Source organism: Streptomyces uncialis (assembly GCF_001905345.1).
Lineage (GTDB): Bacteria > Actinomycetota > Actinomycetes > Streptomycetales > Streptomycetaceae > Streptomyces > Streptomyces uncialis.
Map to the genome: position 1 here is coordinate 1,563,386 of NZ_LFBV01000001.1, position 115,343 is coordinate 1,678,728.

97 protein-coding genes and 2 pseudogenes (2 of these 99 running past the window's edge) are annotated in these 115,343 nt (G+C 71.4%); 54 read left to right on the forward strand and 45 right to left on the reverse strand.

The window, feature by feature from the left end; genetic code table 11:
• The 3 genes from AB852_RS06735 to AB852_RS06745 form a co-directional block, all read right to left on the reverse strand.
• A protein-coding gene (locus AB852_RS06735; RefSeq protein ID WP_073784514.1) for a PadR family transcriptional regulator crosses the window boundary here: on the reverse strand, window positions 1-480 show its 5' portion. The gene continues 45 nt to the left of window position 1, outside the view; only the first 480 of its 525 coding nucleotides appear in the window; the start codon lies at window positions 478-480; the stop codon falls past the left edge of the window.
• Window positions 481-751: 271 nt separating this feature from the next.
• Window positions 752-1,084 (reverse strand): type II toxin-antitoxin system antitoxin, encoded by a 333-nt coding sequence (locus AB852_RS41605; RefSeq protein WP_399505506.1) that lies wholly within the window; start codon window positions 1,082-1,084, stop codon window positions 752-754.
• Window positions 1,081-1,974, reverse strand: a complete 894-nt coding sequence (locus AB852_RS06745) for an SPFH domain-containing protein (RefSeq protein WP_073785556.1) — start codon at window positions 1,972-1,974, stop codon at window positions 1,081-1,083. Before AB852_RS06745 ends, AB852_RS41605 begins: the two co-directional genes overlap by 4 nt.
• Before the next feature lie 327 nt (window positions 1,975-2,301).
• Between AB852_RS06745 and AB852_RS06750 the strand changes: the two genes are divergently transcribed.
• A complete protein-coding gene (locus AB852_RS06750; protein WP_073784516.1) occupies window positions 2,302-4,647 on the forward strand; it encodes a transglycosylase domain-containing protein in 2,346 nt (781 codons plus the stop codon).
• Window positions 4,648-4,760: 113 nt separating this feature from the next.
• Here AB852_RS06750 and AB852_RS06755 read toward each other — a convergent pair whose 3' ends face one another.
• From AB852_RS06755 to AB852_RS06780, 6 genes and pseudogenes are all read right to left on the reverse strand, one after another.
• Window positions 4,761-6,224, reverse strand: coding sequence for a catalase (locus AB852_RS06755; RefSeq protein WP_073784518.1), 1,464 nt, complete (start codon window positions 6,222-6,224; stop codon window positions 4,761-4,763).
• A gap of 205 nt (window positions 6,225-6,429) precedes the next feature.
• A pseudogene (locus tag AB852_RS06760) lies at window positions 6,430-8,606 on the reverse strand (ATP-binding SpoIIE family protein phosphatase).
• A 90-nt stretch (window positions 8,607-8,696) separates the two neighbouring features.
• The gene (locus AB852_RS06765; protein ID WP_073784520.1) at window positions 8,697-9,401 is read right to left on the reverse strand and encodes a class I SAM-dependent DNA methyltransferase; all 705 of its coding nucleotides are present in this window, start codon (window positions 9,399-9,401) and stop codon (window positions 8,697-8,699) included.
• A 93-nt stretch (window positions 9,402-9,494) separates the two neighbouring features.
• Window positions 9,495-10,172, reverse strand: coding sequence for a cytidylyl-2-hydroxypropylphosphonate hydrolase (gene fomD, locus AB852_RS06770; protein ID WP_073784522.1), 678 nt, complete (start codon window positions 10,170-10,172; stop codon window positions 9,495-9,497).
• Window positions 10,173-11,477: 1,305 nt separating this feature from the next.
• Complete coding sequence (locus AB852_RS06775) at window positions 11,478-12,908, reverse strand: class II fumarate hydratase (RefSeq protein ID WP_073784524.1); 1,431 nt, start codon at window positions 12,906-12,908, stop codon at window positions 11,478-11,480.
• 145 nt (window positions 12,909-13,053) lie between these two features.
• The gene (locus tag AB852_RS06780; protein ID WP_073784526.1) at window positions 13,054-14,721 is read right to left on the reverse strand and encodes a fumarate hydratase; all 1,668 of its coding nucleotides are present in this window, start codon (window positions 14,719-14,721) and stop codon (window positions 13,054-13,056) included.
• A 310-nt stretch (window positions 14,722-15,031) separates the two neighbouring features.
• On the opposite strand from AB852_RS06780, the gene AB852_RS06785 reads away from it, so the two are divergent.
• Window positions 15,032-15,733, forward strand: a complete 702-nt coding sequence (locus tag AB852_RS06785) for a DUF1707 SHOCT-like domain-containing protein (protein ID WP_073784528.1) — start codon at window positions 15,032-15,034, stop codon at window positions 15,731-15,733.
• A 165-nt stretch (window positions 15,734-15,898) separates the two neighbouring features.
• Window positions 15,899-16,276: a WhiB family transcriptional regulator gene (locus tag AB852_RS06790; RefSeq protein ID WP_073784530.1), complete on the forward strand. Its 378-nt coding sequence runs from the start codon at window positions 15,899-15,901 to the stop codon at window positions 16,274-16,276.
• A gap of 124 nt (window positions 16,277-16,400) precedes the next feature.
• On the opposite strand, the gene glpX is transcribed toward AB852_RS06790, so the two are convergent.
• Window positions 16,401-17,435 (reverse strand): class II fructose-bisphosphatase, encoded by a 1,035-nt coding sequence (gene glpX / locus AB852_RS06795; RefSeq protein ID WP_073784532.1) that lies wholly within the window; start codon window positions 17,433-17,435, stop codon window positions 16,401-16,403.
• A 265-nt stretch (window positions 17,436-17,700) separates the two neighbouring features.
• Here glpX and AB852_RS06800 point away from each other — a divergent pair, with 265 nt between their 5' ends.
• Window positions 17,701-18,222, forward strand: a complete 522-nt coding sequence (locus AB852_RS06800; RefSeq protein ID WP_073785558.1) for a DUF4245 domain-containing protein — start codon at window positions 17,701-17,703, stop codon at window positions 18,220-18,222.
• Window positions 18,223-19,279: 1,057 nt separating this feature from the next.
• Here the strand turns inward: AB852_RS06800 and AB852_RS06805 are convergent.
• The 4 genes from AB852_RS06805 to AB852_RS06820 all read right to left on the reverse strand — a co-directional run bounded on the left by AB852_RS06805 (window position 19,280) and on the right by AB852_RS06820 (window position 23,112).
• On the reverse strand, window positions 19,280-19,870 hold the full coding sequence (locus AB852_RS06805) for a malonic semialdehyde reductase (RefSeq protein ID WP_073784534.1): 591 nt from the start codon (window positions 19,868-19,870) through the stop codon (window positions 19,280-19,282).
• Between the two features lie 280 nt (window positions 19,871-20,150).
• Entirely contained in the window at window positions 20,151-20,390 is a 240-nt protein-coding gene (locus AB852_RS06810; RefSeq protein ID WP_073784536.1) for an exodeoxyribonuclease VII small subunit, read from the reverse strand.
• The gene (xseA, locus tag AB852_RS06815) at window positions 20,387-21,619 is read right to left on the reverse strand and encodes an exodeoxyribonuclease VII large subunit (protein WP_073784538.1); all 1,233 of its coding nucleotides are present in this window, start codon (window positions 21,617-21,619) and stop codon (window positions 20,387-20,389) included. The genes AB852_RS06810 and xseA overlap by 4 nt, the downstream gene beginning before the upstream one ends.
• A gap of 62 nt (window positions 21,620-21,681) precedes the next feature.
• Window positions 21,682-23,112 (reverse strand): amino acid permease, encoded by a 1,431-nt coding sequence (locus AB852_RS06820; RefSeq protein ID WP_073784540.1) that lies wholly within the window; start codon window positions 23,110-23,112, stop codon window positions 21,682-21,684.
• A gap of 160 nt (window positions 23,113-23,272) precedes the next feature.
• Here AB852_RS06820 and AB852_RS06825 point away from each other — a divergent pair, with 160 nt between their 5' ends.
• From AB852_RS06825 to AB852_RS06850, 6 genes are all read left to right on the forward strand, one after another.
• On the forward strand, window positions 23,273-24,277 hold the full coding sequence (locus tag AB852_RS06825; RefSeq protein ID WP_073784542.1) for a 4-hydroxy-3-methylbut-2-enyl diphosphate reductase: 1,005 nt from the start codon (window positions 23,273-23,275) through the stop codon (window positions 24,275-24,277).
• A gap of 101 nt (window positions 24,278-24,378) precedes the next feature.
• Entirely contained in the window at window positions 24,379-25,131 is a 753-nt protein-coding gene (gene ppgK, locus AB852_RS06830) for a polyphosphate--glucose phosphotransferase (RefSeq protein ID WP_073784543.1), read from the forward strand.
• A 318-nt stretch (window positions 25,132-25,449) separates the two neighbouring features.
• A complete protein-coding gene (locus AB852_RS38425; protein ID WP_245876628.1) occupies window positions 25,450-26,055 on the forward strand; it encodes a DUF6542 domain-containing protein in 606 nt (201 codons plus the stop codon).
• A gap of 150 nt (window positions 26,056-26,205) precedes the next feature.
• Window positions 26,206-27,294 (forward strand): redox-regulated ATPase YchF, encoded by a 1,089-nt coding sequence (ychF, locus tag AB852_RS06840; protein ID WP_073784544.1) that lies wholly within the window; start codon window positions 26,206-26,208, stop codon window positions 27,292-27,294.
• Window positions 27,295-27,490: 196 nt separating this feature from the next.
• On the forward strand, window positions 27,491-27,775 hold the full coding sequence (locus AB852_RS06845) for a type II toxin-antitoxin system Phd/YefM family antitoxin (RefSeq protein ID WP_073784545.1): 285 nt from the start codon (window positions 27,491-27,493) through the stop codon (window positions 27,773-27,775).
• A complete protein-coding gene (locus AB852_RS06850) occupies window positions 27,772-28,026 on the forward strand; it encodes a Txe/YoeB family addiction module toxin (RefSeq protein ID WP_073784546.1) in 255 nt (84 codons plus the stop codon). Before AB852_RS06845 ends, AB852_RS06850 begins: the two co-directional genes overlap by 4 nt.
• Window positions 28,027-28,199: 173 nt before the next feature.
• On the opposite strand, the gene AB852_RS06855 is transcribed toward AB852_RS06850, so the two are convergent.
• The 4 genes from AB852_RS06855 to AB852_RS06865 all read right to left on the reverse strand — a co-directional run bounded on the left by AB852_RS06855 (window position 28,200) and on the right by AB852_RS06865 (window position 31,124).
• Window positions 28,200-29,891, reverse strand: coding sequence for an AIPR family protein (locus AB852_RS06855; protein ID WP_245876629.1), 1,692 nt, complete (start codon window positions 29,889-29,891; stop codon window positions 28,200-28,202).
• Between the two features lie 141 nt (window positions 29,892-30,032).
• Window positions 30,033-30,200 (reverse strand): hypothetical protein, encoded by a 168-nt coding sequence (locus AB852_RS39565; RefSeq protein ID WP_178390942.1) that lies wholly within the window; start codon window positions 30,198-30,200, stop codon window positions 30,033-30,035.
• 398 nt (window positions 30,201-30,598) lie between these two features.
• Window positions 30,599-30,862, reverse strand: a complete 264-nt coding sequence (locus AB852_RS06860) for a type II toxin-antitoxin system RelE family toxin (protein WP_073784548.1) — start codon at window positions 30,860-30,862, stop codon at window positions 30,599-30,601.
• The gene (locus AB852_RS06865) at window positions 30,855-31,124 is read right to left on the reverse strand and encodes a type II toxin-antitoxin system Phd/YefM family antitoxin (RefSeq protein WP_073784549.1); all 270 of its coding nucleotides are present in this window, start codon (window positions 31,122-31,124) and stop codon (window positions 30,855-30,857) included. Before AB852_RS06865 ends, AB852_RS06860 begins: the two co-directional genes overlap by 8 nt.
• Before the next feature lie 206 nt (window positions 31,125-31,330).
• Between AB852_RS06865 and AB852_RS06870 the strand changes: the two genes are divergently transcribed.
• The gene (locus AB852_RS06870; protein WP_073785562.1) at window positions 31,331-31,582 is read left to right on the forward strand and encodes a type II toxin-antitoxin system VapB family antitoxin; all 252 of its coding nucleotides are present in this window, start codon (window positions 31,331-31,333) and stop codon (window positions 31,580-31,582) included.
• Window positions 31,579-31,995, forward strand: a complete 417-nt coding sequence (locus AB852_RS06875) for a PIN domain nuclease (protein ID WP_073784550.1) — start codon at window positions 31,579-31,581, stop codon at window positions 31,993-31,995. Before AB852_RS06870 ends, AB852_RS06875 begins: the two co-directional genes overlap by 4 nt.
• 75 nt (window positions 31,996-32,070) lie before the next feature.
• Here the strand turns inward: AB852_RS06875 and AB852_RS06880 are convergent, their stop codons facing one another.
• Both AB852_RS06880 and AB852_RS06885 read right to left on the reverse strand, forming a co-directional pair.
• Window positions 32,071-32,643: a hypothetical protein gene (locus AB852_RS06880; protein ID WP_073784551.1), complete on the reverse strand. Its 573-nt coding sequence runs from the start codon at window positions 32,641-32,643 to the stop codon at window positions 32,071-32,073.
• A gap of 79 nt (window positions 32,644-32,722) precedes the next feature.
• Window positions 32,723-35,395: a glycosyl hydrolase family 65 domain-containing protein gene (locus tag AB852_RS06885; RefSeq protein WP_073785564.1), complete on the reverse strand. Its 2,673-nt coding sequence runs from the start codon at window positions 35,393-35,395 to the stop codon at window positions 32,723-32,725.
• A 582-nt stretch (window positions 35,396-35,977) separates the two neighbouring features.
• On the opposite strand from AB852_RS06885, the gene AB852_RS06890 reads away from it, so the two are divergent.
• On the forward strand, window positions 35,978-37,582 hold the full coding sequence (locus AB852_RS06890) for a S8 family peptidase (RefSeq protein ID WP_073784552.1): 1,605 nt from the start codon (window positions 35,978-35,980) through the stop codon (window positions 37,580-37,582).
• 56 nt (window positions 37,583-37,638) lie between these two features.
• Here AB852_RS06890 and AB852_RS06895 read toward each other — a convergent pair whose 3' ends face one another.
• A complete protein-coding gene (locus AB852_RS06895; protein WP_073784553.1) occupies window positions 37,639-39,063 on the reverse strand; it encodes a serpin family protein in 1,425 nt (474 codons plus the stop codon).
• Between the two features lie 102 nt (window positions 39,064-39,165).
• On the opposite strand from AB852_RS06895, the gene AB852_RS06900 reads away from it, so the two are divergent.
• The 6 genes from AB852_RS06900 to AB852_RS06930 all read left to right on the forward strand — a co-directional run bounded on the left by AB852_RS06900 (window position 39,166) and on the right by AB852_RS06930 (window position 46,527).
• On the forward strand, window positions 39,166-40,569 hold the full coding sequence (locus tag AB852_RS06900) for a DUF4190 domain-containing protein (protein ID WP_073784554.1): 1,404 nt from the start codon (window positions 39,166-39,168) through the stop codon (window positions 40,567-40,569).
• A 329-nt stretch (window positions 40,570-40,898) separates the two neighbouring features.
• On the forward strand, window positions 40,899-41,651 hold the full coding sequence (locus AB852_RS06905) for a GntR family transcriptional regulator (RefSeq protein ID WP_073784555.1): 753 nt from the start codon (window positions 40,899-40,901) through the stop codon (window positions 41,649-41,651).
• Window positions 41,652-42,119: 468 nt separating this feature from the next.
• Complete coding sequence (locus tag AB852_RS06910; RefSeq protein WP_073784556.1) at window positions 42,120-42,311, forward strand: SPOR domain-containing protein; 192 nt, start codon at window positions 42,120-42,122, stop codon at window positions 42,309-42,311.
• A gap of 94 nt (window positions 42,312-42,405) precedes the next feature.
• The gene (locus tag AB852_RS06915; protein WP_073784557.1) at window positions 42,406-42,822 is read left to right on the forward strand and encodes a (deoxy)nucleoside triphosphate pyrophosphohydrolase; all 417 of its coding nucleotides are present in this window, start codon (window positions 42,406-42,408) and stop codon (window positions 42,820-42,822) included.
• A gap of 352 nt (window positions 42,823-43,174) precedes the next feature.
• A complete protein-coding gene (locus AB852_RS06925) occupies window positions 43,175-43,585 on the forward strand; it encodes an ATP-binding protein (protein ID WP_073784559.1) in 411 nt (136 codons plus the stop codon).
• 215 nt (window positions 43,586-43,800) lie between these two features.
• Window positions 43,801-46,527, forward strand: coding sequence for a SpoIIE family protein phosphatase (locus tag AB852_RS06930; protein ID WP_342748468.1), 2,727 nt, complete (start codon window positions 43,801-43,803; stop codon window positions 46,525-46,527).
• 236 nt (window positions 46,528-46,763) lie between these two features.
• Here AB852_RS06930 and AB852_RS06935 read toward each other — a convergent pair whose 3' ends face one another.
• Both AB852_RS06935 and AB852_RS06940 read right to left on the reverse strand, forming a co-directional pair.
• Window positions 46,764-47,480: a PspA/IM30 family protein gene (locus AB852_RS06935; protein WP_073784560.1), complete on the reverse strand. Its 717-nt coding sequence runs from the start codon at window positions 47,478-47,480 to the stop codon at window positions 46,764-46,766.
• A 76-nt stretch (window positions 47,481-47,556) separates the two neighbouring features.
• On the reverse strand, window positions 47,557-49,632 hold the full coding sequence (locus AB852_RS06940) for a TPM domain-containing protein (protein ID WP_073785568.1): 2,076 nt from the start codon (window positions 49,630-49,632) through the stop codon (window positions 47,557-47,559).
• Between the two features lie 218 nt (window positions 49,633-49,850).
• Here AB852_RS06940 and AB852_RS06945 point away from each other — a divergent pair, with 218 nt between their 5' ends.
• Window positions 49,851-50,234 (forward strand): hypothetical protein, encoded by a 384-nt coding sequence (locus AB852_RS06945; protein ID WP_073785570.1) that lies wholly within the window; start codon window positions 49,851-49,853, stop codon window positions 50,232-50,234.
• Window positions 50,235-50,424: 190 nt separating this feature from the next.
• Here AB852_RS06945 and AB852_RS06955 read toward each other — a convergent pair whose 3' ends face one another.
• From AB852_RS06955 to AB852_RS06975, 5 genes are all read right to left on the reverse strand, one after another.
• Window positions 50,425-51,846, reverse strand: coding sequence for a glucoamylase family protein (locus tag AB852_RS06955; RefSeq protein WP_073785572.1), 1,422 nt, complete (start codon window positions 51,844-51,846; stop codon window positions 50,425-50,427).
• Window positions 51,847-52,224: 378 nt separating this feature from the next.
• Window positions 52,225-53,418 (reverse strand): glycoside hydrolase family 1 protein, encoded by a 1,194-nt coding sequence (locus AB852_RS06960; RefSeq protein WP_073784562.1) that lies wholly within the window; start codon window positions 53,416-53,418, stop codon window positions 52,225-52,227.
• 87 nt (window positions 53,419-53,505) lie between these two features.
• Entirely contained in the window at window positions 53,506-54,423 is a 918-nt protein-coding gene (locus AB852_RS06965) for a carbohydrate ABC transporter permease (RefSeq protein ID WP_079184341.1), read from the reverse strand.
• Entirely contained in the window at window positions 54,420-55,421 is a 1,002-nt protein-coding gene (locus AB852_RS06970; protein ID WP_073784563.1) for a carbohydrate ABC transporter permease, read from the reverse strand. Before AB852_RS06970 ends, AB852_RS06965 begins: the two co-directional genes overlap by 4 nt.
• 5 nt (window positions 55,422-55,426) lie before the next feature.
• The gene (locus AB852_RS06975; RefSeq protein WP_073784564.1) at window positions 55,427-56,671 is read right to left on the reverse strand and encodes a sugar ABC transporter substrate-binding protein; all 1,245 of its coding nucleotides are present in this window, start codon (window positions 56,669-56,671) and stop codon (window positions 55,427-55,429) included.
• A 551-nt stretch (window positions 56,672-57,222) separates the two neighbouring features.
• On the opposite strand from AB852_RS06975, the gene AB852_RS06980 reads away from it, so the two are divergent.
• On the forward strand, window positions 57,223-57,705 hold the full coding sequence (locus AB852_RS06980; RefSeq protein ID WP_073784565.1) for a GNAT family N-acetyltransferase: 483 nt from the start codon (window positions 57,223-57,225) through the stop codon (window positions 57,703-57,705).
• Between the two features lie 502 nt (window positions 57,706-58,207).
• Here AB852_RS06980 and AB852_RS41300 read toward each other — a convergent pair.
• Window positions 58,208-58,831, reverse strand: a complete 624-nt coding sequence (locus AB852_RS41300; RefSeq protein WP_073784567.1) for a TetR/AcrR family transcriptional regulator — start codon at window positions 58,829-58,831, stop codon at window positions 58,208-58,210.
• A gap of 127 nt (window positions 58,832-58,958) precedes the next feature.
• Between AB852_RS41300 and AB852_RS06990 the strand changes: the two genes are divergently transcribed.
• From AB852_RS06990 to AB852_RS07000, 3 genes are all read left to right on the forward strand, one after another.
• On the forward strand, window positions 58,959-59,372 hold the full coding sequence (locus AB852_RS06990) for a nuclear transport factor 2 family protein (protein WP_073784569.1): 414 nt from the start codon (window positions 58,959-58,961) through the stop codon (window positions 59,370-59,372).
• Window positions 59,369-59,581, forward strand: coding sequence for a heavy-metal-associated domain-containing protein (locus AB852_RS06995; RefSeq protein WP_218623233.1), 213 nt, complete (start codon window positions 59,369-59,371; stop codon window positions 59,579-59,581). The genes AB852_RS06990 and AB852_RS06995 overlap by 4 nt, the downstream gene beginning before the upstream one ends.
• Before the next feature lie 208 nt (window positions 59,582-59,789).
• The gene (locus AB852_RS07000) at window positions 59,790-60,869 is read left to right on the forward strand and encodes an acetylxylan esterase (protein ID WP_079184417.1); all 1,080 of its coding nucleotides are present in this window, start codon (window positions 59,790-59,792) and stop codon (window positions 60,867-60,869) included.
• A gap of 57 nt (window positions 60,870-60,926) precedes the next feature.
• On the opposite strand, the gene AB852_RS07005 is transcribed toward AB852_RS07000, so the two are convergent.
• The 5 genes from AB852_RS07005 to AB852_RS07025 form a co-directional block, all read right to left on the reverse strand.
• Window positions 60,927-62,045, reverse strand: coding sequence for a LacI family DNA-binding transcriptional regulator (locus tag AB852_RS07005; RefSeq protein ID WP_073785580.1), 1,119 nt, complete (start codon window positions 62,043-62,045; stop codon window positions 60,927-60,929).
• A 610-nt stretch (window positions 62,046-62,655) separates the two neighbouring features.
• Complete coding sequence (locus AB852_RS07010; RefSeq protein WP_073784571.1) at window positions 62,656-63,441, reverse strand: succinate dehydrogenase/fumarate reductase iron-sulfur subunit; 786 nt, start codon at window positions 63,439-63,441, stop codon at window positions 62,656-62,658.
• Window positions 63,438-65,417 (reverse strand): fumarate reductase/succinate dehydrogenase flavoprotein subunit, encoded by a 1,980-nt coding sequence (locus tag AB852_RS07015; protein ID WP_073784573.1) that lies wholly within the window; start codon window positions 65,415-65,417, stop codon window positions 63,438-63,440. Before AB852_RS07015 ends, AB852_RS07010 begins: the two co-directional genes overlap by 4 nt.
• Window positions 65,417-66,238 (reverse strand): hypothetical protein, encoded by an 822-nt coding sequence (locus tag AB852_RS07020; RefSeq protein ID WP_073784575.1) that lies wholly within the window; start codon window positions 66,236-66,238, stop codon window positions 65,417-65,419. Before AB852_RS07020 ends, AB852_RS07015 begins: the two co-directional genes overlap by 1 nt.
• 57 nt (window positions 66,239-66,295) lie before the next feature.
• Window positions 66,296-66,637 carry a hypothetical protein gene (locus AB852_RS07025; protein ID WP_073784577.1) on the reverse strand — a complete coding sequence of 114 codons (342 nt, stop codon included), beginning with the start codon at window positions 66,635-66,637 and terminating at the stop codon, window positions 66,296-66,298.
• 784 nt (window positions 66,638-67,421) lie between these two features.
• Between AB852_RS07025 and AB852_RS07030 the strand changes: the two genes are divergently transcribed.
• The 14 genes and pseudogenes from AB852_RS07030 (at window position 67,422) to AB852_RS07095 (ending at window position 87,028) form a co-directional block, all read left to right on the forward strand.
• Window positions 67,422-69,707: an ABC transporter family substrate-binding protein gene (locus AB852_RS07030; RefSeq protein WP_073784579.1), complete on the forward strand. Its 2,286-nt coding sequence runs from the start codon at window positions 67,422-67,424 to the stop codon at window positions 69,705-69,707.
• A 432-nt stretch (window positions 69,708-70,139) separates the two neighbouring features.
• A complete protein-coding gene (gene typA / locus AB852_RS07035) occupies window positions 70,140-72,038 on the forward strand; it encodes a translational GTPase TypA (RefSeq protein ID WP_073784581.1) in 1,899 nt (632 codons plus the stop codon).
• An 834-nt stretch (window positions 72,039-72,872) separates the two neighbouring features.
• Window positions 72,873-74,501: a peptide ABC transporter substrate-binding protein gene (locus tag AB852_RS07040; RefSeq protein ID WP_073784583.1), complete on the forward strand. Its 1,629-nt coding sequence runs from the start codon at window positions 72,873-72,875 to the stop codon at window positions 74,499-74,501.
• A gap of 151 nt (window positions 74,502-74,652) precedes the next feature.
• A complete protein-coding gene (locus AB852_RS07045; protein ID WP_073784586.1) occupies window positions 74,653-75,585 on the forward strand; it encodes an ABC transporter permease in 933 nt (310 codons plus the stop codon).
• Window positions 75,578-76,522 carry an ABC transporter permease gene (locus AB852_RS07050; RefSeq protein WP_073784588.1) on the forward strand — a complete coding sequence of 315 codons (945 nt, stop codon included), beginning with the start codon at window positions 75,578-75,580 and terminating at the stop codon, window positions 76,520-76,522. Before AB852_RS07045 ends, AB852_RS07050 begins: the two co-directional genes overlap by 8 nt.
• Before the next feature lie 11 nt (window positions 76,523-76,533).
• Window positions 76,534-77,597: pseudogene (locus AB852_RS07055) on the forward strand (ABC transporter ATP-binding protein).
• A complete protein-coding gene (locus AB852_RS07060; protein ID WP_073784590.1) occupies window positions 77,590-78,753 on the forward strand; it encodes an ABC transporter ATP-binding protein in 1,164 nt (387 codons plus the stop codon). The pseudogene AB852_RS07055 and the gene AB852_RS07060 overlap by 8 nt, the downstream one beginning before the upstream one ends.
• Before the next feature lie 585 nt (window positions 78,754-79,338).
• The gene (locus AB852_RS07065; RefSeq protein ID WP_073784592.1) at window positions 79,339-79,872 is read left to right on the forward strand and encodes a SigE family RNA polymerase sigma factor; all 534 of its coding nucleotides are present in this window, start codon (window positions 79,339-79,341) and stop codon (window positions 79,870-79,872) included.
• Window positions 79,869-80,567, forward strand: coding sequence for a hypothetical protein (locus AB852_RS07070; protein ID WP_073784594.1), 699 nt, complete (start codon window positions 79,869-79,871; stop codon window positions 80,565-80,567). Before AB852_RS07065 ends, AB852_RS07070 begins: the two co-directional genes overlap by 4 nt.
• Before the next feature lie 574 nt (window positions 80,568-81,141).
• Window positions 81,142-82,788 carry a peptide ABC transporter substrate-binding protein gene (locus AB852_RS07075; RefSeq protein ID WP_073784596.1) on the forward strand — a complete coding sequence of 549 codons (1,647 nt, stop codon included), beginning with the start codon at window positions 81,142-81,144 and terminating at the stop codon, window positions 82,786-82,788.
• Window positions 82,789-82,888: 100 nt separating this feature from the next.
• Entirely contained in the window at window positions 82,889-83,812 is a 924-nt protein-coding gene (locus AB852_RS07080) for an ABC transporter permease (RefSeq protein WP_073784598.1), read from the forward strand.
• Window positions 83,805-84,782, forward strand: a complete 978-nt coding sequence (locus AB852_RS07085; RefSeq protein WP_073784600.1) for an ABC transporter permease — start codon at window positions 83,805-83,807, stop codon at window positions 84,780-84,782. The genes AB852_RS07080 and AB852_RS07085 overlap by 8 nt, the downstream gene beginning before the upstream one ends.
• 13 nt (window positions 84,783-84,795) lie before the next feature.
• A complete protein-coding gene (locus tag AB852_RS07090) occupies window positions 84,796-85,770 on the forward strand; it encodes an ABC transporter ATP-binding protein (RefSeq protein ID WP_073784602.1) in 975 nt (324 codons plus the stop codon).
• A gap of 19 nt (window positions 85,771-85,789) precedes the next feature.
• Window positions 85,790-87,028 carry an ABC transporter ATP-binding protein gene (locus tag AB852_RS07095; RefSeq protein ID WP_079184418.1) on the forward strand — a complete coding sequence of 413 codons (1,239 nt, stop codon included), beginning with the start codon at window positions 85,790-85,792 and terminating at the stop codon, window positions 87,026-87,028.
• Window positions 87,029-87,237: 209 nt separating this feature from the next.
• Here the strand turns inward: AB852_RS07095 and AB852_RS07100 are convergent, their stop codons facing one another.
• A complete protein-coding gene (locus AB852_RS07100; RefSeq protein ID WP_073784604.1) occupies window positions 87,238-89,379 on the reverse strand; it encodes a S9 family peptidase in 2,142 nt (713 codons plus the stop codon).
• 165 nt (window positions 89,380-89,544) lie between these two features.
• Here AB852_RS07100 and AB852_RS07105 point away from each other — a divergent pair, with 165 nt between their 5' ends.
• The 4 genes from AB852_RS07105 (at window position 89,545) to AB852_RS38430 (ending at window position 93,402) form a co-directional block, all read left to right on the forward strand.
• Complete coding sequence (locus AB852_RS07105; protein WP_073784606.1) at window positions 89,545-89,739, forward strand: hypothetical protein; 195 nt, start codon at window positions 89,545-89,547, stop codon at window positions 89,737-89,739.
• Between the two features lie 148 nt (window positions 89,740-89,887).
• Window positions 89,888-90,865, forward strand: coding sequence for an N-acetyl-1-D-myo-inositol-2-amino-2-deoxy-alpha-D-glucopyranoside deacetylase (gene mshB, locus AB852_RS07110; protein WP_073784608.1), 978 nt, complete (start codon window positions 89,888-89,890; stop codon window positions 90,863-90,865).
• Complete coding sequence (locus AB852_RS07115) at window positions 90,862-91,302, forward strand: DUF6113 family protein (protein ID WP_245876630.1); 441 nt, start codon at window positions 90,862-90,864, stop codon at window positions 91,300-91,302. The genes mshB and AB852_RS07115 overlap by 4 nt, the downstream gene beginning before the upstream one ends.
• Before the next feature lie 180 nt (window positions 91,303-91,482).
• The gene (locus AB852_RS38430; RefSeq protein ID WP_073784610.1) at window positions 91,483-93,402 is read left to right on the forward strand and encodes a hypothetical protein; all 1,920 of its coding nucleotides are present in this window, start codon (window positions 91,483-91,485) and stop codon (window positions 93,400-93,402) included.
• A gap of 315 nt (window positions 93,403-93,717) precedes the next feature.
• On the opposite strand, the gene AB852_RS07125 is transcribed toward AB852_RS38430, so the two are convergent.
• Together AB852_RS07125 and AB852_RS07130 are read right to left on the reverse strand one after the other, a co-directional pair.
• A complete protein-coding gene (locus AB852_RS07125) occupies window positions 93,718-94,542 on the reverse strand; it encodes a transglutaminase family protein (protein ID WP_073784612.1) in 825 nt (274 codons plus the stop codon).
• A gap of 142 nt (window positions 94,543-94,684) precedes the next feature.
• Window positions 94,685-95,692, reverse strand: coding sequence for a GNAT family N-acetyltransferase (locus AB852_RS07130; RefSeq protein ID WP_073785584.1), 1,008 nt, complete (start codon window positions 95,690-95,692; stop codon window positions 94,685-94,687).
• Between the two features lie 140 nt (window positions 95,693-95,832).
• Here AB852_RS07130 and fdxA point away from each other — a divergent pair, with 140 nt between their 5' ends.
• Window positions 95,833-96,153 carry a ferredoxin gene (gene fdxA, locus AB852_RS07135; protein ID WP_073784614.1) on the forward strand — a complete coding sequence of 107 codons (321 nt, stop codon included), beginning with the start codon at window positions 95,833-95,835 and terminating at the stop codon, window positions 96,151-96,153.
• Between the two features lie 130 nt (window positions 96,154-96,283).
• Entirely contained in the window at window positions 96,284-97,387 is a 1,104-nt protein-coding gene (gene dapC, locus AB852_RS07140; protein ID WP_073784616.1) for a succinyldiaminopimelate transaminase, read from the forward strand.
• Between the two features lie 634 nt (window positions 97,388-98,021).
• Here the strand turns inward: dapC and AB852_RS07150 are convergent.
• Window positions 98,022-98,420, reverse strand: coding sequence for an ATP-binding protein (locus tag AB852_RS07150; protein WP_073784620.1), 399 nt, complete (start codon window positions 98,418-98,420; stop codon window positions 98,022-98,024).
• Window positions 98,421-98,722: 302 nt separating this feature from the next.
• Window positions 98,723-99,667 carry a VldE C-terminal domain-containing protein gene (locus AB852_RS07155; RefSeq protein WP_073784622.1) on the reverse strand — a complete coding sequence of 315 codons (945 nt, stop codon included), beginning with the start codon at window positions 99,665-99,667 and terminating at the stop codon, window positions 98,723-98,725.
• A 138-nt stretch (window positions 99,668-99,805) separates the two neighbouring features.
• Here AB852_RS07155 and dapE point away from each other — a divergent pair, with 138 nt between their 5' ends.
• Together dapE and AB852_RS07165 are read left to right on the forward strand one after the other, a co-directional pair.
• Complete coding sequence (gene dapE / locus AB852_RS07160) at window positions 99,806-100,933, forward strand: succinyl-diaminopimelate desuccinylase (protein ID WP_073784624.1); 1,128 nt, start codon at window positions 99,806-99,808, stop codon at window positions 100,931-100,933.
• 130 nt (window positions 100,934-101,063) lie between these two features.
• Window positions 101,064-101,813 carry an LOG family protein gene (locus tag AB852_RS07165; RefSeq protein WP_073784626.1) on the forward strand — a complete coding sequence of 250 codons (750 nt, stop codon included), beginning with the start codon at window positions 101,064-101,066 and terminating at the stop codon, window positions 101,811-101,813.
• A gap of 890 nt (window positions 101,814-102,703) precedes the next feature.
• Here the strand turns inward: AB852_RS07165 and folP are convergent.
• Window positions 102,704-103,564 carry a dihydropteroate synthase gene (gene folP, locus AB852_RS07170; protein WP_073784628.1) on the reverse strand — a complete coding sequence of 287 codons (861 nt, stop codon included), beginning with the start codon at window positions 103,562-103,564 and terminating at the stop codon, window positions 102,704-102,706.
• Window positions 103,565-103,710: 146 nt separating this feature from the next.
• Between folP and AB852_RS07175 the strand changes: the two genes are divergently transcribed.
• Together AB852_RS07175 and AB852_RS07180 are read left to right on the forward strand one after the other, a co-directional pair.
• Window positions 103,711-104,109 (forward strand): DivIVA domain-containing protein, encoded by a 399-nt coding sequence (locus tag AB852_RS07175; protein WP_073784630.1) that lies wholly within the window; start codon window positions 103,711-103,713, stop codon window positions 104,107-104,109.
• Complete coding sequence (locus AB852_RS07180) at window positions 104,106-104,699, forward strand: DNA-3-methyladenine glycosylase I (protein WP_073784632.1); 594 nt, start codon at window positions 104,106-104,108, stop codon at window positions 104,697-104,699. Before AB852_RS07175 ends, AB852_RS07180 begins: the two co-directional genes overlap by 4 nt.
• Before the next feature lie 27 nt (window positions 104,700-104,726).
• On the opposite strand, the gene chcB is transcribed toward AB852_RS07180, so the two are convergent.
• On the reverse strand, window positions 104,727-105,530 hold the full coding sequence (gene chcB, locus AB852_RS07185; protein WP_073784634.1) for a 2-cyclohexenylcarbonyl CoA isomerase: 804 nt from the start codon (window positions 105,528-105,530) through the stop codon (window positions 104,727-104,729).
• Between the two features lie 351 nt (window positions 105,531-105,881).
• Here chcB and AB852_RS07190 point away from each other — a divergent pair, with 351 nt between their 5' ends.
• Entirely contained in the window at window positions 105,882-106,049 is a 168-nt protein-coding gene (locus AB852_RS07190; RefSeq protein ID WP_069086806.1) for a DUF3117 domain-containing protein, read from the forward strand.
• A gap of 394 nt (window positions 106,050-106,443) precedes the next feature.
• On the opposite strand, the gene AB852_RS07195 is transcribed toward AB852_RS07190, so the two are convergent.
• Entirely contained in the window at window positions 106,444-107,100 is a 657-nt protein-coding gene (locus AB852_RS07195; RefSeq protein ID WP_079184343.1) for an O-methyltransferase, read from the reverse strand.
• Between the two features lie 206 nt (window positions 107,101-107,306).
• Here AB852_RS07195 and sigE point away from each other — a divergent pair, with 206 nt between their 5' ends.
• The 5 genes from sigE (at window position 107,307) to AB852_RS07220 (ending at window position 112,635) form a co-directional block, all read left to right on the forward strand.
• Window positions 107,307-108,074 carry an RNA polymerase sigma factor SigE gene (gene sigE, locus AB852_RS07200; protein ID WP_178390943.1) on the forward strand — a complete coding sequence of 256 codons (768 nt, stop codon included), beginning with the start codon at window positions 107,307-107,309 and terminating at the stop codon, window positions 108,072-108,074.
• Window positions 108,071-109,147 carry an anti-sigma factor family protein gene (locus AB852_RS07205; RefSeq protein ID WP_073784640.1) on the forward strand — a complete coding sequence of 359 codons (1,077 nt, stop codon included), beginning with the start codon at window positions 108,071-108,073 and terminating at the stop codon, window positions 109,145-109,147. The genes sigE and AB852_RS07205 overlap by 4 nt, the downstream gene beginning before the upstream one ends.
• Before the next feature lie 156 nt (window positions 109,148-109,303).
• Entirely contained in the window at window positions 109,304-111,037 is a 1,734-nt protein-coding gene (locus AB852_RS07210) for a S1C family serine protease (RefSeq protein ID WP_073784642.1), read from the forward strand.
• A 171-nt stretch (window positions 111,038-111,208) separates the two neighbouring features.
• Window positions 111,209-111,682, forward strand: coding sequence for a sec-independent translocase (locus AB852_RS07215; protein ID WP_073784644.1), 474 nt, complete (start codon window positions 111,209-111,211; stop codon window positions 111,680-111,682).
• A 287-nt stretch (window positions 111,683-111,969) separates the two neighbouring features.
• Window positions 111,970-112,635 carry a hypothetical protein gene (locus AB852_RS07220; protein WP_073784646.1) on the forward strand — a complete coding sequence of 222 codons (666 nt, stop codon included), beginning with the start codon at window positions 111,970-111,972 and terminating at the stop codon, window positions 112,633-112,635.
• Window positions 112,636-112,842: 207 nt separating this feature from the next.
• Here the strand turns inward: AB852_RS07220 and AB852_RS07225 are convergent, their stop codons facing one another.
• The 3 genes from AB852_RS07225 to AB852_RS07235 all read right to left on the reverse strand — a co-directional run.
• Window positions 112,843-113,976, reverse strand: a complete 1,134-nt coding sequence (locus tag AB852_RS07225; protein ID WP_073785588.1) for an Mrp/NBP35 family ATP-binding protein — start codon at window positions 113,974-113,976, stop codon at window positions 112,843-112,845.
• A 450-nt stretch (window positions 113,977-114,426) separates the two neighbouring features.
• On the reverse strand, window positions 114,427-114,936 hold the full coding sequence (locus AB852_RS07230) for a DUF1003 domain-containing protein (RefSeq protein ID WP_073784648.1): 510 nt from the start codon (window positions 114,934-114,936) through the stop codon (window positions 114,427-114,429).
• A protein-coding gene (locus AB852_RS07235) for a magnesium transporter MgtE N-terminal domain-containing protein (protein WP_073785590.1) crosses the window boundary here: on the reverse strand, window positions 114,926-115,343 show its final stretch. 896 nt of this gene lie beyond the right edge of the window; only the last 418 of its 1,314 coding nucleotides appear in the window; the start codon falls outside the window, past its right edge — the gene reads right to left on this strand; it ends in the stop codon at window positions 114,926-114,928. Before AB852_RS07235 ends, AB852_RS07230 begins: the two co-directional genes overlap by 11 nt.

A 115,343-nucleotide genomic window follows, 5' to 3' on the forward strand; every position in this document is an offset into this window, starting at 1 on the left:
GAGTTCGAGCCAGCGCAGATCGGCTTCGAGATGGAACAGGGCGTGGTCGCAGATGAGCTGGTCGGCGAGGTCGCCCTTGCGTTTGCGGTCGGTGAGGACACGCATCATCCGCAGATGCTCCGAGCGCTGGGTATCGAGGATGTCGGCCGCGTCCCGGTGGGTGAGCAGCGCGAGGACGACCTTCGTGTACAGCGCGGACTGGAGATACGGCTCGGGCTTCTCCGGGGTCGCGAGCCAGCGCTGTACGTCGGTGACGCCGGCGTCGGTGATCGCGTACCGCTTGCGGTCGGGGCCGTCCCCCGCCTCGATCCCGTCGACCTCGACGAGTCCGTGCTTCAGCAGCCTGGACATGGTCGAGTAGACCTGCCCGTAGTGCAGGGGGCGGTCCTGCCCGAACTTCTCGTCGAAGGCCCGCTTCAGGTCGTACCCATGACGGGGACCGGATTCCAGGAGCCCTAGCAATGTGTGACCGATGGACATGACGAGAACTGTACACAGGGCGTATACACCGCAGGTATACGCGGGGTGCATAGCCGTGCGGGGCCGCCCCTTGAATGCGGTGTCTCCGCAGGTCAAAGAGTGTTTGTCACAGTTTCTCGACAGGCGTGGGCGACCGTGTGCGACCGGCCGGCGCCTCGGCCCCGATCCAGGCCCGCCCCGGGCCAGCGGAGCTCGGGGGCGCGGGGTCCACGCGAATCCGCGTGGACCCCGCGCCCCCGGTTGTGTCCGTGTACGCCGAGATCCCGGAGGGTCAGTCGTCCCCGCCGGGAGGCCGTCCCCGACGGGGGATCGGCTTGGCTCCGCCGGGCAGTCGCCCGGCCTCCCGCAGCGCCCTTCGCAGCAGGAACTCGATCTGCGCGTTCGCGCTCCGCAGCTCGTCCCCCGCCCACCGGGCCAGCGCGTCGTACACCAGCGGGTCGAGCCGCAGCAGTACCTGCTTGCGCGCCGCCCGGGCCGCGCGCGTCCCGGCGCTCCCGGTGTCCCGGGCGCCGGGGGCGCCGCCTTCGGCGGTCCCGTCATCGGGCCGCGCCGGGGGGACACCCCCGTCGTCCCCCCGGCGCTCCCGTCCCTCGTCGGGGCTCACTGGTACAGCGACCCCGTGTTGAGTACGGGCTGGACCGCCCGCTCGCCGCAGAGCACCACCATCAGGTTGGACACCATCGTCGCCTTCCGTTCCTGGTCCAGCTCCACCAGGTCGTGCTCGGTGATCCGCTCGATCGCCGCCTCGACCATCCCGACCGCGCCGTCGACGATCTGCCGCCGCGCGGCGACCACGGCCCCGGCCTGCTGGCGCTGGAGCATCGCGGAGGCGATCTCCGGCGCGTACGCGAGATGGGTGAAGCGGGACTCGATGATCTGGACCCCGGCCGCCTCGACCCGGGCGTGCAGCTCGACACCGAGCTTCTCGGTGATCTCCTCGGAGTTGCCCCGCAGCGAGAGCCCGTTCTCGTCGTGCGCGTCGTACGGGTACTCGATGGCGATGTGCCGGACGGCCGCCTCGGTCTGGGTGGAGACGAACTCCAGGAAGTCGTCCACCTCGAAGCTGGCCTGCGCGGTGTCCTCGACCCGCCACACCACGACCGCCGCCAGCTCGATGGGGTTGCCGTACGCGTCGTTGACCTTGAGGACGGCGGTCTCGTGGTTGCGCACCCGGGTGGAGATCTTCTCCCGGGTGGTCAGCGGATTGACCCAGCGCAGCCCGTCGGTGCGGATGGTGCCCCGGTAGCGGCCGAAGAGCTGCACCACCCGGGCCTCACCGGGCGCGACCATGTTCAGTCCGCTCATCGCGAAGAGCGCGAGGACGGCCACCGTGATGCCCAGGATGATCAGCGCGACCTTGACGCCGGTCGAGGCGCTGACCGCCCCGGCGACGATCAGCACCGCACCGGCCGCCGTGCCGAGCAGCCCCAGCAGCAGGGCGAGTCCGCCGCCGATGCTGTGCGCGGGGAACTCGGTGACCCGTGGCGCGGGCATGTCCGGGAGATCCGCTCCGCCGCCCACCCGGTCCACCGGTCCGCCGTTCCGTGCCGCCGCCAAGCCTTCGTCGGACATGGAAGCCCCCGTTCCGTGAGGGGTCCCGGGCATCGGAGGCCCGGAACCGTTCTAGCAAAGTGATATCACTTTATCGGAAAGGGCAACCTTCCGCATCCCCAGGTCGTCGGTTCCGGTGGGACGGGTGCTCTTTGTCACGGCACTAAATGACCTGGTCTGCCGGAATCTGTCCCGACGTGCGGTGTTAGTTTTCAGAGCTGACCTCAGGTGAGCGACCGGACACGAGCGAGAAGCGGAGCGAGCGGACCCATGGGGCGAGCGGAGGAACGACGGGCGCGCCAGCGCGCCGGGCGGCGTACGCGGCGCGGGCGCCCGGCCCGGGGCGGACGCACCGGCATACGCCGGTTCCTCACCTGGCGGAAGCTGCTCGGCACGTTCTTCGGATTCATCCTGCTGGGCATGGCCGCCTTCGTCGTGCTCTACCTCGTGGTCGACGTCCCCGAGGGCAACGCCCAGGCCAAGAAGCAGAGCAACGTCTACAAGTACCGGGACGGCACGATCCTCGCCCGCACCGGTGAGGTGAACCGCGAGATCGTGGATCTGGAGCAGGTCCCGCAGGATGTGCAGCGGACCTTCGTCGCGATCGAGAACAAGTCGTTCTACAACGACAAGGGCGTCGATCTGAAGGGCACCGCCCGGGGTGTGCTCAACACCCTGTCCGGCAAGGGCAAGCAGGGCGGCTCCACGATCACCCAGCAGTACGTCAAGAACTACTACCTGACGCAGGAACAGACCGTCACGCGCAAGCTGAACGAACTGGTCATCTCGCTGAAGGTCGACCGGGAGCGCTCCAAGGAGTACATCCTCGCCGGGTACATCAACACCAGCTACTACGGTCGCGGCGCGCACGGCATCCAGGCCGCCGCCCAGGCGTACTACCGCGTCGACGCCAAGGACCTCACCGTCGCCCAGGGCGCGTATCTCGCCTCCCTGCTCCAGGCCCCCAGCTCGTACGACTGGGCCACCGCCTCGAAGCGGGGCAAGGGACTGGTCTCCTTCCGCTGGAACAAGACCCTGGACAACATGGTCGAGAAGGGCTGGCTGGACGCGGCGGAGCGCGAGAAGCAGAAGTTCCCCGTGCCGGAGGAGCCGCGTCCCGCGCCCGGTCAGAGCGGCCAGACCGGATATCTGGTGCAGGCCGCCGACGCCGAGCTGGAGAAGCGCTTCGTCGCCGAGGGGCTGACCCAGTCGCAGGCCGAGTCGCAGGTCCAGGCGGGTGGCTGGACCTTCACGCTGAACATCGACAAGAAGAAGCAGGAGCTGCTGGAGAAGGCCGTCAAGACGCAGCTCACCAGCAAGCTCGATCCCAAGAAGCGGCCCGTGGACGGGGACGTCCAGGCGGGCGCCGCGTCCGTGGACCCGAAGAGCGGCGCGGTCGTCGCGATGTACGGCGGCGTGGACTACTTCAAGCACTTCACCAACAACGCGACCCGCCGGGACTACCAGCCCGCCTCGACGTTCAAGCCGCTGATCTACGCCGCCGCGCTGGAGAAGGACGCCGAGACCCAGGACGGCGACCCGATCACCGCGAACACCGTCTACGACGGCGACAGCAAGCGCCCCGTGGTGGGCAGCGACATCGGCTTCGCACCGCCCAACGAGGACGATGTCGACTACGGCGACGTCACCGTGCAGAAGGCGATGAACAAGTCGGTCAACTCCGTCTTCGCGCAGATGGGCGTCGATGTCGGGATGCCCGAGGTGATGCGGATGGCGGGCGTCCTCGGGATGGACGTCAAGGGTCTTGAGGCGGTGCCCGCGCAGACACTCGGCACCATGGGCGCCAGCCCGCTGGAGATGGCCGGGGTCTACGCGACCCTCGACAACCACGGCAAGAAGGTCACCCCGGCGGTGCTGAGGTCCGCGACCCACAAGGACCGCACGGTCGACCTCCCCGACCCGGTCGGCGGCCAGGTCGTCAAGCGCACCACCGCCGACGCCGTCACCTCGGTCCTCACCGGAGTGGTCGACGACGGCACCGGCAGCGCCGTGCGCGACCCCGACCAGGACGTGGCGGGCAAGACCGGCACCTCCGACGAGAACCGCTCCGCGTGGTTCACCGGCTACACCCCGGACCTCGTCACCTCGGTCGGCCTCTTCGGCGAGGTGCCCAAGGACCGCGAGGACAAGAACGGCGACAAGGTCGCCCGCGGCTCGCAGACCAGCCTCAAGGGCGCCACCGGCGGCGGCCGGATCAGCGGCGGCGGCTTCCCCGCCCGGATCTGGGCCGACTACACCTTCGGCGCGATCGGCAAGCCGTCCGAGTTCGACCTGGACATCGAGCAGGAGCAGGCGTTCTCCCCGCCCGCCGAGCCCAGCGAGACCCCCTCGTCGCAGCCGCCGACCACTCCGGCGCCCTCGCGGACGCAGGAGGAGGAAGAGCCGGAGACCGAGACCAGCCAGGAGCCGGAGGAGCCCGCGCGGTCCAGCAGCAGCGCGCCGCCGACCAGCCCCAGCACCGACCCGGGGACCGAGCCGGAGGAACCGGGCGGGGAATCGCCGGGCCCCCCCTCCACCACGACCAGCCCGCCCCCCACCACCAGCCAGTCCCCGGAGGAGCCCGCCGAACCCGGCACCGCCGCCGACGAGGGCTGAGCCCCGGCCGTACGCGCACGCCAGAGCGCCCGGACCCGTACCGGAACACCGGACACGGGACCGGGCGCCTTGCTGTCCCTCCTGCCGAGGGGGTTCGCGCGGCGGTGGGTCCGTCAGCCGCCGTTGACGTTGGCCGCGACCCGGTCGCCCAGGTCCTTGTCGACATTGCGCCAGTACTGGATCGCCCGGTCCAGCACCGGACGGCTCACCCCGGCCTTCAGATGCCCGCTGATGTTCGACACCAGCCGGTCCCGGGCCGCGTCGTCCAGCACCTCACGGACCATCGTGCCCGCCTGGCCCCAGTCGTCGTCCTCGCGGTGCAGCGCGTACGCCTCCCGGACCATCTCCCCGGCCGACGCCCAGCCCGCGACCTCCCCGAACCGCTCCGTGTCCGCCGCCGGACCGCCGTACGAGTTGGGCGCGTACACCGCGCCCACCCGGGCGGGCTCGTAACGCATCGGACCGTCCTTCGCGTACGAGGCGACCGGCGAGTGCGGCCGGTTCGGCGGGAGCTGCGCGTAGTTCGGGCCGATCCGGTACCGGTGGGTGTCCGGGTACGAGAAGAGCCGGCCGAGCAGCATCTTGTCGGGCGACGGACCGATCCCGGGCACCATGTTCGACGGCTCGAACGCGGCCTGCTCGATATGGACGAAGTAGTCCTCCGGGTTGCGGTCCAGCGTCATCCGGCCGACCTCGATCAGCGGGTAGTCGCCGTGCGGCCACACCTTGGTCAGGTCGAACGGGTTGAAGCGGTAGTCCGCCGCGTCCTCGAACGGCATGATCTGGACGTGCATCGTCCACGACGGCGCGTCACCGGACTCGATCGACTCGTACAGGTCCCGGCGGTGCTTGTCCGCGTCGGTGCCCGCCAGCTCGTCGGCCTCCTCCTGGGTCAGGAAGTCGATGCCCTGGTCGGTCTTCATGTGGTACTTGACCCAGAACCGTTCCCCGCCGCCGTTCACCCACATGTACGTGTGCGAGCTGTAGCCGTTCATGTGGCGGTACGTCTTCGGGATGCCCCGGTCGCCCATCAGCCAGGTGACCTGGTGGGCCGTCTCCGGGGAGAGCGTCCAGAAGTCCCACTGCATGTCGTTGTTGCGCAGCCCGGTCCGCGGATGGCGTTTCTGCGAGCGGATGAAGTCCTGGAACTTCTGCGAGTCCCGCACGAAGAACACCGGCGTGTTGTTGCCGACCAGGTCGTAGTTGCCGTGCTCGGTGTAGAACTTCAGCGCGAAGCCCCGGGGGTCGCGCCAGGTGTCGGGCGAGCCCTGCTCACCGGCGACCGTGGAGAACCGCGCCAGCATCTCCGTCCGCCTGCCCGGCTGGAACAGATCGGCCTTGGTGAACTGGCTGACGTCATTGGTGACCTCGAAGAACCCGTACGCGCCGCTGCCCTTGGCGTGCACGACCCGCTCCGGGACCCGCTCCCGGTTGAACTGGGCCATCTTCTCGATCAGATAGTGGTCCTGGAGCAGTACCGGGCCGTCCGGGCCCACGGTCAGCGAGTGCTCGTCGCTCTCGACGGGGATGCCGGCGTTGTTCGTCGTGTACGGGGCGGGTTTCGGTGCCTCGGTCACGAGCGTCCTCCCATGCGTGAGGGTGCCGGGGGACACGGGGGGATGTCCCCCGGGGTGTGGGCGCTTCGTCCACCACGCCAGTCAACTCCGCCGACGGGCTGTCGGCAACATTTGGCCACGCTCCGGCGGTGGCATTTGGCCACGCTCCGGCGGTGGGAGGGCTCCCGTGGCCGTGGGACCCCTCCCACGGCCACGGGACCGGCGGTCAGCCGGGCGGGGACTGGTTCCGCGCCAGCTCGAACCACACGACCTTGCCCGTACTCAGCCGGGTCGCGCCCCACCGCCGCGCCAGCTTGTTCACCAGGTACAGCCCACGGCCGCCCTCGTCGGTCGCCCGCGCCTGCCGCAGCCGGGGCAGCTGCGGTACGTCGTCACCGACCTCGCAGCGCAGCACATCGGTGCGCAGCAGCCGCAGCGTCACCGGCCGCGACGCGTACCGCACCGCGTTCGTCACCACCTCACTGACCAGCAGCTCCACCGAGTCCGACAGATCCTCCAGGCCCCACCGCTTCAGGGCGCCCCGGGCGAGGCGCCGGGCCCGGCTGGGCGCCCGGTCCTCCGGTTCGAGGAACCAGTACGCCACGTCGCTCGGCGCGATCCCGTCGAAACGGGCCGCCAGCAGCGCGATGTCGTCGTCGCGGTCCCCGGGCCCCAGCATGTCCAGGACCTCGTCGCACAGCGCTTCCAGCGGCGGCGCGTGATCGGGACCCGTGAGCTGCGCGGTCGCCTCCAGCCGGGCCCGCAGCTGCTCGATGCCCGCGACCACGTCCCGCAGCCGCGACTCCACCAGCCCGTCCGTGTACAGCAGCAGCGTCGCCCCGGCCGGCGCGTCCAGCTCCACCGCCTCGAAGTCGACCCCGCCCACCCCGATCGGCGCACCGGCGGGCACCCGCAGCACCTCGGCCTTCCCGCCCAGATGCAGCAGCACCGGCGGCGGATGGCCCGCGTTGGCGATCGTGATCCGGTGCGATACCGGGTCGTACACCGCGTAGAGACACGTCGCCATCCGGTCGTGCCCGAGCCGCTGCGCCTGTTCGTCCAGATGGTGCAGCACCTCCTGCGGCGGCAGATCCAGACCCGCCAGGGTCTGTGCGGTCGTCCGCAGCTGCCCCATGATCGCCGCCGATGTCATGGAGTGACCCATCACATCACCGACGACCAGCGCGACCCGGCTGCCGGGCAGCGGGATCGCGTCGTACCAGTCACCGCCCACCCGGGCCGTCTCCGCGGCCGGGAGATAGCGCGACGCGAGCCGCACCCCCGTCGGCCGGGGCAGGGTCTCCGGCAGCATCGTCCGCTGGAGCTCGTCCGCGATGTACGCCTCCCGCCCGTACAGCACCGCCTTGTCGATACCGAGCGCGCTGTGCGCGTGGCGAGCTGCGCCGCCACCAGCAGGTCCTCGGAGTCGAACGCGGGACGGTCGGGGCGGCGCAGGAAGATCGCCGCGCCGATCACCCGGCGGCGTCCGCGCAGCGGCGCGAGGATCGTGTGCCGGCCGTTCGGCACGGTACGGGCCTCACCGAGCAGCTCGGGCAGCGCGTCCTGCGCGGCGTCCGCGAACACCGGCCGCACCCCGCGCAGCACCTCGGCGAGCGCCCCGCCCGGCCGTACGGTGCACAGCTCGGTGGTCCCGGTGGCCTCCAGGTCGAGCTGGATGGCGGGCAGGGTGCCCGCCTCGGTGTCCCGGTCCTCGGGGATACGGTCGGTCCGGCGCAGCCGCAGCACCACCGGGCCGGTCGGCCGCTCGTCACCCACGGGCAGCGGGTCCCGCAGATAGACCAGGATCGCGTCGGAGAAGGTCGGCACGGTCGCCCGGCACAGCCCCATCACGATCTCGTCCAGGTCCAGCCCGCGGGCGATCCGCCGGGTCGCCGCGCCCACGAACCGCAGCCGGTCACCGTCCCGCCGCATATGCGTCACCCCGGCGGGCCCGCCGGACGGCGCGCCGCCCCGGCGCTCCACCCCACCGGGCGGCCCGGGGGCCGCCGCGTCCTTCGGGTCGCGCGGCACGCTCTCACCGTGTTCCGTGGGGCCCTCCGGGTCGCTGCGGGTGGTCTGCGGCTCCGCGCGGGCGCCGTCGTGCCGCGCCGGGCCTTCCTCGGCGGGCACCCCGCCGGGGTCGGGGCGGGGCCCGGACCGGACCCGCCCGCCGGACCCCTCGGGGCTCGGCTGGGCGTGTTCCGCGCCGGAGGCGGGTTCGGGGTCCGCGCCGCCGCGGGCCCCGCCGGAGCGGGGCTGGGACGGCATCGCGGACGCCGTCCCCGGAACGCTCGGGTCCGGCGACGCCTGGGCACGCAGCAGTGCCCCGCGGGGGTCCACGGGGGCGGGAGGACCGGCCGTACCGTACTGGCGGCCCTCTGAGGGCAGTGGATGCTCCGTCACGCGTGTCGAATCCGTCCGTCCGGGGCTGCGCGCCACGCGGTCAAGCGGTCACCTGGCGGGTGCCGGGTGGAACCGCGCGGCACACGGTGATCAGGTGCGTCGGCAGTTGAGGAACAGTTGGTGCTCGGGTGGTGCGTCCGCCCTGGCGGGCGCGTACGAGTGCAGCTCCTCCGCGGTGATCTCGAAGCCCGCCTCCCGCACCACCTCGCGCAGCTCGTCGCGCAGGAAGCCGGACACGCGGATGTAGTGGCTCATGAACGGGATCTCGGCGTCGTCGAGGTCGGCCTCGACCATCGACAGCGCCAGGACACCGTCCGGCTTGAGGAGCCGGTGGAACTGCCTCAGCGCATAGGGTATTTCGGCGCGGGGCAGCATCAGCAGTGTGAAGAAGCAGGTGATCCCGTCGAAGCGGCCCAGTCCGCCCGGCCCCTCGACGCGCAGCGAGGCCAGGTCCCGGTGCAGGAACTCGGCCTCCGGGACATGGGCCCTCGCGAGCTCCAGCATCCCCTCGGAGAGGTCCACCCCGGTCACGGAGTGTCCCGCGTCCACCAGCTGGCGGGCCGTCGGCACGCCGGTGCCGCAGCCCACGTCCAGGACGCGCGCCTTGTCCGGCAGCTCGGCCAGCAGCCGTCCCACCGCGGTGACCTGCCCCTCCTTATGGGGGAACGCGTCGTCGTACCGTCCACCGATGGCGTCGAACGCCTCGGCCTGACCTGTGCGGTCGGGTGCGGCATCGCCGAACCCGTCGTACGCCTCGTCGCGCTCGCTCACGCTCTGGCCACCCCTCGATGACATCCTGTCAGCCCTCGCGCAAGCCCAAGGAGTTGCTGCTGTGCGCCCTTGCGGAGGACGATCCTACGTTTGAACCATGGGGGCACATCAAGGGTCTCATGAGGACACTTGCGCGGGGGTGCGATCCCAGTTGTCCGGCAAGGCCGGAATCGGCCATGCCGGATCGGGCCGCCAGCCGGGCCAGCCGTCCGCGAACGGCGGACCCCAGCTCCTGATCACCTCGACCGCCGCGTCTCCCGCCTCCCTCACCCGGCGCGCCTGCCGCGGGCCCATCAGCCCGGCCCGCTGTGCCTGCGCGAACTCGTCCTCGTCGTGCCACTGCCAGCTTCGGTCGGGGCGTACGGAGATGTCCAGGAAATGGTCCTCCGAATCCACCCCGCCGTCCCAGCGGACCCGTGGCTCCTCCAGATTCACGTACCAGTTCTTGAACCGCCAGTCGGGGTACCAGAACAGCCACACCGACCAGGGTTCCCCGGGCCGGGCCAGCTTCAGCACCCCGGCGCCCGACCAGTGGTCCCGGCGGACGGTACGGGGCTTGGTGTAGCGGGTGGCCAGCGGTTCCGCGTGCAGGGGGGTGCCGTCGGTGAGCACCGGACGGACGCATTCCGTGCCGGGGGCCATCCACGCGGCCAGCAGGTCGGGGGTGTCCTGGACGACGGTGACCGGCCGGCAGATGTGGAAACCGTCCCCGCCGTTCGCCCGGTACCGCCACAGGATCCGGGTCCCCGCACGCCACGGCTCCCCCCGCCCACGCACCTCGTTCTCGCCTGCCATGCCCAGATACTAGGAGCCGCCCTCGCGCGGCGCGCGGGAAATCCCCCACGAACCCCCGTCCGGGGAGGCCCGAGCCCCACGTCCCGCCCCGCCCCGGCGCACACGTCCGGTTGGCCCGCGCCCCAGGTACGCCCGCGCGCACCCGCCCGTTCCCGCGCCCCTGGGTCTGCCCGGGTGGTCGTACTTGTTCCTGTGCGGGTCGCCCGTGGGATGCGCGGTTCCCCGCGCCCCTTAGGGTTCCCCACCTGGACGTACTTGTTCCCGTGCCGTCACCCGGTGGGTGCGCAGTTCCCCGCGCCCCTGGGTTTCCTGTGCCGGGCGTACCTGTTCCTGTGCGGGTCGCTCGTGGGGTGCGCGGTTCCTCGCGCCCCTAGGGTTCCCCACCTGGACGTACTTGTTCCCGTGCCGTCGCTCGGTGGGTGCGCAGTTCCCCGCGCCCCTGGGTTTCCTGTGCCGGGCGTACCTGTTCCTGTGCGGGTCGCTCGTGGGGTGCGCGGTTCCTCGCGCCCCTGGGTCTGCCCGGGGGACGTACTTGTTCCCCGTGCAGGTACTCCGTGGTTTTGCGCCGTTCCCCGCGCCCCTGGATGCTGCCCCGATCCGTTGCTCTTCGGGTGCGGGGCTGCCCTCGTCTTCGCGCAGTTCCCCGCGCCCCTTTCGGGGCTCTCGATCCGTCGCCGGTCAGGTGCCGCCCGCACCCGACCGCCCGGACCAGGCGGCACCCCCAGGGGCACGAGGAACCGCGCACCCACCGAGCGACGGCACAGGAATGAGTCCGCCCAGCACAGGCGACCCCAGGGGCGCGGGGAACTGCGCACTCCACAAGCGACCCGCACAGGAACAATTTCGCTCACCCGGACAAACCCAGGGGCGCGGGGAACTGCGCACCCCCGGAGTACCCGCACGGGAACAAGTACGCCCAGCCGGACAAACCCAGGGGCGCGGGGAACTGCGCACCCACCGAGTGACGGCACAGGGAATAAGTGCGCCCACCCGGACAGACCCAGGGGCGCGGGGAACTGCGCACCCCCGGAGTACCTGCACGGGAACAAGTACGTCCAGGTGGGGAACCCCAGGGGCGCGAGGAACCGCGCATCCCACGGGCGACCCGCACGGGAACACGTACGCCCACCGGGCAGACCCAGGGGCGCGGGGAACTGCGCACCCCACGAGCGACCAGCACAGGAACGAGTGCGTCCACCCGGGACAACCCAGGGGCGCGAGGCACCCACCAAGCGACCCGCACAGGAACGAGTGCGTCCGGCGCGGGCAACCGCAGGGGCGGGCCCGGGTAGGGGTCGGGTGGGGTCAGGGGCGGGTCATGCGGAGGACGTCCAGCGCGGCGTCCAACTGGTCGAGCGTGAGAACGCCCCGCTCGACATACCCCCCCTCCAGCACCACCTCACGAATCGTCCGCCGCGCGGCCAGCGCCCGCTTCGCCACCTTCGCCGCCTCCTCGTACCCGAGGTACTTGTTCAGCGGGGTCACCACGGACGGCGAGGACTCCGCGTACTCCAGCGCCCGCTCCCGGTCCGCGACGATCCCGTCGACCGTCCGGTCGGCGAGCAGCCGCCCCGCGTTGGCCAGCAGCCGCACGGACTCCAGCACGTTCTTCGCGATGACCGGCAGCATCACGTTCAGCTCGAAGTTCCCGGACGCCCCGGCCACGGTGATCGCCGTGTCGTTGCCGATGACCTGCGCGGCGACCATCAGCACCGCCTCGGGGACCACCGGGTTCACCTTGCCGGGCATGATCGACGACCCGGGCTGGAGATCGGGCAGGACGATCTCCGCGAGCCCGGTCCGGGGCCCGCTGGCCATCCAGCGCAGATCGTTGGAGATCTTCGTCAGCCCCACCGCGACGGTCTTCAGCTGTCCGCTGGTCTCGACGATCCCGTCCCGCGCGCCCTGCGCCTCGAAGTGGTCCCGGGCCTCCGTCAGCGGCAGCCCGGTCGCGGCGGCGACCTCGGAGATCACCGCGGCCGAGAACCCGGGCGGGGTGTTGATCCCGGTACCGACGGCCGTACCGCCCAGCGGCAGCTCCGCCAGCCTCGGCAGCGAGGCCCGCAGCCGCTCCACGCCGTAGCGGACCTGGGCCGCGTACCCGGCGAACTCCTGGCCGAGGGTGACGGGGGTGGCGTCCATGAGGTGGGTCCGGCCCGACTTCACGACATCCGCGAACTCCTCCGCCTTGCGCTCCAGCGCGGCGGCGAGATGGTCGAGCGCGGGGATCAGGTCCCGGGTGACGGCCGCGGTGGCGGCGATATGGATCGAGGACGGGAACACGTCGTTCGACGACTGCGAGGCGTTCACATGGTCGTTCGGATGGACGGACCGGCCGAGCCGCTCGCTCGCGAGGGTCGCCAGCACCTCGTTGGTGTTCATGTTGGACGAGGTGCCCGACCCGGTCTGGAACACATCGACGGGGAACTGGTCGTCCCAGCGGCCCTCGGCGACCTCCGCCGCGGCGGCCACGATCGCGTCGGCGGTGTCCCGCTCCAGGACCCCGAGGTCCGCGTTGACCTTCGCCGCGGCGGCCTTGATCCGGGCCAGCGCCTCGATATGGGCGCGTTCCAGCCGCTGCCCCGAGATGGGGAAGTTCTCCACGGCCCGCTGGGTCTGCGCCCGCCACTTCGCGCCGGAGGGGACCCGCACCTCGCCCATGGAGTCGTGTTCGACGCGGTACCCGCCGTCGTCACCGCTGGTCGTGCCCTTGTCGCCGTCGTGCGCGCTCGCCATCGTGGTACTACCTCCAGAGCCGGTCGGTCAGAGTTCCCGCAAGGGTGAGCGGTTGTCCTGTTCCCGCTATTCCCCTGCCCCCCGACCGCCGGCGAACACCGGAGATGCCCCGGGCGGGGGAGACGGCGCTCCCCCGTGCGGCGGCTCAGCCGAGGCCGGGGCCCCGTACCGGGATGCTCGTGAAGGTCGGCGCGGGGGCCGGGTCCTTGAAGAAGTCGTTGCCCTTGTCGTCGACGACGATGAACGCCGGGAAGTCCTCGACCTCGATCCGCCAGACGGCCTCCATGCCCAGCTCCTCGTACTCCACGACCTCGACCTTCTTGATGCAGTCCTGGGCGAGGCGGGCGGCGGGGCCGCCGATGGAGCCGAGGTAGAAGCCGCCGTGCGTGCCGCACGCGTCGGTGACCTGCTGGGAGCGGTTGCCCTTGGCGAGCATCACCTTGGAGCCGCCCGCCGCCTGGAACTGCTCGACATAGCTGTCCATCCGGCCGGCGGTGGTCGGGCCGAAGGAACCGGAGGCGTAGCCCTCGGGGGTCTTGGCCGGGCCCGCGTAGTAGACCGGGTGGTCCTTGAGGTACTGCGGCATGTCCTCGCCCGCGTCGAGACGTTCCTTGATCTTGGCGTGGGCGATGTCACGGGCGACGACCAGCGGACCGGACAGCGACAGCCGGGTCTTGACCGGGTGCTCGCTCAGCGCGGCGAGGATGTCGTCCATGGGCTGGTTGAGGTCGATCCGGACCACGTCGCCGGACTCGTCGAGGTGGTCGTCGGTGGTGTCGGGCAGGAAGCGGGCCGGGTCGGTCTCCAGCTGCTCCAGGAACACGCCCTCGGCGGTGATCTTCGCGACGGCCTGCCGGTCGGCGGAGCAGGACACGGCGATGGCGACGGGCAGCGACGCGCCGTGCCGGGGCAGCCGTACCACCCGGACGTCATGGCAGAAGTACTTGCCGCCGAACTGCGCGCCGATCCCGATCCGCTGGGTGAGCTCGAAGACCTTCTCCTCCAGCTCCTTGTCCCGGAAGCCGTGGCCGAGCGGTGAACCCTCGGCGGGCAGCTCGTCCAGGTAGTGCGCGGAGGCGTACTTGGCGGTCTTGAGCGCGAACTCGGCGGAGGTGCCGCCGACGACGATCGCCAGGTGGTACGGCGGGCAGGCGGCCGTGCCGAGCGAACGGATCTTCTCCTCCAGGAACCTCATCATCGAGGTCTCGTTGAGGACGGCCTTGGTCTCCTGGTAGAGGAAGGACTTGTTGGCCGAGCCGCCGCCCTTGGCCATGAAGAGGAACTTGTAGGCGCCGCCGTCGGTCGCGTACAGCTCGATCTGCGCGGGCAGGTTGGAGCCGGTGTTCTTCTCCTCCCACATGGTCAGCGGGGCCATCTGGGAGTAGCGCAGATTGAGCTCGGTGTACGCGTCGTAGATCCCGCGCGACAGGGCTTCCTCGTCGCCGCCCTCGGTGAGGACCTGCTGGCCGCGCTTGCCCATGACGATCGCGGTGCCCGTGTCCTGGCACATGGGCAGCACGCCCGCGGCGGCGATGTTCGCGTTCTTGAGCAGGTCCAGCGCGACGAACTTGTCGTTGCCGGAGGCCGCCGGGTCGTCGATGATCCGGCGCAGCTGGGCCAGGTGCGCGGGCCGCAGATAGTGCTGGATGTCGTGGATCGCCTCGGCGGCCAGCTTGCGCAGCGCCTCCGGGTCGACCTTGAGGAAGGTGCGCCCGTCCGCCTCGAAGGTGGAGACACCTTCGGCGGTCACCAGGCGGTACGGCGTGGTGTCCGCTCCCAGCGGGAGCAGATCGGAGTACGCAAACTCTGGCATAACGCCTATTCCTCACTAAAAGACAAGCGGCGCACCTCCGTCGGCGGCGCACCCTACAGCGTAATCCGGGGCCCCGGACAACCGTGGTGGGGGTCGGTGCGTCTGTCTGACCGTGGCTTTCGGCTCAAGGACCCGCCGCCGGACGCCGTACGGGACGCGCCCGGACTCCGTACGGGGTGCCGGGGTGCCGGACAGCATGCCGTACGGGGACGGGGCTGTCGGCGGGTTCGGCCGAAGTGGTCGTGCGCCGGGGCATCCGACCGGCGCGGCCCCCTAGTCGCGATCTATCGCGTCTGGGTAATCTGAGGCCGTGGACCTCGAAAAGCGCCGCCAGGAACCGACCGCCGATACGCCGCCCGTGGAGCTCCGCGCCTCGGACGCCGACCGGGACCGGATCGCCGACATCCTCCGTGACGCGCTGGGCGAGGGGCGGATCACCTCCGACGAGCACGCCGAGCGGGTCGAGGGCGTGTACCGCGCCAAGACCGTCACCGAACTCGAACCGTACGTACGGGACCTGCCCTCCCCGGACGGCGCCGGACATCCGCACGTCCGGCCCGCGCACCCCGCCCCCAACCGCCCGGACTCCGGGGCCGTGCCGCCCGCGCCGGACGAGAACCTCGTCGCGGTGTTCAGCAGCAGTGTCCGCCGGGGCCGCTGGCGTGTCTCCCGGCGCACCCACGCGTACGCGGTCTTCGGCAGCGTCGAGATCGACCTGAGCGAGGCGGTCTTCGAGCACCGGCAGGTCGTCGTCAAGGCGTTCTGCCTCTTCGGCAATGTCGAGATAACCGTCCCGGAGAACATCTCGCTGCGCGGCAACGGCGGCGGTGTGCTCGGCAACTTCGAGGTGGACAGCCTCGATTCGCCCGACCCGGACGCGCCGGTGGTCTACGTCGACGGGATCTCCGCCCTCGGCAACATCGAGGCCAGGGCGCGCAAGGGCCGCCGGGTCGCCAACGCCCTGGCGAACCCGGCCACCAGCGACCGGATGCGCAAGTACCTGCGGTTCTGAGGGGAGTTCAGCGGCCCGGTCGGCACCCTGTCCGGCACCTGGCGGGACGGGTCCGCGACCGGACGGGAAGCTTCGGGCATGGGGACTCAGTGCATAGGAACGCGCACAGCGGGTAGGGCTTGCTGCATCGCCGCTCCCTTGCGAAGCCGTCGTCAGGAGTAGACCGTGCTGCATCCGCCGCATCAGTCCTTGCAGGTAGCCGCCGTCCCACCACAGCGGGTACCAACACAGGATCGGGATCAGGACGCCCCATGGCACACGGAAGCGGTCTGCCGCCGCGACGAGGCCGGGCTCTTCTTCGCTCCCTCCAAGGAACCCACAGCGGCCCGGCTGTCCCGGGAGGAAGCCGCCAAGCGGGTCTGCGGGGGCTGCCCCGTGATGATCGAATGCCGTGAACACGCGCTGCTCCAGCCCGAGCCGTACGGGGTCTGGGGCGGACTCACCGCCGCCGAGCGCCGGGTGGTCCTCGCGCGCCGCCGCAGGCGGGACGTCGAACTGAAGAAGGCGGCCCACGTGGCCGACCCGATCGCCGCGGCCGGCTGAACCGCCCGCCCGTACACCCTTCTCCGGTACGGCGACGGGGACGCCCACCCGCACAGCGGGGCGCCCCCGTGGCCGTACCCGGCGACGGCTGCCCGGAACCGGGCGACCGCCGGGTGGCGTCCGGCTACTTCGCGCGGTCGAAGTCGATGGCGCTGTACGCGCGCAGCTTCGACAGCCGGTGCTCGGAGTCGATCTGGCGGATCGTGCCCGACTTGGAGCGCATCACCAGGGACGACGTGGTCGCCGTCTCCGAGCGGTAGCGCACCCCGCGCAGCAGCTCGCCGTCGGTGATACCGGTCGCCACGAAGAAGACGTTGTCCCCGGAGACCAGGTCGTTCGTGGCGAGCACCCGGTCGAGGTCATGGCCCGCGGCGAGGGCGCGTTCCCGCTCCTCGTCGTCCTTGGGCCAGAGCTTGCCCTGGATCGTGCCGCCGAGGCACTTGATGGCACACGCGGAGATGATGCCCTCCGGGGTGCCGCCGATCCCGAGCAGCAGATCGACGCCGGTGCCCTCGCGGACGGCGAGCACCGAGCCCGCGACATCGCCGTCGGAGATCAGCTTGATCCGGGCGCCCGTCTCACGGATCTCCCTGATGATCCCGTCGTGCCGGGGCCGGTCGAGGATGACGACGGTGACGTCCTCGGGGGAGGAGCGCTTGGCCTTCGCGACCCGGCGGATGTTGACCGAGACCGGGGCGTCGATGTCGACGTAGTCGGCGGCTTCGGGGCCGGTCACGAGCTTGTCCATGTAGAACACGGCGGACGGGTCGAACATGGTGCCCCGGTCGGCCGCCGCGAGTACCGCGACCGCGTTCGGCATGCCCTTGGCGGTCAGGGTGGTCCCGTCGATCGGGTCGACGGCGATGTCGCACTCCGCGCCGGTGCCGTCCCCGACCCGCTCCCCGTTGAAGAGCATGGGCGCTTCGTCCTTCTCGCCCTCGCCGATGACGACGACGCCGTTCATCGACACGGTGGAGACGAGGGTGCGCATGGCCCGCACGGCCGCGCCGTCGGCCCTGTTCTTGTCGCCGAGGCCGACCCAGCGGCCCGCGGCCATGGCCGCGGCCTCGGTCACCCGGACGAGCTCCAGGGCCAGGTTGCGGTCGGGGGCCTCCGACGGGACTTCGAGTTCGGTCGGCAACTGATGATGTTCGGTCATCGAGACGCACCTTTCTGATACGACGACGGCCGGATGAGGGTGTGTTCCGACTCTATCCGCAGGTCACCGGAATGAGCAGGGGGGCCCACGGATGAGCGCGGAGGGTGCCCCCGCAGTCCGCGCGGCCACCCCGTCGCAGGTGGGGGCGGGTGGCCGCGGGCCGGTGGCGGAGGGGTCGTCGCTCGCGCGGGCCGCGGGGTCCTCGGCGGGCGCCGGCGTGGGCCCGGTGCCGGGGGCGGGAAGCGGACCTGCGACGATGGTGCGCGTGGCAGGCAGACTCGGCAAGCAGAGCGTACGGAACATGGTGCTGTCGCTGGGGGTGACGGTCCTCTTCGCGGGAGTCATCTGGCTGTTCCTCCCGCACGACGAGGACGGCGACCCGGTGAAGGCGATCGACTACCGCATCGAACTCATCACGGCCCGTCGCGCCGCGCCGTACCCCATCGCCGCGCCCGAGGGGCTCTCCAAGGAGTGGAAGCCGACCTCCGTGCGCTACCGCTCCGCCGAGGCCAGCCGCTGGCACCTGGGATTCCGGTCGCCGGACGGCAAGTACGTCGCGATCGAGCAGTCCACCGAGAAGCCCCGGGTCTTCGCCGAGCAGGCGAGCAGGGGGGCCCGCAAGACGGACGCGACCCAGACGATCGACGGCCGTGTGTGGGAGAAGTACGAGGGGGAGCGGTACGACGCGCTCGTCCTCACGGAGGGCGACGCGACCACCGTGATCACCGGCTCGGCGTCGTTCACCCGGCTCGCGATGATGGCCGGGGCACTGACCACGAAGGCGTGAGCCCCGCCGGGGCTACGGGGTGTGGTCGGTCCCGCACATGTTCCCGTGCGGGATGCCTGGCCGGAAACCAGGTCCCGACACCTGGACGCATTTGTCCCCGCACCCCCGTCCGTGGGTGCGCAGTTCCCCGCGCCCCTGAGGCCGTCCCGGCCGGGCCCACTTGTCCCGGTGCGGGCGCCCGCAGGATGCGCGGTTCCCCGCGCCCCTTGGGTCGCCCCAGGTGGGCGCACTTGTTCCTGCGCGGGTCGCCCGGTGGATGCGCGGTTCCCCGCGCTGGGGTTCCCCACCTGAACGTACGTGTTCCTGTGCGGGTCGTTCGTGGGTGCGCAGTTCCCCGCGCCCCTTTGGGTTCCCCACCTGGGCGTTCTTGTTCCCGTGCGGGTACTCCGGGGGTGCGCGGTTCCTCGCGCCCCTTGGGTCGTCCCGGGTGGGCCTACGTGTTTCCGTGCGGGTCGCCCGCGGGATGCGCGGTTCCTCGCGCTCCTGGGTTTGTCCGGGTGGGCGTACCGGTTTCCTGTGCCGTCGCTCGGTGGGTGCGCAGTTCCCCGCGCCCCTGGGGGTGCCGCCTGGCCTGGGCGGTCGGGTGCGGGCGGCACCTGACGAGCGACGGGTCAAGAGCCCCGAAAGGGGCGCGGGGAACTGCGCGAAGACGAGAACCGCCCCGCACTCGAAGAGCGACAGCAATGGGGCACCACCCAGGGCCGCGAGGAACCGCGCACCACGGACGCCCCGCACAGGAACAAGTACGCCCAGCTGGGGCGACCTCAGGGGCGCGGGGAACTGCGCACCCACCGAGCGACGGCACAGGAACAAGCGCGCTCAGCCGGGACGACTCAAGGGGCGCGGGGAACTGCGCACCCATGAACGACCCGCACGGGAACAAGTACGCCCAGGTGTGGAACCCAAAGGGGCGCGAGGAACCGCGCACCCACCGAGCGACCGGCACGGGAACAGATGGGCCCGGCCGGGACGACCCAAGGGGCGCCGGGGACCGGGCGACCCGCACGGGGGCACGTACGGCCACCGGCGGACCGGAGCCCGAGAGGGGGGAGACCCGTCAGACCGTGGTGATGACCTGCTCGTACCCCAGCCGCGGCGACCGCGGGAACCACGCGTCGTCCCCCGGCCGCCCGATGTTGACCACCATCAGCGGCGAGTGGTCCTCGTCCAGGAACTCCTTCTGGACCCCGGCGAAGTCGAACCCGGTCATCGGCCCGGCGGCGAGCCCCGCGGCGCGCACCCCGATGATGAAGTACCCGGCCTGGAGCGCCGCGTTCACCTGCGCGCTGTTCTCCCGCACCGGCCGCTCCGCGAAGAACGCGTCCTTGGCCTGCGGGAAGTGCGGCAGCAACTGCGGCAGCTCCTCGTGGAACTCGTTGTCCGCGGAGAGGATCGCGACGAGGGGCGCGGTGGCGGTCTTGGCCTGATTGCCCTCGGACATATGGGCCACCAGTCGCTCACGCGCCTCGGCGGAGCGGACCAGGGTGACGCGCAGGGGGGTCTGGTTGAAGGCCGTGGGGCCGAACTTCACCAGGTCGTAGATCGCCTGCACCTGCTCCTCGGTCACCGGCTCGTCGGTGAACGTGTTCGCGGTGCGGGCCTCACGGAAGAGGAGGTCCTGTGCGGTGGGGGCGAGGACGAGGGACATGTGAACCTTCGCGTTGCTGGACGGGGCGGCGGACAGGGGTGTCCGGCCCTGATTTCGTTGATAACTGTACAACCCCAAGGTTGAAGTTTCAATTAACGGAGTGTTGCAGCCGTGTCAAAGAAGGCGGACATGGCGAAGCACGTGCGACGAGCTTTCGTCGCACGTCAGAGGCTTGTGACGGGCACCACGAGGGCGGATCGCCGACCGGACGGGAGCCCGGGAAGCCCGGGAGGTCCCGGAAGCCGGGGGAACCCGGGGCGCCCCGGGCGCCCCGGAGGGGTCAGCCCGACGGCGTCGGCTCGTCGCCGGGTTCCGCGAGGGCCGCGTCAAGCCGGGCGCGGGCGCCGTCCAGCCAGCGGCGGCACACCTTCGCGAGTTCCTCGCCGCGTTCCCACAGGGCCAGGGACTCCTCCAGCGTGGTGCCCCCGGTCTCCAGTCTGCGCACCACGTCGATCAGCTCGTCGCGAGCCTGCTCGTAGCCGAGCGCGGCCCCCTCGGCCCCCGTCGTCGTCCCGCTCATGTCTCCACCTTCCGCGTCTGATCGGCCACCACCTGTACCTCGAACTCCCCCTCGGCGACCCGCGCGCGCAGCCGCGCCCCGTCAGGCGCGTCGGCGGGTGCCCGCACCACATGGCCGTCGTCGCGCTGGAGGACGGCGTACCCGCGCTGCAAGGTCGCGGCGGGGGACAGCGCCACCACGCGCGCGTGGGTGTGCGTCAGCTCGGACGAGGCCCGGTCGAGGAGATGCCCCAGCGTGCGGCGGGAGCGGTCCACCAGGGCGGTGAGCTGCTCGGCGCGGTCGTCCACCATCTTGTGCGGGTCCCGCATCACCGGGCGGGCCAGGGCATGGGCGAGCCCCCGCTCCTCACGGTCCACGAACGCCGCGACGGACCGCCGCGCCCGGTCCCGCAGCTGGGCCACCCGCTCCAGCTCCTCGCCGACGTCGGGGACGACCTTCTTCGCCGCGTCGGTGGGCGTCGACGCCCGCAGATCCGCGACCAGGTCGAGCAGCGGCTGGTCCGGCTCGTGCCCGATCGCGGACACCACCGGCGTACGGCACGCGGCGACCGTGCGGATCAGCGCCTCGTCGGAGAACGGCAGCAGATCCTCCACGCTGCCGCCGCCCCGGGCGACCACGATCACATCGACCTCGTCCAGCGCGTCCAGCTCCTGCACCGCGCCCACGACCTGCGGCACCGCGTGCACCCCCTGGACGGGGACGTTGCGGACCTCGAAGCGGACGGCGGGCCAGCGGTGCCGGGCGTTCTCCAGGACGTCCCGCTCGGCGGCCGACGCCCGCCCGCACACCAGCCCGATCAGCTGGGGCAGGAACGGCAGCGGCCGCTTGCGGTCCAGGGCGAACAGGCCCTCCGCCGCGAGGGACTTCTTCAGCCGCTCCAGCCGGGCCAGCAGCTCACCCACACCGACCGGCCGTATCTCGGTGGCCCGCAGCGAGAGCTGGCCGCGCGGCGCGTACCACTCGGGCTTGGCGAGGACGACGACCCGGGCGCCCTCGGTGACGACGTCCGACACCGTGTCGAACACCTGGCGGTAGCACGTCACCCCCACCGAGATGTCGTGCGACGGGTCGCGCAGCGTCAGGAACACCACCCCCGCGCCAGGACGGCGCGACAACTGGGTGATCTGCCCCTCGACCCAGACCGCGCCGAGCCGGTCGATCCACCCGCCGATCAGTCGGGACACATCGCCGACGGGCAGCGGATTCTCCGCGGACGTGGTGACAGCCATGCGCCCGAGCGTAACGGCACCCACCGACAACGCGACCGCCCCGCACCCGCCTCTCGCCGCCGCTATCCGGCCCCCGGGCCCTTCGGGGGCAGCTCCTCCGCCCGTACGTCCGGCTCCCCGGTGTCCACCCGCCCCCGCTGCGCCAGCAGCACCACCAGCCCCACCGCGAACCAGGCCGCGCCGACCACCTGCGCCGTGCCCGAAGCCGTCACGATCACCGCGACGGTGACGGCCGCGCCGACCACCGGCAGCAGCAGATGCCGCCACCAGATCACCGGCCCGCCCAGACGCCGCACCACGAACCAGCCGACCACGCTCGCGTGCAGCAGGGTGAACGCCGTCAGCGCGCCCACGTCCACCACCGACACCAGATGGTCGAGCCCGTCGTCCCGCCGCGCCGCCCACACCGCCGCCACCAGCGTGATCACCGCGGCCACCAGCAGCGCCACCCGGGGCGTACCCGCGCCGGTGCGCGCCAGCACCCGCGGCAGCCGCCGGTCCCGGGCCATCGCGAACAGCAGCCGTCCGGCCGCCGCCTGCCCGGCCAGCGCCGCGAACGCCGCCCCGATCGCCTTGCTCACCGCCACCAGGTCGTGCAGCCAGGTGCCCACCGACACGTCCACCGCGTCGTAGAACGCGGACCCCTGCTTCGCCGGGTCCGCCGCCAGCTCCGCCGACGACAAGGGCTCCAGCAGCGCCACGAGATACGTCTGCGCCACGAACAGCGCGCCCGCGAGCACCAGACACACCAGCACCGCCCGCGCCACCTTCGCCGACCCGCCGGTGACCTCCTCCGCGAACGACGCGATCGCGTCGAACCCGAGGTACGACAGCACCGCCACCGACACCGCGCCCAGCACCGCCGAGAACGCGAACGTGGTGTCCCCCGCGAACGGCGACCACAAATCCCGCTGCGCCCCGTCCCGCACCAGCACCACCACGGCGGCCGTCACGAACACCAGCAGGACGACGATCTCCATCGCCAGCACGGCGAAGCCCACACGCGCGGCGGCCCGTACGCCCCACACGTTCAGCAAGGTGGTGACGACGACCGCGATCGCCGTCCACACCCACCGGGACACCTCCGGGACCAGCGCGTTCATCGCGATCCCCGAGAACAGGTACGCCACCGCCGGGATCAGCAGATAGTCCAGCATCGCCATCCAGCCCGCGACGAACCCGGCCCCCCGGCCGAGCCCCACGCGCGCGTAGGCGAACACCGAACCCGCGTGCGGGACCACCCGCACCATCTGGGCGTAACTGAACGCCGTGAACGCCATCGCGACCGTCGCGACCACATAGACCAGCGCGACCGCCCCGTGCGACTTCGCGTCGAGCGTGCCGAACACACCCACCGGGGCCATCGGAGCGATGAACAGCAGGCCGTAGACGACCAGGTCACGAAAGCCCAGGGTGCGCCGCAGCCCCGGACCCGCCGGATCGGGAACCACCGCCGGCCCTTCGTCGCCCCCGGGTGCACCGCTCGCGGTCATGGCTGCGCCTCCGTGGGCCGACAGGGCCGGAGCGGACGGGGAGCACCCGTGCGCGGGGGGCGTGAGCAGTTCAGGAAGGCGCCCCGCGCACGGGTGCGTGCTCCGGCTCACCCAGTTTCCCCAACAAGCCGATCATCCACCTGCCGGGCAGGGCCTTACGATGGGTGGCATGACTGCTTCGCCAGCCCGCCGGGTCCTGCTCGCCGCCCCCCGTGGGTACTGCGCGGGTGTGGACCGAGCCGTGATCGCCGTCGAGAAGGCCCTGGAACAGTACGGGGCCCCGATCTACGTCCGCCACGAGATCGTCCACAACAAGTACGTCGTGCAGACCCTGGAACGGAAGGGCGCCATCTTCGTCGAGAAGACGGCGGAGGTCCCCGAGGGGTCCATCGTCATGTTCTCCGCGCACGGCGTGTCCCCCGTGGTCCACGACGAGGCCGCCCAGGGCAAGCTCGCCACGATCGACGCCACCTGCCCGCTGGTCACCAAGGTCCACAAGGAGGCCGTCCGGTTCGCCCAGGACGACTACGACATCCTCCTGATCGGCCACGAGGGCCACGAGGAGGTCATCGGCACGTCCGGTGAGGCGCCCGACCACATCACCCTGGTCGACGGCCCCGAGGACGTCGCCAAGGTCGAGGTCCGCGACCCGTCCCGCGTGGTGTGGCTCTCCCAGACGACGCTCTCCGTGGACGAGACCATGGAGACCGTCGACGCCCTGAAGACCAAGTTCCCGAACCTCATCTCGCCCCCCAGCGACGACATCTGCTACGCCACCCAGAACCGCCAGGTCGCGGTGAAGGAGATGGGCGCCGAGTCCGACCTGGTCATCGTCGTCGGCTCGCGCAACTCCTCCAACTCCGTACGGCTGGTCGAGGTCGCCCTGAACGCGGGCGCCAAGGCCGCGTACCTGGTGGACTTCGCCAGCGAGATCGACGAGACCTGGCTCGACGGTGTCACCACCGTCGGACTGACCTCCGGCGCCTCGGTGCCCGAGATCCTGGTCGAGGAGGTCCTGGAGTACCTCTCCGCCCGTGGCTACGCGGACGTGGAGCTGGTCAAGACGGCCGAGGAGTCGATCACCTTCTCGCTGCCGAAGGAACTGCGCCGGGACCTGCGCGCCGAGGCCGCCGCCCTGGCCGCGGGCGGCACCGCCGAGCAGTAGGCCGGCCCGGCCCGACCGGACGCCGCGGTCCTGGGCGGCCGGCGGCCGGTACCACGGCATTCGGGGAGTGACCGCCGGTCCCGCGTCGTAACGTAGGGCGCATGGAGATCTTCGGTGTGGACATCGGCGGCTCAGGGATCAAGGGCGCGCCCGTCGACCTGGACCGCGGCGACCTGGCGGCCGAGCGGTTCAAGGTCCTGACCCCCCAGCCCGCCACCCCCGACGCCGTGGCCGACGGGGTGCGGGACGTGGTGGACCACTTCGGCTGGAAGGGCCCGGTCGGCATCACCTACCCCGGGGTCGTCACCGGCGGCGGCACGGTCCGTACGGCGGCGAACGTCGACAAGAGCTGGATCGGCGTCGACGCGCGCGCCCTGCTCGCCGACCGCCTCGGGGGCCTCCCGGTCGTCGTGCTGAACGACGCGGACGCCGCCGGGGTCGCGGAGACGCGCTTCGGCGCCGGACGCGACCGCGCGGGCACGGTGTTCCTGCTCACCTTCGGCACCGGCATCGGCAGCGCCCTGTTCGTCGACGGGACCCTTGTGCCCAACACCGAGCTGGGCCATCTCGAACTCCACGGCCACGAGGCGGAGAAGCACGCCTCCACCAAGGCCAAGGAGGACCACGACCTCAGCTGGGAGCACTGGGCGCACCGCGTCCAGAAGTACCTGGCCCATGTGGAGATGCTGTTCTCGCCGGAGCTGTTCATCATCGGCGGTGGGGTGAGCCGCAAGTCCCACAAGTTCCTGCCGCTGATCGAGGGCATCCGGGCGGAGATCGTCCCGGCGCAGCTGGAGAACAACGCGGGCATCGTGGGCGCGGCGATGCGCGCGGCCGAGCTCCACCCGTCCTAGCTTCACCGGGCGGTCCGTACCGGCGGCGCGGAAGGGTCCCTCAGGGCATTCACCCCACCCGGACAGCCTTGAGGACCAATAGGGTGAAGATCCACCCGAACGGTCCCGCGGTCGTACTGCGGACGGTTCGAACAGAGCGCCAAGCTCGGCCAAAACGCGTGTCCCGCTGCCCTTTGAGCACATAAGCGCACCTAAGTTGGAGCAGTGGAGCAACCCAGGACGCGTCCCTCTCAGAACCGATCGCGACGACCCGCGCCGCTGCCGCCGCAGGCGGGGCCCCATGGCCGCGGGTCCGACGCGTACGGCCCCGACGCCTCCGTGCCCCGCCGCCCCGGCCGGCCGGTCTCCCCGCTGGCCCGCAGACTCCGCGCACTGCCCAACCCCCGGCTCACCGGACTGGGCAGCGGACTGTTCTGCGCCGGTTCGATGTTCCTCCTCGGCTGCCTCGACCAGCTGCTGTTCGGCGGCTCCATCGCCGTGTACGGCGTGCTGTTCCTGCTGGTCAGCGCGCTGACCGCGATCTGGGTACGACGTGCCGACCTGATCACCGCCCCGATCTGCGCGCCGATCGCGTTCACTGCGGGGGTCGTGCCGATCGCCGACAGCACCGGTGACGGCCTCGCCGGGCGGATCATGGGGGTGTTCACCGCCCTCGCGCTGCACGCGGGCTGGCTCTACGGCGGCACCCTGGTCGCCGGGCTGATCGTCCTCGTCCGCAAGGTCCGCCTGATCGCCCGCAAGGCCGCGGCGAACCGTGCCGCCCGCAGCGCCCAGCGGGCGCGCGTCCGCGCCGAGCAGCGGGCCGCGGGCGCCGAGCGGCCCCGCCGCCCCCACCCGGAGGACACCCCCGCCCGCGCCCTCACGCCCCGGGCCCGCCGCGCCCAGCAGCCGGAGCCGCAGCGCCCCCGGCGCCGCACGGTCTGAGGCCCCGGCCGGGCTTCCCGCGGCCGTCCGACCGGTCCCCGTCCGGGGCGACCGGTACCCCGTAGACTGTGGGATCGGCCCGTGTGCCGGGTGTCCCGTCAGGGATCAGGCCCGGGTCCCCACCCAGCCTCTCGTACGGGAAGTCGCAACGTGTCGCTCACGATCGGAATCGTCGGTCTGCCCAATGTCGGCAAGTCGACCCTGTTCAACGCCCTGACCAAGAACGACGTGCTGGCGGCCAACTACCCGTTCGCCACGATCGAGCCCAACGTCGGTGTGGTCGGCGTCCCCGACCCCCGGCTGGCGAAGCTCGCCGAGGTCTTCGGCTCGGCGAAGCAGCTCCCCGCGACCGTCGACTTCGTGGACATCGCGGGCATCGTCCGTGGCGCCAGCGAGGGCGAGGGCCTGGGCAACAAGTTCCTCGCGAACATCCGTGAGTCCGACGCGATCTGCCAGGTCATCCGCGCGTTCAAGGACGAGAACGTCGTCCACGTCGACGGCAAGGTCTCCCCGAAGGACGACATCGAGACGATCAACACCGAGCTGATCCTCGCCGACCTCCAGACCATCGAGAAGGTCCTGCCCCGGCTCCAGAAGGAGTCGCGGATCAAGAAGGACATCGGGCCGAAGGTCAAGGCCGTCGAGGAGGCGCAGAAGATCCTGGAGTCGGGCCAGACCCTCTTCGCCGCGGGCATCGCCCAGGGCACGGAGGCCGCCGAGCCGCTGCACGATCTGCATCTGCTGACCGGCAAGCCGTTCCTGTACGTCTTCAACGTCGACGAGGACGAGCTGACCGACGAGGACTTCAAGAACGAGCAGCGCGCCCTGGTGGCCCCCGCCGAGGCGATCTTCCTCAACGCCAAGCTGGAGCAGGACCTCGCGGAGCTGGACGACGAGGAGGCCCTGGAACTCCTCCAGTCCGTCGGCCAGGACGAGCCCGGCCTCGCCACGCTGGCCCGCGTCGGCTTCAACACCCTCGGCCTCCAGACCTACCTCACGGCAGGCCCGAAGGAGTCCCGCGCCTGGACCATCAAGCGCGGCGCGACGGCCCCCGAGGCGGCCGGCGTCATCCACACGGACTTCCAGAAGGGCTTCATCAAGGCCGAGGTCATCTCCTTCGCCGACCTCATCGAGACGGGCTCGGTCGCCGAGGCCCGCGCGAAGGGCAAGGCCCGCATGGAAGGCAAGGAGTACGTCATGCAGGACGGGGATGTGGTGGAGTTCCGTTTCAACGTGTGAGCGTCGTATTACTGCAAGCTAGGCACTTCATCAAGTTTGCAGGTGGCAAGGGGTCGGCTTCCCGGGCAGTCGGCCCCTCGTCGTCTCCCGTGCCGGGATGGTGCTGGGATTCCTGATCTTTCGTCAGGTATCCGCCCTGTCCGGGAGTGATGAAAGTGGTACGTTATTCGGTACCGCAATCGGGAAGGGGCAGGTCATGTCCATAACTGCGAGTGAAGCCCGCAAGGCGCTCTTTCCGCTGATCAAGAAGGTCAACGAAAATCACGAGGCCATCGAGATCGTCTCCAAGCATGGCAACGCGGTGCTCGTCTCGGCCGAGGACTATGCGGCGCTACGTGAAGGCTCGTACCTCCTGCGCTCTCCGGTGAACGCTCGCCGCTTGCTCAAGGCGTACGAAAACGCCTTGGCCAACATCAACGTGTCCGAGCGGGATCTGATCGACCCCGACTCGCCGGATGCGGCACGTGAGGGTGCCGCGTGAGGCTCGTCTTCGAGGATCAGGGCTGGGAGGACTACACGTCCTGGCTCAAGAACGACCGGAAGACGCTCACTCGGATCAACAAGCTCATCGAGGACGTCAAGCGTGACCCCTTCACGGGGATCGGCAAGCCCGAGCCGCTGAAATACCACTTGCCCGGGGCATGGTCGCGGCGGATCGACGATGAGCACCGCCTCGTCTACCTGGTCACGGACAAGGAAATCGTCATTCTCGCGGCTCGTTATCACTATTGACGTCCGGGACGTTTTCTTGTGGGACGCGGCCCGTGCGGTGCAGGCTGGCGACGGAAGGCGCTGCTAGGGCCACAGTCAGGGAATTATATCGCCCATGGCTTGCTGCGGTCGGGCGTGGAATCTTGAGTGTGCTGGGGCACCCGGCGGAGAGTCAATCCGCCGGGTGTCGCCGGTCAGCCGGAACCAAACTTGGCCTCGACCTGGGTGACCAGGTCGCGGCACTTTGTGGTGTTCTTGAAGAGCGGCGCGAGATAGTTGTTCGAGTAGGTGCTCTCGATGGCCTCGGTCAGGTGCTCGAGAGCGATGTCGGTCACCTTGTGTACCCGCTTGGTCTCCTTGTCCCAGTCGTAGTTCGCATCGTCGACCTTGTCCAGTCTGAGTTGGTTGAAGACCAGCTGCAGCACGAGCCGGTTCCCGTGCGCGGCCACCGCGAACTCCCTGTCGACGAGATTCCTCCGGCGATCGGTCAAGTCTGCCTCGACCGCACGCATCACTTGAACGCAACGCCACACTCGATGCGCGCTGGTCCCGTTGTTGAACAGGTTTGTGTACGGTGCTCGTTCGGTGTTTTCGGACAGCCGGCCAACCGCGCTCTTCGCCAGGACTGTGTAGTACGGATTGTTGAGGGCGCAGGCAAGGGCGACGATTGCGTCTTCGACTGTGCACCCGTCACTCTCTGCGGGCACGTTTTCCCCGCGCTTGACGGAGTACTGCTTGTGCAGCGACAGAAGCATGTCCCGACGAATGCGTTCCTGCTGTTGATCAAGTGCGACGAAGTCGCGATTCTCGACACTGTTCTGCGTGTTCGTCGCCCGGGTCACGTCCGTGGCGAAATCGGGTGGACATCCCTCGAGCGAAATGAATCGAACCCATACGCGGGCCTCTTCGAGAGGCTTCTCCTCCTTCTTTGCGGCCCGGTGGATGCTCGCCACGGTCTGTGCCCCATTTACCACGCTCACACCCTCGATTGTGAAGTCTCCGTACGCGTGGGTAGAGCCACCGCGAGGTGTCTTCTTGATGGACTCGCAGAGTGCGGTGATTCCGTTGTTGAAATACCAGAAGTTCTCACCCTGGGTGAGGAGCGTGTGGGTCAAGCCCTCGTTTACATCGGTATTGCCGAGCGACTTGCGCAGATTCTGCGAGAAGAGTCGATCGCCGTGCTGTTCGAACCATGAGGCGATTTCTGTCGCCTGAACAAGTCCGTAGTACGCCTGATAAGGAAGGTCGACCTTGCCCCACTGCTCGATGGGTACGGTCAACTCGATCCGTGGTCCTGCTGTTCCTTCGACCACCATGGAGTGAAATTCTCGTAGGCCAAGTACTTCCAGGGTGACCACTGGATCGTTTTCGTTGGCTTCCGCCAGGAAGTCGGCGAAGACATACTGGGCCTCCGCTGGCAGGGTGCTTCGGCCCGTAGTGGCGACAACCACGATGAAGGTGACCGCGGCATCACTCAGAGCTGCAGTGATTTCTGTTCGACGCGCTTGGAGCGTGGGGGAGAAGCGGTCGAACTTCATGTTGAACAAGTCGCTGCAGCCGTTCCGGATCTTGAGGGCGTCGGCCTGGGAGAGCCCAGAGTTTCCTGAACTGTCTAGTTTTGACTGGACGATGACGATCCGGCGGTTTTCCTCATCGATGGCCAGAGCATCGATCCCGTTGTCGTGGAACCCGTCGGTCACGGCGGCGGCGGCCTCGTCGAGGGTGCAGCCCGTGAAGCGCTGTACGGCGCGAGCTGCCAATGCCCTGCTGAGGAAGATCGTGTCGGATTGGGCGCGCTGGCTGCCCGCCAGATCGCTCAAGTCGATCAGGCCGGTGAAGTCCTGGCTGAGTGAATCCTTGACGTGGTGAACATGCAGCGTGCGCACGGAGGTCCCGCCCCTCGTCGTCCCGTGAACCAAGAGATTCAGCGTAACTCTTGGGAATGGTCCTGCCTTGGCCTTTCGGTGGGGGTGGCGCAGCTGCCAGGTTCTGGCTGCGATCGCGATCGAAGCCAGGTGTGGGCTGCGTCAGCGGTGGCGGCGCCGAGGGAGGAGGCCCGCGCTTGCCGCCACGGCGGGTGGCGACGGCCGCAGCTGCATCAGCTTGCTGATCGCCCGCTCGACGGTGTTGCGCTTCTCGTATCGCGTGGAGCCGAAGCCCGAAGGCGGCCGCCCGGCGAGGCCCGGCGCTGGCATCCGGCCTGCTGGTCCTTCCTGTCGGGCGGCAGGCGGTGCGGGTGGCGCCTTCTTCGGGCGCTGCGGCGGCGTGTTGGTGCGCACGCACCTGGGCGGAGTCGATGCTGAGGTCCGAGTCGACACTCCGTCGGCGTCGGCCAGGGCCTCGACGTGCTGGAGCAGCTGGGATGGAGCCCCCGTGCTGGGACCGTGCTGGGACGACGTCCGAGAAAGCCGCACCTTCGCAGGTGGGAGCTCTGCAGTAGACATTCAGGTTCAACGTGTAGTCGTGCGCATGTCGCACGTGACCTTATTGGTCAAGTGTGCAGGTAGGAAGGGGGCGGACTCTGTCGAGTCCGACCCCTTCGTTGTTACCGTGCTGGATGGGTGCTGGATATTTCGACGTGGGCCGATGGGGATCAGGTCTCGTGAACGGTGGACCGGTGTCCGACGTGAACGACCCAGATCACCAGTTCCCCGTTGTCGATCGTGTAGACGACGCGGTAGTCGCCGACGCGGAGGCGGCGACGTTCGGGCTGGGAGACGAGTGCGGTGGTGTTGAAGCCGAGAGGGTCGGTCTCCAGCTCGGTCAGCTTGGCCAGGACGCGCAGCGCCATGTCGCGAGGGATCTTCCGGAGCTCGGCCTGGGCCTCGGGGCGGAAGACGGTTCGGTACTCACTCACCGCGCGCCAGCGTCTCCCTCATGATGTCCTCGATCGGGATGCCGGGTGCCGGCTCGGCCATGCGCTCGTCGATGATCCGGTTGATCTCGCGCTCTTCCCATTCCTGGTACTTGCGCAGCACCTCGATGGACACCACGGCGGCGACTTCCTTGCCCCGGCGCGTGATCACCGTAGGTACATCGTCGCGATCGGCGCGCTCCACCACCTCTGCCAGGTGAGCTCGCACGTCACGGATGGACTCTATGGGTAGCGGCTGCGTCATGCGCTCAAGTGTACCTAGTGTCCCATGTGTACACAAAGCCCACGCAATGACGGCCGGAGTCTCTCGTTGTGACGGGCCTTTTCGATATCCGGCGCGGCGCTCCAGTTTCTGCTCTGGGTGCTCTCGGTGCGTTCAAGCGTCTAGATGTCATTTGCGTCTCAGAAAGGATATCATTCTTGCGTTGTCGGGCTGTGGAGGGATGGCTGATGGCCAGGACTGTGATCGATCTGGACGAGGAGATCGTCGAGCAGGCGATGCGGGTGTACGGGGTGAAGACGAAGGCCGCCGCAGTGCGGGCGGCCATGGAGGAGGGGGTGAGGTTGCGGCTGCGCCGGGAGCTGTTCGATGCCATTGACGAGGGTGAGTTCGAGGACGCGTTCGCAGAGATCCGGGCACAGACGGGGCCGCGGAATCCGGACGGCTCGCTGAAGCGCGAGGGCGGGGCTTCGGCGGCGTGAAGGGGCGCTACCTCATCGACAAGTCCGCCTTGGCCCGCCGGGGCAAACCGGCCGTTCGTGCCCGGCTGGACGCACTGGATCGTGACGGGCTCCTGGCGGTGTGCGCCCCGACGGAGTACGAGGTTCTGTACTCGGCGCGCGGAAGGCCCGAGGCGCTGCGTCTGCGTACTCTGCTCCGTGGTTTCGACTACTTGCCCTGCAATGATGAGGAGTTCGAGCGGGCGCTCGCGATCCAGGCGTCGTCGCTGAACGCTGGATTTCACCGGGCACTGTCGCTTGCCGACGTCCTCATCGCGGCGACGGCTGAACGGCACCGGGCCACGGTCCTGCACTACGACGGTGACTTCGACATGATCGCCTCGGTGAGCGGGTTGCAGGCCGAGTGGGTCGTGGAGCCCGGTACCGCCGACTGAGCTGGGAGACGCCGGGCGTGGTGCCGATCCGCAGGCTGATCGAGTACTCCTTGCTACCGCTCACGGTGGTCGGTGTTACGGCCGGCTGTCGGGCGGGGTCAGCAGTGGGTCGTACCGTTCGCCGTGTTCCTCCGAGGTGGGGAGGAAGTCCGGGGTCGTGCGGGTGGCCATCGTGCGGAGGTGGGTCAGGGCCTCGGGGAGGGGGAGGGGGGTGAGGGACAGGGTGGTCAGGGCGGTGGTCCGGGCGGCGTCCAGGGTGGGGTGGTCCTCGCGCAGGGCGGATTCGAGCTCGGCGGCGGGGTGGCCCGCGTCGAGGTCGCGCCAGTACGGGAACGAGATCAGCAAGGTCAGGGCCCCGGCCAGGTTCTCGCCGAGCAGGGTCGCCCCGCCCTCCGAGTCGGCGTACAGGACGGGGCGGTCGGCGGTCGTTTCCGTGGCGCCGCACAGGAAGTACGTACCGCCTGTTCCGCAGCCCGCTATGGGGTGCAGCGGGAGGCCCGAGGGGAGGGCGAGGCGTTCCACCGGGTCCCGGCGGCCCAGGTCGAAGTCGCAGGGCCAGTCCAGGAAGCGGGCCAGGGCGGGGTCCGCGGTGATGCGGCGCAGGAGTTCGGTGGCGTCCGGTGCCGCTCCCGTGTGGTTCGTCGTCATGGCCGGAAGGTAGCAACGGGGTCCGACAGCGGGTTCCTTGCCCGCTTCCCGTGGAGCGGCCATGAAAGCTGCCTGTGCCCTACCGCACGACCACCTCCGTGATGCCCGTGTCCACCGAGGTCCCGGTCAGGGTCACCCGCACCTGGCGGGCGGGTGTCGCGTCGCCGCCCGAGGCGTACGGAGTCCATCGCGTGCCGTCCGCCGACAGTTCCACGTGAAACGCCTCGGTGCCCCGGACCAGGATCTCCCGTACGGGGGTGACGCGGCCCAGGTCCACGGTCAGGGCTGCGCCCGGGAGTTGCGGGCGCCACTCGGTCGTCGTGTTGCCGTCCACGGCTGCCGTCGCGTAGAGCCCCGGCTCCTCGGAGGTGGCCGTCACGGGACGGCAGCGGGCGAGGTCGTCGGTGGGGGTCAGATCGGGGCGGCGGGTCTTGAGGACGGCGGGCCGGTCGCGGGTGACGGTGAAGCGGCCCTGCGGGGAGTCCACGGGGAAGGGGTCCCCCGACCGCAGCCGGACGGTGGTCTCCCCGGGGCCGATCGCGACGTCGTACACGCGGCCCCGCCAGCGCAGCCCGCGCAGGGTCACACCCCGCTCCCCGGCGGCCAGTTGCGGCGGCAGGGTCGGATCGAGGCGGACGGCGTCCGGCCGGGGCCGCAGTCCGGTCAGACCGTGGGTGAACACCTGGAGGAAGCCGCCCTTGCCGGTCAGGAAGTCCTGCGCGGGCGAGCCCGACAGCGGGTCGTCGGCACCCGCCTTGTCCCCGCGCGCCTCCGAGAACAGCGCGAACGGACCGCGGAAGTACGGCCGTGACGCCCGCTGGAGGAAGGTGTACGCCGCGCAGCCCGGCTCGTCGATCGCGGCGGCGGCGATCGCGTACACGGAGTCGGTCATCGCGGGCCCGTCCAGATCGGTGCGCGCCGTGTAGTAGTCGAGGGTGGCCGACGCCGCGCCCTCGGGCATGGGCCACTCCAGGGGGTAGACGAGCAGGACGGTGTCCGCCTGCTTGATCCGGGTCCCGGTGTAGCCGTCGTACTGGAGGAACACCTTGCGTGCGGGGTCGTAGGGGATGCGCAGCCCGTCCGCGATCGCCGTCCAGCCGGTGGGGGCCGTGCCGCCCAGTTCGCGGGCGGCGAGGACCGCGTAGCGCAGGGCGGTCGCGGCGACGGCGTTCGTGTACGCGCCGTCGTCGACGCCGTTGCTGTACTCGTCGGGGCCCGCGACCTCCTTGATCGAGTAGCTGCCGTCCGGGTTCGCCGTCACCCGGGACGCCCAGTACTCCGCGATCCCGCGCAGCAGCGGTCCGCCGCGCTCGCGCAGCCAGTCACGGTCACCGGTGGCGAGGTAGTACTGCCAGGCGGCCAGCGCGATATCGCCCTGGAGATGGTTCTGGGTGACGCAGTGCGGGGGCCGCCAACTCTGGCACTCCGCCCACAGATCGCCGCGCCGGGCACTCGTCCAGGGGTAGAACAAGCCTTTCACGCTCGTCCTCGACGCGTTGGCGGCGGCGGCCGGGCGGGTGCGGTCGCGGTAGTCCAGCACGGGCCGGGCGAGTTCGGGACGGGTGGCGAGCAGCCCCGGGAACATCCAGGTCTCGGCGTCCCAGAAGATCATGCCCGCGTAGTCGTCGCTGCTCAGCCCGGTGGGCGCGACGCTGTTACGGGCACCGGGGCGCAGCGCGGACAGCAGCCCGTACTGGGCCGAGCGCAGCCACAGTTGCAGCTCGGCGTCGGCCGGGACCTCGATGTCCGAGGACCACAGTTCGCGCCAGGCGGCGGTGTGCCGTTCGAAGAGCGCGTCCCAGCCCGTCGCGGCGGCGCGCTGTGACACCTCGCGGGCGGAGTCGCGCGGGGTCCGGGAGGTCAGCGTGGTGTCGACGCCGACGTACTTGGTGATCTCGTACGTCTCGCCCGCGCGGACGTCGAGCACGGCGCGCTGGGTGGCGGTGAGTCCGCTCGCCGGGCGGGCCGGGTGGACGGGGCCGGGCGCGCGGAGGGTGGAGACGACCGCGCCTTCGTCCCCGCTGTCCCTGGTCCCGCCCCCGTTCCTGTCCTCGTCGCCGTCCGTGCGGAAGGTGACCGCCAGGGAGTCCTTGCCGACCGCGCCGCCGCCCTCGACCGGGGTGATCCGGCGGGCGCCCCGGCCGTCGACCCGGTCGGTGACCTCGGCGCGGCCGTTCCAGTGCGGGGTCATCCGCAGCCGTACGGCGCCCAGACGGGCCTCGGCGCGGTCGGTCAGGACGTCGTACTCCAGGTCGGTGCGGCGGCCGTCCGGGGCGGTCCAGGTGAGGGAGGTGCGCAGGAATCCGCAGCGCAGGGAGAGGGCCTGCCGGTAGTCGGTGATCCGGCCCGACCGGCCTGACCGGTCCGCCGCGGTCCCCGGGTCGTACGTGTGCCCGCCCGCCGTCACCTCCAGGCCGGTCCAGTTGGGGAGCGCGGCGATCGCGTCGCGCCCCGCCGTGTTCTCCGGGCCCCGTCCGTAGAGGCCGGAAACGAACGCGCCGTCGTAGCGCGGGGTGTACAGCGGCCAGCCGGTGGCCCCGCCCGGTTCGGCGTAGCCGCTTCCCGAGGGCGGGACGCGCACCCCGAGGTAGCCGTTGCCGACGTACGGGTGGTACGCGTCGGCCGGACCGGTGGGTTCGGCGACGGCGGGCGTCCAGGCGGGGGAGCCGGTGGCGCAGTCGGGGGCGGTGCGCGGGAGTTCCGGGGCCGGGGCGTGGGCGGCCGCCGGGGCCGACGGCAGCAGGAGGGTCAGCGCGAGGAGGGTGGCCGTACGGGGTACTGGCCCGGGGCGACGGCGGCGGTCGCGGCGGGGAACCGGGCGGCGGGGGTCCGGGGCGGGGTGCGTGGTCACCGTCCGACCATGGGCCGCCCGTGCCGTCGTACCCGGGTGCGCGCGCCGTGTCGTCCCACGGATGACCCGGACGGGGAGGGGCGGGACGGCGAACGCCCATGCCGACGAACGCCCATGACGGCGACGCCAGGACGGCAACGCCCGGGACACCGGCATCCGGACGGCTACGCCAGGGACGCCCGGGACGGGAGGGCGAACGGCGAACGGCGGGACGGTGGGTGGGTCCTCGCCTGTGTGGCCGGTGCGTGAGTGTCATGGCGTGCGCATGGCGTGAGTGTTACATCCGGACAGTGCCTCTTGTGGAAATCCTATGGGACCGCCAACCTTTCGCTTGGCGGCAGAAATTGACATGACCCTGTCGCTAATTCGCACGGCTGCTCATCCGGACCCCCGGAACCCCCGCACCCCCGTGCGCCCCGGGAGCGTCCGCCGCACCACGCGCAACCCCCCACCAGAGCACCATCGATGAGGAGGACCCCTCGGATGGCACTGTCTCGTGATGCCGGACTCCGCACCCAGGACCGCGCACGGCGAAGAATCTCCCCCCTCGGTGCCCTCGGCACCGCCGTCACCGCCGCTCTCCTGCTGAGCGCCGTCACCGCGCTTCCGGCGACCGCCGCACCCGACCGGGCGGAGGGACCCATCCTGAACGCCGGGGCCCCCGGCACCATCGACAACAGCTACATCGTGACGCTGCGTTCCGGCGAGCGGGCGAACTCCGCCGCGGGCAAGGCGCTCGCGAAGGAGTACGGGGCGACCATCGAGCGCACGTACACCAAGGCGCTCAACGGCTACGCGGTCAAGGTCTCCGAGGCGCAGGCGAAGAAGTTCGCCGCCGACCCGGCCGTGGCCAGCGTCTCGCAGAACCGGACGTTCACCATCGACGCCACCCAGGTCAATCCGCCCTCCTGGGGCCTCGACCGGATCGACCAGCGCAATCTGCCGCTCGACAGCCGGTACACCTACCCCGACGCGGCCGGTCAGGGCGTCAACGCGTACATCATCGACACCGGTGTACGTATCTCCCACAGCGACTTCGGCGGCGCCGCCAGCAACGGCTACGACGCCATCGACAACGACAACATCGCCCAGGACGGCCACGGCCACGGCACCCATGTCGCCGGTACCGTCGCGGGCAACGCCCACGGTGTCGCCAAGAACGCGCACATCGTCGCCGTCCGGGTGCTCAACAACGCCGGTTCCGGCACCACCGCGCAGGTCGTCGCCGGTATCGACTGGGTGGCCCGTAACCACGTCAAGCCCGCCGTCGCGAACCTGAGCCTCGGCGGCGGGGTCGACCCGACCCTCGACGCGGCCGTCCGCAACGCCGTCGCCGCCGGTGTCACGGTCGCCGTCGCCGCGGGCAACTCCAACGCCGACGCCAACAACTTCTCGCCCGCGCGGGTCACCGAGGCGCTGACCGTCGGCTCCACCACCAACACGGACGCCCGCTCCAGCTTCTCCAACTACGGGACCGTGCTGGACCTCTTCGCGCCGGGCACCTCGATCACCTCGGCGTGGAACACCACCGACACGGCCACGAACACCATCTCCGGTACGTCGATGGCCGCCCCGCACGTCGCGGGCGCAGCCGCGCTGTACCTCCAGGCCAACCCGAACGCGACACCCGCGCAGGTCTCCGCCGCGCTGGTCTCCGCCGCGACACCCAATGTGGTCGGCAACCCGGGTCCCGGCTCGCCCAACCGGCTGCTCAACATCGGCAGCGGCCCCGTCGTCCCGCCCGGTCCGCGCTTCGAGAACCTGACCGACTACGCCATCGCGGACAACGCCACCGCCGAGTCGCCGCTCGCCGTGAGCGGGGTCGCGGGCAACGCCCCGTCCTCCCTCGCCGTCCCGGTCGTCATCCAGCACACCTACATCGGTGACCTCCAGGTCCAGGTCGTCGCCCCCGACGGCACCGCGTACACCGTGAAGGCGTACGGGGAAGGCGGTTCCACGGACAACATCAACACCACGTACGTCGTGAACGCCTCCTCCGAGGTGGCCAACGGCACCTGGCGGCTGAGGGTCAGCGACAACGCCGCCGCCGACGTGGGCAAGATCGACTCGTGGGCGCTCCAGTTCTGACGGACGCGTCCGGCGGACACCTGAACGAACGGGGCGCGTGACACACGGGCTCCACGTCACCGGCCGGTCGACCGGCCGGTGACCGTCCGTCCGTCACCACGCCCCGTCCCGTACTCCTCCTCGTCCTCGTGGAACGGCTCCGGGTCACCGACCCAGCCGGCCGCGAGGACGAGGCGCGTCGCGCGGTGCACGGCCAGAAAGCCGAAGGGCCGGTCGAGATCCACCTGGACCTCGGTGGACAGGTACCGGGTGCGCGGCACACCCCCCGCGACGCCGCTGAACGCCGTGACCGCCGCCGCCCGGAACCCCAGCGGCCCGAACGTCGCGGTCGCCGTCTGGGCCGCCGCCGAGATGGACAGCGGCCTGCCGCTCATCCCCGGGAAATGACCGCGCCGCTCGTCGAGTGCCGCGCCCAGCCCGAACACCTCCGGCAGTCCGGCCAGATCATGGGTGGCGTCCACGGTGAACGCGGCGGTGCTCACATGCAGCTCCGGCGGCGTCGGCCGCTCGGTGCGGACCCGTTCCACCGTGATCCCGGGCCCCGGCCGCCCGAACGGAAGACGGTCACCGGTGATCAGGGCATCGCGACGGGCCAGCAGATCCACGCCGGCCGACAGCACCCCGGCGGGGTCCGCGTCCGGCTCCCCGAGCAGCAACTGGACGTCGATGCCGTTCGTCCCGAGCACCCGCAGCCGGGTGAGCGCGCCGACAGGGGTGTCCGCGACGGCGAGCCGGTCGAGCAGGGCGGTCGTCCGCGTCAGACCCCGTACCGTCAGCTCCCGCCACGGCCCGGACTCCGGGCACAGCGCCCCCTCTTCGAACGGGCGCAGCCACTCGGTCCGCAGCGTGAGCGCCGCCGCGAGGACCAGTTCCGTGTCCGGCTTCGGCTGTACGGGCAGCGCGGTGATCTCCCCGTCGGTGCGCCGGGCCGCCCACGCGTCGAGGGCGGCGGCGTCCCGGTCGCGGTCGCCGGTGAGGACGCCGTGCGTGTGGTCCGGCAGGCCGCGCAGCCAGGAGTCACGCAGGCCCAGCGTCCGTACCGTCCACAGTCCGACGGCCGCGCGCAGCCCCGGGGCCGTGCCGAGCAGCCCGAGCAGTTCCCGCGCGCGGGTGGCCGCTTCGGCGGGCGGTATGCCGGTGGCGTCGGCGAGTTCGGTACGGGCGCGGCCGGTCGCCGCGCCGCCGAGCAGCGCGAGCAGGGGCCAGACACAGGCCCCGGAGAGGACGGTTCCCGTGGGCCGGGCCGGACTCGGGAGCGCGGTGCGGGGGGATTTCGTCCTGGGTCCGGGGGAGGCCGGTGTGGTGTGGGGCGCTGCGGCTCCTGGTTCGGCGGACGCTGCCGCGGTCCGGGCGGTTTCGGTCCCCTGGGCGGGAGGGGCCGGTGTGGTGTGCGGTGCTCCGGCCCCGAGTTCGGGGGAAGCCGCCGCCCAGCGCGAGGTCAGGCTGTTCACCGCGTGGATCGTCGCCGTCGTGGCCCGCATGTCGTCCCCGTCCCCCCGCCGCATACGATGCGTGGGCCGTCGGGGCGGGTCGCCGCCGACACGGCCGCCCCCGCAGACCCTCACCTCAGGAGCACCGTACCCGTGTCCATACCGCCGCCGCCCGGACCGGGCAGCCCGCAGCAGCCATGGGCACAGCAGCCAGGTCCCCAGAGCGACAACCCGTTCGCGCCTCCGGCGGCGGGCGGTCACCCGGGCCAGGGACAGGCGCCCGGCGGGTACCCGGAGCAGCCGCAGCACTCGCAGCAGCCGCCCGCCGGTTACCCGGGCGGCCAGTACGGTCCTGGTGGTCCCGGGATGCCTGGTGGTCCGGGGATGCCGGGCGCTCCGTACGGGCCCGGTGGTCCCGGGGCGCCCGGCGGTCCGCCTCCGCACTGGACCGGGTACGGGTACGGGCCCCCGGTGCGGCCGCCGGTCGACGGTACGGCGATCGCCGCGCTGGTCTTCGGCATCCTGTGCTTCCTGCCCGCGGTCGGGCTGATCCTCGGCGTGGTCGCGCTGTCGCGCGTCCGCCGTACCGGTCGGCGTGGCAAGGGCCTGGCCGTCTCCGGGATCGTCCTGTCGACGCTCGGCCTCGTGCTGCACCTGCTGATGCTGGTCAGCGGTGCCTGGAGCGACTTCGCCGAGGGCTTCCGGGAAGGGATGCGCGAGGCGTCGTACAACGCCTTCTCCGTCGGCAAGGGCGAGTGCTTCGTCACCCCGGACGGCGGTCTCGAAGGGCTCACCTACGACGTGACCAAGGTGCCGTGCGCGAAGGAGCACGACGGTGAGGCGTACGGCAACTACCTGGTGAGCGGCGGCAAGAGCGCCCCCTACCCGGGCGACGACCCGATCGCGACCGAGGCCGACGAGGAGTGCTACCGGCTGCGCGCCGACTATGTGATGGACAGCTGGGCGCTCCCGCAGAACGTCGACATCTACTACTTCACCCCCACCCCGGAGAGCTGGAAGCTGGGCGACCGCGAGGTCACCTGCATGTTCGGCAGCTCCGACGGCAAGAACCGGCTGACCGGGACACTGCGCGACGACCCCGCCATGCAGGACGCCGACCAGTTCGTCTACCTCGAAGCGGCCGGCTACCTGGAGGAGGCGCTGGAGGCGGTGCCCGAGGAGACGTACGTCGAGGACGACCTGCCGGGTCACAAGAAGTGGGCCACGGAGGTGTCGGACGCGCTGGAGAAGCAGGCCGGCCGGCTGCGCGACCACGACTGGCCGGAGAAGAACTCCGGCGTCGTCGCCGCCCTGGTCAAGGATCTGGACAAGGCGCGCGGCGAGTGGGACGGCGCCGCGCGGGCGAAGGACTCCGACACCTTCTACATCCACTACGACGAGGCCATGAACCTGATCGAGGACGAGCGCGCGGTACCTTCCCGCGCGTCGCTCGGGCTCACCACGACACCGCCGCCGGATCTGTCGGACACCGAGGAACCAGGTGCGGGTGCCACGGGTGGTTCGGGGGACTCTTCCGGCTCCGGAGCGGCGGTCTGACGGAGTGCCAGTCCGACGGCGCTGTCCGACGGGGCGGCGGTTCGTCGGGCGCTCGGTGAGGCCGTCGGGCGGGGGACGGTTCGCCGGTGCGGTGCGGTGCGGTGCGGTGCGGGTGCGGGTGCGGGTGCGGGTGCGGCCGGCCGGTCAGGCGTGGCGCGTTCAGGCGGGCCGGCCAGGGGGGCGGGTGCGGCGATACGCCGTGCGTAACCCACGGATACGCCCTGCGTAAAGGCAAGTCATCACTTCGAGTGATTCTCTGGCCTCTGCTTGCGGATGGCGACATACGGTTGCGACGCTGTTGCTGTCTGTCGATCTGATGGGAGTGGCCAGTGACTTTCGGGGAGCAGCCGGCGTATCTGCGGGTCGCGGGTGATCTGCGCAGGAAGATCGTCGACGGTTCCCTGCCGCCGCACACCCGGCTCCCGTCTCAGGCCCGTATCCGCGAGGAGTACGGGGTCTCGGACACCGTGGCCCTGGAGGCGCGCAAGGTCCTCATGGCCGAGGGCCTGGTGGAGGGCCGGTCCGGTTCGGGGACGTATGTGCGGGAGCGGTCCGAGCCGCGCCGGATCGCCCGCTCCGGGTACCGCCCGGCCGACGGGGCCACCCCGTTCCGTCAGGAGCAGGCGGACGGCTCCGCGCGGGGCACCTGGGAATCCCGCAGCGAGCAGACCGAGGCGGGGCGCGAGACCGCCGACCGGCTCGGGATCAAGCCCGGTGAGCGGGTGATGCGTACCCAGTACGTGTACCGGGACGCGGGCGAGGCCATGATGCTGTCCACCTCCTGGGAGCCCCTGGCCCTCACCGGGCGGACCCCGGTGATGCTGCCCGAGGAGGGGCCGCTGAGAGGGATGGGCGTCGTGGCGCGGATGGCCGCGATCGACGTGGTCGTGGACAACGTCACGGAGGAGGTCGGTGCCCGGCCCGGGGTGGCCGAGGAGCTCCTCGCGCTCGGTGGGGTGCCCGGACACGCGGTGATCGTCATCCGCCGCACGTTCTTCGCGTCCGGCCTCGCCGTGGAGACGGCGGACATCGTGGTCCCGGCGGACCGCTACCAGGTCTCGTACCACTTGCCCGTGCGGTAGGGCCGGACCGCCGGTCGCCCGCCTGTGAGGGTGGACGGCCTGCCGGTGCGGTGGGGTGGGCCGCAGAGACACCCTGAAGCCCCCATACCTGCCCGCTGCCGGGCCCCGCGCGACCCGGGGCGGCTCCGCGCCGGGGGCGGGTTCCGGCCTTTCTCCGGGGCCGGAACGCGTGGTGATCGGTGGGGGCGGGTGCGTCGGCGGGGTGTGGGTGATGGGGGATTTTGTGCTGACGTACGCAGCGGAAGGAATCTGCGGGTGGCGCCCGGCGCTTGCCCACGGCGGTGGAACGCCCACAAGGGGGCGCACGGGTTCGCGCACGCCCCCTTGGCGTTGGCTGGTTGCGTACCTCTTCGTAAAAACTCGTATCCGCTGTGTGAAGGTCGGGCGTAGGCTCAGGCATATGCAGATTGCGGTTTCCTTGGTGAACGGAGCACGGAGCGGGCCGCGTACGGGACGGGAAGGGGCACGATGACCGAAGGTACGGCCACCTCGCCCTGGGTCGTGATACGCGAGGACGGCAACGGCAACCGCTATCGGGTGGGGCGCTACGCCACCCGCGCGGAGGCCCAGAAAGCCGCCGACTCCCTCGCCGCGGGCGGTCCTCAGCAGATGTACTGGGTCGAGCGCGTCCCGCCGAACGGCGGCCCGGTGCTCCCGTAGCCATCGGCCCTGGCCCGCGCCTCGCCGGACGCACCGCGCGGGTGCGTCCCGGCCGCGCCACGTTCCCGGTGAACGCCCGCGTAGGGTCGCCGGTATGAGTGAGCGCGTGGTGGTGGTCGCGGGGGCCCTGTACGACGGTGAGCGGTTGCTGGCGGCCCGGCGCAGCGCTCCCGCCGAGTTGGCCGGACGGTGGGAACTGCCGGGCGGCAAGGTCGAGCGGGGCGAGTCGCCCACCGACGCCCTCGTCCGTGAACTCCGCGAGGAACTCGGTGTGGATGTCGCGCTGCTGGCGCGCGTGCCCGGCGAATGGCCCCTCAAACCCGGCTATGTCCTTCAGGTGTGGACCGCGCGGGTGCTCACCGGGGAACCGCGTCCACTGGAGGACCACGACGAGGTCCGCTGGCTCGGCCCGGCGGAGACCTGGTCCGTCGACTGGCTGGAACAGGACGTCCCGGCGGTCCGGGAAGTGCTGCGCTCACGCGGTATCCAGCCCGTTCCCCCCGGTGGGTGAGGGAGCGTCCGGAGCTGGACCCCGGGCCGTCCGAAAGGGCGGGCGACGGGCCGGTTGACGGGTCGATTGACGGGCCGGGTGACGGGTCGATCGGTCGGTCGATCGACGGCGGGCCGCAGGCTGGCGCGGAGCAGGTCGCCGGACCGGTCGCCGGGCTGGTGCGCGGCGCCGAGCTGGTTCACGGCGCCTTGAGGGTGCGTGTCATCACTCTGTGCGCCCCGCGTGTGCGCCGTGCGCGCTCTTTCTCCTTCTGTGCGCCCTCGACGGGATAGGTCAGGTCGTATACCGGGTATGTGCCCTTTGAACCCTTTGTTCCGGACGGCCCCGCAGGGGACCAGGGAAGTGATGCGGCGTGCTGGACACCAAAGCCGACCGGGTCGAGTGGAGCTTCCCGGCGGACCCCGGTGCCGTACGGGACGCTCGCGCGCGGGTGCGCCGACAGCTCCGCGCGTGGGACCTCGCACCCCTGGGCGACCTCGCCGTCCTGCTCGTCAGCGAGCTGGTGACCAACTCCCTGCGATACGCCTCCGGCCCCATCCGCGTAAGCCTCGTACGCCCCTTTCACCCCTCCGGTGCCCTGCTGGTCGAGGTCTCCGACCCGCTCCCCGCCGCCCTGCCGAAACCGCCCCCCGGCCATCAGGCCGACGTCGATGACGAGGGCGGACGGGGGCTCGGACTGGTCGCCTCCACATCCAGCCGATGGGGCACACGCCCTGGCAGCTCGGGGAAGACGGTGTGGTTCGAGCTGGCCCTCCCGGGTTAGAAGGGAGAGAGGGTGCCGGTCGGTCCTGACCGGGCCGAAAACTGTCGGGACCGAGCTGTGATCGTGAACACCGTGTTCTGCGGGGCCGTAGTGCTGGATACTGCGGGCAGCCGCCACCGGTGACCGGTACCGGACGCGGTGAGCTGGAGGGGACGGTTCGCGTGAGCGAGATACCAGCGCAGGCCACTGTGCCCGGTCATTCGTCGGAGGACGCGATGGAGGGAACGCGAGGTGACGTGATCTGGCAGATCAGTCCGCCCGGTTCGCTCTACGACTACATCAAGGTGGCCTCCTTCTCGATCGGACCCGACGGGCTGATCGAGCAGTGGAGCACCCGCGCCGAACAGCTCTTCGGGATCGCCGCGGCGCACGCCGTGGGCATGGACCCCATCGACGCGTTCGTCCCCGCCGAGCTGCGCGAGCGCGGCCGGCGGACCATGAAGCAGATCCTCGACGGCCGGGAATGGACCGGTTCGGTGCCGTTCCGGATGCCCCCCGAAGCGTCCCCCGCAGCCCCGCCTGCCCCGCCCGCCCTGCCGGTCCCGGGCGCCACCGGCGCACCGTCAGGCAGGCCCGGACCCAACGGTCCCACCGGGCCCAGGCCCGGACCCAGGCCCGGCCCCACCGGACCCAGGCCCCCCCGCGCCACCGGTCCCAGCGGCTCCAGCGGCTTCACCGGGGACTACGTGGCCCCCGGCAGCGTCGGCGTCGCCGAGTTGTACGTCATGCCCACGGAGAACGCGAAGGGCGAACGCGCGGCCGTCTGCATCGTCGTGGATGTCCAGGCCCTGCGCCGGATCGAGACCGATATCGCCGCCTCACAGGCGATTTTCGGTCAATCGCCCTTCGGTTTCGCGCTGTTCGGTACCGATCTGCGGGTACAGCACGCCAACCGGCAGTTCGCGGCCGTCTTCGGCGGCAGTACCGATGAGCACCGGGGCCGTACCGTCCACGACTACCTGCCGCGCCAGGAGGCCGACCGGATGGCCGCCGCGCTGCGCCGCGTCCTCCAGACCGGGGACGCCGTCACCGATATGCAGATCGTCGGCCCCGCGCCCGGCTCCGGCGACCGCCGCCACTGGTCCATCAACCTCTACCGCGTCCACAGCGGCGCCGGACGCCCCATCGGGGTCGCCGGACTCGGCACCGACGTCACCCGCAGGCACGCCGCCGCCCGCGAGGCCGCGCACGCCCGCCGTAACCTCGCCCTCCTCAACGAGGCCGGTTCCCGGATCGGGAACTCCCTCGACATCGAGGCCACCGCCCGCGAACTCCTCGACGTCACCGTCCCCGGCTTCTGCGACCTCGCCGCCGTCGACCTCTACCAGGGACTCCTCGACGGCGACGACACCCCGCCCGGCCAGTGGAGCGTCCCCGACACCGGAAGCGGCGGCGGCAGCGGCGAACTGCGCCGGGTCGCCTACGCCAGCGCCGTCGCCGACGCCCCGTTCAGCGACGGCTCCGCCGCGCCCGTCAAGGTCGGCGCGATGCACCACTACGGCTTCGCCTCCCCGTTCGCCGAAGCGCTGCGCTCCGGGCGCCCCCGCAACATCCCCGGGGAGCCGGGCGGCCTCGTCCGCTCGACGCTCGCCGTGCCGATGGTCGCTCATGACACGGTCATCGGACTCGTCCAGTTCACCCGGACCAAGGGCAGCGAACCGTTCAACGAGCGCGACCGCGCCCTCGCCGGTGAACTCGCCGCGCGGACCGCCGTGTCCATGGACAACGCGCGCCTCTACCGGCGCGAGCACCAGCGCGCGCTCATCCTCCAGCGCTCCTTGCTGCCCCCGGACAACCCGGTGGCCGCCGGACTCGACATCGCCTGCCGCTACCTTCCCGGCAACACGGCCACCGAGGTCGGCGGCGACTGGTTCGACGTCATCGAACTCCCCGGTCACCGCACCGCGCTCGTCGTCGGCGACGTCATGGGACGCGGGCTGCGCGCCGCCGTCGCCATGGGCGAACTGCGCACCGCCGTACGTACCCTCGCCCTGCTCGACCTCGAACCGGCCGAGGTGCTGTCCGCCCTGGACGAGATCGCGCGCGGCCTCGGCACCCCCGGCGGCGTGCAGCAGGCTACGCGCGTCGCAGCCCGCCAGGCCCGCGACGCCGACCTGTCCGAGGTGTACCTCGCCACCTGCGTCTACGCCGTCTACGACTCCGTCACCCGCCGCTGCACCTTCGCCAACGCGGGACATCTGCCGCCCGTGATCGTGGAGCCCGACGAGACGGCCCTGATGCTCGACGTACCGCCCGGGATGCCGCTCGGCGTCGGCGGGGAGCCCTTCGAGGAGGTCGAGGTCGAACTCCCCGAGGGCGCGCTGCTCGCCCTCTACACCGACGGCCTCGTCGAATCCCGTGACCAGCCGCTGGACGAGGGCCTCCAGGCGTTCCTCGGCGCCCTCACCGAACCGGCCCGCCCCCTGGAGGACGTCTGCGACCACGTCCTCGGCACGCTCGACACCCATCACGGCGAGGACGACATCGCCCTGCTGATGGCCCGGGTCCAGGGCCTGCCCGCCGAGTCCGTCGGCGACTGGTCGCTGCCCCGCGAACCGCAGAGCGTCGGCCGCGCCCGTGAGTACGCCCGCGCCCAGCTCCAGTCCTGGAACCTCGAACCGCTGGTCGACACCACCGAACTGCTCGTCAGCGAACTCGTCACCAACGCCCTGCGCTACGGCGAGGGCGAGATCAGGCTACGGCTGCTGCTGGACCGCACCCTCGTCTGCGAGGTCTGGGACGCCGGCCTGGTCCAGCCGCGCCGCCGCCGCGCCCGCGCCACCGACGAGGGCGGCCGGGGACTCCAGCTCGTCGGTCTGCTGAGCGCCGCGTGGGGCTCCCGGCGGACCCCCCGGGGCAAGACCGTCTGGTTCGAACTGCCGCTCCCGAACGGTGACGACGACCCGATCGACGTGGCGGAAGCGCTCATGAGCATGTTCTGAACGCCTCGCGTTCTTCGCGGTGAGCGGTGAGCGGTGAGCTGTGTGCTGGGTGCCCGTGCGGCGTGAGCCCCGTGAGCCGTGAGCCCCGTGTGCCCGTGCCGCGTGGCTCCGTGACGTGAGTGGCGCCCCGCCCAGCGCCGAACCGGCCTGCGTCGAACCGTCTCGCCCCGCCCCGGACCCGGCACCGCTCACCGCGGCGTCCGTACGACCAGCCTGCGCGCAGCACCTCGGGGCGCTCATGTGCCGGACTTGAGCGCGGCCAGGCGGGCCTCCACCTCCGCCGTGTCCCCGAGCCCGTCCAGCCGTTCGAACTGCGCGTCCAGCGACGACGAGGCCAGCTCCTGACGGCCGAGCGCCCTGGCCTCCTCGCGGCGCACCTTCTCCTCGAAGCGGCCCAGTTCGCTCGCCGGGTCGAGGACGTCGATGCTCCCGGCCGCGTCCATCATCTTGTTCTGCGCCTGCGCCGTCTTCGCGCGGGCCACCAGCTGATCGCGCCGTGACTGGAGCTCGCCCAGCTTCTCCCGCATCCGGTCCAGCCCCGATCTGAGCTGTGCGACGACCTCGCTCTGCCCGGCGATCACCGGCTCCGCGTCCTTCGCCTCCCGCTCCGCGGCCAACTGCCGTTGCAGGGCGACCTTCGCCAGATTGTCGAAGGTGTCCGCCTCGGCCGTGTCGCCCGCGCCGCGCAGTTCGTCCGCCTTGCGGCTGGCCGCGAGCGCCTTGCCGCCCCACTCCTGGGCCGCGACCACGTCCTCCTGGTGGTCCTGCTCCAGCATCCGCAGATTCCCGATCGTCACCGAGACGGCCTCCTCGGCCTCGCGGATGTTGGCGGTGTAGTCGCGGATGAGCTGGTCGATCATCTTCTGCGGGTCCTCGGCCTGGTCGAGAAGGGCGTGGATGTTCGCCTTCGCGAGCTGGGTGACTCGGCCGAGCACGGTCTGCTTGCTGGTCATCGGGATCCTTCCGGTGAGGTGTCCGGTGGGTGGGGCCAAGGGGAAGCGGATGGGGCGGGCCGGGGTGCGGGTGTCGTCAGAACCGTCCGCCCCCGCTCCTGCGGCCCCGGGTCGAGCCGCCGCCGAAGCTGCCGGGTCCGGGTCCCCCGCCGAGTCCCCCGAAGCCCCCGAACCCGCCCCGGCCGCCACCCGGGCGCCCGGATCCGCCGAGCATCCCGCCGAGGATGATGCCGCCGAGCATCGCGCCGACCGCCCCGCCGCCCCCGCCGCCGGAACGCCCGTCGTACGGGTTCCCGTACGCCCTGACGTCCTGTTCGGCGAGCGACCGGGCCTCCCGGGCGAGGGCGTCGGCCCGCTGGGCGTGCCCGAGCGCGTCGGCCGGGGCGGGGGCGGCGCCCGGCGCGCCCTGGGCGAGCGACAGATGCCGCTGCGCCTCCGCGAGCCGGGTCCGCGCGCCGGAGCCGACCCCGCCGCGGTGCGTGCTGACGAAGTCCGCGGCGGCGCCCACCGCGCTGCGCGCGGTCAGCAGCGCCTGGTCGAGCAGCGACCGCGCGCGGTGGTCGGCGGCCTCCCGCTCCCGCGCCCCCGCCAGCGCCTCGTCCAGCGCCGCGTCGGCCTCCTCCAGCCTGCGCAGCGCGTCGATGGGGTCGTACGGGCCCGCCGCGCGTTCCGCCGTCACATCACGCAGGACCGCCTCCGCCCGGGCGATCCGGCCGTGCAGTTCCGCCGTCGACACCCCCGCGACCGTGCCGTCGAGCATGCCGCGCGCGTCCGCGAGGTCCGTCGTCGTCTCCGTCAGGGCGGCGGGCACCGCGCGGTCCGCCGCGTCGAGTTCACCGGCCAGCCGTTCCACCGCCGTCACGAACGTCCCCGCCTGGTCGACGGCGCCCTCGGCCGCCCTGAGCTGGACGGCCGCCCGGCCGTTGTCCCCGGCGGCCACCGCCTCCCGGGCCGCCGTCAGGCTCGTCCCCGCGAACACCAGCCGGTCCTTGGCCTGCTCCACATGGCCCGCGACCGGCGTCGCGGCCCCGGGGGCGTACCGGGCGGTGAGCGCGTCCAGCGTGCCGCGCGCGGCCTCCGTGCGACCGCCGACCCGCTCGTACACCGAGGTCGCGTGCTCCAGCGCCTCGGGCGCGGTCCGCTCCAGGGCGCGCAGCCGGTCGAAGGCGTCCGACTCGGCGTCCAGCCGCCGGTCGGCCTCCGTGCACCGGGCGACGATCTCGTCCAGCATGCGGCGCTTGGCGGCGTCGTCCTCCGGGAACGCGTCGTCGAGCTGCTGACGGAGCCGGAACGCCGCCGTCAGCTCCGCCCGCGCGTACGCCAGCGCCTCCTCGAACGGACGGGCGGCCTCCTCGCCGAACTGCGCCGTCGCGAACCCCAGCTCCTCGGCGCTGGTGCGCACCGCGTCGTCCGTCTCCACCAGCAGCCGGCGGGCCCGCCCGTCCAGCTCGGGCAGCGGCAGCGGCCCCGGCGCGCCCGCCGCGCTCCCGACCCGGCCGCCGCTCTTCGGGCCGCCGCCGCGGCGGCCCCGGCGGATCACGGCGTACGCGGCAAGCGCGCACGCGCCGCCCACCGCGACCACCGGCAGGACCAGGTCACCGGTGGCGATCTGCCGCTCCCCGCTCCCGCCGGGGTCGGGGTCGCCGGGGGTGAGGGACTGGGTGGGCACCGGCTGTCCGGCGAGCACCGCGTCCATGCCGTTCGCCGCGCCGACGGCCGCGCCCGCCCAGTCGTTCTCGCGCAGCGCCGGTTCGACCGCGGTGCGGGCCACCCGGGTGAGCTGCGCGTCGGTGAGACGTACTTCCTGGTCCACCGAGTACGCGTACTGCCGGTCGTGGGTGGCGACCGCCAGCAGTACGTCGTCCAGGCCCAGCCCGCCGCGTTGCGCGGTCGCGTCGGCCCAGCCTTGCGGGGAACGCCCGGAGAAGTCCCGTACGTACACCACGTAGAGCTGGATGCCCTGGTAGCGGTCGAGCCTGGCCAGCGCGTCGGCCACCTCGCCGGTGCGGTCGCCGAGGGCGCCGACCTTGTCGGTGATCTGTCCGGTGCGGGAGAGCGGTACGGGTTCGTCCGCCCGGGCGGACGCGGCGGTCACCAGCAGCAGCCCGCACAGCGCGCCGAGCACCGCCACCGCCCTGAGCAGGGGCGCCATGACGGGCCGGGGGGTCACCAGGTGCGCCCGGTGACCTTCCTGGCGGACGGGATGCGACGGGGCCGAGCCCCGGGTCGGCGTCACATGGGGGAGCGTATGGCCGGATATGCCCCACCGCGACCGGATCGCTCCGGAGGTGGTCCCGTTCCCGGGGCGCTGTCAGCGGAGGCGCCGCCGTTCCGGCCGCGTTGTCAGTGGGGTCGGGCATGCTTGCCGTCATGACGACCACCGAGACGCTGATCGACGTCTGGCGGCGGCTCCTCGCCGACCCCCGCAAGACCTGGGTGCTGTTCGAACACGGCACGTGTGTGGTGCTGCCGGACCCGACCGGTGATCCGACGGCCGGCGCCGTCGAGGTGCTGAGCCGGTTCGGTCCCGTGGCCGCGGGTTCCGTCGCCGGTGACTTCGGGGTGATAGCGCCGGACGCCGCCGAGGGCTGGGTGGTCACGGGGCATCACCCGGACGTCCTCACGTACGTCTTCCCCGACGAGGTGCCCGACCCCGAGCCCACGGAGCTGGCCATAGGTCTGTACGGGCGCACCAAGCGGGGTCTCGACGGCGCCGCCCTCCACGCGGTCCATGTGGAGGACGGCCGGGACTGACGTCGATACGGCCTACGGTCACGGCCACGGGCACGGGCACGGGCACCGCGAGGTTCACGGCTCCGGCCACGGCCAGGGTCACAGTCACCGCGCCGTCAGGTTCACGGCTCGGGCGGGGGCCGCCGCCACGGCCCTGGCCCTGACTCCGGCCCCTGGCCCCAGCCCCCAGCCCGGGTCCTGGCCCGTAGGCTCAGATGCTGAAGCGTTCCCGCGCCAGCAGCGGACGCACCCGTGAGGCGAAGCCGCCGGTCCGGAAGGGCCGCTGGAGCAGCCCGGGACGCAGTTCCTGCGCCAGCGCGGCGACGATCATGCCCTGGTCCAGGGCGAGGACGAAGTCGCTGACCCGGCCGGTCCGGACGTCCACCGTGTCGCGGAAGCCGTAGCCCTCGTGGTACGCGCCGAAGTCCCGGGCGAGCGCCTTGAGGTTGCCGATCGCCTCGCCGCGCGCCTGCGGCAGCGCGAGGAAGGAGGCGTGCGGGGTGACGACCCCGAGGGACTGGTAGCCCTCGGTCTGCATCCCGATCGCGTCCACGCCGTACTCGCGGTAACCACCCTCGGGGATGTTGGCCGGGGAGAAGCCCCAGTACCCGTACTTCTCCTCGATCAGCCCGTGCTCGATGTGGCTGCGTACATAGTGGTCGTGGGTGACGCCCCAGGCGCGGGGGGACCACTGCGACTCCGGGACGAACAGCGGCACCATCAGCGCCTCGAACATCGACCCGCCCCAGGTGGGCACGAGATTGCGGCCCCGGTGGGTGTAGTGGCCGTTCCACACCCGGACCCCGTCGACGGTGACGTACTCGCCCTTCGGGGTCTGCTCCTGCTCCCACTCCGGCAGCATCGTCCGGTACATGCACCAGTAGTGCTGCGAGGGCAGCGAGCCGTCCGCGATACCGAGATAGCTCGCCATCCGGGGCTCGGTGTTCAGGGCGCCGTAGTGGTGCGGGGTGGGCTCGTCGGTGTCGGTCCAGATGCCGCCGCGCAGCTGGCCGGGGTTCTTCGCCGGGTCGGCCGCGTCGTACGGCGTGTAGAAGGCCGACCAGTCGGCGGTGGAGAGCAGCCTGGCGACACGGCGGCGCAGCGAGGGGTCGGCGTCGGCGGCGATCCGCAGTCCGGTGACGAGCCACGCGTTGTCGACGGAGGAGAGGAACGGGCGGACGGGGTCCCCGGTCTCGGGCCAGCGGGTGAGCGTCGAACCGTCGTACGCGTCGTACCAGTTGAGCCAGAAGCCGCGGTGCCGCTCCAGCTTCTCGACGGCGGCGACGGTCCGGGCGAGGCTCCGGTGCATCGCGCCCCGGCCGATCACGCCGAGTCCGGCGGCGGCGACCGTGGACCACAGTCCGCAGCCGATGTTGGTGGGCGAGGTCTGGCGGGAGGGCACCGGGCGGCCGGGCTTGCTGATGTCGGCCTTGTCGGCCGTCAGACCGAAGTCCGTTGTCAAGGCCTCGATCGAGTGGAACGTATCGCGGAACCAGGTGCGGAGCAGCGGTGTATCAGAGGTATGAACACGGGACGGAAGACGGTGCGGGGCGGCCTGCGCGGCCGGGGCGCCGGCCAGGGTCAGGGCGGCGGCCCCGCCTCCGGCAGCGGTGAGGAACGAGCGACGATCCATCGAAATGCGGTCCATACGATTCCAGCTCCTGAGGTCAGGTGGTGGCGGCGTGGATACGAACTTCTGAAGCGCCTACGCCCCCGCCGCGCCTCCGACGGCCCGTCACCACCGTTTCCACCGGCGGGTGTCCGGGGGCCGGTCGGTACGGGGGTCACCCCTGCTTCGGGGGCGCGGGGTGGGGCTCGGGCGGGCGAGAGGTGCCCGGGGGGACGCCGGTACGGCAGGCTCCCCGCACCTCGGAGGTGCGGGGAGCCGTGCGGGCGGGCGAGGGATGTCCGGGGGCCTGCCGGTACGGGGGCCGTCGGCGCCCCGGGTGCGGCGGCGGTCCCGCCCGCACCCGGCGGCGAAGGCCCCCGGGTCCCGCAGACCCTCGCGGGACTACGCGGAGGGGAACTCCCGGGTGCGTCCGAGCCCGCCGAGCCACTCGGCGGAGGGCTTGGCGGTCCGTTCGAACGTCACCGGGTCGTAGGAGATCAGCCCGAACGTCGGCTTGAAGGAGCCCCACTCGTAGTTGTCGAGCGCGCTCCAGTGGAGGTAGCCACGGATGTCGAGCCCGTCGCGCAGCCCGGCCTCGACCTCCGCGAGCGCGCCCTTCATGTAGTCCAGCCGTCGGCTGTCGTCGGCCGTGGCGATCCCGTTCTCGGTGACGATGAGGGGTACGTCGCCCACGACCGCCGCGGTGTGGCGCAGCGCGTACCCGACGGCGGCGGGGTAGTACTCCCAGGAAGTCAGGGTCCGCTCCACGTCCGCGGGCGCGGGGAGCGGGCCGTCGAGCCCGATCCGGGTGCGGGTGTAGGACTGGACGCCGATCCAGTCGTCGCCGCGGGCGGCCTCGATGAAGACGTCCTCGCGGGGGTGCCGGTAGGCCGCGGTGACCTCCTCGGCGCCGACCAGCGACTGGTACACCTGATTGGCGACGGTCCAGCCGACGTTGATGTCGGGGTTGATGGCCTTCACGGCCTTCACGGCCGCGTGATGGACGGCGATGATCGCGTCGGTCGTCTCCTCGTCCGGGGTCGGCAGCCCGGCCGGCGGGAAGCCGGTGTTCCCGGCCTTCGCCGCTCCGGCCATCACGGCGATCATGTTCGGCTCGTTGATGGTGCAGACGTGGTCGACGCCCTCGGCGATGACGGGCGCGGTGGCCTCGACATAGCGGGTGAAGAGCTCGACGGCCCTGTCGGCGGTGAAGCCGCCCAGGTTCTCGAACCACTGCGGGACGGTGAAGTGGTGCAGGGTCACCATCGGGCGCAGCCCGCGCTCGATGGCTCCGTCGACCATGCGCCGGTAGTGGGCCAGCTCGGCGTGCGAGAAGCGGCCGGGCGCGGGCTCGATCCGGGCCCACTCGATGCTGAAGCGGTAGTCGGTGAAGCCGAGTTCCGCGAGCAGGTCCATGTCCTCGCGCCAGCGGTGGTAGCTGTCGGCGGCGTCGAGGCTGGGCTCCTGGATGTGGGAGGTGCCGCTGTGCTCCTTGCGCCACCAGTCGCTGTTCACGTTGTTGCCTTCGATCTGGTGGGCGGCGGTGGACGCCCCCCAGAGAAAGCCTTCGGGGAACCGTGTCGGGGCGTGCGTCATCGTCCTGTCTCTCTGATGGAAGCGGGCGGGGCCCGGCCGGCGGCGGGCGTCAGCCCGGTGTGCGGGGGGCTGGGAAGGGTCGGTGGGCTACTTCATGCCCGCGGTCGCGATGCCCTGGGTGAAGTGGCGTTGCAGTACGGCGAAGACGAGCAGCACCGGCAGGACGATCAGGAAGGACCCGGCCATCAGCATGCCGTTGGAGCCCGCCGACTGATTGGGGTCGGTGGCGAAGGTGGCCAGTGCCACCGGAAGGGTGTACTTGTCGGGGTCGTTGGTGGCGATCAGCGGCCATACGAAGTTGTTCCAGGACCCGAGGAAGGTGAAGATCGTCAGCGTCGCGAGGGCGGGCTTCACCAGCGGCATCACGATCCGCCAGAAGATGTACCACTCGCCGGCGCCGTCCATCCGGGCCGCTTCCAGCAGCTCGTCCGGGATCGACTGCATGAACTGCCGCATCAGGAAGACCCCGAAGGCGCCCGCCGCGAAGGGCAGGACGAGCGCGGCGTAGGTGTCGATGAGCTGGAGCTTGCTCATGAGGACGAACAGCGGCAGCAGCATCAGATTGCCGGGCACCATCAGCGCGCCGAGGACCAGCCCGAAGACCTTGTTGCGTCCCGCGAAGTGCAGCTTGGCCAGCGCGTAGCCGAGCATCGAGCAGAAGACCAGGTTGGAGACGGTGACCAGGGTCGCCACCAGCAGGGAGTTCAGGAAGTAGCGCGGCAGGTCCAGCCGGTCGAGCAGCCGCTCGAAGTTCCCGAGCGTCCACTCGGTGGGCAGCCACACCGGCGGGGACGCCGTGAGGTCCTGGTCGGTCTTGAAGGCGGACAGCGCCATCCACAGGAAGGGGGCCGCCATGATCAGCAGACCCAGCGAGACCAGCAGATAGAGCAGCGGCCTCTTCAGCCGGGAGCCGGTCCCCCGGGAGGGTCCCGCGGCCTTGGAGGCGCCGGGCCCGGGGGCGGCGGGCGGCGAGGGAGCGGCGGGGGGACGCGTCGCGGTGCTCATTTGGTGTTGTCCTTCAGCAGCCGGAGCTGGAGCACGGTGATGCCCATGATCACTACGAAGAGGACGTACGCCATCGCGCTCGCATAACCCATGTGGAAGAAGTTGAAGCCCTCGCGGTACATGTTCAGCGAGACGGTGAGCGTGCTGTCCGAGGGGCCGCCCTGGGTCATCACGAAGGGTTCCTCGAAGACATTGAGGTAGCCGATCGTGGTGATCACGGTCGCGTACAGCATGGTGGGCCGCAGCAGGGGGAGGGTGATCCGGCGGAACTCGTGCCAGGGCCCGGCGCCGTCCAGCTTCGCCGCTTCCCGCACCTCGGTGGGGATGGCCTGGAGTCCGGCGATGAACAGCACCATGACGGTGCCCATGTTCCGCCACACGGCCATCAGGATCAGTGAGGGCATCGCGAGCTTCTCGTCACCGAGGAAGTCCGGGGCGGTGAGCCCGACCTCGGAGGCGAGCCCGGCGACCAGTCCGTCGGCGGGGTCGAGGACGAAGCGCCACACCACGGCGACGGCCACGATGGAGGTGACCACGGGGGCGTAGAAGCCGACCCGGAAGAAGGTGCGCGCCCGGTCGATCCCGTTGTTGAGGAGCACGGCGACCAGCAGGCCGAGCCCGATGGTGAGCGGGACACCGACGACGACGAAGTAGCCCGTGTTGAAGAGGGACTTGAGGAACTTCTCGTCGCTGAAGAGCTTCGTGTAGTTCTCGAAGCCGATGAACTCGGCGTCCAGCGGGTTGGTCACATTGCGCAGCCCGAAGTCGGTGAAGCTCATGAGGAGCGTCGCGAGGATCGGGAAGGCCATGAAGACCGTGAAGAGGACGAGGAAGGGGGTGGAGAACAGCCAGCCGGCGAGGTTCTGCACACCCAGGCGCGGCTTGCCGCGTCCGCCGTCCTTGCGCGTGGTCGACGGGCCCCGCGGGCCGGGCTTGCCGCCCGGCCCCGGTGCCGTCTTGGCCGCGTCGGGCGCAGCCTGTCCGGTCGTGGTGCTCATGACGGCTACTTCACGAGACCTTCGACCTCGGACTGGGCCTTCTTCGCCGCGTCCTCGGCGGACTCCTTGCCCTGGGTCACGGCCTCGACGGCCGAGTCGACCTTCGAGGTGATCTCCGACCACTGGGGCAGCGGGGGCGAGTTCTTCGCCGTCTCCATCTGCTCGCGGAAGACCTGGAGGTTCGGGTCCTCGGCGAGGGGGCCGGACTCCCAGGCGGCGGTGGCGGCGGGCAGGTCGCTGGTCCGCTTGAACCAGTCCTCCTGGCCCTTGGTGTCCGTCAGGTACGTGATGAACTCCTTGGCGGCGGCCTTGTTGTCGCTGTCCTTGGAGATCACCAGGCTGGAGCCACCGGCCATGGACACGGACTTCTCACCGGCCGGGACCTTGGCGACGGCCCACTTGCCGGCCAGGTCCGGGTACTGGTCGTTGAGGAGCGTCATGATCCAGGGGCCGGAGAAGAACATGGGCACATCGCCCTTGTTGAAGTCCTTGGTCACGTCATAGCCGGGCTGGACGCTCTTCTTGGCCAGGCCCTTGTCGAAGTACGTCCCGTACTCCTCGAAGGCCTTGACCGCGGCGGGGCTGTCGATGACCGCCTTGCCGTCCTTGTCGATGATCTCGCCGCCCGACGAGTACAGGAAGGGGTAGAAGGACTGCACGGTGTCCAGACCGCTCGGCTGGATGTTCAGGCCCCACTTGGTGCCGGCCTTGTCCTGGTAGGCCTCGGCGGCCGACCGGAGCTCGGACCAGGTGGCGGGCGCCTTGTCGATGCCCGCCTCCTTCGCCAGGTCGGTGCGGTAGTAGAGGACACGGGTGTCGACGTACCACGGCACGCCGTACACCTCGCCGTCCACGACGCCCTGCTCCCAGCTCGCCGGGAAGAAGTCCTTCTCGTCGAACACCTTGGTGTCGACGGGCTCCAGCGCGCCGATCTCGGCGAACTCGCCCATGTAGGTCCCGCCCATCTGCGCGATGTCGGGCAGGGTGCTCGCGGCGGCGGCCGAGACCAGCTTCTGGTGGGCGACGTCCCAGCCGACGGGCGTGACCTTGACGTTCACGTTCGGGTTCGCCTTGGTGTACTCCTTGGCGACATCCCCGAGCTTCTCGCCCTCGGCGCCCATGGCCCAGACGGTCAGGGTCTGCTTCGCGTCGGCGGCCACACCCTCACCCCCCGAGCTTCCGCAAGCGGTGATTCCGAACGCCGTCGCAAGGGCGATGGCGACCGTGGCGGTTCTGGCGGCGCGGTGCATGGACGGCTCCTCCTTGAGCTTCCCGGACGTACCTGGCATCCCTGACTGCTTTCTCCGAAGACCCCTGAATGTCTTGCGGATACCCCGGATGCCGGTCCGGATGTATGCGCTGTCTGTAAGCGCATACATCACTCTGCGACAGTCGCTCGGGGATACGCAAGGGGGCTTCACATCACACTCCGGTAACGGAGGCCGGGTGGGTCGGTGGGGGTGTGCGGCGGAGGTGATCGCATGGTGGGGGGCCGGTGTGGGGGTGGAGGTCCGGACGGGCAGATTTATGCACCTTGCACGCTAGGCGGGATGTTTACGTACCGAAAGGGAATGTGGCGCAAAACGCTTCCACAGGACTCTCTTTCCGCAGGTCCGGACGGTGGCCGTACGGTGCCGGGGTGTAGCCGGGGCGGTCCCGGGGCGTAGCGGGTGCGGGGGTGCGCGTGCTCCGTGGCTCGGATGACGGGCGGTGCACGGACTGCGGTGCGCTGTCCGGGGTGCGGGTCGGGGCGCCGGAAAAAGCCTTTGCGGGGAGGTCGGCCCGCGGTGATCCTGCCCCTATGACGCCGACGCGCCCCGGTGAGCACCCCGTACGCATCCGTCACTACGAGGACCGTGACTGGGAGGCCGTCGCCCGTATCCATGACGCCGCCCGGCTGGACGAGCTGCGCGACTCCGTCGGGGTCGAGGCGTTCCTCACCCTGGAGCGGACCGCCGAGACCGAGGGGCTCTTCGACGGTGAGGTCTGGGTGGCGGAGGAACCGGACGGCCGCGTCGTCGGATTCGTGGCGCTGGCCGACGACGAGGTCACCTGGCTGTACGTCGACCCGGCCGCGTACCGCCGGGGCGTCGGTGCGCGGCTGCTGCGGTACGCCGTGGAGCGGGGCGGTCCCCGGATCGGGACCACGGTCCTGGTGGGCAACGCCGCCGCCCTCGCGCTCTACGAGCGGGAGGGTTTCGCCATCGTCGAGACGAAGTCGGGAAAGCTGGAGGGCAACGAGTCCTTCGCCGCGAGCGGACACATCATGGAACTGCGCAAGTAGCCCCCGCGCGTGCCCGAATGGGCGCGGGCTCGCGCACCCGGGCGAATCCGGCCCGGGGCGGGTGGGCCCAGCGGCGGCGGCCCTGGCATGCGCCCCCGAAGAGGCGGGGCATGGGCCCCCGAAGGGGCGCGGGGAACTGCGCACCCCCGTCGGGCCCGCACGGGAGCAAGTGCGTTCACCGTCCATGACCTCAGGGGCGCGGGGAACTGCGCACCCCCGTCAGGCCCGCATGGGAACAAGTGGGTTCACCGTCGGAGACCTCAGGGGCGCGAGGGACCGCGCACCCGCACGGGACCGGCCCGGGGTAAGCGGACTCACCAGCGCGGGACCGGCCTAGGGCAGGTGGACGAACCCGTGAGGGACCAGGGGTGCGGGGACGGGCGCGAACCCAAGGTGGACCGGGGCGGGAGGCGGGCTGGGGCGGGAGGTGGGCGTACCCCGCTCGTGCCTGTCCGTGCGGCGTGCCCGTCCGGGGTGCGTGCGGCGGTGACGGTACCCGGGGTCAGGAGGGCGAAGGGGCGTCCCCCGGGACGGGCGGCGGTGCGCCGAGGGCGCGGAGCGTCGCGGTGCGCAGCGCGGCCGCGCCCTCGTCCGCCGACATCCGCCCCGCCGCGACCTCGTGGCCCGCCGCATGGCCCAGCGCGGTCACCACGGCGACCAGCCACGCCGCCGGGGGAGCGGGGTCGAACTCCCCGTCCCGCTGGCCCCGTTCGACGAGCCGGGTGAGCCGGGCGTCGACGGGCTCGTGCAGCGTCTCGCTGGACCCGCCCCGGACGGGGTCCGTACCCGCCTGGATCACGACCGGGTTCCGGCGGAACAGCCGCCAGCCGATGTCCTGGAGCCGCGTCAGCGCCTCCGCCGCCGGGCCCTCCTCCAGCCCCGCCTCGTCCATCGCGGCGACCGCCTCACCGGTGACCCGTTCCGTCACCGCGCCGACCAGCGCGTCCCGGGAGGCGAAGTGGGCGTAGACCGTCTGGCGGGTCACACCCGCCGCCGCGGCGATGTCGCGCATGCCGGCGTCCGGCCGCTCGGCGAGCAGGGCGGTCGCCGCGTCGAGGACGGCTGCCCGGCTGCGTTCGGCGTCGGCCCGTCGGGGCCGGGGGGCGGGAGAAGCGGTGGACGGCATGAATTCTTACACCCTTGTCAAAGTTGATTCCCGCGCATACCTTACTACTCGCGCACCTCTTACATGCATGTAAGAGATCGCGCGCCGACCCGAACTCTGCCCCAGCCCCAGCCCGACGGAGCTCCCGATGACCGTGCCCGACCTCCTGGCCACCGAACCCGAACGGTTCCTGACCGAGTTCTTCGCCTCGCTGACGGAGGACGTCCTCAGCGGCGACGACGATCCCGGGGGACCGGTCGACCGGCACTTCACCCCGGACATCGTGCAGATCAGCGATGGCATCGCGCTGACCAGGGAGCGGCTGGTCGCGCATATGCGCCCGGTCCGCAGGAACGCCGTCGAGTGCCGGTACGAGATGCACGAGGTGCTCGCGGTCGGATCGCGGGTCGCCGCGCGGTTCACCCTGCACGCCCGGATGCGCAAGGGCCGGACCCTCGCCACCGAGGTGCACTTCATCGGTGACTTCGCCCCGGACGGCCGGATGCGCCGGGCCCATCAGCTCACCCGCGCGCTGCCTGGGCCGGTCGAGGGGGAACGGTGACCCGGTCCGTCGCGTACGCCGTACCGGGCATGGTCTGCGGCAACTGCGCGGACCTGATCACCGAGGAGGTGTCCCGGATCGCCGGGGTGACCGGGGTGTCCGTGGCGGTCGAGGCCGGAACCGTGACGGTCACCAGCGACCGCCCCCTGCCGCTCACGGAGGTCCGCGCGGCGGTCGAGGAGGCGGGCTACGAGATCCAGCACCCCTGACGCCCCCGCCACCGGGCCGGAGCCGGACCTCGTTCCCGCCGAGCGATTCAGCCCAGCCCAGCCCAGTCCAGGGCAAACCAGCCCAGCCCAGGACAGGGCATGACAGATTGGGACAGTCCAGCCCAGGACGGGCAAGGTGATCCACACCCCCGCCGCCCCCCGCCGCCCCCCGCCGCCCCTCCCCCCGGCCGGGACCTACGCTCCGACCATGCCCGCCCCCGACCCCCGCCCCGAACCGGCCGCCGACCCCGGCCCCCCGGACCACTCCACCGGATCCGAGATCCCGGGGTTCGTGCACGAATATCCCTTCGACCCGGCCTACGGCTACACGCCCGCCCGGCTGCTCGGCGTTTCCGCGCCCCCGGCGCCCGCCGGGTTCGACGCGTTCTGGCGGGCGCGGTACGCGGCGGCGCGAGCGGTCGCGCCGGAGCCCCGGGTCGGTCCGGTGGAGGTGGAGGACGAACGGGACGGCGTCCGCGTCCGCCGGGTCACCTACGCCTCCACCGGAGGCATCCGGACCGGCGGCTGGCTGGTGCTGCCCGCCGACGGGCGGGCCGTCACCCACGGATTCGTGATCGGGCACGGGTACGGGGGCCGGGACACCCCCGCGCCGGAGCTCCCGCTGCCGCTCGCCGGGGCCGCCGCCCTGCTGCCCTGTGTCCGGGGGATGGGCGCCCTCGGACGGCTGCCGGGCATCCCGGACACCGCCGACGCCCATGTCCTGCACGGGATCTCGGCACGGGACACCTATGTGCTCGGTGACTGCGTCGCCGACCTGTGGTGCGCGGCGTCCGCGCTGCTGGAACTGGTACCGGAGCTGGCCGGGCCCGGCGCCCCGCGCCTCGGGTACGTGGGGGAGAGCTTCGGCGGGGGGCTCGGGGCGCTGGCCCTGCCGTGGGACGAGCGGTTCGGGGCGGCCCAGCTCACCGTGCCCACCTTCGGGAACCATCCGCTGCGGCTGACACTGCCGTGCGTGGGCAGCGGCGAGGCGGTCCGCGCCCATCGGGCCGGGCACCCCGGGGTGACGGAGGTCCTCCGCTGGTACGACGCGGCTACGGCGGCGACCCGGCTGCGGACCCCCACCCTCGTCGCCCCCGCGCTGTTCGACCCGGCGGTGCCGCCGCCGGGACAGTTCGCGGTGTGCAACGCCCTCGCCGGGCCCCGGGAACTGCATGTGCTGACGGCCGGGCACTTCGAGCACCCGGGGACCCGTTCCGAGTACGCCGCGCTGGACGCCGCACGCCGCCGGTTCTTCGCCACCTGGCTGGTCGCGGACGAGAAGCTCTGACCGTCGACCGCTGCTCACGGGCCTCCCGGCAACCGCCGCCGAGGTCTCCCGGGCGGGTCAGCCGCAGCCGCAGCTCGCCCGGCGGGCCACCGACACGGGAAGCATCAGCGACACCGGTACCCCGGGCCGCACCGTCAGATCGCTCCCGGCGCCCGTCCCCGTCCCGTTCCGTCCGGCCAGCCGCTGGACGAGCAGCTCGACGGCGGCCTCGCCCATCCGCCGCATCGGCTGGCGGACTGTGGTGAGGGCGGGGCGGACGAGACGGCTCAGCGGGATGCCGTCGAAACCGGTCACGGCGATGTCGTCCGGGACCCGCACGCCCCGGCGTTCCAGAGCGTGCAGCGCGCCGACGGCCATCTGGTCGTTGGCGAAGAGCATGCCCTGCGGTGGGGGCGTGCCTTCGGCGGCGGCGCGGTCGAGCAGCGCGTCGGCGGCCCGTGCGCCCTCCGCCTGGGTCATCGTCGGCGCCCGCAGATCGGGTACGTCCCCCACGGGGACCCCCGCCGCCGCGCATGCCGCACGGTAGCCCCGGAAGCGGGCCGCGACGTCCGGGGAGTCCTCGGCGCTGCCGATGAACGCGAGCCGGCTCAGTCCGTGATCGGCCAGGAGGTGCCGGGTGAGCTCGCGCTCGCCGTACTCGTTGGCGACCTCGATGTGGTCGAGATGATCGAGCTGCTCGGACTCACGGGGACCGGCGAGCATCACGACCGGCAGCCGCCGGGACATGACCTCCAGGTCCTCGGTGGGCACGGTCCGCGCCAGTACGGCGAAGCCGTCCACCCGGCCCGCGACCTTGGCGACCAGGCTCTCCGGCCCGACCTTGAGCGAGGCGGCGATCAGCAGCGCGTAGCCGTGGCGCCGGGCGGCGCGTTCCATCCCGCGGATGATCTGGTCCGAGTACAGCATCGCGGCGTCGTCGTCGTCCGATTCCCCCGCCTCCGACTCGGTGTCGGGGTCGGAGGAGTCCGGGAAGCAGAGTCCGAGGACGCCGGTCGACCGGCTCGCCAGCCCCCGGGCGTTCCCGCTCGGTACGTAGCCCAGTTCGCGGGCGGCGGCGAGCACCCGGTCCCGGGTCTGCTGCCGTACGGAGTCCGGGTTGCGGTACACCCGTGACACCGTCGCGATGGAGACACCCGAGCGCTCCGCGACGTCGTACACCGTGGGGACTGTGCTCACCCGACCGACCGCCTGCCTGTTCGAACCGAATGCGCAGTACACGCGCTTTGTAAGCGCATTCACCCTAGGCGGGCGGCCCCTGTCGGGCAAGGTGGCCCGCCTTCGCTCGCGCTTCCGAGGTCTGCCCGGGTGGGCGCCCTTGCTCCCGCACAGGTCGTTCGTGGGTGCGCGGTTCCCCGCGCCCCTGGGTTTCTTGTGCTGGGCGCACTTGTTTCCTGTGCCGTCGCTCGGTGGTTTCGCGCAGTTCCCCGCGCCCCTGGATGCTGCCCCTTCGGGTTTGTCCGTCGGGTGTGGGTCGCCCTCGTCTTTTGCGCAGTTCCCCGCGCCCCTGAAGGGGCACCCCCCCTCCCCGCGCAGTCGCATGGCTGCGGGAGGGGGTGGGCGGGAATCTCTGCCCGCAGACTCCGATGCTCTTCAGCAGGACAAGGGGGACGTCCGACCGAGCGCGTTGGAGCGAGGACGGAGAATCCCGACCGGCACCGACCCGAAGAACCGACAGAACGCGCCCCAAAGGGGCGCGGGGAACTGCGCACCCACCGAGCGACGGCACAGGAACGAAGTTCGCCCAGCCGGACAGACCTGAAAAGCGCAAGCGAAGGCGACCCGCCCCCTATTCCCCCCGCCGCCGGATCTTGTTCCCCAACCACACCAGCGGATCGTACTTACGATCCGCTGCCCGTTCCTTCAGCGGGATCAGCGCATTGTCCGTGATCTTGATGCCCTCCGGGCAGACCTCCGTGCAGCACTTGGTGATGTTGCAGTAACCGAGCCCGTGCTCGTCCTGCGCGGTGGCCTTGCGGTCGAGACCGGCGGAGTCGGCCGCGTCCAGGGGATGCATGTCCAGCTCGGCGACCCGCATCAGGAACCGCGGACCGGCGAACGCCGTCTTGTTCTCCTCGTGGTCGCGGACCACATGGCAGGTGTCCTGGCACAGGAAGCACTCGATGCACTTGCGGAACTCCTGCGACCGGTCGACGTCCTCCTGGAGCATCCGGTACTCACCGGGGGCCAGGTCCGGGGGCGGCACGAACGACGGGATCTCCCGGGCCTTGGTGTAGTTGAACCCCACGTCGGTCACCAGGTCCCGGACCACGGGGAACGCCCGCAGCGGGGTCACCGTGATCGTCTCCGTACGGGAGAAGACCGACATCCGGGTCATGCACAGCAGCCGCGGCCGTCCGTTGATCTCGGCGCTGCACGACCCGCACTTGCCCGCCTTGCAGTTCCAGCGGACCGCGAGGTCGGGGGCCTGGGTGGCCTGGAGCCGGTGGATGATGTCCAGGACCACCTCGCCCTCGTTCACCTCCACCCGGAAGTCGGTGAGCTCACCGCCGCCGGTGTCCCCCCGCCAGACCCGGAAGAGCGCCTCATAACTGGTGGATGCGGTGGTCGTCACTCGTACAGCTCCTCTTCGGCGAGGTACTTGACCAGCTCCTCCTTGTCGAAGAGGGCCAGCAGGTCGGGGCGGATGGGTTCCGTCTCCACCCGGGACAGCTCGATCCGGGGACGGCGCGGATCGCCGGTCTGCTCCGCCCCGGACGGGTCGGTGAGGGCGCACAGCAGGTTCACGTTCCGCCAGGCGCGGTCCATCCCGGGACGGTCCTCGCGGGTGTGGCCGCCCCGGCTCTCGGTGCGTTCGAGGGCGGCCCGCGCCACGCACTCGCTGACCAGCAGCATGTTCCGCAGGTCGAGCGCGAGGTGCCAGCCCGGGTTGAACTGCCGGTGCCCCTCCACGACCACGTCGCGGGCCCGGACCCGCAGATCCGCCAGCCGCTCCAGCGCGTCGGCCATCTCGCCCTCGCGCCGGATGATGCCGACCAGGTCGTTCATCGTCTGCTGGAGCTCCTGGTGCAGCGTGTACGGGTTCTCCGGCCCGGCCGCACCCGGCCTGCCGGTCGTACCGGCCGCGCGGGTCGTACCGGACGCACCCGACGCCTCCCCCGCGCCGAAGGGGCGCAGGGCCTCCTCCACCGCCGCGCTGATCTGGGCCTCGTCCGCGACCGGGCGTTCGTCCTTGAAGCGGGCCGCGTACCGCGCCGCGTGCAGCCCCGCGCGGCGGCCGAAGACCAGCAGGTCGGAGAGGGAGTTGCCGCCGAGGCGGTTGGAGCCGTGCATCCCGCCCGCGACCTCACCCGCGGCGAACAGTCCCGGCACGCCCCGGGCCGCGGCCGTGTCCGACTCGACGGCGATCCCGCCCATCACGTAGTGACAGGTCGGGCCGACCTCCATCGGCTCGGCCGTGATGTCGACGTCCGCCAGCTCCTTGAACTGGTGGTACATGGACGGCAGCCGCCGCCGGATGGCCTCCGCGGGCATCCGGGTGGACACATCGAGGAAGACCCCGCCGTGCGGGGAGCCCCGGCCCGCCTTGACCTCGGAGTTGATCGCCCGGGCCACCTCGTCCCGGGGGAGGAGCTCAGGTGGCCGGCGGTTGTGGTCCGGGTCCTCGTACCAGCGGTCGCCCTCCGCCTCCGTCTGCGCGTACTTCTCCTTGAAGACGTCCGGGATGTAGTCGAACATGAACCGTTTGCCCTCGGAGTTGCGCAGCACCCCGCCGTCCCCGCGGACCGACTCCGTGACGAGGATGCCCTTCACCGACGGCGGCCAGACCATGCCCGTCGGATGGAACTGCACGAACTCCATGTTCAGCAGCGGAGCCCCCGCGAGCAGCGCGAGCGCGTGCCCGTCGCCCGTGTACTCCCATGAGTTCGAGGTGACCTTGAAGGACTTGCCGATCCCGCCGGTCGCGATGATCACCGCCGGTGCCTCGATCACGAAGAACCGCCCGGTCTCCCGCTCGTAGCAGAAGACCCCCGCGACCTTGCCGTCCGGGCCCTTCAGCACCCGGGTGACCGTGCACTCCTGGTAGACCTTCAGACAGCACTCGTGGTCGCCGGACTCCAGCGCCGCGTGCTGCTGGAGGGAGACGATCTTCTGCTGGAGGGTGCGGATCAGCTCAAGGCCCGTACGGTCGCCGACATGGGCGAGCCTCGGGTACTCGTGGCCGCCGAAGTTCCGCTGGGAGATCCGGCCGTCCCGGGTCCGGTCGAAGAGCGCGCCCCAGGTCTCCAGTTCCCATACCCGGTCAGGGGCCTCCTGGGCGTGCAGCTCCGCCATCCGCCACTGGTTGAGGAACTTCCCGCCGCGCATCGTGTCCCGGAAGTGGACCTTCCAGTTGTCGCCGGAGTTCACATTGCCCATCGCCGCGGCGATACCGCCCTCGGCCATGACCGTGTGCGCCTTGCCGAACAGCGACTTGCAGATCACCGCGGTGCGCAGCCCCTGTTCACGGGCCTCGATCGCCGCCCGCAGCCCGGCGCCACCGGCGCCGACGACGACGACGTCCCACTGCTGCCGTTCCACCTGAACCATCAGAACAACCTCGGATCGTCAAAAGCACCACTGGCCAGGAGATACACATAGAAGTCGGCGAGTCCCACACTCACCAGGGACGCCCATGCGAGCTGCATATGACGGGCGTTGAGTCTGCCGACCCAGCCCCACAGCCGGTAGCGCACCGGGTGCTTCGAGAAGTGCTTCAGCCGGCCGCCGACGATATGGCGGCAGGAGTGACAGGACAGCGTGTACGCCCAGATCAGCGCGACGTTGACGAGGAACACCAGCGAACCGAGGCCCATATGGCCCCACGCGTAGTGCTCGTCGCGGAACGTGAGGACGGTGTCGTACGTGAGGATCACGGCGACCAGCAGCGCCGCGTAGAAGAAGTACCGGTGCAGGTTCTGGAGGATGAGCGGGAAGCGCGTCTCACCCGAGTACTTCTTGTGCGGCTCGGCCACCGCGCAGGCGGGCGGCGACGCCCAGAAGCCGCGGTAGTACGCCTTGCGGTAGTAGTAGCAGGTCAGCCGGAAGCCCAGCGGGAAGACCAGGATGATCAGGGCGGGGGACAGTCCCCACCAGCTGCCGATGATCTCCAGATTGGGCCCGTCGCGCATCGGCGCGCAGTTCTCGGCGAGGCAGGGGGAGTAGAACGGGGACACGTACGGGGCTGCGTAGTAGTCGGTGTTCGCGAACGCGCGCCAGGTCGAGTAGACGATGAAGGCGAGCAGCCCGGCCGCTGTTCCGGCGGGCGCGAGCCACCAGCGATCGGTCCGCAGATGCGCTGCGCCGATCGCGGCGCGGGTGCCCGTGCGGACACCACCGCGCTGGATGGGGGGTTCCGTGCCAGTGGCCAACGAGGACTCCACTCGGGTCGGGACTCGGACTCGAATCGCCCCCGGGCCGGCGGTGGCTCAGGGGGCTTGACGGGCCCGGGCGCCGAGTCCCTCGTCGTCCGAGTCCGTCCACAGCGAGCTGTCGTACGGGGTGTCGGGAATCCGTACGATGTCCGGCCGGTCGGCCGGACGGGGTGGTACGGCGCGGTGCTGAGGGACACCGCCCCTGGTGACTGGTCCGCCGCCCGCGGTCATGAGCTCCCGGAGGAGTTCCACGCTCTCGCGCAGATGGGCGGCGTCGGTCCGGACCCGTCTGACCTCCAGTGCTTCCCGGCCGATCCGGTCCGTGAGCTGTCCCACGGTCCGTGTGAGGTCGTCGATGCAGCGCTGTACAGCCGTCAAGTCATCCTGAACTGACATGATTTGCCCTCTCTTCCGCAGTCGCGGGCGGCAACGTTCATGCGACTGTGAGTGTTCCGTGTCACATCACGGGTTGGGAAGACACCGGCCGCGCTTTCTTGACACTGGCCGGTACTTGTGGGTTGCACGGTGCGGATGGGGCTGTTCGTGCGCAGGTGGGGGACCCGCGGAACGCCTTCGGCGCGGTTCGGTGGTCCTCGCGTGGCTGACCGGTTCGCCTCCGGTCGGTCCTCGGTCGGCGCCCCCGGGTCCGCCCTCCGGCCGTGACTGTCCCGGTGCGGGTCGCCCTCGCTCGCGGCCGTGGGGTCCACCGGTGGATGCACTTGGCCCTGTGCGGGTCGTTCGTGGGTGCGCGGTTCCCCGCGCCCCTCAGGCCGTCCCCGGCTGGAGTGCTTGTTCCTGCGCCGTCGCTCGGTGGGTGCGCGGTTCCTCGCGCCGCTGAGGTCTGTCCGGGTGGGCGTACTTGTCCTGTGCGGGCCTGGCGGGGGTGGGGTCCTCCCGGGGGCCGGTGGGGGTGCCCCCGGCCCCAGGACACCGCCTCCGCCGCCACGGCGCCCGCCGCACCGGCGGTTCCGTTGCGCCGCGCGGGTGAGGTTCCGGCGGGTGTCGCCGTGTCGTGGCCGGGGCGCGCGCCGCTTCGGGTTCCGTGGAGCCGTCGGCCATACATGTGATCAGCGCCAAATCACACCGACGCGACCAGTCCACCCGCACTGAACGTGATCACACCGACCCCTGCCGGGAGGCGCCGTACCCCCGGGGGCCGGGCGACCCCGGAGGTACACGGATGTCCCACGACGGCCTCAGCACGCGCGCGGTGATGCGCTCGGTCGCCTTCCTGACGGCGGGCGCCCTCACGCTCCCGGTCCTCACGGCGTGCAGCTCGGACGACCGGGCCTCGGCACCCGCCGCCGCCCAGGACATCGCCCTCACCCCCCGCGACAAGGTCGCCGACGGGGCCACGCTCACCTGGGCCGTGGACGCCCTCCCCGAGACCCTCAACGCCTTCCAGGCCGACGCCGACGCCGCCACCACCCGGGTGGCCCAGGCCACCCTGCCCGCGATGTTCCGTCTCGACGCCCAGGGCCGCCCCCAGCGCGACCCCGACTTCCTGGAGTCCGCCGAGGTCGTCGAGACCGAACCGCGCCAGGTCGTCCTCTACAAGCTCAACCAGCAGGCGGTGTGGAGCGACGGCCGGGAGATCGGCGCCGACGACTTCGCCGCCCAGTGGCGCGCCCTGTCCGGCAAGGACACCGCGTACTGGACGGCCCGCAACGCGGGCTACGAACGCATCGAACGTATCGACCGGGGCGCGAACAACCTGGAGGTACGGGTCACCTTCGCCAAGCCCTTCGCCGACTGGCGCGCGCTGTTCACCCCGCTGTACCCCAAGGACGTGATGGGCACGCCCGACAGCTTCAACGACGGGGCGCGCGGCAAGCTGAAGGTGTCCGCGGGCCCCTTCGCCGTGCAGAAGTTCGACACCAAGGCGGGCGAGGCCACCCTCCAGCGCAGCGCCCGCTGGTGGGGTGGCCCCGCCAAACTCGACAAGCTCGTCCTGCGGGCCGTCCCCCGCGACAAGCGGGCCGCCGCGCTCGCCGCGGGCAAGGTCGACCTGGCCGAGGTCGATCCCGGTGAGGCCCGCCGGATCGCCCTCGCCGCCCGCGACCGGGGCACCTCCGGCCCGCTCGCCCACGGCCCCGGCGCGGCGATCACCCCCGGCCAGGCCCTGCGTTCCTGGGCCCTCGCCCACGGTGAGGACGAGGAGGCGGCCGAGGCGGAGCAGCTCGCCCGGGCCCGTACCCGCAAGGCCGTCGAGAAGTACGCCGACGAGCAGGCCGGACTGCGCGACCTCACCGTCCGCAAGTCACTGGAACCCGCCTACACCCAGCTGGCCCTCAACGGCTCCACCGGTCCCCTGTCCGACGAACGGGTCCGCCGCGCGGTGGCCCGCGCGCTGGACCGCGCCGAGCTCGCGTCCGTCGTCCTGTCGCCGCTCGGGCTGCCCGCGAAGCCCGTCGGCAGCCATCTCGCGCTCGCCGGACAGCCCGCCTACACCGACAGCAGCGGCGCGCTCGGCAAGCAGGACACCGCCGAGGCCCGGGCCCTGCTCGCGGACGCGGGCTGGGTCCCCGGCGGCCCGGTCAAGGGCACCAAGGACGCCAAGGACGCCAAGGAGAAGGCGGAGGACGACGCGAAGAAGGCCGGGGCCGACCCGGACAAGGCATCGGGATCAGGCCAGGACGGCTCCGACGGCGCGTACATCGTGGGCCGGGACGACCCCAAGCCCGGCGACCTCCCCGTGTCGCTCCCCGCGCCCGCCGCCGCGGCCCAGCGGACCGCCGTCGCGCGTCAGGCGGCCCTGTTCGCCCCGGCCGCCGGGGAGGACGGCGAGCAGGCCCGCCGCCAGGACGGACCCCAGCGGATCGGGCAGGGCGGCGCCCCCGGCGCCTACGCGCCCAAGGGCACCGCCGCACCCCGGGACCCCAGCGCCGGCGCGTCCCCCGCCGAGGCCGCGGCCGGACCGCTCGCCAAGGACGGCAAGCCGCTGACCCTGCGGTTCGTCCTGCCCTCCGGACCCGGCTCCGAGGCCCTGCGGGCCGTGGGGGAGCGGATCTCCCGGATGCTGGAGCGGATCGGCATCCGCACCGAGACCACGAAGGTCGCGGACGACAGCTACTTCAAGGACCACATCGCCTCCGGGCAGTACGACCTGGCCCTCTACTCATGGCCGGGAACCGCCTATCCCGCGACGGACGCCCGGCCCATCTACGCCAAGCCCGTGCCCGCCGCCGACGGCTCGCTCAACGTGGAGCAGAACTACACCCGGGTCGGCACCGACCACATCGACCAGCTGCTCGACCAGGCGTCGAGCGAGCTGGACGAGAAGCGGTCGCGGGACCTGGTGCGCCAGGCCGACGCCCGTATCTGGGCGGCGGCCGGCTCGATCCCGCTCTACCAGCGCCCCGAGCTCGTCGCCGTCCGTAAGAACGTCGTCAACGCGGGCGCCTTCGGCTTCGAGACCCCGATCTACCAGAACATCGGCCTCGCCAAGTCCCCCGGCCGGAAGTAGCGCCTCCGGCCGTTCCCCGACCGGCCCCCGGTCCATGACCCGACCGGGCCAGGCCCCCACCGGCCCGTGACCTGGCCGAACAGCGACCCCCGGCCCAGGCCCCGCCCGGAGCACGAACACCGGCGCGGGGCCTCGGCCGTCCGCACCAGAACCCTCAGAACTCCCTCAAATCCCTTGCCGCCCCCCGCACGGGCCCTGCACTGTCGAACCACCCCCCATTGACCCCCGGAAATCACCCGGACCAGCGGATTCCCCCCAGATCCGCCTCCCCGCCCCGCGGGCTGCGTGGCCGCCGTCCCCCACGACCCGCGGAGGCCACCCCCCGCGGGGCCCCGTACGATGGGGTGAGGCCGTGGCGTGTCCAGCCCGGCATGGCGCCGTACAGCAGTCGTACGAGCAGCCGTCCACTCACCCCGGGAGAAGCGCCGCAATATGGCCACGCGCCACGACATCCGCAACGTCGCCATCGTCGCCCACGTCGACCACGGCAAGACCACACTCGTCGACGCCATGCTCAAGCAGGCGGGAGCTTTCGCCGCGCACCAGCATGTCGACGACCGGGTCATGGACTCGAACGACCTGGAGCGTGAGAAGGGGATCACGATCCTCGCCAAGAACACGGCCGTGAAGTACCACCCCAAGGCCGGTGGCGACCCGATCACCATCAACATCATCGACACCCCCGGCCACGCCGACTTCGGCGGCGAGGTCGAGCGCGGTCTGTCGATGGTCGACGGCGTCGTCCTGCTGGTGGACGCGTCGGAGGGCCCCCTCCCGCAGACCCGGTTCGTGCTGCGCAAGGCGCTGACCGCGAAGCTCCCCGTGATCCTCTGCATCAACAAGACGGACCGCCCGGACTCCCGTATCGACGAGGTCGTCAACGAGACGTACGACCTCTTCCTGGACCTCGACGCCGACGAGGACCAGATCGAGTTCCCGATCGTCTACGCCTGCGCGCGGGACGGCATCGCCTCGCTGACCAAGCCGGAGAACGGCACGGTCCCGCCCGACAGCACCAGCCTGGAGCCGTTCTTCTCCACGATCCTGGACACCATCCCGGCCCCCTCGTACGACGAGCAGGCCCCGCTCCAGGCGCATGTCACCAACCTGGACGCCGACAACTTCCTCGGCCGTATCGCGCTGCTCCGGGTCGAGCAGGGCGAGCTGCGCAAGGGCCAGACCGTCGCGTGGATCAAGCGTGACGGCACCGTGTCGAACGTCCGGATCAGCGAGCTGCTGATGACGGAGGCGCTGACCCGCAAGCCCGCCGAGGTCGCCGGTCCCGGCGACATCTGCGCCGTCGCCGGTATCCCCGACATCATGATCGGCGAGACCCTCGCGGACCCCGAGAACCCGGTGGCGCTGCCGCTGATCACGGTGGACGAGCCCGCGATCTCGATGACCATCGGTACCAACAACTCGCCGCTGGTCGGCCGGGGCGCGACCGGCAAGGGCGCGTCGACCGCCGTGGTCAAGGACCGCAAGGTCACCGCGCGGCTGGTCAAGGACCGCCTGGAGCGCGAGCTGGTCGGTAACGTCAGCCTGCGCGTCCTGCCCACCGAGCGTCCCGACACCTGGGAGGTCCAGGGCCGCGGCGAGCTGGCGCTGGCGATCCTGGTGGAGACCATGCGCCGGGAAGGCTTCGAGCTGACCATCGGCAAGCCGCAGGTCGTCACCAAGGAGGTCGACGGCAAGGTCCACGAGCCGATCGAGCGGATCACGATCGACGTGCCCGAGGAGCACATGGGCGCGGTCACGCAGCTCATGGGCACCCGCAAGGGCCGGATGGACAACATGTCGAACCACGGCTCCGGCTGGGTGCGCATGGAGTTCATCGTCCCGTCCCGCGGTCTGATCGGCTTCCGTACGGAGTTCCTGACCGGGACGCGCGGTACGGGTATCGCGCACTCCATCCACGAGGGCCACGAGCCGTGGTTCGGCGAGCTGAAGACCCGGAACAACGGCTCCCTGGTGGCGGACCGCGCCGGCGCGGTCACCGCGTTCGCGATGACCAACCTCCAGGAGCGCGGTGTCCTCTTCATCGAGCCCGGTACGGAGGTGTACGAGGGCATGATCGTCGGGGAGAACTCCCGGATGGACGACATGGACGTGAACATCACCAAGGAGAAGAAGCTCACGAACATGCGGTCGTCCAACGCGGACGTCTCCGAGTCGATCGTGCCGCCGCGCAAGCTGTCGCTCGAGCAGTCCCTGGAGTTCTGCCGCGACGACGAGTGCGTCGAGGTGACTCCCGAGGCGGTGCGTATCCGCAAGGTGAACCTGGACGGGCGTGAGCGCGCGCGGGCCGCGAGCCGCGCCAAGCACGGCTGATCGTTTCTCCCTCGCATCGTGACGCGGCCCCCCGGCCCTTCGGCCGGGGGGCCGTCACATGCCCGCACGACGGCACGCACGGTGACGGCGGCGGGTCTCCCGGGGCGCGCTCCGACCGCACGGCCGCCGACGCACGCCGATCGCGCCGACGGTGACGGAGTGTGACCGGGACGGCCGCCGCGGCGATGATCAGGGCCGCTGGGCCGGGCCGCCCCGGGATATGACAGATCCGGGACGGGTGACGGCTCGCGGCGCGGTCGTACGGAAGCCGGGTCCCGCTGACCGACGGGTCAGGAGCGGGAGGCGCAACCGGGCCGGATACGGGGCGAGTTGGACATCCGACCGGCATGGCGGCGGTCGACAGGCCGTACCGGTGTGTTAGGGGAAGACCCCTGCGGGGTAGCGTTCTACGCGCGGGGACCGGGGCGCCACGTCCGCACCGCTCCCCTCCTGTTCGGGTGATTGTTGCTTATCTCACCTTACGCCCGGCTACGCAACCGCTTTTCCTCCCGATGTTGTCCGAAATGCGGACACCGTTGACCGATAGATATGTAACACGTCCGTTTCGCGGCCATCTATATCGGATCGGTTTGTCCGGATTTTGGGAGAAGTACACATCAGGTGTGATCTAACCGAGACCAAAAGAGTGTGGTCGGGCCGTAGTCCATGGCTAATAGTTGACCGCGTAGAGCTCGGGTCAATGGGTCACGCGCTGTGGGGAGCGCCGACTCACGAGCACACTTGGGTACCCGATCGTCGCCGTCAGGGGTGTCGGCGTGATCGGAAGTGCCCTCATTCGCAGTGAACCAAGTGGACTCATGAGGAGGAAAACCCATGCGCGGTGCCAAGAGCGCCAAGTGGGTCGCCATAGCAGCGGTTGTGGCGCTGGGTGCAACCGCCTGTGGCGGCGGCGAGAGCGGCGGCAAGGACAGCGGCAACAAGGGTGCGGTCGACCCGAACGCCAAGTTCTCCGTAGAGGTGGGCGAGCCGGAGAACCCGCTTCAGCCGGCCAACACCATGGAGTCCAACGGCAGCATCGTCACTCGCGCGCTGTTCTCACAGCTCGTGAACTACGACGCCAAGGGCAACATCGAGATGGTCAACGCCGAGTCGGTGGAGACCAAGGACAACAAGACCTACACGGTCAAGCTGAAGGCCGGCTGGAAGTTCCACGACGGCACCCCCGTCACCGCCGAGTCGTACGTCAAGGCGTGGAACTGGGCCGCGAACCCGAAGAACAAGCAGAAGAACAGCTTCTGGTTCTCCGACATCAAGGGTTACGCCGAGGTCTCGCCCACCAAGGGCGCCCCCAAGGCCACCGAGCTGTCCGGTCTGAAGGTCGTCGACGAGACCTCCTTCACGATCGAGCTGTCCACCCCCATCCCGTACTACGTGTACAAGCTGGGCTACGAGGTCTTCTCGCCGCTTCCCGAGTCCTTCTACGCGGACCCCGCGAAGGCGGGCCAGAAGCCCGTCGGCAACGGCCCGTACAAGTTCGTGAACTGGCAGCACAAGAAGCAGATCGAGGTGGCGCGCTACGACGCGTACACCGGTCCTGACAAGGCCAAGAACGGTGGTGTGCTCTTCAAGAACTACACCAACCTGGAGACGGCCTACGAGGACCTGAAGTCGGGCAACGTCGACGTCCTGCGTCAGATCGCCCCGAAGGACCTGCCGGTCTACAAGCAGGACCTCGGTGACCGCGCGGTCGACGGTTCGAACTCGGCGATCCAGACGATCGCTCCCGCGTTCTACACCGACCAGTTCAAGGACATCGACCCCAAGGTCGTCAAGGGCCTGTCGATGGCGATCGACCGGGAGACCATCACCAAGACGGTCCTCCAGGGCACTCGCGAGCCCGCGACCGGCTGGGTCGCCCAGGGTGTCCTCGGCTACCAGGAGAACGCCGCCGGCGACGCCGTCAAGTTCGACCCCGCGAAGGCCAAGGCCCTCATCAAGGAGGGTGGCGGCGTCCCGGGCAACAAGATCACCATCCAGTTCAACGCGGACGGCGGTCACAAGGAGTGGGTCGAGGCCGTCTGCGGCTCGATCACCCAGGCGACCGGTGTCGCGTGCACCGGTGACTCCAAGCCGGACTTCCAGGCCGACCTCCAGGCGCGCGCCGCCGAGCAGGTCAAGTCCCTGTACCGCAGTGGCTGGAACCTGGACTTCCCGATGAACGCCAACTTCATCCGGGACCTGTTCGGGACGAGCTCCGACGGCAACCAGAGCGGCTTCTCCAACAAGGAGATCGACGCTCTGATCAAGGCCGCCGACGGCGCCAAGTCGCTGGAGGAGTCCACGAAGCTGTACCAGGAGCTGGAGAAGAAGCTTCCCGAGTACATGCCGAGCATCCCGCTCTGGTACTACAAGGTCAACGCTGGTTACTCCGAGAACGTCAGCGACGTCAAGTACAACCAGAAGGGCGACCCCGTTCTGACGGACGTCCAGGTCAAGAAGTAACCGCAAACAGCCCGTGACCCCACGGGACCGGCCCACGCGGCCGGTCCCGTCGTGGGACGGACGGGCGGCCGGGGGGCCCTTTCCCCGCGAACTCAGCAGGTTCGCGAGGAAGGGGCCTGACGGCTGCCGCTGTGACTGACATGGAGGCACGATGGGGCGTTATGTCGCACGACGACTGCTCCAGATGATCCCGGTTTTCATCGGGACGACCCTGCTGATCTTCCTCATGGTCTACGCCCTGCCCGGTGACCCCGTGCGCGGGCTCTTCGGTGACAAGGGCGGCAGCGAAGCGACGATCGCCGCGCTGAGACGTGAGTACGGCTTCGACCAGCCGATCCTCGTGCAGTACTTCAATTACATGAAGGACATGGTCCTGCACGCCGACTTCGGTACGCAGGTCGCCAGCGGGCGGCCGGTGACCGAGATCCTGGGCGAGGCGTTCCCGGTGACGGTGCGGCTCGCCGCCATCGCGTTCACCATCGAGGTGATCCTCGGTATCGGTCTCGGCGTCATCGCCGGTATGAAGGCCGGAAAGCTCGCCGACACCCTGATCCTGCTCTTCTCGCTGCTGCTGATCTCGGTCCCGGTGTTCGTCCTCGGCTTCATCTTCAAGACGGTGTTCGCCTTCCAGCTCGGCTGGCTGGAGCCGAACGTCAACGACTCCATGAACATGGGCGAACTACTGATGCCGGCCATCGTGCTGGCCGCGGTCTCCCTGGCCTATGTGGGGCGTCTGACCCGTACCTCCGTCGCGGAGAACCTGCGCGCCGACTACATCCGCACCGCCGTCGCCAAGGGCCTGCCCAAGCGCCGGGTGGTGGGTGTGCACCTGATGCGCAACTCGCTGATCCCCGTGGTCACCTTCCTCGGCACCGACATCGGCGCCCTGATGGGCGGCGCGGTCATCACCGAGGGCCTGTTCAACATCCAGGGCGTGGGCGGCACGATCTTCGACTCCATCCAGCGCCGCGAGGGCACGACCCTGGTCGGCCTGGTGACCGTCCTGGTCCTCATCTACCTCGCCGCCAGCCTGATCGTCGACCTGCTGTACGCGGTCCTGGACCCGAGGATTCGCTATGCCTGATCTGACAAAGACCGCCGCCGACGCCGCCGTGCAGGAATCCGTTCCCACGGTGGAACAGGCACCGCAGCCGAAGGCGGAGAAGGCACGCAGCCTCTGGGGCGACGCCTGGATCGATCTGCGACGCAACCCCATCTTCATCGTCTCCACGGTGATGATCGCCCTTCTGCTGGCGATCACGGCCTTCCCCGGCCTGTTCACCAGCGCCGACCCGATCGTCGGCGACCTCCAGAACAACTTCCTGAGGAAGCCCGAGCTCGGGCACTTCTTCGCACCGGAATGGCTCGGGTATGACGGTCAGGGCCGCAGCGTCTATGCCCGTGCCATCTACGGCACTCGTGCCTCCGTCATGGTCGGCATCGGCACCACCGTGCTGGTGACCCTGCTCGGCGGGATCATGGGCATGCTCGCCGGTTACTACGGCGGGATCATCGACTCGATCCTGTCGCGACTGACCGACATCTTCTTCGGTATCCCGTTCCTGCTCGGCGCGATGGTCGTCCTGAACTCGTTCACGGACCGCACCGTCCCGATCGTCATCGGCGCGCTGGCCTTCCTGGGCTGGACGCAGACCGCGCGCGTCATGCGCGGTTCGGTGATCACCATCAAGCAGGCCGACTACGTCCAGGCCGCCAAGGCGCTCGGCGCGGACACCAAGCGGATCCTCTTCCGCCACATCCTGCCGAACGCCGTCGCGCCCGTGATCGTCGTCGCCACCATCTCGCTGGGTGTCTACATCTCGGCGGAGGCCACGCTGTCCTACCTGGGCCTCGGCCTGAGCGGCGTGTCATGGGGCAACGACATCTCCACGGGCGGCAACCAGATCCGTGTGGCGCAGCACATCATGCTGTACCCGTCGATCCTGCTCAGCATCACGGTGCTGTCGTTCATCATGCTCGGTGAGGCCGTCCGCAACGCCCTTGACCCGAAGACACGCTGAGGGAGGCGTACGTGACCACCATCGAGAAGACCGCACCGGTCCCGGGTCCCCGGGACGCCGCCGAACAGGGCGGACCCCTGCTGGACGTCCGTGACCTGCACGTCGAGTTCCACACCCGTGACGGAGTGGTCAAGGCCGTCAACGGCGTCAACTACAGCGTCGACGCGGGCGAGACCCTGGCCGTGCTCGGTGAGTCCGGCTCGGGCAAGTCGGTGACCGCGCAGGCGGTCATGGGCATCCTCGACATGCCGCCGGCGAAGATCCCGCAGGGCCAGATCCTCTACCGCGGCCAGGACATGCTCACCATGTCCGGCGAGGAGCGGCGCAAGATCCGCGGCCAGAAGATCGCCATGATCTTCCAGGACGCCCTGTCCTCGCTCAACCCGGTCCTCAGCGTCGGCTACCAGCTCGGCGAGATGTTCCGGGTCCACCAGGGAATGTCCAAGAAGGCGGCCAAGGCCAAGTCCATCGAACTGATGGACCGGGTCAAGATCCCGGCCGCCTCCTCCCGGGTCAGCGACTACCCCCACCAGTTCTCGGGCGGTATGCGCCAGCGCATCATGATCGCGATGGCGCTCGCCCTGGAGCCGGACCTGATCATCGCGGACGAGCCGACCACGGCCCTCGACGTGACGGTCCAGGCCCAGGTCATGGACCTGCTCGCGGAGCTCCAGCGCGAGTACAACATGGGCCTGATCCTCATCACCCACGACCTCGGTGTCGTCGCGGACGTCGCCGACAAGATCGCGGTGATGTACGCGGGCCGGATCGTCGAGACCGCGCCGGTCCACGAGCTGTACAAGCGCCCCGCGCACCCGTACACCAAGGGCCTGCTCGAATCGATCCCGCGCCTCGATCAGAAGGGCCAGGAGCTCTTCGCGACGCGATCAAGGGCCTGCCGCCCAACCTGCTGCGGGTCCCGAGCGGCTGCGCCTTCAACCCGCGCTGTGTGATGGCGCAGGACGAGTGCCGCACCGATGTCCCCGTGCTGCACGCGGTGACCGAGCGGGACGGCTCCGCACTCCCGGGCCGCCGCTCCGCCTGCCACTTCTGGAAGGAGACGATCCATGGCTGACTCCCCGAAGCTCTCGAAGTCCGGCGAGCCGCAGGACGCCGCCGTCATGCCGAACGTCTCCGGTGTGACCGTGGTCGACGCCCACTCCGAGGCCGAGGCGGTCGCCGCGGTCGAGGCGCCGGCCGAACGCGGTGAGCCGATCCTCCAGGTCCGCGGGCTGAAGAAGCACTTCCCGCTGACCCAGGGCATCCTCTTCAAGAAGCAGATCGGCGCGGTCAAGGCCGTCGACGGTGTCGACTTCGACCTGTACCAGGGCGAGACGCTCGGCATCGTGGGTGAGTCCGGCTGCGGCAAGTCGACCGTCGCCAAGCTGCTGATGACCCTGGAGCGGGCCACCGCCGGTGAGGTCTTCTACAAGGGCCAGGACATCACCCGGCTGTCGGGGCGCGCGCTGAAGGCGGTGCGCCGCAACATCCAGATGGTGTTCCAGGACCCGTACACCTCGCTGAACCCCCGGATGACGGTCGGCGACATCATCGGTGAGCCGTACGACATCCACCCCGAGGTGGCGCCCAAGGGCGACCGGCGCCGCAAGGTGCAGGAACTCCTGGACGTGGTGGGGCTCAACCCGGAGTACATCAACCGGTACCCGCACCAGTTCTCCGGCGGTCAGCGCCAGCGCATCGGCATCGCCCGCGGCCTCGCGCTGAACCCCGAGATCATCATCTGCGACGAGCCGGTCTCCGCGCTCGACGTGTCCGTGCAGGCGCAGGTCATCAACCTGATGGCCAAGCTCCAGGACGAGTTCAACCTGTCCTACCTGTTCATCGCGCACGACCTCTCGATCGTCCGGCACATCTCGGACCGGGTCGGGGTGATGTACCTCGGCAAGATCGCCGAGATCGGTACGGACACGGAGATCTACGACCACCCGACACATCCGTACACCCAGGCGCTGCTGTCGGCGGTGCCGGTCCCGGACCCCGAGGCCCGCGAGAACCGTGAGCGGATCATCCTCACCGGGGATGTGCCGTCACCGGCGAACCCGCCGTCCGGCTGCCGGTTCCGTACCCGCTGCTGGAAGGCGGAGGAGCGGTGTGCGGAGGAGGTGCCGTTGCTGGCGATCCCCGAGCGGTTCCAGGGGTCGGACTCGCCCGCGGCGCATGAGTCCGCGTGTCATTTCGCCGAGGAGATGGACGTGGTCCACGCGACCTGATCCCCCTCCCCGAAGCGCCCCCTCCTCCCGAGGGGGCGCTTTCGCGTTTCCCGGGGGCCGCGGGTCGCCTTCGCTCGCGCTTGCGGGTGCTGCCGCGTGCTGTCGCTGTCCGGGCGCGGGCCGGTTCTCGTCTTCGCGCAGTTCCCCGCGCCCCTTTGGGGGCGCTGCCTGTCTGGTGTTGTTCTTCGGGTGCGGCTCTGCCCTCGTCTTTTGCGCAGTTCCCCGCGCCCCTTTGGGGCGCGTCCGGCTGGTTCTTCGGGTCGGTGCCGGTCGGGATTCTCCGTCCTCGCTCCAACGCGCTCGGTAACACGTCCAGTGGTCCGACTGAAGAGCGTCGGAGTCTGCGGGGAGAGATTCCCGCCCACCCCCTTCGGCAGCAGCGCGACTGCGCGAGGAGAGGGGTGCCCCTTCAGGTTCAGGGGCGCGGGGAACTGCGCAACCTACGAGCGACCTGTGCGGGGACAAGTGGGTTCAGCACAGGGAACCTCCGGGGTGTGACGGCGGAAGTGATCTGTAACGTCCGGGGTCCCCCAAGCGTGCTTATGGCAGGAAGGACGGACCGACCCAGGTCAGAACGGGGGGACGATGGCGACGATCACCACCGCATCGGAGGATTTCGACGCGTTCTACAGCGCCACCGCCAAGCGCCTGGTCGCGACGGTGTACGCGACGACAGGCGATCTTGCGGAGGCGGAGGACGCGGTACAGGAAGCGTTCGTGAGGGCATGGCAGCGCTGGCCCAAACTCACTCGGGAGGGTGACCCCCTCCCCTGGGTGCGCCGCGTGGCCCTGCGCCTCGCGATCAGCACCTGGCGCCGGACGAAGGGCAGGATGCGCGCCCACTTCCGGCACGGCCCGCAGCGGGACGTACCGGAGCTGTCCGCGGACCGGGTCGCACTGATGGCGGCTTTGCGGCAGCTGACCCCGGACCAGCGCCAGGTGGTGGTCCTGCACCATCTGCTGGACCTGCCGGTGGAGCAGGTCGCCCGGGAGACGGGCGCGTCGAACGGCGCGGTGCGGACCCGGCTGAGCCGGGCCCGCAAGGTGCTCGGCGAGCGCCTCACGGAGAACGACAAGGCATTTCGCGGCGAACTGAGTGGCAAAGGGGCGATCCGATGAACGAGGTCGAGGAACTGCTGGACGACACGGTGACGCTGATGCCGAGCGGGGCCGAGCTGAGGGCGAGGGCCGCCCGCCGCCGGGGGCGCCGCCTGGCGGGCGCCGGAGCGGCGGTGGCGGTGGCCGCCGGGGTCATCGCCTGGTCCGTCGTACCGGAGAGCGGCCCCGGAGAGTCCCGTCCGGCGAGCTCGCCCAGCGTGATATCGACGGACGGCCGGCCTTCGACCCCGTACCGCGTGGACGACGACGTCATGCTGCTGGAGCCGGATGTCCTGCCGGACGCCGACCGCGCCCAGTGGAAGACCCGTGCGGGCATGTGGACATCGCCGGATAACATCACGGAGCTGTCCCTCGATCTGAGGTGCCGGGGCGCGGACAGCGGCCCGGGCATCGACCGCGGCAACCACGGGTACAGCTCGGAGCACGTGGGCAAGGGCGGCGCCACCGCCATGCAGCGGTACGCGGAGTTCGAGGACCCGGCTGACGCCAGGGCGGACTTCACCAGAATCCAGAAGGCCCTGACGGCCTGCGGCCTGACGAAGGCGGGCTCGGGTGAGGCGGCGGGCTACAAGGGCCGGTCCGCGTCCGACGGCTACACAGGCGTGGACGCCAAGGGCCGCAAGGTGAACGTCATGCTCGAACACGCCACCAACTGGATCTACCTCGCAGAAACCCGCCCCCCCACCCCCAAGTGACCAGTGGACAGACCCGAAGCCGACGATCGCCCCGAAGCGGGCACCCCAATGGAGCGCGGGGAACCGCGCGAAAGCGAGAACCGTCCCGCACCCGAAGAACCACGGGCCGGGGCACCTCCCAGGGGCGCGGGGAACTGCGCAAAAGACGAGGGCGCACCCGCACCCGAAGAGCAACGGATCGGGGCACCTCCCAGGGGCGCGGGGAACTGCGCACCCCACGAGCGACGGCACAGGGACGAGTACGTCCAGCACAGGAAACCCAGGGGCGCGGGGAACCGCGCAAAAGACGAGGGCGCACCCGCACCCGAAGAGCAACGGATCGGGGCAGCATCCAGGGGCGCGGGGAACTGCGCACCCACCGAGCGACGGCACAGGGACAAGTGCGCCCAGCACAGGAAACCCAGGGGGCGCGAGCAAAGGCGACCCGCACAGGGACAAGCGCGTCCAGCACAGGAAACCTGGGCAGCGCGAGCGAAGGCGACATGCACCCACCCGGGTGGGCTGAATATGCGCAATGCGGAGAGTGAGGCGATATTTGGGCCTAAGTGAAGAGAGCGAACCGAGGAGGCACCGCATGCGTGGAGTCACGCGCGCTACCCGCGCCGCCAGGGCCACCGCGGCCACCGCCGTGGCCCTCGCGGCGACGGCGACGGCCTGCGGGGGCGGCGGCAGCAGTGGCGGCGGCGGCGACGGCTCCGGGGTCGTGAGTTCCTCCTGGGGGGACCCGCAGAACCCGTTGGAACCCGCCAACACCAACGAAGTGCAGGGCGGCAAGGTCCTCGACATGATCTTCCGCGGCCTCAAGCGCTACAACGCCGACACGGGCGCCGCCGAGGACATGCTCGCGGAGAAGATCGAGACGTCGGACTCGCAGAACTTCAAGATCACGGTGAAGGGCGGCTGGAAGTTCAGCAACGGCGAGGCGGTCACCGCGCACTCCTTCGTCAACGCCTGGAACTACGGGGCGAGCCTGAAGAACAACCAGAAGAACGCGTACTTCTTCGGGTACATCGACGGCTACGACAAGGTCCACCCGGACTCCGGCAGCCAGAGCGCCGACACCCTCTCCGGGCTGAAGGTCGAGAGCGATCTGACGTTCACGGTGAAGCTGAACCAGAAGTTCTCCACGTTCCCCGACACCCTCGGGTACGCCGCGTTCGCCCCGCTGCCGCAGACGTTCTTCGACGACCGGCAGGCGTGGCTCGCCAAGCCCGTCGGCAACGGCCCGTACGCCGTCGACTCGTACAACAGGGGCTCCCAGATGTCGCTGCGGGCCTGGGCCGACTACCCGGGCTCCGACAAGGCGCAGAACGGCGGGATCGACCTCAAGGTCTACACCGACAACAACACCGCGTACACCGATCTGATCGCCGGCAACCTCGATCTGGTCGACGACATCCCGGCGGCCCAGCTGGGGAACGTCAAGGCGGACCTCGGCGACCGCTACATCAACACCCCCGCCGGGATCATCCAGACCCTCGCCTTCCCGTTCTACGACAAGGCGTGGTCGGACGAGAAGGTCCTGAAGGTCCGCCAGGGGCTGTCCCGGGGGATCGACCGCAAGCAGATCACCGACACGATCTTCCACCAGACCCGCACCCCCGCCACCGACTGGACCTCCCCGGTGCTCGGCGAGGACGGCGGCTTCAAGGGAGGGCTGTGCGGTGACTCCTGCGACTACGACCCGGACGCGGCCAAGAAGCTGATCGACGAGGGCGGCGGTCTGCCCGGCGGACAGGTGAAGATCTCGTACAACGCCGACACCGGCTCCCACAAGGAGTGGGTGGACGCCGTCTGCAACTCCATCAACAACGCGCTCGGCAACAGCGAGGCGTGTGTCGGCAACCCGATCGGCACCTTCGCGGACTTCCGCAGCCAGATCACCCAGTCCAAGATGTCCGGCCCGTTCCGCGCGGGCTGGCAGATGGACTATCCGCTCATCCAGAACTTCCTCCAGCCGCTCTACTACACCAACGCCTCCTCCAACGACGGCAAGTGGTCCGATCCGGACTTCGACAAGCTGGTCGACCAAGCCAACGCCGAGACCGACCAGGCCAAGGCCGTGGGGCTGTTCCAGCAGGCGGAGGAGGTCGTCCGGGACAACATGGCGGCCATCCCGCTCTGGTACCAGAACGGCAGCGCGGGCTACTCGGAGCGGATCTCGAACGTCGCGCTGAACCAGTTCAGCGTGCCCGTCTACAACGAGATCAAGGTCGGCTGACGCCGACGCGGCGGCCCGTCCACCGGCCCCGGCACCCGCCTCGCGCGCGGGGCCGGGCCCCGGTCCTCCCCCCGGCGAACCACGACCCCCGGAGCGGTACATGGGACGGTATGTGATCCGGCGTCTGCTCCAGATGATCCCCGTCTTCATCGGCGCGACCCTGCTGATCTTCCTGATGGTGAACGTGATGGGCGACCCCATCGCGGGTCTGTGCGGACAGCGGGCCTGCGACGCGTCGACCGCCGCCCAACTGGAGAAGGAGTTCGGCCTCGACAAACCGGTGTGGCAGCAATACCTGACCTATATGGGCAATGTCTTCACCGGTGACTTCGGCACCGCCTTCAACGGCCAGCCGGTCACCGAGCTGATGGCGTCCGCGTTCCCGGTGACCATCCGGCTGACCCTCGTCGCGATCTTCTTCGAGATCGTCATCGGCATCACCCTCGGGGTGATCACCGGGATGCGCCGGGGCGCCCCCGTCGACACCGGGGTCCTCGTGCTCACCCTGGTCGTGATCTCGGTGCCCACCTTCGTCACCGGACTGCTGCTGCAACTGCTCCTCGGCGTCGAGTGGGGCTGGATCCGGCCGTCCGTCTCACCGGGCGCCCCGCTGGACGAGCTGATCGTGCCCGGTCTCGTCCTCGCCTCGGTCTCCCTCGCGTACGTCACCCGGCTGACCCGGACCTCCATCGCGGAGAACCGGCGCGCCGACTACGTCCGTACCGCCGTCGCCAAGGGGCTGCCCCGGCGCCGCGTCGTCGGCCGGCATCTGCTGCGCAACTCGCTCATCCCGGTGATCACCTTCATCGGCACCGACATCGGGGCACTGATGGGCGGCGCCATCGTCACCGAGCGCATCTTCAACATCCACGGCGTCGGCTACCAGCTCTACCAGGGCATCCTCCGGCAGAACACCCAGACCGTCGTCGGCTTCGTGACCGTGCTGGTGCTGGTCTTCCTGGTGGCGAACCTGCTCGTCGACCTGCTCTACGCCGTACTCGACCCGAGGATCCGCTATGCCTGAGCAACTGCCCGACGACGGCGCGATCGCCTCGACCGGCGCGGGCGGGGCCATGGATCTCGCCACCGCCGAGGGCGCGAGCCTGGAGCGCGTCCCCGGCGGGCCCGAGGGCACCGGACCCGAGCACAAGGCACGCTCCCTGTGGTCCGACGCCTGGCACGATCTGCGCCGCAACCCGGTCTTCCTGCTCTCCGCCTTCGTCATCCTCTTCCTGGTCTTCATCTCCCTGTGGCCCGGCGCCATCACCACCGGCAGCCCCCTCGACTGCAATCTCGCCGACGCCCAGAAGGGCTCCGAACCCGGCCACCCCTTCGGCTTCAACGGCCAGGGCTGCGATGTGTACACCCGTACCGTGTACGGGGCCCGGACCTCCGTCACCGTCGGTGTCTGCGCCACGCTCGGGGTCGCGTTGCTCGGCTCCCTCTTCGGCGGGCTCGCCGGATTCTTCGGCGGCACCTGGGACGCGCTGCTGTCCCGGCTCACCGATGTGTTCTTCGCGATCCCCGTCGTCCTCGGCGGACTCGTCCTGCTGTCGGTGGTCACCAGCAACACCGTCTGGCCCGTCATCGGCTTCATGATCCTGCTCGGCTGGCCCCAGATCTCCCGGATCGCCCGCGGCTCGGTCATCACCGCCAAACAGAACGACTACGTCCAGGCCGCCCGCGCGCTCGGCGCGTCCAGCTCCCGCATGCTGCTGCGCCACATCACGCCCAACGCCGTCGCCCCGGTCATCGTCGTCGCGACGATCGCCCTCGGTACGTACATCTCGCTGGAGGCCACGCTGTCCTACCTCGGTGTCGGTCTGAAACCGCCGACCGTCTCCTGGGGCATCGACATCTCCTCGGCGTCCCCCTACATCCGCAACGCCCCGCACGCGCTGCTGTGGCCCGCCGGAGCGCTGGCCGTCACCGTGCTCGCGTTCATCATGCTCGGCGACGCCGTACGCGACGCCCTCGACCCCAAGCTGCGCTGAGGAGGCGGCCGAGATGCTGCTCGACGTACGCGAACTACAGGTGGAGTTCCGGACCAGGGACGGTGTCGCCAAGGCCGTCAACGGCGTGTCGTACTCCCTCGACGCCGGGGAGACCCTGGCCGTGCTCGGCGAGTCCGGTTCCGGCAAGTCGGTGACCGCGCAGGCGATCATGGGCATCCTCGACATCCCGCCCGGCCGGATCACCGGCGGCGAGATCCTCTTCAAGGGCCGCGATCTGCTCACCCTCAAGGAGGACGCCCGGCGGAAGGTCCGGGGCGCCGAGATGGCGATGATCTTCCAGGACGCCCTGTCGTCCCTGAACCCCGTCCTCACCGTCGGCGACCAGCTCGGCGAGATGTTCCGCGTCCACCGGGGCGCGTCCCGCAAGGCCGCCCGCGCCCAGGCCGTCGAGCTGATGGAACGGGTACGCATCCCCGCCGCCGCCGAACGCGTCGGCCAGTACCCGCACCAGTTCTCCGGCGGTATGCGCCAGCGCATCATGATCGCGATGGCGCTCGCCCTGGAACCGGACCTGATCATCGCGGACGAACCCACCACCGCCCTGGACGTCACCGTCCAGGCCCAGGTCATGGAACTGCTCGCGGACCTCCAGCGGGAACTGAACATGGGTCTGATCCTCATCACCCATGACCTCGGTGTCGTCGCGGACGTCGCCGACCGGATCGCGGTGATGTACGCGGGCCGGATCGTGGAGACCGCCCCCGTCCACGACATCTACAAGGCGCCCGCCCACCCCTACACCAAGGGCCTGCTCGAATCGATCCCGCGCCTCGACCAGAAGGGCCAGGAGCTCTTCGCCATCAAGGGCCTGCCGCCGAACCTCATGCACATCCCGTCGGGCTGCGCCTTCCATCCCCGCTGCCCGATGGCCCAGGACATCTGCCGCACCGACGAGCCTCCGCTCGCCGAGGTCTCCGCCGAACGCCGCAGCGCGTGCCACTTCTGGAGGGAGACGCTCCGTGGCTGACCCCACCGCCCCGCCCGGTCTGCCCGTCGACGAACGGCTGGACGCGCCCGTCGCCCCCGGCGAGCCGATCCTGGAGGTCCGCGGGCTGGTCAAGCACTATCCGCTGACCCAGGGCATCCTCTTCAAGAAGCAGGTCGGCGCGGTCAAGGCCGTCGACGGTGTCGACTTCGATCTGCACCAGGGCGAGACACTGGGGATCGTGGGGGAGTCCGGCTGCGGCAAGTCGACCGTCGCGAAGATGCTCGTCCATCTGGAACGCCCCACGGCCGGAGTGATCAAGTACAAGGGCGAGGACATCACCCGCTTGTCGGGGCGCGCGCTGAAGGCGGTGCGCCGCAACATCCAGATGGTGTTCCAGGACCCGTACACCTCGCTGAACCCCCGGATGACCGTCGGGGACATCATCGGTGAGCCGTACGACATCCACCCCGAGGTGGCCCCGAAGGGCGACCGGCGCCGCAAGGTACGGGAACTGCTCGATGTGGTGGGGCTCAACCCGGAGTACATCAACCGGTACCCGCACCAGTTCTCCGGCGGTCAGCGCCAGCGCATCGGTATCGCCCGCGGCCTCGCGCTGCGACCGGAGATCATCGTCGCCGACGAACCGGTCTCCGCGCTCGACGTGTCCGTGCAGGCGCAGGTCATCAATCTGATGGCGCGGCTCCAGGACGAGTTCGACCTCTCGTACCTCTTCATCGCGCACGATCTGTCGATCGTCCGGCACATCTCCGACCGGGTCGGGGTGATGTACCTGGGCCGCATCGTGGAACTCGGCACCGATCTGGAGATCTACGACCACCCCACGCACCCGTACACCCAGGCGCTGCTGTCCGCGGTGCCGGTCCCCGACCCCGAGGCGCGCGAGCACCGCGAGCGCGTCATCCTCACCGGGGACGTGCCCTCACCGGCGAACCCGCCGTCCGGCTGCCGCTTCCGCACCCGCTGCTGGAAGGCCCAGGAGCGCTGTGCGCTGGAGGTGCCGCTGCTCGCGGTCCCCGCCGAGTTCCGCTACGCCGGGGGACTGGCGGCGCACGCGTCGGCCTGCCACTTCGCGGAGGAGAAGCGGGTGGTCCCCCCGGACCCGGACAGCGACCCGGCATCCGACCCGGCATCCGGCCCCCCGGACGGCCCTCCGCCGGACACCCCTCCGGACACCCCTCCGGACGGCCCCCCGGACGGCGCGCCCCCCGACAGCCCCCCGGACGGCGCACCTCCTGACCGCACACCCCCCGACGGCCCCCGGCCGCCCCATGTCTGACCCGTGCCGACCGCCCGTCGTCCGCCGTCCGCCGCGTCACCCGTACGAGAACCCCGTTAACGCCCCGGCAATCCGCTCGCCACGGCGTCGATATACGGACCCGTCAGGCTGACGCACGCACGGCCGTGCGGGTGCCGTGGACCGGCCGGGGCGCGCCATGTCGCCCCGGCCGGTGATCCGTTCACGGCCCGTACCGCCGGACGGTCCGGCTAGTCCAGACCGAGCGACCGGCGCAGGAAGTCCACCTGGAGCAGCAGCAGGTTTTCGGCCACCTCTTCCTGTGCGGCCATATGGGTGACCCCGGACAGCGGCAGCACCTCGTGGGGCCGGCCCGCGGCGAGCAGCGCCGACGACAGCCGCAGACTGTGCCCGAAGACGACGTTGTCGTCGGCCAGTCCGTGCACGATCATCAGCGGCCGGTGCTGCGCGGCGGGCGCGGCCAGGCCGTCGTCGGTGACCAGGGAGTTCGCCGCGTACACGGCCGGGTGCTCGGCGGGGTCCCCGAGATACCGCTCGGTGTAGTGGGTGTCGTACAGCCGCCAGTCCGTGACGGGGGCGCCGGCGACCGCCGCGTGGAACACATCCGGCCGCCGCAGCACGGCGAGCGCCGCGAGATAGCCGCCGTACGACCAGCCCCGGATCGCCACCCGGGACAGGTCCAGCGGGAAACGTCCGGCGAGCCCCTGCAAGGCGTCGATCTGGTCGTCCAGGGTGACCGTCAGGTCCTGGTGGATCGCCTTCTCCCAGCCGGGGGAGCGGTGCGGGGTGCCGCGTCCGTCGGCGATGACGACGGCGAAGCCCTGGTCCGCGTACCACTGGGAGGTCAGATAGGCGTTGTGCGCCGCGTGCACCCGGGCGGCGTGCGGGCCGCCGTACGGGTCGAGCAGGACGGGCAGCGGTTCACCGTCCACGGGGTGGCCGGAGGGGAGCAGGACGGCGCACGGAATCCGGCGTGTGCCCCCCTCCGTGAGCGTCACGCGCGGGGTGAGATCCGGCCGTTCGGCGTACGACGTCACCTCCGCCACGGGCTTGTCGTCCCGCCACACCCGTGTCCGTGCGCCGGGGGTGTGCGGCACCGCCGAGATCAGTACGGTCACCTCGCCGGTGCGGGTCGCCCCGTGCACCCCCGGCTCCTGCGAGAGGCGCTCCACGCCCAGCTCGCCGACCCGGTACACATGGACCTCGCCGGTCTCCGGGTCGGCCGCCTCGGCGCCCGCGGAGGCCGACACCAGGACGTCGTCGGCGGACACGTCGAGCACGGCGCGTACGTGCAACTGCGCTCCGGTCAGCGGCCGGTCGCCCACCGCCAGGACCCGGGCGCCGCCCTCGTCGGTGATCCGCACCAGCCGTCCGTCCGGTGTCCAGCACGGGACTCCGGGGAAAAGATCCAGCCAGGGCTCCGCGTCCTCCGCGTGCACCATCCGGGTCGAACCGCTGTCCGGGTCCACCGCGAGGTACACCTGCGACCGCTGGTCCCTCGCCTGGACGAGCAGCAGCGGGGGCCCGGCCGCCGACCAGTGCACCCGCGCCAGGTACGGATAGCGCTCGCGGTCGTGGACCACCTCGGTGCGGGAGCCGTCGAGCCCCAGCGCGAACAGCCGCACCTCGGCGTTCGGGGAGCCCGCCAGGGGATAGGCGATCTGCTCCGGCGCGCGGTCGGGGTGCGCCGGGTCGGTGATCCACCACCGGCGCACCGGGGCGTCGTCGGCGCGGGCCACCAGCAGCCGGTCGGAGCCGGGCGCCCACCAGAAGCCGCGGGAGCGCTCCATCTCCTCGGCGGCGATGAACTCGGCGAGCCCGTAGGTCACGGTCGCTGCCTCGGGTGCGGCCAGCGCCCTGTCGTCGGGCCCCTCGCCGGTGCCGTCGTCCGCCGCGACCCGCACCACCCGCAGGGCGCCGTCGCTCACATAGGCGACATGACGCCCGTCCGGGGACGGCCGGGGATCGATCACCGGTCCCGGAACGGCGAGTTCACGTACCGCGCCGGTACGCGGCTCCGCCACGAACAGCCGTCCGGAGAGTGTGAAAGCCGCCAACTCCGCGGCGTCGTCCGTCGCGTACCCGACGATGCCCGCGCCGCCCTCCCGCAGCCGCTCACGACGGGCCCGTTCGGCGGGGGACAGCCGCTCCGTACCGCCCGCGAGCAGCTGCGACGGGTCCGCGACGACGCGTTCGGCGCCCGTCGCCAGGTCCAGCACCCAGAGGAGATTCGCCCGATCGGTACCGGAACGCGACCGGAGAAAAATGACGCGTTCCCCATCAGGGGACACCCTGAACGTGCGGGGAGCACCCAGAGTGAAGCGCTGAGTACGGGCATACTGACGCGGGAACGACAGGGGCTCGGAAGTCATTGTCCGAGCGTAGGGCGCATGCGCCCCCCTGTGCTGCTGTGAGCCGACCTTGTGCGATCCATACGATCACGCGGAAAGTTATGATCCGTGACGCAAGGTGGGTATCAACAACCTGCTGGCGTCCGAAGTTTCGAACCGTGACGGTCTTTTGGGAGGTGAACCGCCGTGGCACTCTCGATTTCGGCGGTGGTGCTGCTGGCGATCATCGTCTTCATCCTGATCAAGAAATCGGGACTGAAGGGCGGTCACGCCGTCATCTGCATGCTGCTCGGCTTCTATCTGGCGAGCTCCTCGATCGCGCCCACGATCACCGAGGTCACCTCGAACGTGGCGGGCATGATCGGCGACATCGACTTCTGACCGCCGCCCCGCCGCGCCCGCCCAGGCGCGTGGGGCCCGCCCCTGACCGGGGCGCGAGGAACAGCGCGTACCCCCCCCCGGCCGCCCGCGTCCGGGGTACCGGGACGTTCTCCGGCGAAGATCCGCCTCGGAATCGTAGGCTGTCCACATGATGGAACTGCCCGCGCGGCGCCTGCTCCTCGTGCACGCGCACCCCGACGACGAGTCGATCACCAACGGGGCCACCATGGCCAAGTACGCGGCCGAAGGCGCCCGCGTGACCCTGGTCACCTGCACCCTGGGCGAGGAGGGCGAGGTCATCCCGCCCGGTCTGGGGCGGCTGACCGCCGACCGGGAGGACGTCCTGGGCGCCCACCGGGCCGGCGAGCTGGCGGCCGCCATGCAGGCCCTCGGCGTCCATGATCATCGTTATCTCGGGGGCGCCGGCCGCTATCGCGACTCCGGTATGACCGGCCTGCCCCAGAACCGCCGCGAGGGCTCCTTCTGGAGCGCCGACCTGGACGAGGCCGCCGCCCATCTGGTCGAGATCATCCGCGAGGTCCGCCCGCAGGTCCTGGTCACCTACGACCCCGACGGCGGCTACGGCCACCCCGACCACGTCAAGGCGCACCGGGTCGCCGTCCGTGCCGCCGACCTCGCGGGTGAACGCGCGTACCGCCGTGACCTCGGTGAACCGCACACCATCGAGAAGATCTACTGGAACCGCGTCCCGAGGTCGGTCGCCGAGGACGGCTTCGCCCGGCTCGACGCGGCCCTGCCCGGTCTGCCGTTCCCCCGGGCCGCCGAGGTCGGGGACGTCCCGGGGGTCGCCGCCGACGAGACGGTCACCACCGTCATCGACGGCAGCGCCTACGCGACCCGCAAGGCCGACGCGATGCGCGCCCATGTCACCCAGGTCGTGGTCGAGGGCCCCTGGTTCGCGCTCTCCAACCAGCTGGCGCAGCCGCTGTTCGCCACCGAGTACTACGAGTTGGCGCGCGGCACCGCCGCGGGCGCCCCCGAGACGGATCTGTTCGCCGGGATCACCGGCGCGTCCCCCGCCCCGCCCGCCGCCCGCAACGGCCACACGGACGGGCGGCCCGCGGGCACGTCCGGCACGCCCGGCGGCCGGAGCCAGGTCCGATGAGCGGCGACCGGCCGGGCGCCGCGGCCGGCGGCGGTCCCGCCCCGGGCGGCTTCCTGCTCCAGGGCCCGCCGCCCCCGGCCCGGATCGCCGCCTACGCGGTGCTCTTCGCCCTGGGCCTGGTGATCGGCGTGGCGGGCTCACTCGTCCAAGGCGGGCTGTTCCCGGGCGGGTTGCTGCTCGCGCTCGCCGGCACGGCCGGACTGTTCCTCGGCGGCTCGTTCCTCACCCGCACCCGCGGCGGAGCGGTCGCCCCCGCCGCCGGCTGGCTCGTCATGGTCGTCCTGCTGACCTCCAGCCGCCCGGAAGGCGACTTCCTCTTCGCCACCGGGGTCGGCTCGTACGTGTATCTTCTCGGCGGGATCGCGGTCGCTGTGATGTCCGCCACCCTCGGCGCGAGGGTGCAACCGGGTGGCGTTCCCTCCCGACTTGGGAAGTGACGTACCACTTCGCCGTAGCACGACGGCCCGGGAACGGTACGGGTTTCACCCAGTGCCGCAGTTCGCGGGCCGCCCGCGGCCAGTATGGTGGTGCGCGCCGCCGAGCTTCCCCAACCTCCGGCCGGGGAAACCCCAGAGCGAGGTCGAGTCGGGCGGTGGAGCCAACCGGGAGATCCTGCCTTGAGTCGTGAAACTGACAGTTCGTCCTCCGGGCCCCAGGGGCGCGGCGGAGCCGCGTACCCCTCGGGTACGCCGCCGTACGGCACACCCACCGAGGGTGGTGCCGCAGCGGTCGGAGCGGACAACGAGCGCCAGAGTGTCGACGCTCCCGCAGAGGACCGCAAGACCGAGACGACCCTGACCACCCGGGTCCGGATCAACATCCCCGGTTCCCGGCCGATTCCGCCGGTCGTGATGCGGACCCCCGTGTCCGACATCAACGCCGGACCCGCCGCCGAACCGGACACCGGAGCCACCCGGCTGCCCGGCGCCCCGGCCCCCGGGACCCCGGGCCCCGCCGCACCGCCCGGACCGGGCGCACCCGGCGAGCCCGGACGCCCGGACAAGACGAGCGAGTGGTTCGCGCCCCGCAAGTCCGGCGCGCCACGCGGCGGTCCGGGCACCCCCGAGCAGAACGGCACCGGCGAGCACGGCGGTTCACCCGCCGCGCTCCCGGCGGCCCCCGCCCAGCGCACCCCGCCGCCCGCAGCCGCGCGGCCCGGGGCCCGGGGCCCCGCCACCGGCGGCGGCAACCTCGGCGGGCTGCCCGTCGGCGGCCCGCAGTCGCAGGGCGGTGACCTGCCGTACTTCACCCCCGGCCCGCCCGAAGCGGGACCCGAGGCCACCGGCGAACTCCCCCGGACCCCCGGCGCCGCCGCGCCCAGGATGAGCGACGACACCGCGATCCTCACCCCGCAGCAGCTCGCCCCGCTCCAGCCGGGCGCCCCCGGCGGCCCCCTCGACGGCGCCCCCGGCGGACCCGGTGAGAACGTCTCCGGACACACCCTCACCAGCGGGATCCCCGTGGTGCCCGCCGCGCGGGACGACGCGTTCCCGGCCGGCCCGGCAGCGGACGGCACCGGCCCGCGGACCCAGCCGCGGACACCGGAGCCCCCGGCGGGCGGCGGCGCCAAGCCTGCCGCGCCCCGCCCGAAGAAGAAGGGCCGCAGCAAGCTCGTCATGCTCTGCGTCCTGCTCGTCGTCGCGGCCGGGGGGACCTACGGCGCCGGGCTGCTCCTCAACCACTCAGACGTCCCCAAGGGCACCACCGTCCTCGGGGTCGACATCGGCGGCGGCACCCGTGACGAGGCCGTCAAGAAGCTCGAAGCGGCGCTCGGCGAGCGGATCGCCAAGCCGCTCCAGCTCTCCGTCGACGGCGAGAACGTCCCGCTGCGCCCCGACCAGTCGGGCCTCACCCTCGACACCGCCGCCACGGTGGCCTCCGCCGCGGGCAGCGACTACCACCCGGTCTCCGTCGTGACCTCGCTGTTCGGGGAGGAGCGGGTGGTGTCCCCGGAGATGCCCGTCGACACGGAGAAGCTCCAGGTCCAGCTGGAACGCGCCGCCGGGGCGGGCACCGGGGCGGGTGACGGCACGATCCGCTTCGAGCCGGGCAAGGCCGTCGCGGTCTACGGCAAGCCGGGCAAGGGCATCGACGTGAAGAGCTCCCTCCCGGCCGTCGAGGAGGCGTACCGCACCCAGGTCCGCACGGGCCGGTCCACCCCGGTGCGGCTCGCGGTCACCGACCGGGAGCCCACGATCAGCAAGGCCGAGGTCGACCGGATGATGAAGGACTTCGCCCGGCCCGCGATGTCCGGTCTGGTGAAGATCACGGCGGGCGGCCAGGGCATCCCCTTCGGCCCCGACCTCTCGCTGCCGAAGATCATCGGCGTGAAGGCGGTGGACGGCAAGCTCGTCGACACCTACGACCTGAAGGCCCTTGAGGAGCTGTACGGCAGCACCTTCGACGGAGTCCTGATCACCCGGGGCACGGGCGACAAGACCCCCGTCACCCCCCAGGACGTGGCCGTCGCCCTCAAGCAGGCCCTCCGCGCCACGGGGACGGAACGCACCGTCGACATCCCCCTGAACCCGTCCTGACCCGGACACCCCGCACATCCCGCACATCCGCGTCCGCCCCCGGCCCTCCGCCGGGGGCGGACCCGGTTCCAGCCGCGAACGGCCCGGACGGGCGGGGACGGGCGGTGGGTGGTGCGTGGGTGGTGCGTGGCCTGGCCGCCTGCGGACCAGCCGCGCGCGGGCTGGTCACCTGCCGGACCAGCCGCGCGGGCCGGTCACCGATGGACGAGCCCGCGCGGGCCGGACGGACACCCGCCGGACGAGGCGCCAGGGCCCGCCGGACGAGCCACCCGCCCCGGCCACCGTCGGGTTCCCGCCCGCCCTCGGGCTCCCCGCTCAGTTCAGCAGCGCCCGCGCGGCGAGGGCCTGCGCCAGCAGCTCCCGGGCCGCGTCCGGGTCGACCGCCGCGACCACCTCCGCGTACGCCTCCAGCTCCGCCGCGCCGCCGGGGAAATCGCCCCGCCGCACCAGCAGCTGGGCCCGCTCGTAGCGCAGCCGCGCCGGATGCGAGGGCAGCGTCAGCGCCAGCTCGACCGCCCACAGCGACACGTCCGACCGCTCGGGCCTTTCCCGCGCCCACACGCGGATGTTGTCGAGGACGCGGGTGACGATCTCCAGCGGATCGGCGGGCCGCAGCGCCGAGGGATCGAGCGGAGCCCCCGTCGCACCCCTGACCAGCGCCTCGGCGTCATCCCCGGTCAGCAGCCGCCCGCCGTCGAACGGATCAGCGAGCACCTGCTCCCCGGGCGGCCCGAACCCGACCACGAAGTGCCCCGGCAGCGCCACCCCGTACACCGGCGCCCCGGCCCGGCGGGCGACCTCCAGCCACACCACGGACAGCAGGATCGGCAGCCCGCGCCGCCGCTCCAGCACCTCCGGCAGCAGTGACGACGTGAGCCGCCGGTAGTCCTCCGGGGCGCCCCGGTACCCGTACCGCCCGCCGAGGAGTTCCCCGACGGCCACGGCCCACTCCCGCGCGCCGCCGGGCCGGTAGGGGAGCTCGCCCGCCAGCCGGTCGAGTTCCGCGTGCGCCGCGTCCAGATCGGCCGCGGTCCGCGCCGGATCGGCCTCGGCCCCGATGAGCAGGCACATCGTCGCCAGATCCGGGCGTTCGGCCCTGGCCTCCTCGGCGAACCTCCGCCGCCACTCGCTCTCCCGCACGTCCGTCGTCCGTCCCTCTCTCGTCCTGCCCCCGCCTGTCCCCCGCCCCCGCACGGACCTCCCGGCGGCCCGTGGCCGTCCCCTGGGGGCCTGGGGCTCCCGGTGGAAGCCCACCGCGGCCCCCGGGCCCGCCGAACGCCGCTCAGGGCCCTTCGGGCGCCCGGTGGTGGTGATACGTGTGATGGGTACGGAACCCCGCACGGTCGTACATCGCGCGCGCCGCCGTGTTGTCCGCCTCGACCTGGAGCCAGGCCGCCGACGCGCCCTCCGCGAGCGCCCGACCGGCGAGCGCGGCCATCACGGCCGTGCCCAGCCCCCGCCGCCGCTGCCCGGGGTCGACCTCGACGGCCATGAACCCGGCCCAGCGGCCGTCCACGACACAGCGCCCGATCGCCGCGGGTACCTCGCCCGCCCCGCCGCCGACCGACGCGAACCACACCGACGGACCCGCCGCGAGCACCCGGCGCACCGTCTCCCCGGACTCCGGGGAACGCTGGTACCGGCGCAGCCAGCCGTCGTCGAAACCCCGCTCCAGCCGTACGGCTCCGGGCTCGGCGCCCGTGTCCGCGAGCGGCGCCAGCGCGCCGGTCCGCAGCTCCGCCGACACCTCCACGAGCCAGCCACGGGACGTCAACTCCGAGTGGAGCGCGTCCTGGGCCCCGGGGGACCCGGTGGCGGTCTGGACGTACGCGGGCAACTCCCGTGCCGCGTACCACTCCCGTACCCGCGTCAGGGCCTCGTCCAGCGGTACTCCCGGATCACCGAGCGGGAGCACCGAGTTGGCGCGCCGGGTGAATCCCCCGGCGGCCCGCAGCTCCCAGTCCCCGAGGCGTCCGCTCTCGACCGGCTGCCAGGACCGCGCCGCGACCCGCGCCAGCTCCTCGTACGAGGCCGCCGGACCCCGCCGCCGCGCCGGGACGTCCGGGACGACCTTCCCCGCCACCAGGGACGATTCGGCGATCCGGACGGCCTCCCCGGTGCGCCTGGTCACCATGAGGACACCGGCGTCCCAGGATGTGAGAACCCCGACCGTGTCGGTGAACTTCGCCGCATCTTCCGCCGAGTGGTGGAGTCTGCGAATCGAGACGCGTTTGCCCACGTCAGCAGGTGTGATACGGACCTCAAGCCGCCCTGGCGTGCCGAATTCCACGGTTCTGTCCACCCCTCCTGTTCGGATCATGCCCCAGAACGGAGATACTAGGTGTGGGCATCGACGACGCCGCGCTCCCGCGCGCCAGGCGGCGGAGCCTATGGAGGCCCGCCAGCGCCCTATCGAGGAGGAACGACAGCGTGACCTACGTCATCGCGCAGCCTTGTGTCGACGTCAAGGACAAGGCGTGCATCGAGGAGTGCCCGGTCGACTGCATCTACGAGGGCTCGCGGTCCTTGTACATCCACCCGGACGAATGCGTCGACTGCGGTGCCTGTGAGCCGGTCTGCCCGGTCGAGGCGATCTTCTACGAGGACGACACCCCGGAGGAGTGGAAGGACTACTACAAGGCGAACGTCGAGTACTTCGACGAGCTCGGCTCCCCCGGTGGTGCCAGCAAGCTCGGGCTGATCGAGCGCGACCACCCCTTCATCGCCGCACTGCCGCCGCAGAACCAGTAGGCGGTCCACCCACCCACGCACCACCACGGTCCCGTACGGCCCGCCGTCGTACGGGACCGTGGTGTCCGTGCCCCCGGCCGAGTCCCCCGCACAGCCCCGCCCCGCGCCCGGCAGAAAGCGATCTGATCCCGTGTCCGCGACCGAAGCGCCCGTCGACCGTCTGCCCGTCTTCCCGTGGGACAGGCTGGAGCCGTACAAGGCGACGGCCGCCGCCCACCCGGACGGCATCGTCGACCTCTCCGTCGGCACCCCCGTGGACCCCGTCCCGGACCTGATCCAGAAGGCGCTGGTCGCGGCGGCCGACTCACCGGGCTATCCCACCGTCTGGGGCACCCCGCAGCTGCGGGACGCGCTCACCGGCTGGTGCGCGCGGCGGCTCGGCGCGAAGGGGCTCACCCACAAGGGCGTCCTGCCGGTCGTCGGCTCCAAGGAGTTCGTCGCCTGGCTGCCCACCCAACTGGGCCTCGGCCCCGGGGACAAGGTCGCCTACCCGCGCCTGGCGTACCCCACGTACGAGGTCGGCGCGCGCCTGGCCCGCGCCGAGTACGTCACGTACGACAACCCCCTCGACCTCGATCCCACCGGTCTGCGGCTGCTGTGGCTGAACTCCCCGTCGAACCCGACGGGCCGGGTGCTGTCCCGCGCGGAACTCGCCGAAACCGTCGCCTGGGCGCGTGCGCACGGCGTGCTGGTCGTCTCCGACGAGTGCTACCTGGAGCTGGGCTGGGAGGCCGACCCGGTGTCGGTGCTCCACCCGGACGTGTGCGGCGACTCCCACCAGGGTCTGGTGGCCGTCCACTCGCTGTCCAAGCGGTCCAACCTCGCGGGGTACCGGGCCGCGTTCGTCGCGGGCGACGAGGCCGTCCTCGGCCCGCTGCTCCAGCTGCGCAAGCACGGCGGCATGATGACCTCGGCGCCCACCCAGGCCGCCGTCGTCGCGGCCCTCTCCGACGACACCCATGTCGAGGAGCAGCGCGCCCGCTATCTGGCCCGCCGCGCCACCCTGCGCACGGCGCTGGAAGCCGCGGGCTTCCGTATCGACCACAGCGAGGCCAGCCTCTATCTGTGGGCCACCCGCGACGAGCCCTGCTGGGACACCGTGGCCCACCTGGCCACCCTGGGCATCCTCGCGGCCCCCGGCGACTTCTACGGTGAGGCGGGCGCCCGCCACATCCGCATCGCCCTCACAGCCACCGACAACCGGGTAGCCGCAGCAGCCACCCGCCTCACCTGACCCCCACTCCCCGCACGGAGGGGGCACGCCCCCGAGGGCCCCAAAGGGGCGCGAGGAACCGCGCACCCACGTCCGACCCGTACGAGAACAGGTACGCCCAGACGTGGAACCCCAGGGGCGCGGGGAACTGCGCCCCACGAACGACCCGCACGATCGTGGCGACGCCCAGGTGAGTTGACCTAAGGGGCGCGAGGAACTGCGCACCCACGTCCGACCCGTACGAGAACAGGTACGCCCAGGTGTGGAACCCCAGGGGCGCGGGGAACTGCGCCCCACGAACGACCCGCACAGGAACAGGTACGCCCACCAGGGAAGACCCAGGGGCGCGAGGAACTGCGCACCCACGAATGGCCCGCACGGTCGGAGTACGCACAGGTGTGGAACCCCAGAAGCGCAAGCGAAGGCGACCTGCGAGGAACCGCGCCCCCACGAACGGCCCGCACGGCCGGGGTACGCCCAGGTGTGGAACCCCAGAAGCGCAAGCGAAGGCGACCTGCGAGGAACCGCGCCCCCACGAACGGCCCGCACGGCCGGGGTACGCCCAGGTGTGGAACCCCAGAAGCGCAAGCGAAGGCGACACGCAAAGGCGGGGCCCAGGCAGCCGCACGGCTCCCCGGACCCCGCCGCGGCAGCATCAGCCGAGGGGAAGCCCACCACCCGGCAGCCCACCCTTGGCGGCGGACCCGGTCACCCCACCGAGCACCTCACCCGCGCCGCCGCCAAGGCTCCCCGCGGTCTTCTGCGCGGCCGGCGCGGCCTTCTTCGCGCCCTTGCCGACGGTCTTCCCGGCCTGCGGCACGGCCTTCTTGACGGCCTTGCTCCCGGCGTCCCCGGCGGTCTTGCCGGCATTGGTCGCGGCGCCGTCGACAGTGTTGCCGACGTTGGCCCCGTCGAGCGCGGAGAGCCCGCCCAGGGGGGCGGCGGTGGGCAGGTCGACGGCGCTGGCGGAGCCGGCCGCACCGACCACGGGTGCCGCTGTCGCCGCGAGCAGCAGCGCGGCCTGAGCGATCCGGCGGGTCAGGGGGAGGGACATGATGCTCCTTCAGAACAGGGGACGAACGGTTTGTCCGCGAAGCCCGGTGGACGCCTCGGACGCCGTGACTACCGCTCGAAGCCGCCGAAGGTTGCGGCATCGCAAAGCAAAGACTTGGTAATGCATCGCATTATCTGCCGTGCGCAAAGGCGGGCAAACCCCCTCGGGGGGCGACTGCGCCGGACCCGTCCGACCCTTGGCCCCCCAAGGGCCGAGGCCCTTTCGGGAGGGTGCGCCCGACGGTCCGCGGCGGGCCCGCGGGACGCCCCGGACCGTGTCCCCCTGGTGGGTGAGCCGCGGGGCTACTGTCCAGTGACGATTCGGACCTGATCCGGCCCGCGCCCCGCCGCGCCCGCACCGGTGTCGCGCCAGCGGTCGCCCGTCCACTCCCGGCCCGCGTAGGAGACCTTGTCGATCCCGAGCGCCGCCGCGTTCGCCACCGCCCAGTGCGCCAGCTCCCAGCCCCGCTGACGGCTCCCGCGCCCGTCCTCCTGGCCGCGGGGTACGGGCACCAGCAGCGCCCGGCCCTCCATGCGCGGCGAGGGAGCCGCGGACGCCGGGGGAGTGTCCTCGCCCGCCACCGTGGCGCCCGCGGGCTGGAGCACCCCGCGCCCGAAGTCCCGTACCAGCGCGGTGCGTACCGCCGACGGTGAGGCGGCGCGGACCGCGTCGCCGTCCTCGCAGGTCAGCGACGCCTCGGAGCGGCCGGTCAGCGCGGCCGACAGCAGGGTGGCGTCCGGCTCGTGCTTCGCGTACGCCTGCGGGAAACCACTGCGCTGCACCCGCTGGGCCGCGACCGTCAGCGGCAGCCGCGAGTAGCCCGCCACCTCGTCCAGATGCCGGTAGAACTCGGCCGCCGAGTACACCGGGTCCTGGATCTGCTCCGCGGTGCCCCAGCCCTGCGAGGGCCGCTGCTGGAACAGTCCGACCGAGTCCCGGTCGCCGTGCGTGATGTTGCGCAGCCCGGACTCCTGGAGCGCGGTCGCCAGCGCGATCGTCACCGCCCGCTCGGGCATCCCGCGCGCGGTGCCGACGGCCGCGATCGTCGCCGCGTTGACCGCCTGGTCGGACGAGAACTCGTAGGACGCCCCGTCACCCATCCCGGACACGACCACACAGCGCGCGGCGCCCCGCCCACCGGTCAGGTAGTGCGTCACCACATAGCCCGCGACCGCGAGCAGGACGACCACGGCCGCCCCGAGTCTCAGGAGGCGGCCGCGCCGTACGGGGCGGGTGGGTTCGGACACACGTCCACGTTACTGGAGCCACCCGGCGAAACGGGGTGCGGCGGAAGGCGGTTTCCCTGGCCGACGCCCGCCCGGACGAAGGGGAATGCCCGGATCGCCCTTGTTCGTCCTCCGGTTCGGGGTATTAGGGTCGGAGCCATGGACCGCACCGCACCCGCCGCAACCCCGTCGTCCCCGGAGCGCCCCGCGCCCGTCCTGGACCTCGACCTCGACCAGGACGCCGCCCAGCTCACCGCCCGGCTCGTGGACATCCCGTCCGAGAGCGGTACGGAGAAGCCCCTCGCGGACGCGATCGAGACGGCCCTGCGCGCGCTCCCGCACCTGACGGTCCACCGCTACGGCAACAACGTCGTCGCGCGCACGGAACTCGGCCGCGCACAGCGCGTCGTGCTCGCCGGGCACATCGACACCGTGCCCATCGCGGACAACGTCCCCTCCCGCCTCGACGAGGACGGCGTCCTGTGGGGCTGCGGCACCTGCGACATGAAGTCCGGTGTCGCCGTGCAGCTGCGGATCGCCCGCACCGTCACCGAGCCCAACCGCGACCTCACCTTCGTGTTCTACGACAACGAGGAGGTCGCCGCCGAGCGCAACGGGCTCAAGCACCTCGCCGCGGCCCACCCGAGCTGGCTGGAGGCCGATTTCGCGGTCCTCCTCGAACCCTCCGACCAGCAGGTCGAGGGCGGCTGCCAGGGCACCCTGCGGGTCCTGCTGCGCACCCGCGGCGAACGCGCCCACTCCGCGCGCTCATGGCTCGGCTCCAACGCGATCCACGCCGCCGCCCCGATCCTCGCCCGGCTCGCCGGCTACCGGCCCCGCTACCCGGTCATCGACGGGCTGGAGTACCGCGAGGGGCTGAACGCCGTACGCATCGAGGGCGGCGTCGCCGGGAACGTCATCCCGGACCTCTGCACCGTCACCGTCAACTTCCGCTACGCCCCGGACCGCACGGAGGACGAGGCGCTCGCCCATGTGCGGGAGGTCTTCGCGGACTGCGGGATCGACGAGTTCGTGATCGACGACCACAGCGGCGCCGCGATGCCGGGGCTGTCGCACCCGGCGGCCCGTGCCTTCATCGAGGCGGTGGGCGGCACCCCGCAGCCCAAGTACGGCTGGACGGATGTGTCGCGGTTCAGCGCGCTGGGCGTGCCCGCGGTGAACTACGGGCCCGGCAACCCGCACCTCGCGCACAAGCGGGACGAGCGGGTGGACACCGGCAAGATCCTCGCGGCGGAGGACCGGCTGCGGGTCTGGCTCACCTCCTGACCACCCCGGTCCGGCCCGTCCACCCGCCCGTAACCGCGTGTGACTCCCGCCGGACATCCGGCATTGCCCCGTTCGCCACCCCGGTGGATCTAGGCTGAAGTCGCAAGACCGTCAGTGGAAGGGGAGTTCTATGGGCATTCCGGAAGCACAGGGACCGCCGGAGGAGCAGGTACTCGGGCCCGTGGTGCGTCGGCGCGAGCAGATCCAGCCCGGCACCACCGACCAGCGGCTGCTGGACACCGAGGGTGACTCGGAATGGGTGCACACCGATCCCTGGCGGGTCATGCGCATCCAGTCCGAGTTCGTCGAGGGCTTCGGCGCGCTCGCGGAACTGCCGAGCGCCATCAGCGTCTTCGGCTCCGCCCGCACCCGGCCCGGCACGCCCGACTACGAGGCCGGGGTGCAGATCGGCAAGGCGCTGGTCGGCGCGGGCTTCGCGGTCATCACCGGGGGCGGCCCCGGCGCGATGGAGGCCGCGAACAAGGGCGCGCGCGAGGCCCAGGGCATCTCCGTCGGGCTCGGGATCGAGCTGCCCTTCGAGCAGGGGCTCAACGAGCATGTCGACATCGGCGTGAACTTCCGCTACTTCTTCGTCCGCAAGACGATGTTCGTGAAGTACGCCCAGGGGTTCGTGGTGCTGCCCGGCGGGTTCGGGACGCTCGACGAACTCTTCGAGGCGCTGACACTGGTGCAGACCCGGAAGGTCACCCGCTTCCCGATCGTGCTGTTCGGCTCCGCGTACTGGGGCGGGCTCGTCGACTGGCTCCGCGACACGGTGGTCGCGAGCGGCAAGGCGGCGGACAAGGACCTGCTGCTCTTCCATGTCACCGACAGTGTCGAGGAGGCCGTCCAGATGGTCACGAAGGAGGTCTCCGGCTAGCCGCCTTCGCTAGCGCTTTCGAGGTCCCTCCGGCTGGGCGTACCTGTTCCCTGCGGGTCGCCTTCGCTTGCGCTTCCTAGGTCTGTCCGGCTGGGCGTACTTCGTTCCCGCACAGGTCGTTCGTGGGGTGCGCAGTTCCCCGCGCCCCTTTGGGGCGCGTTCTGTCGGTTCTTCGGGTCGGTGCCGGTCGGGATTCTCCGTCCTCGATCCGACACGCTCGGTACGACGTCCAGCGGAGCTACTGAAGAGCATCGGAGTCTGCGGGCAGAGATTCCCGCCCACCCCCTCCCGCAGCCGAGCGCCTGCGGGAGGAAGGGGGGTCCACAAGCGAAGGACCCGCATGGCGGACAGCCCCAAAGGGGCGCGGGGAACTGCGCACCCACGAGCGACCCGCACGGGGACAGGTGCGCCCACCCGGACCGACCCAGGGGCGCGGGGAACCGCGCAAAAGACGAGGGCGGACCCGCACCCGAAGAGCGACGGCAAGGGGGCGCCACCCAGGGGCGCGGGGAACTGCGCACCCACGGACGACCTGTACAGGAACGAAGTACGTCCAGCCGGACAGACCCAGGGGCGCGGGGAACCGCGCAAAAGACGAGGGCGCACCCGCACCCGAAGAGCGACCGCAAGAGGGCAGCACCTCAGGGGCGCGGGGAACTGCGCACCCACGGACGACCTGTACAGGAACGAAGTACGCCCAGCCGGACAGACCCAGGGGCGCGGGGAACTGCGCACCCACGACGTACCCGCACGGGGACAGGTGCGCCCACTCGGGCGGACCTGGGAAGCGCAAGCGAAGGCGGCCCGCGGGGAACCGCGCACCCCACGAGCGACCCGCACGGGAACAAGTACGCCCACCCGGGAAGACCTCAGAAGCGCAAGCGAAGGCGTCACGCCAGGCCGCGGCGGGCGACCGCCGGGGCCCGGTGGCCCGCGATCGTCGCGACCATGTCCAGCACCTGCCGGGTCTCCTCGACCTCATGGACGCGATACACCTGCGCCCCCAGCCACGCGGACACCGCAGTCGTCGCCAGCGTCCCGATCACCCGCTCCTTGACGGGCCGGTCCAGCGTCTCCCCGACGAAGTCCTTGTTGGACAGGGACACCAGCACGGGCCACCCCGTGACCACCATCTCCCCGAGACGCCGCGTGGCCTCCAGCGAGTGCCGGGTGTTCTTCCCGAAGTCGTGCCCGGGATCGATCAGCACGGACTCGCGCGGCACCCCGAGGGACACCGCCCGCTCGGCCAGCCCCACGGTGACCCGCAGGATGTCCGCCATCACGTCGTCGTACCCGACGCGGTGCGGCCGGGTCCGGGGCTCCGCCCCTCCCGCGTGGGTGCAGACCAGCCCCACCCCGTACCGCGCGGCCACCTCCGCCAGCTTGGGGTCGACCCCGCCCCACGCGTCGTTCAGCAGGTCCGCGCCCGCCTCGCACACGGCCGCGCCGACCTCGTGCCGCCAGGTGTCCACGCTGATGATCACGTCGGGGAACCGGCGCCGCACCTCGGCCACGAAACCCACCGTGCGGCGGGCCTCCTCCTCGGCGGTGACCTCGGCGCCGGGGCCCGCCTTGACGCCGCCGATGTCGATGATCGCGGCCCCCTCGGCGACCGCCTGCTCCACCCGGCCGAGCGCCGGTTCGTCGTGGAACGTGGCCCCCTGGTCGTAGAAGGAGTCCGGGGTGCGGTTGACGATCGCCATGATCACCGGCTCGTGCGCGTCGAACTCGCGCCTGCCCAGCCTGAGCATCCCCTGTGTCCCTCCGAAGTACGGTCGTAAGTGGTGCCGATGGGTCGCCTGCGACCTTAACCGTCACAGGCGCATGGCACGATCGGAGCCTGACATTCTTCGCGCCGGTCCGGTCGGGCCGGCCACCGGACGTGGGGACCGCCGAGATGGTCATGTTCTTGTTCCTGCTGATCGCGCTCGTCGTCGTGGTCGCCGCGGTGACGCTCGCCGTCGTGGGCGGTGGCGAGAGCGGTCCGCTGCCGGAGGCGGAACCCGAGCGGTACGCCGAGCCCCTGCCCCCGGACCGTCCGGTCGGGCGGGATGACATCGAGGCGCTGCGGTTCCCGCTCGCCGTGCGTGGCTACCGCATGGCCGAGGTCGACGACGCGCTCGGGCGGCTCGGCGCGGAGCTGGCCGAGCGCGACGCCCGTATCCAGGAACTGGAGAGCGCGCTCTCGGACGCGTACGCCCGCCGCCAGGACCCCGCCGACCCCACCGGGCACGCGGAGTACCGGCCGGTACTCACCAAGGCCGTGGAGCGGCCCGTGACGGAGGAGGAGCGATGACGGCTGACGACGGCGGCGCGGTGCCCGGCCCGGACGGCCGTCCGCGCTGCCCCTGGGGACTGTCCGCCGACGACTACATCGCGTACCACGACGACGAGTGGGGCCGTGCCGTCCACGGCGACGACGCGCTGTTCGAGCGGCTGTGCCTGGAGGCGTTCCAGTCCGGGCTGTCCTGGATCACGATCCTGCGCCGCCGGGAGGGCTTCCGTACCGCCTTCGCGGGGTTCCGGATCGCCGAGGTGGCACGGTTCACGGACGCGCACGCCGTACGGCTGCTCGCCGACCCCGGGATCATCCGCAACCGGGCCAAGATCGACGCGACCCTCGCCAACGCCCGGCTCCTCGCCGAGTGGCCCGAGGGGGAGCTGGACCGGTTCGTCTGGTCCTACGCCCCCGACCCGGCCACCCGTCCGGCCCCGCGTACCCTCAGCGACGTCCCGGCCGTCACCGACGCGTCCACGGCCCTGTCCAAGGCGCTGAAGAAGCGCGGCCTGCGCTTCATCGGCCCCACGACGGCCTACGCCCTGATGCAGGCCTGCGGCCTCGTGGACGACCATCTGAGCGACTGCTTCGCCCGCGGCGCCGGGTAGGCCCCGCCGGTCCGCGGGACGGCCGGTTCAGCGGCCCACGAACGCGGGTTTCACCTTGTCGACGAACGCGGCCACAGCGATCGTGTGGTCCTCAGACGCCCCGGCCCGGGTCTGCAACTCGTCCTCCTTGGCGAGCGTCTCGGCCAAGGAGTGCGACTGGGCGTACGCGAGCGACTCCTTGAGCGCCGCGTACGCCACCGTGGGCCCCTGCGCCAGTCCGAGGGCCACCCGCCGGGCCTCGGCCGCCAGGTCCGACGCCGGGACCACCCGGTTGGCGATTCCCAGCTCGTACGCCTCCGCCGCCTTGATCGAGCGGGGGAAGAACAGCAGGTCGGCGGCCCGGCCGGGACCCACGACCCGGGGCAGCGTCCATGACACCCCGGAGTCGGCGGTCAGCGCCACCCCGGCGAACGCGGTGGTGAACGACGCCGTGTCCGCGACCACCCGGAAGTCCGCGGCGAGCGCGAAGCCGAACCCCGCCCCCGCCGCGACCCCGTTGACCCCCGCCACCACCGGTTTCGCCATCCCGGTCAGTGCCCGCAGCACCGGGTTGTAGTGCTCACGGACGGTGCTCATGGTCTGCCCGGAGCCCGATTCCCTGGCGGCCGCGAGCACCCCGATGTGCTCCTTGAGGTCCTGCCCCACGCAGAACGCCCGGTCGCCCGCCGCGGTCAGCAGCACCGCGCGGACCGCCGGGTCGGCCGCGGCTTCCTCGGTGGCGTCCCGCAGCGCGACCTTGGTCACGGTGTCGAGCGCGTTCATCGCGTCGGGGCGGTTCAAGGTGATCGTCGCGAGTCCGTCGCTCACCTCGTAGAGCACGGTGTCGGCCATGGCGGGGGTCCCTCCGGCTTTGGGCTGCGGGCACACGCGGTCATGTGCGGTACGTTCACTCAGCACGGTCCGAGCACAGCATGGCGGAGATCGCCGGGCATCCGTATGTGACCTGCATCAAAGAATTCTGGGCCTCGTGTACCCGGGACTGAGGCGAAGTAACGCGGTCACACCGCCGAATTGAGTGGTTTTGCGGGCGCACGTTGCCCAAGCGATGCCGACCGATGTTGGTCATCGGGTCCCGACATGCGGGATAATGGCTGGGAAGCAATGTGTTCGATGCCGGACGCGTGCCCTGCGATAGGGCTGTCGTCGGCTGACGATGAGCTGGTTTCAGGAAGGGGAACGAGCATGGCGGCCATGAAGCCGCGGACGGGCGACGGCCCGCTCGAGGTGACAAAGGAGGGGCGGGGCATCGTCATGCGCGTTCCGCTCGAAGGCGGCGGTCGGCTCGTCGTAGAGCTGACGCCGGACGAGGCGGGCGCTCTTGGCGACGCCCTCAAGAAGGTCGTCGGCTAACAGAGGAAGCCGTCCTGGCGTTTGTTCGGCTTTCCCAGTTGCCCCGGCATCGTACGCGGTGCCGGGGCACTGCTGTGTCCGCCGACGTCACGCAGGTGTGGGATGCGACACGTCCGCCGCGCGGGTGCCGGGGGAGGCGTCGGCCGTGACTCTCCGTGTCGCACGAGTCGGGGACCGTTCCGGTGGGTGGGTCCCGGCGGGTCCCGGCGGGTCCTGGCAGGTCACTCGTCGGGGGTCCCGTCCGGAGGTCCGGAAGGTACGAGCACGTCATCCGCACGGGCACCGGTCACCAGGGACGTGTTCACCCGGAAGCGGAACCGTCACCCGGAAGCGGAACCCGGCTGCCGTGATCATCCCGGCGCAACCCGGGCCGCACCGCACCGCGCAGCTGCGCTCAGCGCTTGACCGCGCAGAGCAGTCCGTCCCCGACCGGCAGCAGCGAGGGCACCAGCTCCGTGTTCTCCCGCACCGCCCGGACCAGCTCCCGCAGCCGCAGTACCTCCATCGGCTGCGGACCCGAGTCCACCGTCCGGCCGTCCGCGAAGACGCCCTCGAAACACACCAGGCCGCCGGGGCGCAGGAGCCGCAACGATTCGGCGAGGTAGTCCACGCACTCCATACGGTCACCGTCGCAGAAGACGAGGTCGTATCCGCTGTCCGCGAGCCTCGGCAGCACATCCAGCGCCCGGCCCGGGATGAAGCGGGCCCTGTTGGTGGCGAATCCCGCGAGACGGAACGCCTGCCGCGCGAGCTGCTGGCGGTCGGGCTCGGGGTCGACGGTGGTGAGCACCCCGTCGGGCCGCATCCCGTGCAGAAGATGGATCCCGGAGACCCCGGTACCGGTGCCGATCTCGGCGACGGCCTTGGCACCGGCCGTCGCGGCGAGCATCCGCAGCGCGGCGCCGGTGGAGGGCGACACCGGGCGGAGCGCGGACTCCCGGGCCCGGTCACGGGCCCAGTGCACCGCCTCCTCCTCGGCGACAAAGGCGTCAGCGAAGGCCAAGCCTGTCTGCCGGTTGCCGGTAATGACCCTCTCCTGTCCCCCTGGGATGTCTGGCCGTGACTGTATCCGCTGCCGCCGGGAACCCGCAGATGGGACCGCGCGTTAAGAAGGGCAGGGGAAGGCTCCGGGAGGGGATTCACCGGACAAGGGGGCGAGGAATGGACGGGCTCGGCCGGCAAGTGCTGACGCAAGACCTGAAGCGCGTACCAAATTCACGTAAAACTGCTTATCCGGAGCTAACGGGCGAGGTGGCTATGGTAGGGGCTCCACTGGACACCACCAGAGCCGATAGGGGAGGTGCGGCTGCGCCCGCGGACAGGGGAGGAGTGCTGCGGCGCCTCTTCAGAGCGGTGGGTGAGCCGAAATCCGTGACCGACACCGCTGACCACGTTGCCCAGTCCGCACAGACAGCGACCTTCACCGCCGACGCGGACGCACAGACGTGGACTCCGCCCAGTTGGGAGGAGATCGTCAGCACGCACAGCGGCCGTGTCTACCGCCTTGCCTACCGCCTCACGGGCAATCAGCACGACGCGGAGGACCTCACCCAGGAGGTCTTCGTCCGCGTCTTCCGCTCGCTGTCCACGTACTCGCCCGGCACCTTCGAGGGCTGGCTGCACCGCATCACCACCAACCTCTTCCTGGACATGGTGCGGCGAAGGCAGCGCATCCGCTTCGACTCCCTCGGGGACGACGCCGCCGAGCGGCTGCCGAGCCGCGAGCCGTCGCCGCAGCAGGTCTTCAACGACACCCACTTCGACGCGGACGTCCAGCAGGCGCTGGACACCCTCGCGCCGGAGTTCCGTGCCGCCGTTGTCCTCTGCGACATCGAGGGCCTGTCGTACGAGGAGATCGCCGCGACCCTGGGCGTCAAGCTCGGTACGGTCCGCAGCCGTATCCACCGCGGCCGTTCCCAGCTGCGCAAGGCCCTTCAGCACCGGTCGCCGCACGCGCGCGCCGAGCGCCGCGCCCCCGTGGCCTCCGGTGTCCCCGTGCTGGGAGGAGGAGGCGCGCCCGCGTGACCGGATCACGTCCGACACCTGTCGAACAGCACCTCGGGGACCGGCTCGCCGCCCTCGTCGACGGCGAACTGGGCCATGACTCCCGCGACCGGGTCCTCGCCCATCTAGCCACCTGCGCCCGCTGCAAGGCCGAGGCCGACGCCCAGCGCCGGCTGAAGAACGTCTTCGCCGAAGCGGCGCCCCCGCCCCCCTCCGAGAGCTTCCTGGCACGCCTTCAGGGCCTGCCCGGCGGCGGTTCCGGCGATCCCGGCGGTCCGGGAGGCCCCGGCGGCCCCAGGCATGAGCGCGACGCCTTCGGCGGCGGCCTCTTCGACATGGGCGCCGACACCTTCGTCCTCGCTCCCGCCACCCGGCCCGCACCCGCCCTTCCCGCGACTGCCCCCGGATTCCGTATCCATGCCGTGGGCAGGCCCGAGTCCGAGCGGTCCGCCGCCCGGGGCCGGCGCCGCTTCGCCTTCGCCGCGGCGGGCGCGGTCTCGCTGGCCGCGATCGCCCTCGGCGGGGTCAACACCGGCCCCGCCACCGTCGACAGCGGTGACGCCCGCGGTCCCAGCAGCAATAACGTCACTCCGCTGCGTACCCAGGGCGGCGGCACCCCGGCCGGGGACGCCGTCCGCCGCCGGGCCACCGCACCGATGCTGGGGCAGCGGACCGGCGGCGCCCTCGCCGCACCCGTCGCCCCCGCGTCCGCCGGTGCCCCGCTGGTGGCCGGGACGCCACCGCAGCCGCCACCGGCGGCCGTGCACGCCCTGGCCGCACCCCTGCTGGCCGGTGCGTCGGTGGCATCGCCGCTGCTCCATCCACTGCCGCAGTTCGTCCCGCCCGGGCACGGCCATGCCCGCCCGCCCCGGGTCCGTCCGGCGGACGATCCAGCGATCGGCGGCTCGGCGCCCCAGGGCCGTCTCCGGCACCCGGAGCGGCCGTCCCTGGTGTCGTCCGCGGCCACCGGTGTACTGGGGCCGCTCAGGGCCCCGCAGCCTGCCTTGGCGGGCCTTCCGGGGCTGCCGTCCTCCCCGTTGCCCACCACGGGGATACCCGGCGGCGCGGCTCCCGGTGCCGGGTCCCCCCGCTGAGCCCGACCGGCGGCGGCCCCTTCCCGGGGCCGTCCGCTCCGTCCCCACCCATGGGACCTGATTGAATTCCCGCACGGCGCGCGCCCGGCAGGGCCCGTGCCGCCGAGCCGACGAATCACGAGCGGTCACCGCCGCGTAGCCGGGTGTGGGGAGAAGATGGACGAGGGCAAGCCGAAGTGGTGGAGCCGCCCCGGTCCCGCGGACCCCGCCGGGCCGTCCGGCGACGGGCACGGCGGTGGTGCCGCCGATCCCGGGTCCGACCCGGGCGCGGGCCACGCCACGGACCGCGGACCCGAGCGCCGGATCCCCCTGCACGACCCCGACCCCTACAGCACCCCGCCTTACGGCGAGCCCGGCCCCTGGGCCCCCGCCCCACCCGTCCAGCACCCCGGGACGACCCCGGCGCACGGTGTGCCCCTCCAGGGCCCCACCACGCCCGCCGACGGCACCCCCGCGCACGGCACCCCCGCGCACGGTGTGCCGGGACCCGCCACACCGGTGACAGCGCCGCCGCAGGAAGGCCCCGGCACCCTCGGCCACGGCACCCCCCTCGCGGGCGCCCCCCGCTACGACCGGGCACCGGCACCGGCCGGCTACGACGCCGCTCGGCCGCCCTACGACACGTCCCCGCCCCCGTACGACTCGGCTCCGCCGCCCCACGACATGGGCCCGGCCGGGCCCGCGGGCGGCGGGGGAGCGGAGCCGGGTCCCTGGGGGCGGTACGACCCATGGGCCCAGGCGCCGCTCCAGCAGACCGGCGCGGGCCCGCACGGCACCGGCAAGCCCCGCGCACGGCGCGGTGCGCTGGTCGGCGTGCTGGTGCTGGGAGTGGTGGCGGGCATGATCGGCGGTGTGGTCGGGGCGAATCTGGAGGCCCGGCGCGCCGTCCAGGTCGAGTTGCCGCAGGCCGGTACCGAGGCCGAGGGCCGGGCGCCCGACAGCGTGGCGGGGATCGCCGCGCGTTCGCTGCCCGGGGTGGTGACCCTGCATGTGCGGGGCGGCTCCGACCAGGGCACCGGCACCGGCTTCGTGCTGGACGGCCGCGGGCACATCCTCACCAACAACCACGTCGTCGAGCCCGCCGGGTCCGGGGGCGAGATATCGGTGACGTTCAGCGGGGGCGAGGTCGCCGCGGCGGAGGTGGTCGGCCGGGACGCGGGCTACGACCTCGCGGTGGTCAAGGTCAGCGGGGTGTCCGGCCTCAAGCCGCTGCCGCTCGGCAACTCCGACAACGTCCAGGTCGGTGACCCGGTCGTCGCCATCGGCGCCCCCTTCGACCTGGCCAACACCGTCACCTCCGGCATCATCAGCGCCAAGGAACGCCCCATCACGGCAGGCGGCGAGAAGGGCGACGGCAGCGACATCTCGTACGTCGACGCCCTCCAGACCGACGCGCCGATCAACCCCGGCAACTCCGGCGGCCCGCTGATGGACTCCCGGGCCAGGGTGATCGGGATCAACAGCGCGATCCGCTCCGCCGAGGGCGCGGGCGGCCCGGAGAGCGGCCAGTCGGGCTCCATCGGCCTCGGTTTCGCCATCCCCGTCAACCAGGGCAAGCGGGTCGCCGAGGAACTGATCAACACCGGGAAGGCCACGCACCCGATCATCGGGGTCACCCTCGACATGGACTTCACGGGCGACGGTGCCCGGGTCGGCACCGAGGGCAACGACGGCGCGCCGCCCGTCACCGTCGGCGGACCGGGCCAGAAGGCGGGCATCCGGTCCGGGGACGTGATCACCGAGGTCGACGGTCAGCGAGTGCACTCCGGTGAGGAGCTGATCGTCAAGATCCGCGCCCACCGGCCCGGCGACCGGCTCCAGCTCACCCTGGAACGCGGCGGCCAGGAGAAGAAGGTGACACTCGTGCTCGGCTCCGCGCGGAGCGGATGACACGGGGAACAGCACACCGGACCGACGGGCGCGCCCGTCGGCCGGGGAAGACACCTCGCATCCGGGGCGGGCCGGACAGTACCGGACGCACCTGGTCGCCGGGTACCGTGGGAGCGGTCCGGGACCACGGAAGACCTGCTGCGGGCCGGAGGACATCTCAAGGAGCGCTAGGTGTTCAATGACATAGGTATGCTTGAGATCCTGGCGATGGCCGTGCTCGGCATGCTCATCTTCGGCCCGGACAAGCTGCCGAAGGTGATCCAGGACGTCTCGCGGACCATCCGCAAGATCCGCGACTTCTCGGACAGCGCCAAGCGGGACATCCGCGATGAACTGGGCCCCGAGTTCAAGGACTTCGAGTTCGAGGACCTCAACCCGAAGACCTTCATGCGCAAGCAGCTCGGCAATGACGAGCTGGGGCTCCAGGAGATCCGCAACAGCTTCGACCTCCGCAAGGAGATGTCCGATCTGTCGGACGCGGTGAACGACCGGGGCGACTCCTCCGACGACTTCCTCGACGGTCCCTCCGGCGGCCGGTCCGGCTCGTCCTCCGGGGCGGCCACGGACGGCGGCCGGATCGACATGCTGAAGAAGCCCGGCCGCGACGCGGACGAGCGCCCGCCCTTCGACTCCGACGCGACCTGATCCGACCCCGGTCCCGCCGCCCGCACCCGGGCAGCGGGATTTCTCCGTGCCCCGGCCGTGTGCCCCCGTGTGCTCCAGTTGCTTCCGTCCTGCGGCCCTGGCCGTCCGGATGGCGCGCGGTGCCGCCAGTCGCCTGTTTGTGCCCGCTTTGCCCCCCACTTCGGTGCAGTTGGCGTGGGCGCGGGAACGCGGGTGGCTATTCTCCCTAGTTGTTGTGCGGGCCGACACCAGGTCGCCCGAGGGGGGCGGGCCGCTCCGGTCCGACGAGCGCGAGGAGGCGTCCGGCGATGGAAACCACTGGTCAGGTGGGCACGGAGGTGCCCGCCGCGACGGCAGGCGGGCAGCAGGCCGCGTCGGCACGCCGCACGGTCGACAACTTCCTGCTGGCACCGTTCCCCTGGTACGGCCTCGACGGGGCGTTCACGGGCGCCCGGTGGCTGCTCCAGGCGGGTACGTCCGCCGAGGGAGTGGTCGAGCACGGCTCGATCGGCCACGGGGACGAGCCCTCGCTGCGGGCCGACGCCCGGGACGGCGCGGACCGCGACCGGTTCGCCGTCGTCATCACCGTCGCCGCCAGCCCGCTGCGGCGCACCGCGGACGGTACGGGGGTGCTGGAGGCCACCTCGGTGTCCTCGGCGGCCTGGCTCGCCGGGTCCGGACTGCTCGCCGTCACCTGGCCCGCGCAGATGGACCACAGCCTGCGCGACGACTGGCTGGAGCAGCAGACCGACACGGCGTGGGTCCTCGCGGACGACCTCGGCAGCGACGACTGGGCCTCGCTGACCCTGCCCGTGGACGGGGAGGCCACCCCGTTCCACTACCGCGAGTCGGAGTTCGGCTGGGTCCTTGCCGGGTCCACCCGCGAGGGCGTCCATCTCGGCGCGTACGGGCGGGGGATGAGCGCGTACGGGCTGGGCTTCTCGGCCGTCAAGGACATCCAGGAGTACGCGTAACACTCACGGACCGGGCGGCACCCGCCCGGCCCCGACACCCCTCCGGTGCCACCCCTGGGCCCCTGGAGGCCCGCGGAGCCCCGGACCGGAACCCCGGGGCGGTCCCGGTCCCCCCGGGGCCCCACGGGCCGCCGTAGGCCCGTCACGCGACCGGGTCCGGGAGGCCCGCCGTCCGTCACCCGGCCGGCGGGGGGACCCGCCCGGCCGTCAGAACTTGTTGCGCGGGGTGATCCCCAGCGACAGACCGGACAGCCCCCGCGCACGGCCGCCGAGCTTGCCCGCGATCGCGCGCAGCGCCGCACCCGCCGCCGAGTCGGGGTCCGTGAGGACCACGGGCTTGCCCTCGTCGCCGCCCTCGCGCAGCCGGACGTCGATGGGGATGGAGCCGAGTACGGGGACGGTCGCCCCGGTCGTACGGGTGAGTCCGTCCGCGACGGACTGTCCGCCGCCGCTGCCGAACACGTCGACCATCTCGCCGCAGTGCGGACACGGCAGTCCGGCCATGTTCTCGACGACGCCGACGATCTTCTGATGGGTCTGCACCGCGATCGACCCGGCGCGTTCGGCGACCTCGGCCGCGGCCTGCTGCGGGGTCGTCACCACCAGGATCTCGGCGTTGGGCACGAGCTGCGCCACCGAGATCGCGATGTCACCGGTGCCCGGCGGCAGATCGAGGAGCAGTACGTCCAGATCGCCCCAGAAGACATCCGCGAGGAACTGCTGGAGGGCTCGGTGGAGCATGGGCCCGCGCCAGACGACGGGGGCGTTGCCGGGGGTGAACATCCCGATGGAGATGACCTTCACGCCGTGCGCCGACGGCGGCATGATCATGTTCTCGACCTGGGTGGGGCGTCCGTCGGCGCCCAGCATCCGGGGGATCGAGTGGCCGTAGATGTCGGCGTCCACGACGCCCACCTTCAGCCCGTCGGCGGCCATCGCCGCCGCGAGGTTCACGGTCACGGACGACTTGCCGACGCCGCCCTTGCCCGAGGCGACCGCGTACACCCGCGTCAGCGAGCCGGGCTTGGCGAACGGCACCTCGCGCTCGCCCTGGCCGCCGCGGAGCGCGGACGCCAGATCCTTGCGCTGTTCGTCGCTCATGACGTCGAGCGTGACGTCGACGCGGGTGACCCCCTCGACCCGCGCCACCGCCTCGGTCACGTTGTTGGTGATCGTCTCCCGCATCGGGCAGCCGGAGACCGTCAGGTAGACCGCCACCGCGACCGAGCCGTCCGTACCGATCTCGACCGATTTGACCATCCCCAGTTCGGTGATGGGTCGCTGGATCTCCGGGTCGTTCACCGTCGCCAGTGCTTCACGCACCGCGTCTTCCGTAGCCATACGGACGATGGTACGGCGCGGGGCCCGGACGCCGGGCGGCCCGTGGGGGGTCGGTTGCATCACGTACCCGGGCCTGTCGCCCCCGGGGTTTCTTGTGCTGGGCCGACTTGTCCCTGTGCCGTCGCTCGTCGGGTGCGCAGTTCCCCGCGCCCCTTTGGGGGCGCCCCCTGAGGTTGTTCTTCACCCTCCTCCTCGTGCACTCGCGCTGCTGCGGGAGGGGGTGGGCGGGAATCTCTGCTCGCAGACTCCGATGCTCTTCAGTTGATCCGCTGGGCGTCGTACCGAGCGTGTCGGATCGAGGACGGAGAATCCCGACCGGCACCGACCCGAAGAACAAGCCGGACGCGCCCCAAAGGGGCGCGGGGAACTGCGCGAAAACGACGAGCGACGGCACAGGAACGGAGTGCGCCCACCCGGACAGACCGCGCGAGCGCAAGCGAAGGCGCACCGTCACGGCTCCCTGGCGGGACTGCGTTCTTCGAGGTCCCGCAGCAAACCCTCCAGCTCGGACCGCATCCAGTCCCGGGTCGCCACCTCCCCCAGCCCCATCCGCAGGGCCGCCACCTCGCGGCTGAGGTACTCCGTGTCCGCGATCGAGCGTTCGTTCTGCTTGCGGTCCTGCGCGAGGTTGACCCGGTCCCGGTCGTCCTGCCGGTTCTGCGCGAGCAGGATCAGCGGGGCCGCGTACGACGCCTGGAGCGACAGGGCGAGGGTCAGCAGGATGAACGGGTACTCGTCGAACCGGACGGTGACCGGCGCGAAGATGTTCCACAGCAGCCAGCAGATGATCGTGAACGTCATCCAGACGATGAACCGTCCGGTGCCCAGGAACCGCGCGATCCGCTCGGTGAGCCGCCCGAAGGCGTCCGGGTCCCAGTCGGGCAGCAGCCGTCGGCGCGGGGCCAGCGGCAGATCGAGGCGGACCCGGGCGGGCCGCGGCTGTTCCCGGTCACTGGTCATGCTCACGCGCACCTTCCGTCACGCCGGTCCCGTCGGCGAGCTCGTGGAACTCGTGCTCGCGCCAGTCCTCGGGCAGCAGATGGTCCAGGACGTCGTCCACGGTCACCGCCCCGAGCAGGGACCCGCTGTCGTCGACGACAGGGGCGGCCACCATGTCGTACGTGGCGAAGAACCCGGCCACCGCGGGCAGCGGGGCGTCCGGGGACAGCGTCTGGAGGTCGTCGTCCAGCATCGCGCTGACCAGCGTGTACGGGGGGTCCCGGAGGAGCCGCTGGAAGTGCACGGTCCCCAGGTACTTGCCGGTGGGCGTCTCGTCGGGGGGACGGCACACGTACACCTGCGCGGCCAGCGCGGGGGACAGATCGGGGTTGCGGACCCGGGCGAGGGCGTCGGCCACCGTCGCGTCG

Excerpts from the sequence above, each read along its gene's own strand:
- AB852_RS07225 (WP_073785588.1), bottom strand. The coding sequence starts at position 113,976 with ATGGCTACGGAAGACGCGGTGCGTGAAGCACTGGCGACGGTGAACGAC.
- AB852_RS07065 (WP_073784592.1), top strand. The coding sequence starts at position 79,339 with ATGGCGACGATCACCACCGCATCGGAGGATTTCGACGCGTTCTACAGC.
- AB852_RS07190 (WP_069086806.1), top strand. The coding sequence starts at position 105,882 with ATGGCGGCCATGAAGCCGCGGACGGGCGACGGCCCGCTCGAGGTGACA.
- AB852_RS07100 (WP_073784604.1), bottom strand. The coding sequence starts at position 89,379 with ATGACTTCCGAGCCCCTGTCGTTCCCGCGTCAGTATGCCCGTACTCAG.
- AB852_RS06960 (WP_073784562.1), bottom strand. The coding sequence starts at position 53,418 with ATGACGCACGCCCCGACACGGTTCCCCGAAGGCTTTCTCTGGGGGGCG.
- AB852_RS06775 (WP_073784524.1), bottom strand. The coding sequence starts at position 12,908 with ATGGCGAGCGCGCACGACGGCGACAAGGGCACGACCAGCGGTGACGAC.
- AB852_RS07070 (WP_073784594.1), top strand. The coding sequence starts at position 79,869 with ATGAACGAGGTCGAGGAACTGCTGGACGACACGGTGACGCTGATGCCG.
- AB852_RS07175 (WP_073784630.1), top strand. The coding sequence starts at position 103,711 with ATGGTCATGTTCTTGTTCCTGCTGATCGCGCTCGTCGTCGTGGTCGCC.
- AB852_RS06945 (WP_073785570.1), top strand. The coding sequence starts at position 49,851 with ATGACGACCACCGAGACGCTGATCGACGTCTGGCGGCGGCTCCTCGCC.
- AB852_RS06940 (WP_073785568.1), bottom strand. The coding sequence starts at position 49,632 with ATGGCGCCCCTGCTCAGGGCGGTGGCGGTGCTCGGCGCGCTGTGCGGG.
- AB852_RS06865 (WP_073784549.1), bottom strand. The coding sequence starts at position 31,124 with ATGACGCAGCCGCTACCCATAGAGTCCATCCGTGACGTGCGAGCTCAC.
- AB852_RS06910 (WP_073784556.1), top strand. The coding sequence starts at position 42,120 with ATGACCGAAGGTACGGCCACCTCGCCCTGGGTCGTGATACGCGAGGAC.
- AB852_RS07015 (WP_073784573.1), bottom strand. The coding sequence starts at position 65,417 with ATGGTTCAGGTGGAACGGCAGCAGTGGGACGTCGTCGTCGTCGGCGCC.
- xseA (WP_073784538.1), bottom strand. The coding sequence starts at position 21,619 with ATGGCTGTCACCACGTCCGCGGAGAATCCGCTGCCCGTCGGCGATGTG.
- AB852_RS07220 (WP_073784646.1), top strand. The coding sequence starts at position 111,970 with ATGGAAACCACTGGTCAGGTGGGCACGGAGGTGCCCGCCGCGACGGCA.
- AB852_RS07060 (WP_073784590.1), top strand. The coding sequence starts at position 77,590 with ATGGCTGACTCCCCGAAGCTCTCGAAGTCCGGCGAGCCGCAGGACGCC.
- AB852_RS07230 (WP_073784648.1), bottom strand. The coding sequence starts at position 114,936 with ATGACCAGTGACCGGGAACAGCCGCGGCCCGCCCGGGTCCGCCTCGAT.
- AB852_RS07115 (WP_245876630.1), top strand. The coding sequence starts at position 90,862 with ATGAGCGGCGACCGGCCGGGCGCCGCGGCCGGCGGCGGTCCCGCCCCG.
- AB852_RS06980 (WP_073784565.1), top strand. The coding sequence starts at position 57,223 with ATGACGCCGACGCGCCCCGGTGAGCACCCCGTACGCATCCGTCACTAC.
- AB852_RS06805 (WP_073784534.1), bottom strand. The coding sequence starts at position 19,870 with ATGTCCCTCGTCCTCGCCCCCACCGCACAGGACCTCCTCTTCCGTGAG.
- AB852_RS06745 (WP_073785556.1), bottom strand. The coding sequence starts at position 1,974 with ATGCCCGCGCCACGGGTCACCGAGTTCCCCGCGCACAGCATCGGCGGC.
- AB852_RS06880 (WP_073784551.1), bottom strand. The coding sequence starts at position 32,643 with ATGACGACGAACCACACGGGAGCGGCACCGGACGCCACCGAACTCCTG.
- AB852_RS06750 (WP_073784516.1), top strand. The coding sequence starts at position 2,302 with ATGGGGCGAGCGGAGGAACGACGGGCGCGCCAGCGCGCCGGGCGGCGT.
- AB852_RS07030 (WP_073784579.1), top strand. The coding sequence starts at position 67,422 with ATGTCCCACGACGGCCTCAGCACGCGCGCGGTGATGCGCTCGGTCGCC.
- AB852_RS07045 (WP_073784586.1), top strand. The coding sequence starts at position 74,653 with ATGGGGCGTTATGTCGCACGACGACTGCTCCAGATGATCCCGGTTTTC.
- AB852_RS06780 (WP_073784526.1), bottom strand. The coding sequence starts at position 14,721 with ATGCCAGAGTTTGCGTACTCCGATCTGCTCCCGCTGGGAGCGGACACC.
- AB852_RS07085 (WP_073784600.1), top strand. The coding sequence starts at position 83,805 with ATGCCTGAGCAACTGCCCGACGACGGCGCGATCGCCTCGACCGGCGCG.
- AB852_RS07090 (WP_073784602.1), top strand. The coding sequence starts at position 84,796 with ATGCTGCTCGACGTACGCGAACTACAGGTGGAGTTCCGGACCAGGGAC.
- folP (WP_073784628.1), bottom strand. The coding sequence starts at position 103,564 with ATGCTCAGGCTGGGCAGGCGCGAGTTCGACGCGCACGAGCCGGTGATC.
- AB852_RS39565 (WP_178390942.1), bottom strand. The coding sequence starts at position 30,200 with ATGCCAGCGCCGGGCCTCGCCGGGCGGCCGCCTTCGGGCTTCGGCTCC.
- AB852_RS07075 (WP_073784596.1), top strand. The coding sequence starts at position 81,142 with ATGCGTGGAGTCACGCGCGCTACCCGCGCCGCCAGGGCCACCGCGGCC.
- AB852_RS06915 (WP_073784557.1), top strand. The coding sequence starts at position 42,406 with ATGAGTGAGCGCGTGGTGGTGGTCGCGGGGGCCCTGTACGACGGTGAG.
- glpX (WP_073784532.1), bottom strand. The coding sequence starts at position 17,435 with ATGACCGAACATCATCAGTTGCCGACCGAACTCGAAGTCCCGTCGGAG.
- AB852_RS06890 (WP_073784552.1), top strand. The coding sequence starts at position 35,978 with ATGGCACTGTCTCGTGATGCCGGACTCCGCACCCAGGACCGCGCACGG.
- AB852_RS07080 (WP_073784598.1), top strand. The coding sequence starts at position 82,889 with ATGGGACGGTATGTGATCCGGCGTCTGCTCCAGATGATCCCCGTCTTC.
- AB852_RS06820 (WP_073784540.1), bottom strand. The coding sequence starts at position 23,112 with ATGACCGCGAGCGGTGCACCCGGGGGCGACGAAGGGCCGGCGGTGGTT.
- AB852_RS07000 (WP_079184417.1), top strand. The coding sequence starts at position 59,790 with ATGCCCGCCCCCGACCCCCGCCCCGAACCGGCCGCCGACCCCGGCCCC.
- AB852_RS06845 (WP_073784545.1), top strand. The coding sequence starts at position 27,491 with ATGTCCATAACTGCGAGTGAAGCCCGCAAGGCGCTCTTTCCGCTGATC.
- AB852_RS06955 (WP_073785572.1), bottom strand. The coding sequence starts at position 51,846 with ATGGATCGTCGCTCGTTCCTCACCGCTGCCGGAGGCGGGGCCGCCGCC.
- AB852_RS07050 (WP_073784588.1), top strand. The coding sequence starts at position 75,578 with ATGCCTGATCTGACAAAGACCGCCGCCGACGCCGCCGTGCAGGAATCC.
- AB852_RS07180 (WP_073784632.1), top strand. The coding sequence starts at position 104,106 with ATGACGGCTGACGACGGCGGCGCGGTGCCCGGCCCGGACGGCCGTCCG.
- dapE (WP_073784624.1), top strand. The coding sequence starts at position 99,806 with ATGGACCGCACCGCACCCGCCGCAACCCCGTCGTCCCCGGAGCGCCCC.
- AB852_RS06810 (WP_073784536.1), bottom strand. The coding sequence starts at position 20,390 with ATGAGCGGGACGACGACGGGGGCCGAGGGGGCCGCGCTCGGCTACGAG.
- sigE (WP_178390943.1), top strand. The coding sequence starts at position 107,307 with ATGGTAGGGGCTCCACTGGACACCACCAGAGCCGATAGGGGAGGTGCG.
- AB852_RS06970 (WP_073784563.1), bottom strand. The coding sequence starts at position 55,421 with ATGAGCACCACGACCGGACAGGCTGCGCCCGACGCGGCCAAGACGGCA.
- AB852_RS06975 (WP_073784564.1), bottom strand. The coding sequence starts at position 56,671 with ATGCACCGCGCCGCCAGAACCGCCACGGTCGCCATCGCCCTTGCGACG.
- AB852_RS07210 (WP_073784642.1), top strand. The coding sequence starts at position 109,304 with ATGGACGAGGGCAAGCCGAAGTGGTGGAGCCGCCCCGGTCCCGCGGAC.
- AB852_RS07025 (WP_073784577.1), bottom strand. The coding sequence starts at position 66,637 with ATGTCAGTTCAGGATGACTTGACGGCTGTACAGCGCTGCATCGACGAC.
- fomD (WP_073784522.1), bottom strand. The coding sequence starts at position 10,172 with ATGGCAGGCGAGAACGAGGTGCGTGGGCGGGGGGAGCCGTGGCGTGCG.
- AB852_RS07165 (WP_073784626.1), top strand. The coding sequence starts at position 101,064 with ATGGGCATTCCGGAAGCACAGGGACCGCCGGAGGAGCAGGTACTCGGG.
- AB852_RS06965 (WP_079184341.1), bottom strand. The coding sequence starts at position 54,423 with ATGAGCACCGCGACGCGTCCCCCCGCCGCTCCCTCGCCGCCCGCCGCC.
- AB852_RS06825 (WP_073784542.1), top strand. The coding sequence starts at position 23,273 with ATGGGTGGCATGACTGCTTCGCCAGCCCGCCGGGTCCTGCTCGCCGCC.
- AB852_RS06990 (WP_073784569.1), top strand. The coding sequence starts at position 58,959 with ATGACCGTGCCCGACCTCCTGGCCACCGAACCCGAACGGTTCCTGACC.
- AB852_RS06935 (WP_073784560.1), bottom strand. The coding sequence starts at position 47,480 with ATGACCAGCAAGCAGACCGTGCTCGGCCGAGTCACCCAGCTCGCGAAG.
- AB852_RS06895 (WP_073784553.1), bottom strand. The coding sequence starts at position 39,063 with ATGCGGGCCACGACGGCGACGATCCACGCGGTGAACAGCCTGACCTCG.
- mshB (WP_073784608.1), top strand. The coding sequence starts at position 89,888 with ATGATGGAACTGCCCGCGCGGCGCCTGCTCCTCGTGCACGCGCACCCC.
- typA (WP_073784581.1), top strand. The coding sequence starts at position 70,140 with ATGGCCACGCGCCACGACATCCGCAACGTCGCCATCGTCGCCCACGTC.
- AB852_RS07150 (WP_073784620.1), bottom strand. The coding sequence starts at position 98,420 with ATGTCCCTCCCCCTGACCCGCCGGATCGCTCAGGCCGCGCTGCTGCTC.
- AB852_RS41300 (WP_073784567.1), bottom strand. The coding sequence starts at position 58,831 with ATGCCGTCCACCGCTTCTCCCGCCCCCCGGCCCCGACGGGCCGACGCC.
- AB852_RS06765 (WP_073784520.1), bottom strand. The coding sequence starts at position 9,401 with ATGTCATCGAGGGGTGGCCAGAGCGTGAGCGAGCGCGACGAGGCGTAC.
- AB852_RS06870 (WP_073785562.1), top strand. The coding sequence starts at position 31,331 with ATGGCCAGGACTGTGATCGATCTGGACGAGGAGATCGTCGAGCAGGCG.
- chcB (WP_073784634.1), bottom strand. The coding sequence starts at position 105,530 with ATGGCCGACACCGTGCTCTACGAGGTGAGCGACGGACTCGCGACGATC.
- ppgK (WP_073784543.1), top strand. The coding sequence starts at position 24,379 with ATGGAGATCTTCGGTGTGGACATCGGCGGCTCAGGGATCAAGGGCGCG.
- AB852_RS06930 (WP_342748468.1), top strand. The coding sequence starts at position 43,801 with ATGGAGGGAACGCGAGGTGACGTGATCTGGCAGATCAGTCCGCCCGGT.
- AB852_RS07040 (WP_073784583.1), top strand. The coding sequence starts at position 72,873 with ATGCGCGGTGCCAAGAGCGCCAAGTGGGTCGCCATAGCAGCGGTTGTG.